Annotated in this window: 104 protein-coding genes, 4 pseudogenes and 1 other annotated feature (1 of these 109 cut by a window edge); of the genes and pseudogenes, 65 read left to right on the top strand and 43 right to left on the bottom strand. The window is 43.6% G+C overall.

From position 1 onward, the window contains the following. Nucleotides 1–106: the 3' end of an adenylosuccinate lyase gene (gene purB / locus EXU30_RS19135; RefSeq protein ID WP_130602765.1), read on the top strand. The gene continues 1265 nt to the left of window position 1, outside the view; the window shows 106 of its 1371 coding nt (coding positions 1266–1371); its start codon lies beyond the left edge, outside the window; its stop codon occupies nt 104–106. A 136-nt stretch (nt 107–242) separates the two neighbouring features. Beyond that, on the top strand, nt 243–1373 hold the full coding sequence (locus tag EXU30_RS19130) for a ribosomal protein uL16 3-hydroxylase (protein WP_130602763.1): 1131 nt from the start codon (nt 243–245) through the stop codon (nt 1371–1373). A 96-nt stretch (nt 1374–1469) separates the two neighbouring features. On the opposite strand, the gene EXU30_RS19125 is transcribed toward EXU30_RS19130, so the two are convergent. Continuing rightward, nucleotides 1470–1910 (bottom strand): DUF4826 family protein, encoded by a 441-nt coding sequence (locus tag EXU30_RS19125; protein WP_130602761.1) that lies wholly within the window; start codon nt 1908–1910, stop codon nt 1470–1472. Between the two features lie 310 nt (nt 1911–2220). On the opposite strand from EXU30_RS19125, the gene EXU30_RS19120 reads away from it, so the two are divergent. From EXU30_RS19120 to EXU30_RS19100, 5 genes are all read left to right on the top strand, one after another. Continuing rightward, the gene (locus EXU30_RS19120) at nt 2221–3255 is read left to right on the top strand and encodes a Leu/Phe/Val dehydrogenase (protein WP_130602759.1); all 1035 of its coding nucleotides are present in this window, start codon (nt 2221–2223) and stop codon (nt 3253–3255) included. A 342-nt stretch (nt 3256–3597) separates the two neighbouring features. Continuing rightward, the gene (locus EXU30_RS19115) at nt 3598–4575 is read left to right on the top strand and encodes a UDP-2,3-diacylglucosamine diphosphatase (RefSeq protein ID WP_130602757.1); all 978 of its coding nucleotides are present in this window, start codon (nt 3598–3600) and stop codon (nt 4573–4575) included. Beyond that, entirely contained in the window at nt 4565–6319 is a 1755-nt protein-coding gene (olsF, locus tag EXU30_RS19110) for a bifunctional ornithine lipid synthase OlsF (RefSeq protein WP_130602755.1), read from the top strand. The genes EXU30_RS19115 and olsF overlap by 11 nt, the downstream gene beginning before the upstream one ends. A 97-nt stretch (nt 6320–6416) precedes the next feature. Further along, complete coding sequence (locus tag EXU30_RS19105; RefSeq protein ID WP_130602753.1) at nt 6417–6878, top strand: CBS domain-containing protein; 462 nt, start codon at nt 6417–6419, stop codon at nt 6876–6878. Between the two features lie 403 nt (nt 6879–7281). Beyond that, nucleotides 7282–7626 carry a hypothetical protein gene (locus EXU30_RS19100; protein WP_130602751.1) on the top strand — a complete coding sequence of 115 codons (345 nt, stop codon included), beginning with the start codon at nt 7282–7284 and terminating at the stop codon, nt 7624–7626. A gap of 14 nt (nt 7627–7640) precedes the next feature. Here EXU30_RS19100 and EXU30_RS19095 read toward each other — a convergent pair whose 3' ends face one another. Continuing rightward, nucleotides 7641–8708 carry an energy transducer TonB gene (locus EXU30_RS19095; RefSeq protein WP_165399055.1) on the bottom strand — a complete coding sequence of 356 codons (1068 nt, stop codon included), beginning with the start codon at nt 8706–8708 and terminating at the stop codon, nt 7641–7643. A gap of 253 nt (nt 8709–8961) precedes the next feature. Here EXU30_RS19095 and EXU30_RS19090 point away from each other — a divergent pair, with 253 nt between their 5' ends. The 5 genes from EXU30_RS19090 to EXU30_RS19070 all read left to right on the top strand — a co-directional run bounded on the left by EXU30_RS19090 (nt 8962) and on the right by EXU30_RS19070 (nt 12551). Beyond that, nucleotides 8962–9699 carry a DUF1538 domain-containing protein gene (locus EXU30_RS19090; protein WP_130602747.1) on the top strand — a complete coding sequence of 246 codons (738 nt, stop codon included), beginning with the start codon at nt 8962–8964 and terminating at the stop codon, nt 9697–9699. Between the two features lie 13 nt (nt 9700–9712). After that, nucleotides 9713–10495 (top strand): DUF1538 domain-containing protein, encoded by a 783-nt coding sequence (locus tag EXU30_RS19085; RefSeq protein WP_130602745.1) that lies wholly within the window; start codon nt 9713–9715, stop codon nt 10493–10495. Then, nucleotides 10485–10835, top strand: coding sequence for a P-II family nitrogen regulator (locus EXU30_RS19080; protein ID WP_130602743.1), 351 nt, complete (start codon nt 10485–10487; stop codon nt 10833–10835). The genes EXU30_RS19085 and EXU30_RS19080 overlap by 11 nt, the downstream gene beginning before the upstream one ends. Then, nucleotides 10832–11236, top strand: a complete 405-nt coding sequence (locus EXU30_RS19075) for a CBS domain-containing protein (RefSeq protein ID WP_130602741.1) — start codon at nt 10832–10834, stop codon at nt 11234–11236. Before EXU30_RS19080 ends, EXU30_RS19075 begins: the two co-directional genes overlap by 4 nt. A 196-nt stretch (nt 11237–11432) precedes the next feature. Next, nucleotides 11433–12551 carry a GGDEF domain-containing protein gene (locus EXU30_RS19070; RefSeq protein ID WP_130602739.1) on the top strand — a complete coding sequence of 373 codons (1119 nt, stop codon included), beginning with the start codon at nt 11433–11435 and terminating at the stop codon, nt 12549–12551. A 112-nt stretch (nt 12552–12663) separates the two neighbouring features. Here the strand turns inward: EXU30_RS19070 and EXU30_RS19065 are convergent, their stop codons facing one another. The 4 genes from EXU30_RS19065 to ppsA all read right to left on the bottom strand — a co-directional run bounded on the left by EXU30_RS19065 (nt 12664) and on the right by ppsA (nt 19261). Continuing rightward, nucleotides 12664–13089, bottom strand: a complete 426-nt coding sequence (locus EXU30_RS19065) for a MarR family winged helix-turn-helix transcriptional regulator (RefSeq protein ID WP_130602737.1) — start codon at nt 13087–13089, stop codon at nt 12664–12666. Nucleotides 13090–13168: 79 nt separating this feature from the next. After that, complete coding sequence (locus EXU30_RS19060) at nt 13169–13642, bottom strand: DUF1285 domain-containing protein (RefSeq protein WP_130602735.1); 474 nt, start codon at nt 13640–13642, stop codon at nt 13169–13171. A gap of 8 nt (nt 13643–13650) precedes the next feature. Continuing rightward, a complete protein-coding gene (gene ydiJ, locus EXU30_RS19055; RefSeq protein WP_130602733.1) occupies nt 13651–16716 on the bottom strand; it encodes a D-2-hydroxyglutarate dehydrogenase YdiJ in 3066 nt (1021 codons plus the stop codon). A gap of 175 nt (nt 16717–16891) precedes the next feature. Next, nucleotides 16892–19261 (bottom strand): phosphoenolpyruvate synthase, encoded by a 2370-nt coding sequence (gene ppsA / locus EXU30_RS19050; protein WP_130602731.1) that lies wholly within the window; start codon nt 19259–19261, stop codon nt 16892–16894. A gap of 125 nt (nt 19262–19386) precedes the next feature. Here ppsA and ppsR point away from each other — a divergent pair. The 3 genes and pseudogenes from ppsR (at nt 19387) to EXU30_RS19035 (ending at nt 22071) form a co-directional block, all read left to right on the top strand. After that, a pseudogene (ppsR, locus tag EXU30_RS19045) lies at nt 19387–20198 on the top strand (posphoenolpyruvate synthetase regulatory kinase/phosphorylase PpsR). Nucleotides 20199–20473: 275 nt separating this feature from the next. Then, nucleotides 20474–21541 carry a 3-deoxy-7-phosphoheptulonate synthase gene (locus EXU30_RS19040; protein ID WP_130602729.1) on the top strand — a complete coding sequence of 356 codons (1068 nt, stop codon included), beginning with the start codon at nt 20474–20476 and terminating at the stop codon, nt 21539–21541. 215 nt (nt 21542–21756) lie between these two features. Beyond that, nucleotides 21757–22071, top strand: coding sequence for a DMT family transporter (locus EXU30_RS19035; protein WP_130602727.1), 315 nt, complete (start codon nt 21757–21759; stop codon nt 22069–22071). A 96-nt stretch (nt 22072–22167) separates the two neighbouring features. Here EXU30_RS19035 and EXU30_RS19030 read toward each other — a convergent pair whose 3' ends face one another. Continuing rightward, nucleotides 22168–23370, bottom strand: a complete 1203-nt coding sequence (locus EXU30_RS19030) for an HD-GYP domain-containing protein (RefSeq protein WP_130602725.1) — start codon at nt 23368–23370, stop codon at nt 22168–22170. A 206-nt stretch (nt 23371–23576) separates the two neighbouring features. Here EXU30_RS19030 and EXU30_RS19025 point away from each other — a divergent pair, with 206 nt between their 5' ends. From EXU30_RS19025 to EXU30_RS18985, 9 genes are all read left to right on the top strand, one after another. Continuing rightward, a complete protein-coding gene (locus EXU30_RS19025) occupies nt 23577–24296 on the top strand; it encodes an SIMPL domain-containing protein (RefSeq protein ID WP_130602723.1) in 720 nt (239 codons plus the stop codon). A 68-nt stretch (nt 24297–24364) separates the two neighbouring features. Then, a complete protein-coding gene (locus EXU30_RS19020) occupies nt 24365–24925 on the top strand; it encodes a phosphoglycerate mutase family protein (RefSeq protein ID WP_130602721.1) in 561 nt (186 codons plus the stop codon). Nucleotides 24926–25352: 427 nt separating this feature from the next. Continuing rightward, entirely contained in the window at nt 25353–25787 is a 435-nt protein-coding gene (locus tag EXU30_RS19015) for an acyl-CoA thioesterase (RefSeq protein WP_130602719.1), read from the top strand. 429 nt (nt 25788–26216) lie between these two features. Further along, nucleotides 26217–26876, top strand: coding sequence for a response regulator transcription factor (locus tag EXU30_RS19010; protein ID WP_130602717.1), 660 nt, complete (start codon nt 26217–26219; stop codon nt 26874–26876). Then, nucleotides 26876–27490: a DUF938 domain-containing protein gene (locus EXU30_RS19005; protein WP_130602715.1), complete on the top strand. Its 615-nt coding sequence runs from the start codon at nt 26876–26878 to the stop codon at nt 27488–27490. Before EXU30_RS19010 ends, EXU30_RS19005 begins: the two co-directional genes overlap by 1 nt. Nucleotides 27491–27500: 10 nt before the next feature. Then, nucleotides 27501–28349, top strand: coding sequence for a D-hexose-6-phosphate mutarotase (locus EXU30_RS19000; RefSeq protein ID WP_130602713.1), 849 nt, complete (start codon nt 27501–27503; stop codon nt 28347–28349). Nucleotides 28350–28813: 464 nt separating this feature from the next. Next, nucleotides 28814–31900 carry an intermembrane phospholipid transport YdbH family protein gene (locus tag EXU30_RS18995; protein WP_130602711.1) on the top strand — a complete coding sequence of 1029 codons (3087 nt, stop codon included), beginning with the start codon at nt 28814–28816 and terminating at the stop codon, nt 31898–31900. Between the two features lie 18 nt (nt 31901–31918). Next, nucleotides 31919–32140, top strand: a complete 222-nt coding sequence (locus tag EXU30_RS18990; RefSeq protein ID WP_130602709.1) for a YnbE family lipoprotein — start codon at nt 31919–31921, stop codon at nt 32138–32140. A gap of 404 nt (nt 32141–32544) precedes the next feature. Continuing rightward, nucleotides 32545–33027 (top strand): transporter substrate-binding domain-containing protein, encoded by a 483-nt coding sequence (locus EXU30_RS18985; protein WP_165399054.1) that lies wholly within the window; start codon nt 32545–32547, stop codon nt 33025–33027. Between the two features lie 136 nt (nt 33028–33163). On the opposite strand, the gene EXU30_RS18980 is transcribed toward EXU30_RS18985, so the two are convergent. From EXU30_RS18980 to EXU30_RS18970, 3 genes are all read right to left on the bottom strand, one after another. Beyond that, the gene (locus tag EXU30_RS18980; protein WP_130602705.1) at nt 33164–33553 is read right to left on the bottom strand and encodes a hypothetical protein; all 390 of its coding nucleotides are present in this window, start codon (nt 33551–33553) and stop codon (nt 33164–33166) included. A 40-nt stretch (nt 33554–33593) separates the two neighbouring features. After that, nucleotides 33594–34193: a GNAT family N-acetyltransferase gene (locus EXU30_RS18975; RefSeq protein WP_130602703.1), complete on the bottom strand. Its 600-nt coding sequence runs from the start codon at nt 34191–34193 to the stop codon at nt 33594–33596. A gap of 243 nt (nt 34194–34436) precedes the next feature. After that, nucleotides 34437–34778, bottom strand: coding sequence for a Grx4 family monothiol glutaredoxin (locus tag EXU30_RS18970; protein ID WP_130602701.1), 342 nt, complete (start codon nt 34776–34778; stop codon nt 34437–34439). A gap of 271 nt (nt 34779–35049) precedes the next feature. Between EXU30_RS18970 and sodB the strand changes: the two genes are divergently transcribed. From sodB to EXU30_RS18950, 4 genes are all read left to right on the top strand, one after another. After that, complete coding sequence (gene sodB, locus EXU30_RS18965) at nt 35050–35634, top strand: superoxide dismutase [Fe] (protein ID WP_130602699.1); 585 nt, start codon at nt 35050–35052, stop codon at nt 35632–35634. A 396-nt stretch (nt 35635–36030) separates the two neighbouring features. Next, nucleotides 36031–37965, top strand: coding sequence for a PrkA family serine protein kinase (locus EXU30_RS18960; protein ID WP_130602697.1), 1935 nt, complete (start codon nt 36031–36033; stop codon nt 37963–37965). 45 nt (nt 37966–38010) lie between these two features. Beyond that, a complete protein-coding gene (locus tag EXU30_RS18955; RefSeq protein ID WP_130602695.1) occupies nt 38011–39279 on the top strand; it encodes a YeaH/YhbH family protein in 1269 nt (422 codons plus the stop codon). 12 nt (nt 39280–39291) lie between these two features. Further along, nucleotides 39292–40854: a SpoVR family protein gene (locus EXU30_RS18950; RefSeq protein ID WP_130602693.1), complete on the top strand. Its 1563-nt coding sequence runs from the start codon at nt 39292–39294 to the stop codon at nt 40852–40854. A gap of 92 nt (nt 40855–40946) precedes the next feature. Here EXU30_RS18950 and fadR read toward each other — a convergent pair whose 3' ends face one another. Then, a complete protein-coding gene (fadR, locus tag EXU30_RS18945) occupies nt 40947–41666 on the bottom strand; it encodes a fatty acid metabolism transcriptional regulator FadR (protein WP_130602691.1) in 720 nt (239 codons plus the stop codon). 739 nt (nt 41667–42405) lie between these two features. Between fadR and nhaB the strand changes: the two genes are divergently transcribed. After that, a complete protein-coding gene (nhaB, locus tag EXU30_RS18940) occupies nt 42406–44001 on the top strand; it encodes a sodium/proton antiporter NhaB (protein WP_130602689.1) in 1596 nt (531 codons plus the stop codon). Nucleotides 44002–44089: 88 nt separating this feature from the next. Continuing rightward, a pseudogene (dsbB, locus tag EXU30_RS18935) lies at nt 44090–44604 on the top strand (disulfide bond formation protein DsbB). An 82-nt stretch (nt 44605–44686) separates the two neighbouring features. Here dsbB and EXU30_RS18930 read toward each other — a convergent pair. Together EXU30_RS18930 and EXU30_RS18925 are read right to left on the bottom strand one after the other, a co-directional pair. Continuing rightward, the gene (locus tag EXU30_RS18930) at nt 44687–45127 is read right to left on the bottom strand and encodes a YcgN family cysteine cluster protein (RefSeq protein WP_130602687.1); all 441 of its coding nucleotides are present in this window, start codon (nt 45125–45127) and stop codon (nt 44687–44689) included. A gap of 5 nt (nt 45128–45132) precedes the next feature. Continuing rightward, a complete protein-coding gene (locus EXU30_RS18925; protein ID WP_130602685.1) occupies nt 45133–45456 on the bottom strand; it encodes a YcgL domain-containing protein in 324 nt (107 codons plus the stop codon). Between the two features lie 121 nt (nt 45457–45577). Here EXU30_RS18925 and minC point away from each other — a divergent pair, with 121 nt between their 5' ends. From minC to minE, 3 genes are read left to right on the top strand one after another with little or no spacing between them, the layout of a single operon-like run. After that, a complete protein-coding gene (gene minC / locus EXU30_RS18920; protein ID WP_130602683.1) occupies nt 45578–46240 on the top strand; it encodes a septum site-determining protein MinC in 663 nt (220 codons plus the stop codon). Nucleotides 46241–46266: 26 nt separating this feature from the next. Next, nucleotides 46267–47076 (top strand): septum site-determining protein MinD, encoded by an 810-nt coding sequence (gene minD, locus EXU30_RS18915; protein WP_130602681.1) that lies wholly within the window; start codon nt 46267–46269, stop codon nt 47074–47076. 2 nt (nt 47077–47078) lie between these two features. Beyond that, the gene (minE, locus tag EXU30_RS18910; protein WP_130602679.1) at nt 47079–47339 is read left to right on the top strand and encodes a cell division topological specificity factor MinE; all 261 of its coding nucleotides are present in this window, start codon (nt 47079–47081) and stop codon (nt 47337–47339) included. A gap of 97 nt (nt 47340–47436) precedes the next feature. On the opposite strand, the gene rnd is transcribed toward minE, so the two are convergent. From rnd to yoaA, 8 genes are all read right to left on the bottom strand, one after another. Continuing rightward, on the bottom strand, nt 47437–48564 hold the full coding sequence (gene rnd, locus EXU30_RS18905; protein WP_130602677.1) for a ribonuclease D: 1128 nt from the start codon (nt 48562–48564) through the stop codon (nt 47437–47439). Between the two features lie 66 nt (nt 48565–48630). After that, complete coding sequence (gene fadD / locus EXU30_RS18900) at nt 48631–50304, bottom strand: long-chain-fatty-acid--CoA ligase FadD (protein WP_130602675.1); 1674 nt, start codon at nt 50302–50304, stop codon at nt 48631–48633. Between the two features lie 204 nt (nt 50305–50508). After that, nucleotides 50509–51414 (bottom strand): alpha/beta fold hydrolase, encoded by a 906-nt coding sequence (locus EXU30_RS18895; RefSeq protein WP_242620269.1) that lies wholly within the window; start codon nt 51412–51414, stop codon nt 50509–50511. A gap of 18 nt (nt 51415–51432) precedes the next feature. Then, nucleotides 51433–52221 (bottom strand): class I SAM-dependent methyltransferase, encoded by a 789-nt coding sequence (locus EXU30_RS18890; RefSeq protein WP_423213389.1) that lies wholly within the window; start codon nt 52219–52221, stop codon nt 51433–51435. A 43-nt stretch (nt 52222–52264) separates the two neighbouring features. Then, nucleotides 52265–52990: a M50 family metallopeptidase gene (locus EXU30_RS18885; RefSeq protein ID WP_130602671.1), complete on the bottom strand. Its 726-nt coding sequence runs from the start codon at nt 52988–52990 to the stop codon at nt 52265–52267. Beyond that, nucleotides 52983–53399, bottom strand: coding sequence for a hypothetical protein (locus EXU30_RS18880; protein WP_130602669.1), 417 nt, complete (start codon nt 53397–53399; stop codon nt 52983–52985). Before EXU30_RS18880 ends, EXU30_RS18885 begins: the two co-directional genes overlap by 8 nt. Nucleotides 53400–53405: 6 nt before the next feature. Continuing rightward, nucleotides 53406–54095, bottom strand: a complete 690-nt coding sequence (gene tsaB, locus EXU30_RS18875) for a tRNA (adenosine(37)-N6)-threonylcarbamoyltransferase complex dimerization subunit type 1 TsaB (RefSeq protein ID WP_130602667.1) — start codon at nt 54093–54095, stop codon at nt 53406–53408. Nucleotides 54096–54217: 122 nt separating this feature from the next. Beyond that, on the bottom strand, nt 54218–56173 hold the full coding sequence (gene yoaA / locus EXU30_RS18870; protein ID WP_242620268.1) for a DNA repair helicase YoaA: 1956 nt from the start codon (nt 56171–56173) through the stop codon (nt 54218–54220). Between the two features lie 684 nt (nt 56174–56857). Beyond that, nucleotides 56858–56974, top strand: a sequence feature (His leader region). A 50-nt stretch (nt 56975–57024) separates the two neighbouring features. On the opposite strand from yoaA, the gene hisG reads away from it, so the two are divergent. The 8 genes from hisG to hisIE all read left to right on the top strand — a co-directional run bounded on the left by hisG (nt 57025) and on the right by hisIE (nt 64309). After that, on the top strand, nt 57025–57924 hold the full coding sequence (gene hisG, locus EXU30_RS18865; protein WP_130602665.1) for an ATP phosphoribosyltransferase: 900 nt from the start codon (nt 57025–57027) through the stop codon (nt 57922–57924). 24 nt (nt 57925–57948) lie between these two features. After that, nucleotides 57949–59292, top strand: coding sequence for a histidinol dehydrogenase (gene hisD, locus EXU30_RS18860; protein ID WP_130603625.1), 1344 nt, complete (start codon nt 57949–57951; stop codon nt 59290–59292). Then, nucleotides 59249–60289 (top strand): histidinol-phosphate transaminase, encoded by a 1041-nt coding sequence (hisC, locus tag EXU30_RS18855; protein ID WP_130602663.1) that lies wholly within the window; start codon nt 59249–59251, stop codon nt 60287–60289. Before hisD ends, hisC begins: the two co-directional genes overlap by 44 nt. A gap of 93 nt (nt 60290–60382) precedes the next feature. Next, nucleotides 60383–61462: a bifunctional histidinol-phosphatase/imidazoleglycerol-phosphate dehydratase HisB gene (gene hisB / locus EXU30_RS18850; RefSeq protein WP_130602661.1), complete on the top strand. Its 1080-nt coding sequence runs from the start codon at nt 60383–60385 to the stop codon at nt 61460–61462. Between the two features lie 6 nt (nt 61463–61468). Next, on the top strand, nt 61469–62149 hold the full coding sequence (hisH, locus tag EXU30_RS18845) for an imidazole glycerol phosphate synthase subunit HisH (protein ID WP_130602659.1): 681 nt from the start codon (nt 61469–61471) through the stop codon (nt 62147–62149). Beyond that, a complete protein-coding gene (gene hisA / locus EXU30_RS18840; protein WP_130602657.1) occupies nt 62146–62883 on the top strand; it encodes a 1-(5-phosphoribosyl)-5-[(5-phosphoribosylamino)methylideneamino]imidazole-4-carboxamide isomerase in 738 nt (245 codons plus the stop codon). The genes hisH and hisA overlap by 4 nt, the downstream gene beginning before the upstream one ends. Next, complete coding sequence (gene hisF / locus EXU30_RS18835; protein WP_130602655.1) at nt 62865–63638, top strand: imidazole glycerol phosphate synthase subunit HisF; 774 nt, start codon at nt 62865–62867, stop codon at nt 63636–63638. Before hisA ends, hisF begins: the two co-directional genes overlap by 19 nt. Before the next feature lie 26 nt (nt 63639–63664). Continuing rightward, nucleotides 63665–64309: a bifunctional phosphoribosyl-AMP cyclohydrolase/phosphoribosyl-ATP diphosphatase HisIE gene (gene hisIE / locus EXU30_RS18830; protein WP_130602653.1), complete on the top strand. Its 645-nt coding sequence runs from the start codon at nt 63665–63667 to the stop codon at nt 64307–64309. A 161-nt stretch (nt 64310–64470) separates the two neighbouring features. Here hisIE and EXU30_RS18825 read toward each other — a convergent pair whose 3' ends face one another. After that, nucleotides 64471–65742 carry a hypothetical protein gene (locus EXU30_RS18825; protein ID WP_130602651.1) on the bottom strand — a complete coding sequence of 424 codons (1272 nt, stop codon included), beginning with the start codon at nt 65740–65742 and terminating at the stop codon, nt 64471–64473. Between the two features lie 317 nt (nt 65743–66059). Between EXU30_RS18825 and EXU30_RS18820 the strand changes: the two genes are divergently transcribed. Next, nucleotides 66060–66518, top strand: coding sequence for a TetR/AcrR family transcriptional regulator (locus EXU30_RS18820; RefSeq protein WP_130602649.1), 459 nt, complete (start codon nt 66060–66062; stop codon nt 66516–66518). Nucleotides 66519–66554: 36 nt separating this feature from the next. Here EXU30_RS18820 and lpxM read toward each other — a convergent pair whose 3' ends face one another. From lpxM to pheS, 4 genes are all read right to left on the bottom strand, one after another. Beyond that, entirely contained in the window at nt 66555–67466 is a 912-nt protein-coding gene (gene lpxM, locus EXU30_RS18815; RefSeq protein ID WP_130602647.1) for a lauroyl-Kdo(2)-lipid IV(A) myristoyltransferase, read from the bottom strand. A gap of 293 nt (nt 67467–67759) precedes the next feature. Then, entirely contained in the window at nt 67760–68059 is a 300-nt protein-coding gene (ihfA, locus tag EXU30_RS18810; protein ID WP_130602645.1) for an integration host factor subunit alpha, read from the bottom strand. A gap of 3 nt (nt 68060–68062) precedes the next feature. Continuing rightward, on the bottom strand, nt 68063–70450 hold the full coding sequence (pheT, locus tag EXU30_RS18805) for a phenylalanine--tRNA ligase subunit beta (protein ID WP_130602643.1): 2388 nt from the start codon (nt 70448–70450) through the stop codon (nt 68063–68065). 15 nt (nt 70451–70465) lie between these two features. Further along, a complete protein-coding gene (gene pheS, locus EXU30_RS18800) occupies nt 70466–71449 on the bottom strand; it encodes a phenylalanine--tRNA ligase subunit alpha (RefSeq protein WP_130602641.1) in 984 nt (327 codons plus the stop codon). Nucleotides 71450–71984: 535 nt separating this feature from the next. Here pheS and EXU30_RS18795 point away from each other — a divergent pair. Beyond that, the gene (locus EXU30_RS18795; protein ID WP_130602639.1) at nt 71985–73490 is read left to right on the top strand and encodes a methyl-accepting chemotaxis protein; all 1506 of its coding nucleotides are present in this window, start codon (nt 71985–71987) and stop codon (nt 73488–73490) included. A gap of 126 nt (nt 73491–73616) precedes the next feature. On the opposite strand, the gene EXU30_RS18790 is transcribed toward EXU30_RS18795, so the two are convergent. Beyond that, a complete protein-coding gene (locus tag EXU30_RS18790) occupies nt 73617–74039 on the bottom strand; it encodes a VOC family protein (protein WP_130602637.1) in 423 nt (140 codons plus the stop codon). A 96-nt stretch (nt 74040–74135) separates the two neighbouring features. Here EXU30_RS18790 and soxR point away from each other — a divergent pair, with 96 nt between their 5' ends. Then, complete coding sequence (gene soxR, locus EXU30_RS18785; protein ID WP_278044723.1) at nt 74136–74570, top strand: redox-sensitive transcriptional activator SoxR; 435 nt, start codon at nt 74136–74138, stop codon at nt 74568–74570. Nucleotides 74571–74906: 336 nt separating this feature from the next. Here the strand turns inward: soxR and EXU30_RS18780 are convergent, their stop codons facing one another. From EXU30_RS18780 to EXU30_RS18755, 6 genes are all read right to left on the bottom strand, one after another. After that, entirely contained in the window at nt 74907–75362 is a 456-nt protein-coding gene (locus EXU30_RS18780; protein ID WP_130602633.1) for an Hsp20 family protein, read from the bottom strand. Between the two features lie 290 nt (nt 75363–75652). Then, on the bottom strand, nt 75653–77554 hold the full coding sequence (locus EXU30_RS18775) for a bifunctional metallophosphatase/5'-nucleotidase (protein ID WP_130602631.1): 1902 nt from the start codon (nt 77552–77554) through the stop codon (nt 75653–75655). Nucleotides 77555–78013: 459 nt separating this feature from the next. Next, complete coding sequence (locus EXU30_RS18770) at nt 78014–78691, bottom strand: alpha/beta hydrolase (protein WP_130602629.1); 678 nt, start codon at nt 78689–78691, stop codon at nt 78014–78016. Nucleotides 78692–78800: 109 nt separating this feature from the next. Continuing rightward, complete coding sequence (locus EXU30_RS18765) at nt 78801–79028, bottom strand: DUF3389 family protein (protein ID WP_130602627.1); 228 nt, start codon at nt 79026–79028, stop codon at nt 78801–78803. A gap of 78 nt (nt 79029–79106) precedes the next feature. After that, a complete protein-coding gene (locus EXU30_RS18760) occupies nt 79107–79589 on the bottom strand; it encodes an FKBP-type peptidyl-prolyl cis-trans isomerase (RefSeq protein ID WP_130602625.1) in 483 nt (160 codons plus the stop codon). 114 nt (nt 79590–79703) lie between these two features. Next, a complete protein-coding gene (locus tag EXU30_RS18755) occupies nt 79704–80915 on the bottom strand; it encodes a lytic murein transglycosylase (RefSeq protein WP_130602623.1) in 1212 nt (403 codons plus the stop codon). Between the two features lie 224 nt (nt 80916–81139). Here EXU30_RS18755 and EXU30_RS18750 point away from each other — a divergent pair, with 224 nt between their 5' ends. After that, complete coding sequence (locus EXU30_RS18750; RefSeq protein WP_130602621.1) at nt 81140–81499, top strand: DUF2750 domain-containing protein; 360 nt, start codon at nt 81140–81142, stop codon at nt 81497–81499. Nucleotides 81500–81591: 92 nt separating this feature from the next. Continuing rightward, on the top strand, nt 81592–82245 hold the full coding sequence (locus EXU30_RS18745) for a hypothetical protein (RefSeq protein ID WP_130603623.1): 654 nt from the start codon (nt 81592–81594) through the stop codon (nt 82243–82245). Between the two features lie 56 nt (nt 82246–82301). Here EXU30_RS18745 and EXU30_RS18740 read toward each other — a convergent pair whose 3' ends face one another. Then, entirely contained in the window at nt 82302–83249 is a 948-nt protein-coding gene (locus tag EXU30_RS18740) for a chemotaxis protein CheV (protein ID WP_130602619.1), read from the bottom strand. Between the two features lie 184 nt (nt 83250–83433). On the opposite strand from EXU30_RS18740, the gene EXU30_RS18735 reads away from it, so the two are divergent. The 4 genes from EXU30_RS18735 to EXU30_RS18720 all read left to right on the top strand — a co-directional run bounded on the left by EXU30_RS18735 (nt 83434) and on the right by EXU30_RS18720 (nt 86455). Beyond that, nucleotides 83434–83997 (top strand): LON peptidase substrate-binding domain-containing protein, encoded by a 564-nt coding sequence (locus EXU30_RS18735; protein WP_130602617.1) that lies wholly within the window; start codon nt 83434–83436, stop codon nt 83995–83997. 156 nt (nt 83998–84153) lie between these two features. Beyond that, entirely contained in the window at nt 84154–84774 is a 621-nt protein-coding gene (locus tag EXU30_RS18730) for a sigma-70 family RNA polymerase sigma factor (protein WP_423213388.1), read from the top strand. Beyond that, a complete protein-coding gene (locus EXU30_RS18725) occupies nt 84767–85468 on the top strand; it encodes a ChrR family anti-sigma-E factor (RefSeq protein ID WP_130602613.1) in 702 nt (233 codons plus the stop codon). Before EXU30_RS18730 ends, EXU30_RS18725 begins: the two co-directional genes overlap by 8 nt. Before the next feature lie 813 nt (nt 85469–86281). Beyond that, entirely contained in the window at nt 86282–86455 is a 174-nt protein-coding gene (locus EXU30_RS18720) for a hypothetical protein (protein ID WP_130602611.1), read from the top strand. Between the two features lie 327 nt (nt 86456–86782). Here the strand turns inward: EXU30_RS18720 and EXU30_RS18715 are convergent, their stop codons facing one another. After that, nucleotides 86783–87754 carry a 1-aminocyclopropane-1-carboxylate deaminase/D-cysteine desulfhydrase gene (locus tag EXU30_RS18715; RefSeq protein WP_130602609.1) on the bottom strand — a complete coding sequence of 324 codons (972 nt, stop codon included), beginning with the start codon at nt 87752–87754 and terminating at the stop codon, nt 86783–86785. Nucleotides 87755–88341: 587 nt separating this feature from the next. Between EXU30_RS18715 and EXU30_RS18705 the strand changes: the two genes are divergently transcribed. Further along, on the top strand, nt 88342–88767 hold the full coding sequence (locus EXU30_RS18705) for a YccF domain-containing protein (RefSeq protein WP_130602607.1): 426 nt from the start codon (nt 88342–88344) through the stop codon (nt 88765–88767). Between the two features lie 116 nt (nt 88768–88883). On the opposite strand, the gene EXU30_RS18700 is transcribed toward EXU30_RS18705, so the two are convergent. Continuing rightward, nucleotides 88884–89555 (bottom strand): substrate-binding periplasmic protein, encoded by a 672-nt coding sequence (locus EXU30_RS18700; RefSeq protein WP_165399052.1) that lies wholly within the window; start codon nt 89553–89555, stop codon nt 88884–88886. A gap of 325 nt (nt 89556–89880) precedes the next feature. On the opposite strand from EXU30_RS18700, the pseudogene EXU30_RS18695 reads away from it, so the two are divergent. Further along, nucleotides 89881–91388, top strand: a pseudogene (locus EXU30_RS18695) (leucyl aminopeptidase family protein). Between the two features lie 257 nt (nt 91389–91645). Here EXU30_RS18695 and EXU30_RS18690 read toward each other — a convergent pair. The 6 genes from EXU30_RS18690 to EXU30_RS18665 all read right to left on the bottom strand — a co-directional run bounded on the left by EXU30_RS18690 (nt 91646) and on the right by EXU30_RS18665 (nt 97748). Beyond that, on the bottom strand, nt 91646–92737 hold the full coding sequence (locus EXU30_RS18690; RefSeq protein ID WP_130602603.1) for an alkene reductase: 1092 nt from the start codon (nt 92735–92737) through the stop codon (nt 91646–91648). Nucleotides 92738–92804: 67 nt separating this feature from the next. Then, nucleotides 92805–93923 carry an alkene reductase gene (locus tag EXU30_RS18685; protein ID WP_130602601.1) on the bottom strand — a complete coding sequence of 373 codons (1119 nt, stop codon included), beginning with the start codon at nt 93921–93923 and terminating at the stop codon, nt 92805–92807. A 188-nt stretch (nt 93924–94111) separates the two neighbouring features. Then, nucleotides 94112–95005, bottom strand: a complete 894-nt coding sequence (locus tag EXU30_RS18680; protein WP_130602599.1) for a LysR substrate-binding domain-containing protein — start codon at nt 95003–95005, stop codon at nt 94112–94114. 83 nt (nt 95006–95088) lie between these two features. Beyond that, on the bottom strand, nt 95089–95829 hold the full coding sequence (locus EXU30_RS18675) for a hypothetical protein (protein ID WP_130602597.1): 741 nt from the start codon (nt 95827–95829) through the stop codon (nt 95089–95091). A gap of 195 nt (nt 95830–96024) precedes the next feature. After that, the gene (locus EXU30_RS18670; RefSeq protein ID WP_130602595.1) at nt 96025–96771 is read right to left on the bottom strand and encodes a TIGR00266 family protein; all 747 of its coding nucleotides are present in this window, start codon (nt 96769–96771) and stop codon (nt 96025–96027) included. A gap of 83 nt (nt 96772–96854) precedes the next feature. Next, the gene (locus tag EXU30_RS18665; RefSeq protein WP_130602593.1) at nt 96855–97748 is read right to left on the bottom strand and encodes a LysR family transcriptional regulator; all 894 of its coding nucleotides are present in this window, start codon (nt 97746–97748) and stop codon (nt 96855–96857) included. 268 nt (nt 97749–98016) lie between these two features. Between EXU30_RS18665 and EXU30_RS18660 the strand changes: the two genes are divergently transcribed. The 6 genes and pseudogenes from EXU30_RS18660 to EXU30_RS20330 all read left to right on the top strand — a co-directional run bounded on the left by EXU30_RS18660 (nt 98017) and on the right by EXU30_RS20330 (nt 102702). Continuing rightward, nucleotides 98017–99177 carry a homogentisate 1,2-dioxygenase gene (locus tag EXU30_RS18660; RefSeq protein WP_130602591.1) on the top strand — a complete coding sequence of 387 codons (1161 nt, stop codon included), beginning with the start codon at nt 98017–98019 and terminating at the stop codon, nt 99175–99177. Between the two features lie 67 nt (nt 99178–99244). Next, entirely contained in the window at nt 99245–100285 is a 1041-nt protein-coding gene (hppD, locus tag EXU30_RS18655; protein ID WP_130602589.1) for a 4-hydroxyphenylpyruvate dioxygenase, read from the top strand. Nucleotides 100286–100442: 157 nt separating this feature from the next. Then, nucleotides 100443–101060: a LysE family translocator gene (locus tag EXU30_RS18650; RefSeq protein ID WP_130602587.1), complete on the top strand. Its 618-nt coding sequence runs from the start codon at nt 100443–100445 to the stop codon at nt 101058–101060. A gap of 305 nt (nt 101061–101365) precedes the next feature. Next, entirely contained in the window at nt 101366–101776 is a 411-nt protein-coding gene (locus EXU30_RS18645; RefSeq protein ID WP_130602585.1) for a hypothetical protein, read from the top strand. 240 nt (nt 101777–102016) lie between these two features. Then, nucleotides 102017–102190 (top strand): annotated as a pseudogene (locus EXU30_RS18640) (LysE family translocator); the annotation flags it as partial. A gap of 341 nt (nt 102191–102531) precedes the next feature. Beyond that, nucleotides 102532–102702, top strand: coding sequence for a hypothetical protein (locus tag EXU30_RS20330; protein ID WP_165399051.1), 171 nt, complete (start codon nt 102532–102534; stop codon nt 102700–102702). A 48-nt stretch (nt 102703–102750) separates the two neighbouring features. On the opposite strand, the gene EXU30_RS18635 is transcribed toward EXU30_RS20330, so the two are convergent. After that, nucleotides 102751–104106 (bottom strand): GNAT family N-acetyltransferase, encoded by a 1356-nt coding sequence (locus EXU30_RS18635; RefSeq protein ID WP_130602583.1) that lies wholly within the window; start codon nt 104104–104106, stop codon nt 102751–102753. Between the two features lie 296 nt (nt 104107–104402). Between EXU30_RS18635 and ggt the strand changes: the two genes are divergently transcribed. The 7 genes from ggt (at nt 104403) to EXU30_RS18600 (ending at nt 115006) form a co-directional block, all read left to right on the top strand. Beyond that, a complete protein-coding gene (ggt, locus tag EXU30_RS18630; RefSeq protein WP_242620430.1) occupies nt 104403–106106 on the top strand; it encodes a gamma-glutamyltransferase in 1704 nt (567 codons plus the stop codon). Nucleotides 106107–107027: 921 nt separating this feature from the next. After that, complete coding sequence (locus tag EXU30_RS18625; RefSeq protein ID WP_130602581.1) at nt 107028–108644, top strand: methyl-accepting chemotaxis protein; 1617 nt, start codon at nt 107028–107030, stop codon at nt 108642–108644. Nucleotides 108645–108733: 89 nt separating this feature from the next. Next, nucleotides 108734–109912 (top strand): porin, encoded by a 1179-nt coding sequence (locus EXU30_RS18620; RefSeq protein ID WP_130602579.1) that lies wholly within the window; start codon nt 108734–108736, stop codon nt 109910–109912. Between the two features lie 11 nt (nt 109913–109923). After that, a complete protein-coding gene (locus EXU30_RS18615) occupies nt 109924–110316 on the top strand; it encodes a phosphate ABC transporter substrate-binding protein (RefSeq protein ID WP_130602577.1) in 393 nt (130 codons plus the stop codon). 479 nt (nt 110317–110795) lie between these two features. After that, the gene (locus tag EXU30_RS18610) at nt 110796–111980 is read left to right on the top strand and encodes an outer membrane protein (protein WP_130602575.1); all 1185 of its coding nucleotides are present in this window, start codon (nt 110796–110798) and stop codon (nt 111978–111980) included. A 12-nt stretch (nt 111981–111992) separates the two neighbouring features. After that, nucleotides 111993–112385: a phosphate ABC transporter substrate-binding protein gene (locus tag EXU30_RS18605; RefSeq protein WP_130602573.1), complete on the top strand. Its 393-nt coding sequence runs from the start codon at nt 111993–111995 to the stop codon at nt 112383–112385. Nucleotides 112386–112831: 446 nt separating this feature from the next. Continuing rightward, nucleotides 112832–115006 carry a M3 family metallopeptidase gene (locus EXU30_RS18600; RefSeq protein ID WP_130602571.1) on the top strand — a complete coding sequence of 725 codons (2175 nt, stop codon included), beginning with the start codon at nt 112832–112834 and terminating at the stop codon, nt 115004–115006. Nucleotides 115007–115343: the final 337 nt, after the last annotated feature.

Here is a 115343-nt window from a genome sequence, read left to right as displayed (position 1 = left end):
CATCGATGGTCTTGAGCTGCCAGACGCAGTAAAAGTTGAGCTGAAGAAAATGACTCCAGCCAACTACATTGGCCGCGCTGAAGCATTTGTTGCTGAGCTAGGCTAACAGCCTTTTTAACTCGATAGCACAGCAATAAGCTAAGACAATGGCGGTATCTATGATGCCGCCATTTTTATTCGTTAACCCTAAGCGATAAAGCCCGACACTAATCCATATTTTCAGCACCATAAACGAGTCTTGTATGTATCAACTAACCTTCGACATAAACGAGTTCCTGGCAAACACCTGGCAGAAAAACCCAGTACTACTTCGCGGCGCATTTAAAGATTTCGTTGATCCGATCAGCGCTGAAGAGCTTGCGGGACTGGCGTGTGAAGAAGACATTGCATCACGCGTGGTAAACACAACAGCTGATGGTTGGGATGTTATCCACGGTCCATTTGAAGACTACAGTGAATATGGTGAGCAAAACTGGCAATTGCTAGTGCAAGCCGTCAATCACTGGTATCCAGACTCACAGCCGTTAGTCGAAGCGTTTCGTTTTATCCCCGACTGGCGTTTTGATGATCTTATGGCGTCATTTGCCACACCAAAAGGTGGAGTCGGCCCCCACATTGATAATTACGATGTATTCATTATTCAAGGCGAAGGTGAGCGCCGCTGGCGCGTTGGCGATCTTGGCAACTATCAGCAACGTGACAACAACCCAGACTCGCCGCTAATTGAAGACTTTGAACCAATTATCGACGAAGTATTACAAGCAGGCGATATTTTATACATTCCACCTGGATACCCACATTGCGGTGAAACCCTAACGACTGCCATGAGCTATTCAATCGGTTTTCGCGCCCCTAGTCAGCAAGAAGTAGTCAACGAACTTGCAGATTACTTTATTGACAACAACCTTGGCAGTCAGCGATTTACGTCAAATGATGAACCATCAAGCCCTGGTGTTGTGTCTACCTCCCACCAGCAAGGCATCATGAAGCTATTAGCTGAGCTAGCAAACAACCCGCAAGCTTATCAAACCATGATGGGTAAGCTGCTTAGTCAAAACCGCTTTGAGCTAGATATCTGCCCAGATGAATCGATAACTGAGCAAGAGCTCATCGATGCTCTGACACAAGGTGCGACTATCAGCCGCATTGGCGGCCTCAAAGTGCTCAAACTCGAAGATGACAGCGCTCAGCGTATTTTCGTTAATGGTGAAGTATTTGAGCTTAATGAATTAAATGCTGAAACGCTTACACTGCTCACCAATCAAGTGAGTTTTACATCTGAGCAAGCACTAGCACTAATTGATGCGGAGCCACAGCTACAAACACTCTTTACCCAGCTGCTTAGCCAAGGCTTTTATTATCTTGCAGAGTAGTGAGAGCCGCAGATAACAGACATAAATAGGGCGCCAATTGGCGCCCTATTTATGGTTATAACAATTACAAGCTTGGGTAATTTGCCCCGCTATTTGTTAACCCCACAATTTGTCGTCATTGTGCATGTGATACAAACTCTCAGCACGTGAGACCAACAGATTGGCAAACTCACGTTGAGTTTTATCTTGGGTTAAACCAGATTGATGTAGATTTTCAGCCTTTAGCTGCCACATCATTGAAAAGTGACGCAGTGCATCACGGGCTGTTGCCGCCACTTTTACATCAACATAATCTGACGGTAAATCACCAGACATTACCCAGAATGTTTGTTTCTTAGGCTGCTTAGCATCCATTTTCCATACAGCTAAGTATGGCGCTAGGTAACGGCTTTCTTCGGTATGAACTTTTGTTGGGATCACGCCTTTCTCGGCTAAAAACTTATTCGCCTTTTGAAAATGTTCACGCACCCATTGTGCTCTTAACGCTTCCTGCTCTTGAATTTGCTCTGGAGTCAGTTCTACTGCTTCTTCACTCATAATACTTCCTATCTTATTGTTATACTTTACAAATCTCGCTGAGCACGATATTCAAAAATTCCTCAATAATGAGGCTACCAACCAAGAAATAACAATCGGAGTTTTGCGGCTAACTTAGTCAAAATTGAATGGAATTCATCAACTTCTTTACGTTTACGTAAAGTGGCAAGCAAAATTGCCACGTAGATCACAAAAATAACCCTGTCAAACTTTGTTGAGATTATTCCTAGATGCTATCTTGCTGCAATAAATATAACAAGTAGGTGTTAGCCTCACGCTAACAAATTTTTATCGCAAGCGGAGAATGCACGTGACGGTATTTAATCATGTCTCGTTCGATGAACACGAAAATGTGGTGTTCTGCCATGACAAACAAAGCGGCCTAAAAGCCATTATTGCAGTTCATAATACCAACCTAGGCCCAGCAGTTGGCGGCTGTCGTATGTGGAATTACGACTCGGATGACGAAGCACTCAATGATGTTCTGCGCTTATCTCGTGGCATGACTTACAAAAATGCCCTCGCTGGCCTAGAAATGGGTGGCGGCAAAGCAGTTATTCTTGCCGATCCGAAAACCCAAGACCGTGAAGCTTTATTCCTTGCATTTGGTCGCTTCATCAACAAATTAGGTGGCAGTTACTACTCTGCTGAAGATGTTGGTGTATCTACCGCTGATATTATGATCGCTAACCGCGAAACTGAATTCGTCGCAGGCCTTGAGGGAAAATCAGGCGACCCATCACCATTCACGGCACTTGGTACATATCTAGGCATTAAAGCAGCGGTTAAGCATCAAAAAGGCCTAGATAGCCTAGAAGGACTAACGATTTCTGTACAAGGCGTGGGTCACGTAGGTTACTACTTATGTAAGCACCTACATGAAGAAGGCGCCAAGCTTATCGTTACTGATATTCACCAAGAGTCGCTAGATAGAGTAGCAACTGAGTTCGGCGCAACCGTGGTAGCGCCTAATGATATCTATCATCAAGACGTCGATGTTTACGCGCCTTGTGCCCTTGGTGCAACTATCAACGACACCACAATCCCAATGCTAAAAGCATCTATTGTTGCCGGTTGTGCCAACAACCAGCTAGCTGAGCCTCGTCACGGTGAAAAGCTAAAAGAGCTTGGCATTCTATACGCACCAGATTATGTGATTAACGCTGGTGGTATTATCAATGTTTCGTTTGAGAATAACTATGACGAAGCGGCTTCGACTGCCAAGGTAGAACAAATTTACAATACGCTAATCAAGATTTTTGCCGCCGCAGATGAGCAAAATCGCACCACTGCAGACGTTGCTGATGAAATGGCAAAAGCCATTATCAACTCGGCGAAGAGCTGATTCTGCGAGAGAGCTAGCTGTATACATACTTATAAGGAGACCTCAGGGTCTCCTTTTTTATAATACCAATTGGGATAAATAAGTGGTCAGAGATTACGCAGGAAAAATCGCTTAGAACAAGGCGGAAATTGAAGCTAGCTAGTTGCTCTACCTACAAAATTTCTAACGAAGTTATAAGCCTTTTTTATCAATAAGATGTAACCAGTAATAATGCTCACGTTTTTGTGCTAATTGGTATAATCTACAGTTTAATAAAAATGCCACAAGGGTTTCATGTAGCTGTCAATTTTGCTTTTTATTCTTGGTGAAACTTTGCCACAGAATGGATTGGCTATGCACAGCATGAATCAAGTCAAGCGTCAGCACAATTCTCACCACCAAAGCATTTCACAACCCAACAGCATTTCACAGAGAGAGCAAACGAGCGTCTCTCACCTGCCCTCATCTACTCAGTCAAAGAATTCTTGCAAGTCTAATCAATATCATGCGCTTTGGATATCTGACGTTCATTTAGGTACACCAGATTGTAAGGCCGAGTTCTTATTGCAGCTGCTTGAACAAGCTCAGTGTGATTACCTTTATTTAGTCGGCGATATTGTTGATATTTGGGCATTAAAGCGCCGTGTATATTGGCCTGAACCGCACCAGCGTGTACTACAAAAAATCATGCAGATTGCTGCAGATACTGACACGCAAGTGTTCTACATACCGGGCAACCATGATGAAGCTTTTAAAGCATACTCTGACAGTTACTTTAGAGGCATCACGATTAAACAAGAGCACATGCATGTGTCTAAGCAAGGTAAACGTTGCCTGCTGATCCATGGCGACCAATTCGATTCCGAGGTCGGAATTCACCCTTTCTATGCCAAGCTTGGTGACCGTTTATATGACGTGTTGTTGTGGCTTAACCGTGGCCTACACAAGGCAAGAAGCTTGTTTGGTTATTCCTATTGGTCATTAGCTGGCTATGTCAAACAGCGCGTCTCAAAAGCACAAGCTGCAATCAATCAGTTCAAGACGGCAGCTTTGGCTTATGGACGTAAACAAGGCGCTGATCTTGTGGTGTGTGGCCACATTCATCAGCCTGAACTTTCACACAATTTAATTAATGACCGCGCCATCATCTACGCCAACGACGGCGACTGGGTTGAGAACTGCACTGTTATAGCTGAATGCCCTAGCGGAGATTTCCATTTACTCAAATGGGAAGAGAAGCTCTCAGGGCTTAAACCGTTAAGCAGCATAATGTTTTCAATCTCACAATCTAATGAAATAGAACCAACTAAGCCACAACAAGGTGATCGACATGTTGCTTAATAACGAGCAAGAAAACAACAATAACAATGCACTTCTCAATGTAGAGCAAATCGTCAAACAAAGCTTTCCACGCATCGAAGCTTCACCTTGGCTAGCAAAACCAACCAAAGCCATGCTTAAGTATTTACTCCACGAAGAGCAATGCAACACCTTTGCTGAGCAATTTGCTCATTTGCAAGGCGTCGACTTTGTTGAGCAAGTCCTTGCTACGTTTAATGTTAGCTATACCGTGCCAGACAAGGAGGTGGAAAACATCCCTTCAGAAGGCAGAGTCGTCATCTATGCCAATCACCCAATAGGGTCGATGGATGCGTTAGTGTTAATTAAGCTAATCAGCCAATTTCGCCCTGATATTAAGGTTGTTGCCAATGAACTGCTCATGGCAATTAAGCCCTTACACTCCATTTTATTACCAGTACGAAACATGACTGGCGGCACGCCAAAACAACACCTAAATGAAATTCATCAGCATTTAAACAATGAAGGTGCAGTATTAATTTTTCCTGCAGGTGAAGTATCGCGTCTGCGTCCACACGGTGTCACGGACTTAAAATGGCATACTGGATTTTTACGAATTGCAAAGAGCTGTGATGCTCCCCTGCTACCTATCTATGTCAACGCCAAGAACTCAGCGGCCTTTTACAGCACTTCGATGATCTACAAGCCATTAGCCAGCCTGCTATTGGTAAAAGAGATGTTTAAGCAAACAAATAAAACACTACCGGTAAAAATCGGTGAGCTTATCGCGAAAGAAGTGGTCAGCCAAAAAGACTTTCCAATTAAAACCCAGGTCAAGTTACTTAAAAATCACCTCTATCGTGTGGGTAAAGGTCGCGACCCTATTTTTAATACCCAAAAAGCCATCGCGCACCCGGAGTCAAAACAGGCTATTCAGCACGCACTTAAGCAATGTGAGCATTTAGGAGAAACACCCGATAACAAGCAAATCTACTTATATCGCCACGAACAGAGTAGTCCAATAATGCGCGAAATTGGCAGGCTTAGAGAAGTCGCCTTTCGCGCTGTAGGTGAAGGAACGGGCAAAAAGCGTGATATCGACCGATATGACAGCCACTATCTGCACTTGGTTTTGTGGGATAAAGACGACTTAGAAATTGTTGGTGCATACCGCTTTGCATGTGCAAAAAGTAGCGTTGATAATTCGAGTTTAGGGCTTTATAGCCAAACGCTATTTAAGTACTCATCAATCTTTGAGCCATACTTCGAGCGAGGACTAGAGCTTGGCCGAAGCTTTGTGCAACCTAAATACTGGGGACGTCGCTCACTAGAATACTTATGGCTAGGCATAGGCGCTTTTTTAACTAAAAACCCGCAATATCGCTATCTGTTTGGACCTGTATCTCTTAGTGCAAGCTACCCTCAACACGCTAAAGAGCTAATGACTTACTTCTATCAAAGTCAATTTGCCGATACTCAAGGGCTAGCTCACTCATTCAAGCCTTACCAATTACCTCAAGTAAAACAGCGAGAACTAGCGCAAGTTTTTTGCGGCGCTAACTATAGCGAAAACTTTAAAATTTTAAAAAGGACACTTGCCAATATGGGCGTATCAGTACCCACGCTATTCAAGCAATATGCAGAGCTATGTGACAATGATGGAGTTAAGTTTATCGACTTTGGCACAGATCCCGATTTTGGTGACTGCATCGACGGTCTAGTCTTGGTTGATGTAAACCAACTTAAGCCGAACAAACGTCAAAAGTACCTAGGTGCCGCGCAATAAACGAATAAACGTTGTCAAAGTACTAGTCGCCGACCTATGCTTAACTGTATGATTATCAAACAAGTTATATTATGCGGTTTAGCATAGGTGAAACCATATGACCCTAAATGCAGAGCAAATTTCAACCCTAGCAGCTAAAAGTGCCAATTCGGCGTTAGTAAAAGATATCATGACAACGCGTGTTGTCACCGTTGACCTTGATGATCGCCTGCATGTCATTCGGACCATCTTCGAAAACGTTAGCTTTAATCACTTGCTTGTATTAGAAGATAACAAACTTGTAGGCTTATTATCTTACCGTGATTATCTCGCAGCCCTTAGTCCGCGTATTGGTACAGCGGCGGAGTTTGCCAGAGACACGCGTACACTGGAACAGCGCGTACATCAGGTGATGAGCCACAACCCAATCACGATATCTCCTAATACAAGTATCAAAACAGCCACCGAAGTATTGCTGGAGCACAAGATTGGCAGCTTACCTGTTGTCGAGGACGACAAGGTAATTGGTATTATCACCTGGAAAGATCTGTTAAGCGTGTACCTTGTGATTAATGCGTAAAACTATACTGCCAGTGTATAGCGCTTAAGCGAGCTAGCAACGCTTTCATACAATTTCCGCGCGTATTCAAGTAACCTTTTGCAGTTAGCTAAATTAGCGCCAGTTTTTTGTATTACCTCAACAGCTTTAAGCTTGGCGAGAAACAAGCACCTTCCTTTTCCAAAACCAAGTACGTCAAAAAGCAAACCCAACCAACTCGATGCGTCACCTATTTTTACCAAGTTCAAAAACAGAGAAAATCAAGACAGCACGTAGAAAAAATAAATTTTGTTTAGCAGCAACAAGATAGCAATCTATGACATTTTATTGCTTGAATTCCAGCTGATATCTACCAAGCTTTGACTATTGAATTTGCTCGTTGCATGCCATGACAAACATGGCTTTAGTTGACAAGGTGGTCTTTATGGTGACGTTTAATTATCAGTTTAATCAACAAGATATCTTGCTAAAAGTCAGCAACTGGTGTGGACTAGAAAGTGTATTCGTCAATGGTAAGTTAGTATCACGCAAATTTAATTTTGGCGTCAACAGTACCCACAAGATCAAACTCAGCAATGGCAGTCTATGTAAACTTCAACTGTTATTGGATGGTCAATCGGATTTATTAAGTTGCCGCGTTTATAAACACAACGAGTTGATGACGACACTTAAGCAAGGCAAACAGCATCTATCTTCTACTAAACGCTTTATGGAACTATCGACGCTGACGATAACGATAGGCGTATTTGCCCTATTGCTTGGCTGGTAACCCTACACCAGCAACTACTGTATCGAAAACTCTAATTCAACCGACGTAGTAGCAACAACTGGCTTACCATTTTCAAACTTTGGTGCATATCGCCACTTTTCAATCGCTTCAACAGTCTTACGAACAAATTGACTCCCACCTCGTGAGTCTATGACTTTGGTTACGCTAACAAAACCGTTGGCATCGACCTCAACTTCAACCTTTACCTTACCATCAACGCCATTAAGCAATGCCGACATAGGATATTTTGGCGCTGCTCGATACACAGGTAATTGTTGCTGATTGTCTTTCCAAGGTCTCATCGCACCTATTGCAATACAGTGCTTAGTCGCTTTGTCACTATCACCTAACTCCTCATAAGCCTCTACTAATTGAGCATGAGATGCCAGCGCATATGGATGAGTGAATTCGAGCTCATTGAGCTGTGACAGGATGGACTCAAACTGTTCGGAAGCACGCTGATATTTTTTGTTACTCACGAACACTTTAGCACTTAGAAATTCCGCCTTTAGTTGCGACGGTGAGAAGCCATGCCCATGTTCCTGAAAAATAGCTAAAGCCTTACCCGGCAATCGGCTCACTTTTCTGGAATACAGTTTAGTCGAAACTAGTCTCTCGAAAGTGGCTAATTGCACCTCTGCTAACAACAAAGGGTTGTTAGCATCCTCAGCGATATCTAATGCGTCGAACATCATAGATTTAGCCTGTTTATCATTATCTATGCGCTTAGCGTAAGGCAGTAAGATATCGATGAGCTCGATCGCATCATCGTTGTAATGGCTTTCATATAACTCCATAGCATCAGCAAATAGCGTTAGCGCTTTGTCTTCTTGCTCTGCATCTAGCAATTTAGCGAGGTTGACCTTTAAATAGGCTAAAGTAATGTCACTGGGTTGCAAGCGTGCTTCCCCTAGTTCGAGAGCTAACTTTGCATACTCTAATGCAACTTCATTGTTATTATCTCTAAGTGCCTTTTGGTATTTTGCATAAGCGCTATTTAAGCTTTCCGGTGATGCTAAACTTGTCGATGGTGACATTAAAACTAAAACCAGAAGCGTCGCTGCACATACTGAAGTTTTCATTAAATCAATTCCTTTTGCCTTACTATTCACATCTCTTGCGCGATAAAGCCCTACGCGCATTTACTTATCATTTCCTACAGACACGCTACTAACTTCGAGTAGGCCTACGCTAGCAAGCACTCCTAGCAATTCATGATTTACATATATTTGATTCACATCAAAAAATTAACAATTAAAGTTAAATAATTGTTGCCAGATGGTCAACAGCTGGCAAACTTAAATTAACCTTAAAATTTGCCTAGCAGGAGAATGCATGCCCGCAATAATGAAGCTATTCAGCGCATTATTTTCAAGCTTTAAAGATCTTGTTCCTATCATCCTCGTTGTCGGCTTTTTTGAAGTATTTGTGCTGCAACAAGCTCCCGACCATTTAGGTAGTATTCTGATTGGCCTAGTATTTATCGTACTCGGTTTAACGTTTTTTGTATTTGGCTTAGAAATGGGGCTATTCCCTATCGGCGAGTCACTTGCCCATGCACTTGCACAAAAAGGTAGCTTGTTCTGGCTAGTCATTTTCTCATTCTCGCTAGGCTTTGGTACTACGCTGGCGGAGCCCGCATTAACCGCTGTTGCCAATGAAGCGGCTGAGGTTGCCGCAGAATCAGGCGCTATCGGCTCTACTGAGCAAGCCATGGATGATTACGCAATGGGGCTTAGGTTTACCGTTGCCTTGTCTGTAGGGTTGGCGATTTTGCTTGGTGTTATTCGCATTATCAAAGGTTGGCCTATCCATTATCTGATTATTGGAGGCTACATTTTGGTAATGGTACTGACGAGCTTTGCGCCAGCCAACATTATTGGTATCGCTTATGACTCTGGCGGCGTCACAACCTCAACCATTACTGTGCCTCTGGTCACCGCACTGGGTGTCGGTTTAGCCACCGTCATTAAAGGGCGAAACCCCATGTTGGATGGTTTTGGTTTGATCGCTTTTGCCAGCCTGAGTCCAATGATATTCGTGCTGATTTACGGCATGGTCTTTTTAAGCTAGTAAGGAGCAGCTAATGATTGAACAATTATTTGAAACCTTACTGTTGACTGCTCGCGACGTTATTCCTATCGCGGTTATCTTATTTGGATTTCAGCTTGGGGTATTAAAGCGCCGTATTACCAATGTCAAAACCGTTATTCTCGGGTTTATCTATGTGATTTTTGGGCTGACATTCTTCTTGGTGGGTTTAGAAATGGCGCTATTCCCTATTGGTGAGTCGATGGCAGATCAGCTAACTAGCCCGAGTTTTTTACACCCTGATGGCAGTGGCGGCCCTTATATTTGGCAAGATTACATGTGGGTATATATCTTCGCAGCGGCCATTGGCTTTAGTACCACAATCGCTGAGCCCTCATTGATTGCGGTTGCGATTAAAGCGAATGAAGTATCCGGTGGAACCATTGGCATTCAGGGACTTAGGATCTCTGTGGCCATTGGTGTGGCTATGGGAATTTCGCTTGGCTGCTTTCGCATCGTGGTGGGCGACCCAATTCATTACTACATTATGGCGGGTTACGTCATCGTAGTAATCCAAACGTTTTTCGCCCCAAAAATGATTATTCCCCTCGCCTATGATAGCGGCGGCGTAACCACCTCTACGGTCACCGTACCACTTGTAGCAGCTTTAGGATTAGGGCTTGCTACCAATGTCGAGGGCCGTAACCCGCTAATTGATGGCTTTGGATTAATCGCATTTGCCAGTTTATTTCCAATGATCACAGTAATGGGCTATGCCCAGTTGGTCGAATTTATTAATAAAGACAAGTCTGCTAAGGAGCAACAAGATGCGCTTTAAACTCATTGTCGCGTTCGTTGACGACGATTGCACAGATAAAGTGATGGATGCCGCGAGAGAAGCTGGAGCGACCGGCGCTACTGTCATCAATCATGCCCGCGGTGAGGGTATCAAGAAACGTAAAACCTTTATGGGTCTGGGCTTAGACATCCAACGTGATGTGATTTTATTTCTCGTTGAAGAGCACATGAGCCGCCATATTCTTGAAACCATATCTACCGTTGGTGAGTTCGACACTAATTCAGGTAAAGGTATTGCTATTCAACTAGACGTTGAGGACGCGGTCGGCGTCGCCCATCAGGTAGAAGAACTCAGCAAAGAGATAGAGGACCAAATATGAATACTCGTAAGCCAGTATTTAACAAAGATGTACTCAATAATAATTTCGCTTATGTCGATGGCATGCGCACTGTGGCAGAGGCAATTAATGTTGCTACCACTAATCAAGTCAATATCTTAATCGTTGAAAAGCGCCACGATCACGACGAATATGGCATGGTGTTACTGTCGGACATTGCCCGTAAGGTACTTGCCGTTGATAAGTCGCCTGAGCGGACCAACATCTATGAAATTATGAATAAACCAGTATTCTCTGTCCCTGCAGAAATGGATGTAAGATACACAGCCCGTTTGTTTGAGCGCTTTGACATTAATAAAGCGCCAGTTATCGAGAATGGTAAGATTTTAGGCTTTGTTTCTTATGACGATATTGTATTGAAAGGCATGTGTTCTCAAAAGTAATTTGTCGTCAGTACCTAAGCTAACTAATAAGCTTATCTATCCAATTGTTCGCGGCCACTGGCCGCGTTTTTTCTTCAAAGACTGTTATGGTCTACATACAACACCACCGCATACGTCAAACAACTCTATGCTAATGCAATAGCGCGACTAAACTGCTACATTAAGACGATATTAACAATTTATTATCAATTCGCTTATGCCGTTAGCTCCTCTTATAAACCTTGGCACTCAAGGGCAAGCTTTTTCATCAGCCAACCGCATTAAAACCACCAATATTATTGCGCTGATCACCACTGGGATTTCCTTTGGTTACACGCTGTTTTTCCTTATTGCAATTAATCACTTACACGTTGGGCTGATAAACTTCGGCTTTACCTGTGCGTATTTTGCGACTTTAGCTTTTAGCCTGTTGCAGCAAGCCAAACTAGCTAAAATTTGGTTTTTTGGCGTACTGATGGCGCATCTTTTAGTTTGTACCTTTGTTTACATGACGAAAGACAGTGGTTTCCACCTGTATTTCTTTTTAGTGCCCACAGGTGTGTTTTTACTCTTTGAACTCAACGAACGCGCTGAAAAACTGTTGCTTAGCGTTATAGCGGTCATTCTGTTTTTGTATTGCGAAAACACCATGAATGCTGACCCGCTACTGCTGCTAACTGAAACAACAAATCATATGCTGTATCAATCAGTTATTTTGGTAAATATGATTGAGGTAATTTTTGTGCTCAACTACTTTGCCAAGCAAATTGACTCAAATGAGAAACAACTCGTTCTTCAAGCCTCTACAGATTCGCTCACGCAATTGATGAACCGCCACCAATTTTTTATCACGGGCAACCACTTATTTGCACAGTACCAAGCGTCGAATAAGCCGTTTTCATTGGTGCTATTGGACATTGACCACTTCAAAAAGATTAATGATAAATACGGTCACATCAATGGTGATAAATGTTTGAAAGCCGTTAGCCAAACCTTAATCGAAAATAGCCCTGCAGATGCCAGCGTTGCACGTATTGGCGGCGAGGAATTTGTGGTATTAATGCCAAATACTACATTTGAACTTTGTCGTACTAAAGCCGAGAAACTGCGCAAAGCGATAGCTGATACCAAGATTAACCTTGGTGTCTTAACTCCGGGGGCTCAAGCTGAGGGCGAGCAAACAGAATTAATCTGCACAGCCAGTTTTGGGTTCATTAATGCTCACGACAAACATACAGAATTTAAAGACTTATTGATCCAAGCAGACAAAGCGCTGTACAGAGCAAAGGAAAACGGTCGTAACCGCGTAGAAAGTTATTTAGATCACGTTGCATAAAGCTTGTGGTAAATGATGCTCAAAGAATTTTGAACGCTTTATTTGCGAGAGTAGTAAAACAGGTAGAGATGATTTTTAACTAAACTGGTAACGGTCACAAACTACTCTACAGTTATTCCGCTTGCTTAAACCCGTTTATCTTATTAAGCAGTGCAATCAATGTAGCTTGTTCTTGCTCATCTAACGCCGCTAGGAATTGTTCATTGACCCATTCGGCCTCTTGCACTAGATCTTGCTCTAGCGCTTTGGCATCGTCAGTTAAATAAATTTGAAATGCGCGGCGATTATCCGCTTCTTGATGGCGAGTGATTAAGCCTTGAACTTGTAATTGGTCAAGCAGCCGCGTCATAGTGTAGTTGGCAACGTCACAACGCTTTGACAGCTCAGTTTGCGTCTGGCCTTGCTTCTCCCACAAAGCAAACAGCACCGGCCAAAGCTTAATATCGAGTTGATAACGCTTTAACCTATCATCTAACTCCTGCTGAAGAGAGATGTTCAAGTGGGAAACTAAATAGCTCAGGCTTTCATAACGCTTCATCACCACCTCCTCATGACTTCTGGTTAGAGTGAAACTTGTACGCACGTTAATATAAGTCTATACGAAAACCACACTAAATTTAGTCAATAGATAAAATTTCATTAATGTAGCGATAGTAACTCGCGCGATTAAACTGAATAGATAACCCTCTTTCTGCGTTGGCAACAATAGCATCATCTGTCACAGTAATATCTTGAGGCTTAACCGTGAATTGGGTATCTAAGTTAGTGGTAAGTGTAAATAAACCTTTGTCATTGACCGATGAGTCAAAATCGACGGCAAGCAGCGGATAAGCTTGCACCTCAACTCTGACTTTCTCAACTGGCGTAATTAAGTAAAACTCACCTTGCTCACAGCAAAGAATTTGACTGAACATACGGGCAAACTTGTTCGGCAGTGGTTCATTGCGATAAAGCCAGTCACCGTTCGCCTGAATAGTAAACAGCACTTCATCACTACATAAAGCCACTTTAGTCAGTGAGTTAAGCTGCTCACCTACATCATGCTGATTATCAGTCCTTTGATCGAACTTGTCATTTGAGGCTTGAGTCATTTGAACCCTTAATCGTGAGTCACTAGCTCTAGTATGGCTTCGATTGGATGTTTAGGCTTAAATCCGTCAAAGCGCTTAACCTGGCTGCGGCACGAGTAACCAGACACTAATATCTGTCCTTTATCTGCCTGCTGCTTAATTTGCTCCTTCCACGACATTTCGTACAAGGCTTTAGAGCGTTCAAGGTTATCAACTTCATGGCCGTAAGTCCCTGCCATGCCGCAACAACCTAGGTTCACAGTTTCAAGCTGAGCACCAAAGTGTTTGAAAATAGCTTGCCACTCTTTTGCGGTATTAGGTTTAGCCGTTGACTCAGTGCAGTGGCTATACCAAGTAAAGTGCAGTTTAGACTCACTTTCTTTACTGGATAGTTCACTTGGCGAACCATTTTCTAGCTGCTTTGCCACCACACCGACGAGCCACTCGTTTGGCAGTAACACTTCAAAATCACCGCGTTTGTCACCCAGTATTTGCTGATATTCGTCGCGATAACACAGCACTAAAGCAGGATCTAACCCCACCATCGGCATACCAAGTTGGTGTACTTGATTTAAAAAGTCTGCACTGTCTTTTGCCATCTTGGCAAACTTAGCCAAAAAACCTTTAATATGTGCTGGTTTGCCGTTTGGCTTGTACGGCAGTAAAACGGGTTTTAACCCGAGTTTTTCAACTAATTGAATAAAACGGAACACTAACCCTGCATCATAAAAACTATTAAATGGGTCTTGAACGACAAGCACGTGCTGCGCTCTTTGCTCTTCAGTTAGTGCTTGCAAGTCCTCTAAATCATAACCACGGCTAGCATGACCATCTAAGCGCTGTTTTAGGGTCGGCACTGACAGTAACGGCGAGTCTACGTAACCAATAGACTTTTTAATCAGCCATTTGCTTAAGCTATTTTGCGATGCAAAGTTAGTGAATTTTGGCATTGCAGCCATGAGTGGTAATGAGTCTTCAATGCCGCCAACTAAATAGTCTTTTGCCGGGCGCATATAGCGTTTGTAGTAAATATCAAAGAACTGCGCTCTAAATTTAGGCACATCCACCTTTACCGGGCACTGACTCGAACAAGCCTTACAAGCCAAACACCCTTTGAGCGACTCCATCACTTCATGAGAGTAATCATAGTCCCGGTCACTGCGCAGACTATTTTGAATACGCTGCATCATCCCAAGCGGCTTGGAGTTGGCAAGTTCTAGTACATCAACGCCTTCGGCTTCAAGTAAACGCAGCCACTCGCGCATCAGCCCTGCTCGCCCTTTCGGTGAGTGAATGCGATCGCCTGTCGCTTTAAACGATGGGCACATTGGTGAGTAATGACTGTAGTTAAAACAAAGCCCGTTACCATTGCAGTTCATCACATCAGGATAAGCTTCGCGCACATTTATCGGTATTTGTCTGTCAAAAGTGCCGCGTTTGACGCTATCAACATTAAATTGCATCGGGCCAAAACCCGGCGGCGACACTAACTTACCGGGATTTAAGCGATTATCAGGGTCGAACCAGCCTTTAATTTGTTCAAGCAAGGCAAATAGCTCATCGCCAAACACATCTGGCCCATACTCACCACGCACGCCTTTGCCGTGTTCGCCCCACATCAACCCGCCATATTTAAGCGTGAGCGCGGCAACCTCATCTGAGATGGTCTTTAACAGCCTTTCATCTTGTGGATCGCACATATCCAGCGCAGGCCTTACATGCAGCACACCTGCATCTACGTGACCGAACATGCCATATTGTAGATTGTGAGAATCTAGTAATGCGCGAAACTCCATGATGAAGTCGGCAAGGTTCTCTGGCGGCACTGCGGTATCTTCAGCGAACGCTAGTGGTTTGCGGCGACCTTTTACAGCACCAAGTAAACCAACCGCTTTTTTACGCATGGCGTAAATTTGAGTAATGCTAGATTTATCTTTGGTTATTTGAAAACCAACTAGGCCATATTGCTGATTTTCAAGTTGCTTGGACAAAGTAGTTTCTAGCGCCACAAGTCTCGCCTCAACATCTTGCTCGTCACCAGCAAACTCGACCATGTTAAGACCTTCAATCGTCTTATTGGGTACATCGCTGATCAGCTCTGACACTGAATGCCAAATGATATCTTCTCGGGCAAGGTTCAGTACTTTGGAGTCAATGGTCTCCACCACGGTAGCCTTAGCAGCAACCAATGACGGCGCATGACGCAATGCTGACTCAAACGAGTCGTACTTAATGTTAACCATCACCCTTTGTTTCGGCAGCGGCGTAAGGTTTAGCTTAGCTTCGGTAATAACGGCTAGTGTGCCTTCACTGCCAGTTAAAATACGTGATAAATCAAACTGAGATAGCTCGTCATTCCACACATGTTTTAAATCATAACCAGTAAGAAAACGATTCAAATCAGGAAACTGAGATAAGATTTGCCCGCGTTTATCTTCACAAGCCTCCGCAATTTGTTTGGTAAGCTGCTGTCCAAGGTTTTGTGGCTCTGAGCTAATATCAGTTTTGGCAACGGGCTCTGTCGATAATACCGAGCCATCAACTAATACACTGGTTAACCCAAGAACATGATCAGAGGTTTTACCATAAACTAATGAGCCCGCACCCGATGCATCAGTGTTGATCATACCGCCAACTGTTGCGCGATTTGACGTTGATAGATCAGGGCTAAAAAAGAAACCATGTGGACGCAGCGCATCATTCAGCGCATCTTTCACCACGCCAGTTTGTACCCTTGCCCACCCTTCTTTCGCGTTAACCTCAAGCACCTTATTCATGTGGCGCGACACGTCCACAATCAGTCCATGGGTCAAAGACTGGCCATTAGTTCCAGTACCGCCACCACGGGCACTAAATGTTACCTGCTTAAAACGCTCAGTTGACGCCAGGCTCAGTAACAGCTCAATGTCTTGTTGGTGAGCTGGGTAAATCACCGCCTGTGGCAAAAATTGATAAACAGAGTTGTCCGTCGCTTGCACCATTCGGGCGCTATAGCGTGAGTCGATATCGCCCTCAAAGGCACTTTGAGCTAACTCATCGAGAAACGATAAGTAGACAGGTTCTAAGGTTTGCTGGTGTGAAAGTAGAGGTAACATGGCGCACTGTTGTTATCGATTTATGACAGCCATTATAAACAAAAAAAAGCCGCTAAAAAGCGGCTTTTTAATAACTTGATCAAATTGCGTTATCACGATTATGTGACTCGCGTTGAAATTTAACTAGAACAATTTTATAAGCTAAATTTTGTCAACTGTGTTTTACAAGCTTAGCTTATGCGTGCTCTTGTGCTAGGTATAACCAAGTATCGATTACTGTATCTGGGTTAAGTGATACTGTGTCGATACCTTGCTCTACTAACCATGCAGCAAAGTCTGCGTGATCCGATGGACCTTGACCACAAATACCTACGTAAGCACCTTTAGCTTTAGCAGCTTTAATTGCCATAGATAGCAGTGCTTTAACCGCTTCGTTACGCTCATCAAACAGGTGGCTGATGATACCTGAGTCACGGTCAAGACCGAGTGTTAGCTGAGTTAAGTCGTTTGAGCCGATAGAGAAACCATCGAAGTACTCAAGGAACTGCTCTGCAAGCAGTGCATTTGAAGGTAGCTCACACATCATAATCACGCGTAAACCGTCTTTACCACGCTCTAAACCTTGCTCTTTAAGTAGCTCGATTACTTGACGCGCTTCATCAAGCGTACGCACAAATGGGATCATAATTTCAACATTCTTCAGACCCATCTCGTTACGCACACGCTTGATTGCTTCACACTCTAGTGCGAAACAGTCGCGGAACGACTCAGAGATATAGCGGCTAGCACCACGGAAACCAAGCATTGGGTTTTCTTCTTCCGGCTCATAGTGTTCACCACCAACTAGGTTAGCGTACTCGTTAGACTTAAAGTCTGACATACGTACGATAACTTTCTTCGGATAGAAGGCACTACCGATAGAGGCGATACCTTCAACTAAGCGCTCAACATAGTATTCAACTGGTGATGCATAACCTGCGATCATATCGTTGATTTCTTGTTGTAGCTCAGCGCTTTGCTCGTTGAACTCAAGCAATGCTTTCGGGTGAATACCGATCATGCGGTTAATGATGAACTCAAGGCGAGCAAGACCCACACCTTCGTTTGGCAGACGAGCAAAGTCAAATGCACGGTCAGGGTTACCTACATTCATCATGATCTTCATTGGTAGATCTGGCAGTGCGTCAACGCGGTTAGTAACCACATCAAACTCTTGCTTGCCGTCATAGATGAAACCTGTATCACCTTCTGCACAAGATACTGTCACAACTTGACCGCTCTTGATTTGGTCTGTGACATCGCCACAACCAACAACTGCAGGGACACCTAACTCACGAGCGATAATCGCCGCGTGACAAGTACGGCCGCCACGATTAGTAACAATCGCGCTAGCGCGCTTCATGATTGGCTCCCAGTCTGGATCAGTCATGTCAGTAACAAGTACGTCACCTGGCTGGATTTGGTCCATATCATCAATTGAAGCTAGAACTTTCGCTACGCCGCTACCAATCTTATGACCGATTGCGCGACCTTCGCTTACTACTTCACCTTTAGTTTTCAGGTGGTAGCGTTCAATTAGCTGCACATCTTCACGGCTACGAACAGTCTCTGGACGCGCTTGAACGATGTAAAGCTTGCCATCGTTACCGTCTTTAGCCCACTCGATGTCCATTGGACGACCATAGTGCTTCTCGATGATACAAGCTTGCTTAGCTAGCTCTTGAACTTCTTCGTCATTGATAGAGAATTCGCGGCGCATTTCTGGCGCAACGTCTTCAATTTTAACTTGCTTACCATGTGACTCATCATCTGAGTACACCATCTGGATTAACTTGCTGCCGATATTACGGCGCACAACGGCTTTGTGCCCTTGCGCTAAAATTGGTTTGTGTACGTAGAACTCATCTGGGTTCACCGCACCTTGTACAACCATCTCACCTAGACCGAATGATGAAGTAATAAATACAACGTCATTGTTACCAGACTCAGTATCCATGGTGAACATTACACCTGATGATGCTTTATCAGAGCGCACCATACGCTGGATACCAGCTGATAACGCTACACCTTGGTGCTCATAACCTTGGTGAACACGGTAAGAGATTGCGCGGTCGTTAAATAACGATGCAAATACATGCTTAATCGCAAGTAATACAGCATCGTAACCTTTCACGTTTAGGAAAGTTTCTTGTTGACCGGCGAAAGACGCGTCAGGCATGTCTTCTGCAGTTGCTGATGAGCGAACGGCAAACGATGCATCTTGAGTCTCGCTTGATAGCTTGTCATAAGCTTCGCGGATGGCTGCTTCTAGTTCTGGTTGGAACGGGGTTTCGATAACCCATTGTCTGATCTGTGCACCAACTTTCGCTAATTCATTTACGTCGTCTACATCCAATGTTTCTAGAATGTCGAAAATCTTCTGGTTAACACCACTTTGTTCAAGAAACTCGTTAAACGCATGTGATGTTGTAGCAAACCCGCCAGGTACTTGAACACCAGCATTGGCAAGGTTACTGATCATTTCACCAAGAGAAGCGTTCTTACCGCCTACCTTGTTAACATCACCCATACCTAATTCTTGATACCAGAGTATGTATTGCTGCACAGTTATCTCTCCGCAAGTTTAATTTCAATGGCCACTTCACACGAGGGCAGCGGCATTCTACACTGCCACTCAGCAAGCGTAAATGTATAATTTTATTTGTAATTTTATTACTACAAGAGGCCGAAATGACACCAAAAGTATTTTATATTTCCGACGGAACCGCAATCACTGCAGAAGTTTTTGGCCATGCAGTTCTGTCACAGTTTCCAGTTGAATTTGAAGCACTTACGATTCCATTTGTCGACAGCACAACCAAAGCAGAAAAAGTAAAACAGCAAATCAACGATTGTTTTTTTACAACAGAGGTTAGGCCGATTGTGTTCCATTCCATCGTCAATCAAGAAATTCGCGACATTATTTTCGCCAGCGAAGCCCTTGATTACGACTTTTTGAACACCTTTGTTTCGCCACTCGAACAACAACTCGGTATAAAAGCTGAACCTGTGATCAACCGCACACACGGTAAAGCCAATCAATCTTACGAAAACCGTATCGACGCCATTAATTACACCTTAGATAATGATGATGGCCAAACCATGAAGAACATGGATAAAGCTGACATCATTTTACTTGGCGTATCCCGCTGCGGTAAAACCCTTCAAGTCTGTACCTATCTATGCAGTTTGGTATTAAAGCAGCGAATTATCCATTTACAGAAGACGATATGGACAATTTAAAGCTACCACCTGAGCTTAAGCGCAATAAAAAGAAGCTATTTGGCTTAACTATTGATCCGCAGCGTTTGCATGAAATTCGTCAAAGTCGATTGGAAAACAGCCGCTACTCGTCATTACGCCAATGCCGTATTGAAGTCAAAGAAGTAGAAATGATGTACAAGAAAGAGAAAATTCCTTTTGTTAATACGACCAATCATTCGGTCGAAGAGATTGCCGCCAAGATTATTGATGTAACTGGACTTGAGCGTCACATGTTCTAATGCTAACAAGCGTATTGAATTCATAAGCACTAGTGTAAGCAATAATTAATTACCCATGCTGTAATTCAATAACGAATCATCTAGCCAGTACCTTTTGTACTGGCTATTTTTTTACCAATTTGCACAAAATAAGCGTTACTTCTATCAAATAACCATTTTTTCTTTACAAAATGCATCGCTTATTGAGCTTTTAGCGGTGTTTAACTTGGCTGTATTAGTTATAATCCAGAGCAATATGATGTTAAAAGCATCACCCTTTTTTATTGGTAGAATGAATGACAATTAAGACAGACGAACTACGTACATCACTTTTATGTAAGGTCATCTCTCCAGCGCAACTCGCCTCAGAATACCCACTGACTCAAGATGCGGCTGATTATCTCGTTGAGCAGCGTCGCCAGGTTGAAGCCATCATTGAAGGCAAAGACCAACGCCTGTTAGTTATTGTAGGCCCTTGCTCAATTCACGATACAGAAGCGGCACTCGAATACGCGCAGCGCTTAGCCAAGCTTCATCATGAGTTAAAGGATGACTTATGTATTTTGATGCGGGTGTATTTTGAAAAGCCTCGCACAATTGTGGGCTGGAAAGGTTTGATTTCTGATCCAGATCTCGACGGCAGCTTTAGCCCAAACAAAGGGCTACGCCTTGCTCGCCACCTGCTGCAGCAGATTACCGAGTTAAAACTGCCAATCGCCACTGAGTTTTTAGACATGGTGAATGGTCAGTATATTGCCGACCTTATTACTTGGGGCGCAATTGGCGCACGTACCACTGAAAGTCAGATCCACCGCGAAATGGCTTCTGCTCTATCGTGCCCAGTAGGCTTTAAAAACGGTACTGACGGCAATATCAAGATTGCGGTTGATGCGGTACGTGCGGCACAAGCTCCACATATCTTCTACTCGCCAGATAAAGACGGTGCAATGGCAGTTTACCGCACTCACGGCAACCCGTATGGTCACATTATTTTGCGTGGCGGTAGCAAGCCTAATTATCACGCAGAAGATATTGAAGATGCTCGCGCTAAACTCGAAAAAGTGGGTGTAACCGAGCGTATGGTGGTAGATTTTAGTCATGGCAATAGTCAAAAAATCCATAAGAATCAGCTAAGTGTAGCAGATAGCATTATGGAGCAAATGCGAAATGGCTCTACCGCAATCGCAGGTATTATGGCTGAAAGCTTTATCGAGGAAGGTAACCAAAAAGTCGAAGCTGGCAAACCACTTACCTTCGGTAAAAGTATTACTGACGCTTGCCTGCACTGGCAAGATTCAGAAGCTTTGCTGCGCAAGCTTGCTCAGGCTTCAAGAGAGCGTATGCAAAAGCTCGCTGCTAAATAAGCAACTCGTTGCTAAAGTGGTAGGTAAATAAGTGATAAACACTTAAGGTTTTCGCCTTAAGTGTTTTTTATTACAAACAATAATATCGTCAACCGCCGATGTCATTGTTCACAATTTTAGGGTTAAGCAAATAACCCTAACTCGCACATGAAGTGAGGACGACCTCACCGCTCACCTTCATCTTGGGACGGCCCAAACATATTAGGAAACTGATCATGTATTGGACGGCGCTGATCCTCGCAGGTTTATTTGAAATAATTTGGGCTGTTGGCTTAAAGCTATCAAACGGTCTAAGCAAACCATTGACCTCATCTTTTACAGTTATTGCACTCGTGGTTAGCTTTTGCTTGCTCGCATATTCGATGAAACAACTGCCACTGAGTATCGCGTATGCAATCTGGGTGGCAATTGGGCTTTGTGGCAGCGCGATAGTCGGTGTTATTTACTTTGGCGAGTCATTTACGCTGTTAAAGTGCATTAGCCTATGTTTAATAGTGCTTGGCGTCATCGGTTTAAAACTTAGTAGCTAACCAGCAAGTAGCAACTTATGTCTATCAACTCGAGTATGTGAATATTCTTGCTAGCACACTTTAGAGCTCCAAGTTAGTCATCTAATGACTAATACTCTAGTGATGCTGCCCTTTGTTTACTTGCTCAAATCGCTGCTCAACTTTTAAAAAGTGTTCAATCACTAATGGATCGAATTGCACCGACTTACCTTTAACCAATTGATAAACCGCTTCCTTATGGCTACTGGCACTCTTGTAATGCCGAGGAGACGTCATGGCATCGTAGGCATCGCATACACGTAAGACTCTTGCAGCAAAAGGAATATGAGCACCGTTAATACCGTCAGGGTAACCTGAGCCGTCCCAGTTTTCATGATGAGAGCGACTTAATTGCTTGGCTAGAGCCATAATCTCTGAACCTTGTCCATATGCCTGTAATTGTTTAATAAATTCACAACCTGTTATCGTATGAGCTTTTAGTTCCTCAAACTCATCAGCGTTAACTCGGCCAGCTTTCAACAAAAACTGTTGGTTTACATCAATATTCCCCACATCATGGAGCATACAGGCGCAACGCAAGTCTTCGACTATCTCATGAGTAAATTCATCAGGGCATTGTTTGGACTGCAAAATTTCCTTTGAGAGGATATCAATATATTGCTCTACACGAAGTACATGCCCATATAAAAATGGATCCTGATACTCAGCAGATTTTGCAAGCGCCAAACACAACAGCTTACTGGTCAAGGCTTGCTGCCCAAGTCTCTCTTCAACGCGCCTCAAAATGAATCCCGCCATCAGAGTACAAATAGCATTAGTCACCATAAAATTAATCATTACGACAACGTAAATAAAAATGTCATAGCCAACCGTTTCTGGCCATTTGGTATAGCCCAAGTGATACGCCATACCAACAATTGCCAATGAAAAACCATTGATATACAACGCGTTGGCTCCGGCATTTTTACCAAGGAGTAACACGGCAAGAATGGGGAAACAGAACAACCAAAATAACCCAGCACCCGAAGGGCCAATAACTACTGTAAAGCCAATACCGATGATATAACCAACACTACAACCAATTAAATACCTTTGCTTATCGGGTAACTTCGGAAGGTAGATAGCGAGCAAGAACATGCTATAAACCACGGTATCTAGCACCACCATGCTCCATAAACCAAGCACAACAGATAAATAGACACTGGTTAAATAAACGGGTATGCAAAGTACGGCGATAATACGAAACACACGGCTGAAAATCTGCCTACGCCAGTAGGCGACTGGACTTGAGCTATAAACTTGAGGAATTATTGCGTCCATAGATACATCCTTGTACAACAGCCATTAAATAGTAGGCAACTAATTTGGGGCAAATACTGTTAACTCAGCACTAAATAACTCTTTCAAAGAGGGTTGCTGACACAACACTTATCAAGCAAACACACTTCATAGTTATCAAAGCTAAATAATTATGGTCTAATCAATGATACCTTTTCTATCAACTTGATCATTATCGAGGGCGAAAAATGACTTCATCATCAAAGTCTAGCGCAACTATCTTTGGTTGCTTGTTTTTTGCAGCAATCGTCGCATTTGGTTACCAAATCCAACAAACAGCAATTAATTACAAGCTGCTTGATCGTACCGTTACTGTCAAAGGATTAGCAGAGCAAGAGTTTGCTGCTGATACTGTGATTTGGCCAATTCAATTCACGGCAGCAAGCAACGATCTCGACGCCATATACTTACAAATAGATAAGCAAAGTCAGCAAGTTAAGCAGTTTCTATTAGCTCAGGGGCTGCCAGAAGCAAGCGTGACTATTTCGCCACCATCGGTTAACGATAAACTTGCTCAGCAATATGGTAACGGCGGGCCAACTGAATTTCGTTATACGGCACTGCAAACCATCACCGTGTACACTCAGCAAATTGATGTCGCCCGTGCAGCGATCAGTCAACTTAGTCAGTTAGGTAAACAAGGTATTGTGTTTGCGCAAAATAATTACGACATGCGTATCGAATATATATTTAGCAAACTTAATGATGTGAAGCCGCAAATGGTAGAAGAGTCTACTAAGAACGCACGTATTGTCGCGCAAAAATTTGCCACCGACTCGGACAGCCAACTCGGAAAAATTAAACGTGCTCGACAAGGTCAATTTAGTATTAGCAACCGTGATAAAAACACGCCTCACATTAAACGTGTACGTGTGGTATCAACTGTTGAATATTATCTAGCTGACTAAGTAGCCAAATGAAGAAGTGAAGACTTGAGTATGCGAATAAATTAATGGCGACGTAAGTAAAAACATAAATGAACATCATGAAAATATGCTGCGCGGCTTTGACTGTGGCGATGACGCTTATCAATAGCCACGCCAACGCCGCCCTACCAATAAACGAGTTAACGCACGATGAGGCGACGACCACAGTTTATTTAGTTCGCCACGGTGAAAAACAACCTGGACGCGACCCGCTGCTTACTATAGCCGGCGAGAAAAGAGCACAGACTCTCGCCACGCTTTTTAAAGATGTAAAGCTCACCTCGGTATACAGCACAAACTACCAGCGCACCATTCATACCGCTACGCCTACGGCGCGATTACAGGGACTCGTCATTCAGCAATACAACCCTCGCGCCTTGCGCGAATTTGCAACGGAATTATCAGCTATGCCAGGAAAACACTTGGTTGTAGGTCACAGTAATACCACCCATGAGCTTGCAAAACTGCTTGGGGCAAAACCGGGTATGCCAATCGATGATAAAACCGAGTTCAACCGATTTTACGTGATTCATCTATCACCTCCTGCAATGCAACAACCTGAAAATGCACACTCGCCCACAATAGTAAGTAGCAAAATCCTGCGCTACTGATACCTAGGGCCTGTTGATCTTTGCTGATTAAAATTTGTTCGAATTAAAAGCACTTTAATCAAGACGCGAGCTATGCAGTTTAGTCGACTAAACAAGTGGCTCGCAACGCAGAACTCTTAGCTAAGAGCGTAAGTGCTTTTAAACGAACCGTTCCGGCAGCGCTTGTTGTCATTTCTACTTTGTTAACGACTTACTCATGTGGAATAACCACACATCAAAGTCGTTGCCTTGTATAAATTTCCAACAAGCAGCTACAAAAATAATCTTGAAAGATCAACAGGCCCAAGTTGCTTGAGTAAGGTAGATCCAGATAAAACAGCCGTGAAAAACAACTAAGAAGCATTTATAATCTGCGCTTTTTCTATCCATGCCCTGCGTCTGAGTACCTCAGACGTGTTGCAGTCGTTCATAACTCTAGGTTGTATTTATGTCTTCTCAAGCGCCAAGCGATCAGTCTTACTTAACACCAGAAATTCAACAGCGAATTGAGCAATCAGAAGCCCGCGTCATTAAGGCGATTTTTCCTTCAAACACCAATCATCATAACACCCTATTTGGCGGAGATGCGCTTGCATGGATGGACGAAACTGCGTTCATTGCTGCGACCCGGTTTTGTCGTAAGTCGTTGGTGACAGTGAGTTCGGACAAGATTGATTTTAAAAAGGCGATCCCCGCCGGTACGCTAGCAGAGCTGATTGCACGTGTGATCCATGTGGGGAATACCTCACTAAAAGTTGAAGTCAATATTTACGTAGAGGACATGTACACAGAGCACCGCGAGCATGCTATTCGCGGCGTATTCACCTTTGTGGCAGTCGACGAAAACCGTCAGCCGACTCAAGTTTGGCCAGTTAAACTCTAATTAAGGTTTACCACTATCTAAGTGAAGCTACGTCTAGGTAAAGCCCATTACCACTGTGCGAAGCGGCCAATAATGGGGAATGTCCGTGCATTGCGGACATTCTCTTTAAACCAAAGCATTTTTAAATCAGATCCGCGTTAAACCAAAGCTTCTTTGGATCACTGCCACTTCAACGCAAATCCTTTTCGAAGCTTAACGACCTAGAGTTACAGCCACATCTTGAACTTAGATTACCCTTATGGAAGAAACCTCAGATGCAGCAAAACTAAGCTATTGTGATTATTCTGCTTTTTCAGCATTAGACCTAAGTCTAATAACACTTCTATTTAGCTCATTTTTCAGCTTATATTCATTTTTAGTCATAGAATGTGCAACCACCATTTGCTACATTGAAGTTATCTTCACGAGCACGCAAAAAATAATAAGTCCATGAAGCTAGAAAATTTAAAGATAATAATTGCGGACGACCACCCGTTATTTAGAAACGCCCTACGCCAAGCGCTATCAGCCACTTTTACCAACACTCAGTGGGTCGAAGCTGATAGTGCAGACGCACTGCAACAGACTTTAGATCAATCAAGTGAATTTGATTTGATTTTACTCGACCTGCAAATGCCCGGCTCCCATGGTTACTCAACCCTGATTCATTTGCGTAGCCACTACCCAGAAATACCGGTTGTAGTGGTCTCGGCCCATGAAGACATCACCACAATTAGCCGCGCAATTCATTATGGCAGCAGTGGCTTTATTCCAAAATCAGCCTCAATGGAAACCCTAACGGATGCCTTGTCGGCCGTGTTATATGGTGACATTTGGTTACCAGAAAACACTAAGCTGGTTGAGATTGAAAACAACGACTCAGAAAAAGTCGCCTCTAAATTGTCAGAACTTACACCTCAGCAATATCGAGTGCTACAAATGTTTGCCGAAGGGTTACTCAACAAACAAATCGCTTATGATTTTGGCGTGTCAGAGGCAACGATTAAAGCTCATGCTACAGCTATTTTTAGAAAGTTGGGCGTTCGCAATCGCACCCAAGCGGTTATTGCTCTACAGCAATTAGAAATGGAAAAGGTTGACCTAAGCTAATGTTCAACGAGCTTCCTTTTTCACAGGCGTGCGAAAACAATAAACAACCCATACTCGAGCAATTAACCAAATGGCTAGTTAATGAACAGTGCGTATTGGAAATTGGCAGTGGCACAGGTCAGCACAGTGTTTACTTTAGTGAGCAGCTGCCACATATACGTTGGCAACCTAGCGATCAACCAATATACCTAGAGAATATCAAACGCCGCATTGAACTTGCGAAGCTCAATAACCTTCAATTTCCTGTAGCGCTCGATGTAACCAAACCCTGGCCAACATTGAATGAGCAAGTTCATAGCGTTTTTACTGCCAATACCTTGCATATCATGTCGAAAACCATGGTCGAAGCATTGTTTCGCGGATTAGGCACTTTGCTTGAACAAAGTGGCTGCCAGCTTATTATCTATGGGCCATTTAATTATCAGGGCAAGTACACTAGCGAATCTAACGCTAACTTTGATGCTTTGTTAGCCGAGCAAGACTCACAGCGCGGGATCCGCGATATCGAGTGGGTAACCCAGTTAGCATCTGCGCAAGGATTCAGTCTTGTGGACGATGTAACCATGCCTGCCAATAACAGACTATTACGATTCATACGCAAAACCAGCAAATAACGGAATACCAATGGGCTCAGTTACAACTAAAACTCACGTAAATGGACTTAAGTTCGTCGAAATCAATACTGATCTATGTTTTGCCACCATTTATCTTCAAGGTGCACAAATTGACCAATTTCAGCCCAAGGGTCAACAGCCCTTATTATGGGTGTCCAGTGCCGATGATTATCAGCCCGGCAACGGGATCCGCGGCGGTATACCGATTTGTTGGCCCTGGTTTGGTCAAAGCCAAGTTGAGGGATTCCCACAGCACGGATTTGCTCGCACGACAACGTGGGATTTAGTCTCAGTAAAAATGGTCAATCAAGTTGCTTTTGTCACCATGGAGCTAAACGTTAAACCTGAGCATCGAAACTTCTGGCCCCATGAAACCAAATTGCAGGTGGTGTTTGAACTTGGCAGCAAGCTCAAAGTGAGCTTAACCAATACCAACTTAACCGATTATCCAGTTAGCCTTACCCAAGCGCTGCATACCTACTTCCCTACAAGTGATATTCATAACACCTATGTAAGTGGCTTAGCTGAATCTCAATACATTGAGTTTGCTAAAGGGCCTTATGCTCAAAATGATGATCTGGTTGAGTTCACTCGCGAAACAGACAGGGTTTACACCAATCTAGGTGCAGCCCAAGTCATTACTACGCCAGAGGGGTGCATCGTAGTCGAGCGCGAAAACAGTCAATCGGCCGTGCTGTGGAATCCTTGGATAGATAAATCTCAGCGTCTCAGTCGCTTTAACGACAATGACTACTTGAGTATGTTGTGTCTTGAGGCGACCAACGTGTTAGAAGATCAAGTAACACTTGCCGCTGGCGCAAGCCATACATTGACCACCACCATATACTGGCAAACTTAACACTAGGGCCTGTTGCTCTTTGCTGATTAGACTTTGTTCGAATTAAAAGCACTTTAATCGCGACGCGAGCGATGACGTCTAGTCACCTAAACCTATCGATTTTAACAACAGGGCTCGCAACAAACTATCTCTTTGCTAAGGGCGTAGGTGCTTTTAAACGAACCTTTCAGGCAGCGCTTGTTGTCATTTCTACTGCGTTAACGACTTATCATGTGGAACAACCACACATCAAAGTCGTTGCCTTGTATAAATTTCCAACAAGCAGCTGCAAAAAATAATCTTGAAAGATCAACAGGCCCTGGCTTAAACGTTAATTTAAATGACGAAGAACTAGTAAAGCCTCATCCTTGATGAGGCTTAATTATTTAGCATTTATTTACTACCGATATAAATAACCATTAATGCCAGTAGCTTGGCGAACATGCTAAACTAACTCAAGAATTTAGGGACAAACTTGGCGCGTCATGTTTAGGCGATTATTTCTACTGTTTTCACTCATATTAGTCGCGCTATTGGCTGCTTACTTTTGGATACAGCAGCCTCTTCACGAGCCTCAATCCGGGTCAGTATCGGTTGATTACACGCCGCAGCAAACCTTATCGGTGAGAGTCATCAACCGTATTCTAGCACCCTACAATATCAGAGTGCTTAACTTAGACACTGAATCTATTAATCTAAATCAGCTGCATATTCCCAGACTCGTTTTACAGTTTCAGCATAACTATATTGCGGTTGAAGAGCTAAACATCAGGCTAAATCAGGGCTTAAGTATGTTGCTTAGCGCTTCATTTGAGCTTGATAAAATACAAAGTATCAGTGCTAAACGCATCTATGTGCACGTAAATGACCCAAGCATTAAACAAAAAGCTGAGCAGCAAAACGTCAGTGATGTAAGCAAGCAAAACACTGACTATGCATTTGATTTAACTCAGCTTGAAAAGCTTCCAGCGCTTAGTATCGATGAACTATCGCTCAACTTTGCCAAAATCTCTGACAGTCAACACAATCAACCGTTCAATATCGCCCTGACTAACTTGCATAGCGATGAGCATCAACTCGCTGCGACTGCCAGCATTAACCACCATCAACTTATATCGCTCACTGCTCGTCATAGCCTTAGCGATAGCGCGGGGAACAGACAAAATAGCATTAGCGCAAGTTACCACCTTGAAGTTTCTCAAACCATTGCAGCACTAGAACAGCTTCAGCGCTATTTATTGGATTACGCAAAAGCAAAGCTAGCCCAAGGATATGAAGTAAACCGAATATATGAATCGATACTTGAAGCACTTATCCCACTTCATCAAATGTCACAAATGCGAGCAAGCTTGCATGGAACATTGCAAGGGCAAGCCCTGCTCAATCCCCAAAGCGGTTTGGTGAACACTAAGCATACGCTTGATAATGCCAGTATTAGTTTTAACGATAATGTTTGGCTAAAGCCGCACACAAGCATGCAACTGATGTCCGAACATCAAATTAACATGCTGCGGCCTCTCGTTATTCAAGGGATCTCGCCAAAGCACAGCTTCAGCCTTGCCCCATTCGAGCTCGAACCCAATAATGAGCTGCTGATCGCCAATCAGGGCTTTTGGAAACTGCTCGCCCTGCCACATGAAGTTAAAACCTATCTTCATGCGACACTAAAACAGCTACCAGATGCTAAGTTTGCTGGTCACACTCCACTTAAATTTGAATTTAATCACGACACAGCAAACCTTTACCTTCAACAAGATAAAGCGTCATTGAGCTTATGTAATGATGACGAATCATTGCGCCTTGTCTTGAAGTCGCTAACCTTTAACTCACTAACCTCTAACTCACTAGCAATGAGCCAAGGTAACGAAACAGACATGTCTGCAAACTTCAGTCTAACTGGCTCGTTGAAGCGCCTAGCCCCTAATACTGACTCACACACCTACCCTTTAAGCGATTTACTAAGCCAAGCCCTGCAATCAAGTCATTTATCCATCAATCAACCAGAATTCAATATTGACGGCTCACTCAGACTTAATCACTCCCAAAATATAGAGTTAGCGCTTGACCCTGGTAGCGAAATCAAGCTTTCTGCGGCCACTTTTAACAGCGAAGTGTTAAGCGGGGTTATCGGTGCAACCAAGTTTACTGTGATAGACCCAGCTAGCTTAAGGTTTAAAGGGAGTCTGGCTGAAAGCGATATTGATTTTGGTAATTGGTTGCTAGATATCAATAGCTTAAGTATCGCCAGAGACACTAGCCTTAGTGAGATTAGCTACTACAAGGTCGACAACATTGCCCTCTCGCAAACGTCACCTAGAGCAGGCATCAAACTTGAAGAAGATCAAACCACATTGAGTAGCCAATTAAGTTGGCAGTTCACTGGTCTCGCCCTGGATAGAAAAGCGCGCTCAGGTAAAAATTATCGATTGATTGCATTAGATAAGTTATCCATCGCGCAAGGTATCAATTTGACTCGAGGGCTTTGGAGTACACACGAAAGCTGGCAACTCGGCGCGTTAAAACCACAATCTAAACACTGGGTAAATCTAAATAAAAACCCAACATTTGCTGGCCAGTGGCAGTTAGATAGCAGCGCTATAGACACAATCGACAGCTTGCGACTTAATACGCTAGCACAGCCTTACGAGCTTACTGGTGATTATGGAATTAAAGCAAACTTTGCCCTGACCCAATACCCTCATCAGAATAGTTTTGAGCTCAAACTACAACAACACGTAAATCAAGTCAGTGCTCTGGTCAGTGACAATCGTATTAACAATGGCCAACTACAACTGGACTGCCAATTTGATTGGGTATCGAGTACTCAAATGCAATCTAATACTCAGAGCCAGTTACACTGTCCGAAAGCTTTGCTTTCAGTAAAGCAGCTTCATTCAAGCCTCAAATTTGAAAACGTACAAATTGGCGCAGATATACTGCTTAATCGCGATAGCCAAACTGAACCCAATAATTGGCTGCAGCGATTAACCGGTCTTAGTCAGTCTGATGTGAAACTCTCGGCGAGGGGCAAGGTGCTCGATGGTCGTTTTATCATTCCGCAAGCCGTAATCAAGCTGCATGATGAGTCCAATGGCTATATCTTAGTTCAAGGCGTCAGTGCCGATGCATTGCTCAAACAACAGCCTATCAGTAATCTCAATATTTCCGGTATTTTTGACGGTGTATTGCCCGCTAAACTAGATAAAGGAAAGCTCACCATTAGTGGGGGTAATTTGGCAGCAAGACAACCGGGTGGTCTAATTGAGCTACAACAAAATGAGGCAATAACTGAGCTTGTTCGAACCCAGCCCCAATTAGAAACTGCCGTGCAAGCCCTTGCCCATTTGAACTATCATCACCTTGCTGGAACATTTGATATGCAAGACACAGGTGATGCGAAATTATCAGTTTCAGTGCAAGGCAAAGCCAAAAACTATAGCCGACCTGTGCATTTAAACTATCAACATCAAGAAAACCTGTACTCGCTTTACCAAAGCTTACAGATACCCTATTTACTTGAGCAGCAAATAGAAACTAATCTTACGTCCAGTGCTGCTAACATCGAGCGTTAAATTAAAAGGATCTTTTTAATGAGAAAGCATATAGCTCTGTATATCAGTATCACCGGCATGCTACTGGTGGCGTGTACGCCAACGGTGACCCTAGCACCACCTGAAGAGCCTATTGAAATAAACCTAAATGTGAAAATTGAGCATGAAATTGCGATTCAAGTCGATGAAAAAACAGCACCACTGATTGATAATGCGATCGAAACTGACAATGTAAATAGTGCGAAAAACAAAATTGAGTGATCAGGTTTAACTGTTACAATTACTCGTACAGTAAACTTAAGTTGTACGTAGCAATTGTACCTAACAGCTATTAAGTAAGAGTTAGCAACAAATACCAAATTAAATAATATTTAGGATCTAATCTTGAGAACAATGCTTAGCGCGCTTGTGTTAGTGGTACTTACCATGCCATTTTCAACAAGCGCTAAACCCATCATTAATGTTGGCGGCTATGAATTTTCGCCTTATGTTACCCAAGAAAATGATGGGCATTTTTCGGGATTAACCATAGATTTGATTGCCGCGCTTAATCAAGTACAAAATGAGGTAGAGTTTAACTTTGTACCAACTAGTATTGAGCAGCGCACCTCTGCGTACAGTATCAACCGCTTTGACTTAATGCTGTTTGAAAGTCCTCAATGGGGATGGCAAACGTTCCCCATGAGTTTATTCCCCTTAATGTTGATGACGGTGAAGTATTTATCGCACTTAAGTCTACAGCAAAGAGTCAACAATTCTTCAAATCAATCAAAAATAAAACCCTAAGTCTGGTTCGTGGCTATCATTACCAGTTTGCGGCATTAAACCCCAATGCCAGTGCACTAGAAAAAGACTTTCGAGTGCAATTTGTTAACTCGAACCACGCATCAATCGAAAGCATTTTGTTAAAGCGTGCACAGGTCGCTCCCGTTACATGGTCATACTTGCAACACTATTATTTAGAATTTCCGGACGCCAAGACTAAATTGCTTGTTTCAAATTTTCGTGATCAGCAATATCAGCACGGGGTAATTTTAAATCCACAGTCTAAGGTATCACGCCAGCAGCTTAGCAAGTGGCTTAAGCGTATAAAGCAAAAAGGCATGTTTGAGCGATTACTCAATGCTTACCAATTGACTAGTCGCTAGCGACAACTCTATTGTCAAACCACCCTGAATAACAACGGCACCATTGAATGGTGCCGTTCTTTATGTTTAACCCGCTATTCATTTGCTAATATAATCAACAGCTTGCACTGGAAAGATACTACGAGCGATATCAGCCTTACATGGTTGCCATGGTCCAGTAATCTAAACGCTGCTGTGGGTTATCAACTAAGCTCTTGCATGTATCTTTGTATTGTTTCATCAACACGCCTAAACTTGCGCCCGCCATCTTTTGCATATGCTGCTCTTTATGCGCTTCAACACCTTTAGACACGTCTTCTGGCGCCATGTAGTCGTTAGCTATCAAAACGGCTTTATCAGCAGATGACTGCAAACGGTCGGCTACGGCAGCCATTTGAGGCGCATCCATAGAAGAAATCACCTGAGAGCTAATATCATAGTAAGCGGCGCACTCTAACACCTCTTTAGTAAAGGCGTTTTCTGCCTCACTTGCCATTACAGGCAAAGCAGCACAAGCAAGTATCAATGCGGCTATCCGTGTTGTCATTGTTGTTCTCCTAATTGATTCTAAGCTATACAAAATTCTATTAGTTACCATGCTCGGCTAACTTTGATTTCAAGCTGGCTTCTACGGCTGGCCATTCGCTGTTTATGATCGAAAACACCACAGTGTCGCGCAACGTGCCGTCAGCTTGAATTCTATGATTGCGCAATATGCCATCTTGTTTTGCGCCAAGACGTGCAATTGCAGCTCGGGAAACCTTATTGTGCCAGTGGGTACGAAACTCGACAGCGATGCAGTCTAATGCCGTAAACGCATAATTTAGCAGCAGTAGCTTGGACTCCGTATTGACGGCTGTGCGCTGGAAACTTTTGGCATACCAGGTGTAACCAATTTCTAAACGTCGGTTAGCTTGATCCCAATTACAAATTCGTGTGCATCCGATAACGCTGCCTGAAACCTTATCCCGCACAGCAAAAGCCAATGCTTGACCAATCGATTCGGCCTCAAGCGCTTTTTCCACATAAGCTTTCATGCCGTCATTGTCAGGCACGTTGGTAAACCATAACTCCCACAATTGACCATCATTAGCAGCATTAATAAGTGCGGGCACGTGATCCAAACTAAGTGGCTCTAGAATCACATGTTCACCAGTGAGGCACAGACTTCTATCTACTTTTGACATGCTTTATCCCTAAAACTCGCTGATGTTAGCCCCAGCTTATGCTGCGCTAACAAGTACTCATACCTTTTAGCATACACAATATATATGTGAAATAAATCACATTTTTAGCTTGAAATAAAGTGAGTGTCGCTGTTTACCTAACCTGTCGAGTGTTGATATTGCACAAAAAAAGCCGGCGATATTGCCGGCTTTAATAAATGACCTAATGACAATTCAATAGGCTGTTTACGCTAAAGCGTTTTGTTATTCAGCTTCATCTTCAGTGCGGTACTTGTCAGCAGTTTCTTTAATTAACGGCTGCAGTTCACCTTTTTGGTACATTTCAGTCACGATGTCACAGCCACCGATCAACTCACCTTCAATCCACAGCTGTGGGAATGTTGGCCAGTTAGCATACTTAGGTAGCTCAGCACGAATATCAGGGTGTTGAAGAATATCAACAAAAGCAAACTGCTCACCACAGTTAATCATGACTTGTGCAACTTGAGACGAGAAACCACAGCTTGGCAGCTTAGGTGAGCCTTTCATATAAACAATGATTGGGTTTTCGCTGATTTGCTGCTTAATTTTATCTACAGTTTCCATTTTAATTCCTAACAACGGCTTTATGAAATTTAACGTATTGTACGATACCTTGATTAAGAACAAAAATCCCAAATTTTGTAGGGTTTTAGGTTAACTTTTAAACCATAGATTTAACCGATAACCCTTATCAAAAATATTCATTAAACAATGATTCACATCACATAAATATGGAGTACAATGTTTGGCGAGCAATGTTACCTATAACGAGATAGTAATATCCGTACTCTGGTAAAAACATAAAATACGATAACCTGAATCCATGGAGAGACTAATGGCTTTCGAATTACCAGCACTACCGTATGCTAAAGACGCACTAGAACCACATATCTCAGCAGAAACGCTAGATTTTCACCACGGTAAGCATCACAACACTTACGTTGTAAAACTAAACGGCCTAATTCCAGGTACCGAGTTCGAAGGTAAATCTCTGGAAGAGATCGTTAAAACCTCATCAGGCGGTATCTTTAACAATGCTGCTCAAATCTGGAACCACACATTCTACTGGCACTGCCTAGCACCAAACGCTGGCGGCGCGGCAACTGGTGCAGTAGCTGATGCTATCAACGCTGCATTTGGTTCGTTTGAAGAATTCAAAGCTAAGTTCACTGACTCAGCAATCAACAACTTTGGTTCTTCTTGGACTTGGTTAGTGAAAAAAGCTGACGGTTCTCTAGACATCGTTAACACTTCAAATGCGGCAACTCCGCTAACTGAAGACGGCGTTACTCCACTACTGACTGTGGATCTATGGGAACACGCTTACTACATTGACTACCGTAACGTTCGTCCTGAATACATGAACGGTTTCTGGGCACTAGTTAACTGGGAATTTGTTAACCAAAACTTCGCAGGTTAATATCTATACCCAACGCCGTTAAAGGAGCACCTAGTGCTCCTTTTTTATTGCTTTCGCCCCCTTCCTCAGTTCCTTCTATGTGTTGATTTTCCACACATCTTTTCAGTCATCAGTCTAATTCATTACAATTGCTATTGTTGCAATTGCTACTGTTTGTTGTTGTTTTTATTAATTAAATTTACTTAACTCTACTAGCAAGAAGCAAAATAACACCTACACTGGATATAGGTGGCAAGGTTTTTAGAACATGTAATTCACACCGAAACTATCTGATCAATCACAAAGACAAGGACGTACTGGGTAGTAATAAACCTTAGCCAAAAATTCAATTTTAAATTGATTGTCTAGCTCTACTTCAGAGCATCAAGTTGACAAAAATTTATTTAGGGGGCTGTAATGGGTATTTTCGAGCACTATCAACAACGTTACGAACAAAAGCTTGAAGAAGAGTATTCTTTAGAAGAGTTTTTGAACATTTGTCAGCAAGACAAAAGCGCTTATATGTCAGCTTCTGAACGCCTTCTTATGGCAATTGGTGAGCCTGAAGTCATCGACACATCCAAAGATCCAATCTTGAGCCGTATATTCTCGAATCGATTAATTTCCCGCTATCCAGCTTTTGAAGAATTTTATGGGATGGAAGAAGCAATCGAACAAATAGTGTCTTACTTGAAGCACTCGGCTCAAGGGCTGGAAGAGTCGAAGCAAATCCTTTATCTACTCGGTCCTGTTGGCGGCGGTAAATCTTCATTAGCCGAAAAGCTAAAAGCCTTGATGCAAAAAATCCCGATCTACGTGCTAAGTGCCAACGGCGTTAGAAGCCCAGTAAACGATCATCCGTTTGCGCTGTTTGATGCCGATGAAGATGGTAAGTTACTGTGCGATGAGTACGGTATTCCCCATCGATACCTTAAAACAATCATGTCGCCTTGGGCGGTAAAACGCCTGCACGAATTTGGTGGCGATATCAGTCAATTTAAGGTAGTAAAAATCTATCCTTCAGTACTGGATCAAACTGCAATTGCCAAGACAGAACCGGGCGATGAGAACAACCAGGATATTTCCTCACTCGTCGGTAAAGTGGATATCAGGCAGTTAGAACACTTCTCCCAAGACGATGCAGATGCTTATGCCTATTCTGGTGCACTTTGCCGCGCCAACCAAGGGGTAATGGAATTTGTTGAGATGTTTAAAGCGCCAATTAAGGTATTGCATCCACTACTTACCGCGACTCAAGAAGGTAACTACAACGGCACTGAAGGCTTATCGGCCTTACCTTACAACGGCATTATTTTAGCCCACTCAAACGAATCAGAATGGGCAAGTTTTAGAAACAACAAAAACAACGAGGCGTTTTTAGACCGTGTATACATAGTCAAAGTGCCTTATTGCCTACGGGTATCTGAAGAAATTGAAATCTACAACAAGCTACTGGCAAACTCCGAGCTTGCCAAAGCCCCCTGCACGCCAAGTACATTAGAAACCCTGGCGCAGTTTACTGTGCTCTCAAGATTAAAAGTGCCCGAGAACTCGTCAATCTTTTCTAAAATGCGGGTGTATAACGGCGAGAGCTTGAAAGACACCGACCCTAAGGCCAAGTCTTATCAAGAGTATCGTGATTACGCCGGTGTTGATGAAGGTATGCAAGGCCTATCAACGCGTTTCGCGTTTAAGATCTTATCAAAGGTCTTTAATTTTGATAATTCAGAAATCGCTGCCAACCCAGTACATTTATTCTATGTATTAGAGAAACAAATCGAGCAAGAGCAATTCCCAAGTGAAATAAGCGAGCGCTACCTTGAGTTCCTTAAAGGCTACCTCATTCCTAAGTATGTAGAATTTATTGGTAAAGAAATTCAAACCGCTTACCTGGAATCATACTCAGAGTACGGGCAAAACATTTTTGACCGCTATGTCACCTATGCTGATTTTTGGATTCAAGACCAAGAATATCGTGATCCTGAAACGGGTCAGCTGTTTGACCGCGCTGCACTTAACGGGGAGCTAGAGAAAATCGAGAAGCCCGCAGGCATAAGTAATCCAAAAGACTTCCGTAACGAAATAGTTAACTTCGTGCTACGTGCTCGCGCCAATAACGAAGGCAACAACCCAACCTGGACCAGTTACGAAAAACTGCGCACTGTGATTGAGAAGAAGATGTTCTCCAATACCGAAGACCTGTTGCCCGTTATCTCGTTCAACACTAAAACTTCCACCGAAGATCAACGTAAACACGATGACTTCGTTAATCGCATGATGGAGAAAGGCTATACCCAAAAGCAAGTTCGCCTGTTGTCAGAATGGTATTTACGCGTGCGTAAGTCCTCTTAATACAACTGAAGCAATCAACATGACTATCAGTTGTAGGAGGCAATTATGGCCAATTTTATTGACAGACGACTTAACGCCAAGGGCAAGAGTACCGTAAATCGCCAACGCTTTATTGAACGCCATAAAAAGCAAATCAAGAAAGCCGTTAGCGATGCGGTGACCAAGCGCGGCGTCACTGATATCGACAAGGGAGAGCAAATCACTATCCCGACCCGTGATATCAGTGAGCCAACGTTCCATCAAGGTAAAGGGGGCATTCGTGAGCGAGTGCACCCGGGTAACGATAAATTTAACCGCGGTGACCAAATTGAACGACCACAAGGCGGGGGCGGACAAGGCAGTGGTCAAGGTGATGCATCAAATACTGGTGAGGGCCAGGACGACTTTGTTTTTCAAATCTCTAATGATGAATACCTAGAGTTGCTATTTGAAGATCTTGAACTGCCCAACCTGCAAAAAACGCAGTTGAGTAAACTTGTTGAGTACCAAACCTACCGCGCTGGTTTTACTAACGATGGCGTACCAGCGAACATTAACATTGTTCGCTCACTACGCTCGTCATTAGCAAGACGCATCGCCATGACCGCCGGTAAAAAGAAGCAACTTGCCCAACTCAAACAACAGTTGCAAGAGTTGCTTGAAACACCCGGCGGCAATGCCGATACCATCAAACGCCTTGAAGATGAAATCGCTTTGCTGAAAAAGCAAATTGATAAAGTGCCGTTTATCGACACCTTTGACCTTAGGTTTAATAACTATGCCAAGCGCGAAGTACCAACCAGCCAGGCAGTTATGTTCTGCTTGATGGATGTTTCCGGTTCAATGGATCAAGCTACAAAAGAAATTGCTAAGCGCTTTTATATCTTGTTATACCTGTTTCTGACTCGCACTTATAAAAACCTGGAAGTGGTGTTTATTCGCCACCATACCCAAGCCAAAGAAGTCGATGAGCATGAGTTTTTCTACTCGCAAGAAACTGGCGGCACTATTGTATCAAGCGCACTTAAGCTAATGCATGAAATCCAGCAAAAACGTTACCCAGAAAGTCAGTGGAACATCTATGCAGCGCAAGCTTCAGACGGTGACAATTGGTCAGATGATTCGCCTCACTGTAAAGAGTTGCTAGAAAAACATATTCTGCCAACCGTGCGCTATTACAGTTACATCGAAATCACTAAACGCCCGCATCAGACACTTTGGGCTGCATATCAGTCATTACAGGAGCAATTTAACAACATCGCCGTACAGCATATCCGTGAGGCCGATGACATTTATCCCGTATTTAAAGCGCTATTTAAAAAGCAAACCGCATAAAGGAGGCCAACAATGACAACAGACAAAACCGCCTCACCTCACTGTCAGCTAAGCGATGGACCCGACTGGACATTTGATTTACTCGAAGATTACATGTCGGAAATTGAACGTGTCGCCGACCACTACGGATTAGATTATTACCCTAATCAAATCGAAGTGATCACCGCTGAGCAAATGATTGATGCTTATGCCGGCATAGGCATGCCTATTGGGTATACCCACTGGTCATTTGGTAAGCGATTTATTGAAACCGAGCAAGGTTACAAGCGTGGCCAAATGGGGCTTGCGTACGAGATTGTGATCAACTCAGATCCTTGTATTGCTTACTTAATGGAAGAAAACAGCATTACCATGCAAGCATTGGTGATGGCACATGCCAGTTTCGGACACAATAGTTTCTTTAAAAACAACTATCTATTTAAAACCTGGACAGATGCAAGCTCTATCATTGATTACCTGGTGTTTGCTAAAAACTACATTCATCAGTGCGAGTTAAAATATGGCGTGGAAGCGGTCGAGCTAACATTGGATTCATGCCATGCTTTGATGAATTATGGCGTCGACAGATATAAACGCCCGAGTGAGATTTCTTTTAAAGAAGAAAAACATCGTCAAAAAGAGCGTGAAGCATATTTACAAAGTCAGGTGAATGATTTGTGGCGCACTGTCCCCAAAAGTGATATCCAAACAAAACAGGAAACCGATAAGCCATTCCCAGAAGAGCCACAAGAAAACATCTTGTACTTTATTGAGAAACACTCACCGTTGCTCGCCCCCTGGCAAAGAGAGATAGTGCGCATCGTCCGAAAAATGGCGCAATATTTTTACCCACAAAAACAAACTCAGGTAATGAATGAAGGTTGGGCAACCTTTTGGCACTACACCATTTTGAACCACCTTTATGATGACGGAAAAGTCACCGATAGGTTCATGCTTGAGTTTCTGCAAAACCATACTGCCGTCGTTGCTCAGCCACCATACAATAGCCAATACTATAGTGGCATTAATCCATATGCGCTTGGGTTTAACATGTTTGTCGACATTCGTAGGATTTGCGAAAACCCAACCGAGGAAGATAAATACTGGTTTCCGGACTTAGCAGGCAGCGATTGGGTTAAGTCACTACACTTTGCGATGGAAAACTTTAAAGACGAGAGCTTTATTAGTCAGTACTTGTCGCCCAAAGTTATTCGCGACTTTAAACTATTTGGAGTTGTTGACGATGACGTGAAAAATCACCTCACTGTATCAGCAATCCATGATGAGCAAGGCTATCAAGATATTCGAGAAAAACTCTCGCAACAATATAACTTGTCAAACCTTGAACCCAATATTCAGGTGACGAAGGTTGAAGTCAATGGCGATAGATCTTTAACCTTGCAATACACGCCCCATAACCGAATACAGCTTGCAGATAGCAAGGAAGAAGTACTAAAGCACTTACATCGCCTATGGGGGTTTAAAGTGACGCTTGAGCAAGTGAGTGATACAGGGCACGCAAGCATCATCGCCACATGCCCGAAAGATCCAGAGCCAACTGAAACGCCCTCGCCTGCCACGTCAGTGATTATCTAGTTATCGACTTCAAAACAAGCTATTAGGAATCACATCGACAAAAAAAGCCAATCATCATTTGATTGGCTTTTCTTTTAGACTGACAACAGACCCTAGTTATTATCTAGCGCAATGTCTGCTGGCATATCATCACGCAGCTTTTGCCATACTGCGCCACTTGCTATAGCGTTTTCGCGCATCAAGGCTGGCACGTCTTGGTAATTACCGTCTTTGGCTAATTCTGCTAAGTCTTCATAGAACTTAAATGCAAGATCGCGTGCTTCCTGATTTTCAAAGTAGTAACCACCAACACGGCTATATAGGCCTTTAAAACCATTAAGGATAAGCACATATAGTGGGTTACCAGATGCAAATGCTAACGTGTGGTGCAATTTGTAGTCAAAATCTGCATAGGCTCCAGCTTCTGCGGGTAGATCTTTGATTGTCTCTAAAACCTCAACCACTTTTTCTGGGTTATAGCGAAATGCCGCTCTAAAATAGATTTGACTGACATTGGCACGAGCTGACATCAACTGATCAACCAGCGTAGGGAAACCATCAGGATTTAGATCTGCAATGGTTTCAAGAATATTAAGTCCAGATGTTTCCCAGAAGTTATTTACCTGAGTCGGCTTACCGTGTTGGATTTTCAACCAGCCATCACGAGCAAGACGCTGTAGTACTTCACGCAATGTTGTTCGGGTGACACCAATTAGCTCTGACAACTCGCGTTCTGCCGGTAAAATAGACCCTGGCGGGAATTTATTTTCCCAAATTGAGCGCACAATATATTTCTCAGCAAAGCTTGCGGGCCCTTTGGCATTGATAATCATCAGTCTAAAACATCCTATGGCGACAAAATTGCACTGATCATACCAGACAACAAGAAAATAAAAACCTTTGATTGATAAGCCTGGTCAAATTCTTAATCCGAAAGATAGTAAGTTTCAAATGGATGCTAATTTGACTTTGTGAACGAGTGACACAATTGCCTAAACGCTACTACTTTATGAACTTCGCGCCTATAGCTTATGAAGTGAAATATATAATGATGTATTCAGTGACCTAGATACCATTGAATCACCAACAAAGCACTTTTCTACACTCTACCGTTTATCGTTCAAATCCAATGATTATCCGCTAAAAGCCTGCGACTTTGGTAAAGGGGAATGACGGCGTAAAATTTGCGCTAAATCACACCGAAATATTTACAATCAACAGCCTGCTCACAATCCATTTCAGCGACAAGACCTAACGCATAAAAATTCACCGAACAATATGATTTTTAGTTAAAAGTATAACCTAGCCCTCGTTTTGTAATATTACAATTAAGATTAATTTAAGCTAAACTACCCCGAATTTTAAACATACATGCCAAGGTGTTAGCAGCCCATGCAGTCTGGGTTAGCGCGTTGCACCGCGACGCCGCTGGATAATATTGAATAACCTACATGTTAAGTAAAGTTAGTTTGCTGACTGAACAGACAGTTCAATATTTAACCTCTGCTCAACGGATTGTATCCACATTTGAGTATGTGAAGTACCAACAACACTATAAATTGGAGAGGCACTATGCCTGCAACCACAGGTCAAGCGTTCTTTAATAACTTTTTGGGAAATTCACCAAAATGGTATAAATACGCAATTTTAGCTTTTTTAGTAATTAACCCTATTCTGTTTTTTTTGGTTAGCCCGTTTGTTGCTGGCTGGGTATTAGTTATCGAGTTTATCTTTACCCTAGCAATGGCTCTTAAGTGCTATCCACTGCAACCTGGTGGTTTGCTCGCCATTCAAGCCGTTTTTATCGGCATGACCTCTCCTTCACAAGTACTTCATGAAATTGAAGCTAACCTAGAAGTTCTCCTGCTACTTATCTTTATGGTCGCCGGTATTTACTTTATGAAGCAGTTACTGCTTTTTGTATTTACCAAAATGATAACCAAGGTGCGTTCAAAGATTGTTGTATCGCTGATGTTTTGTGTTGCTTCAGCATTCTTATCTGCTTTCCTTGACGCATTAACTGTAATCGCAGTAATCATTGCTGTTGCGGTTGGTTTCTACTCGATTTACCACAAGGTCGCATCAGGTAAAGACTTCAGCTGCAACAAATCTCACGACCATACTTCAGAACAATCTGGTCAGCTAAACGATCAAGAGCTCGAAGATTTTCGTGCATTCTTACGTAACTTACTTATGCACGCTGGCGTTGGTACCGCACTAGGTGGTGTTTGTACTATGGTCGGCGAGCCGCAAAACTTAATTATTGCAGCTCAAGCACACTGGAACTTTGCAGAGTTCTTTATTCGTATGTCCCCTGTAACCATGCCAGTATTTGTTGCGGGTGTGGCAACATGTTTCATGGTTGAGAAATTCAAGCTATTTAGTTACGGCGCACAACTACCAGAACGTGTCCACACAATCTTAAGTGACTACGCAGAATACGAAGACACTAACCGTACTAAAGCAGATAAAATGAAGCTTATCGTACAAGCGTGTGTTGGCGTGTGGCTTATTATTGGTCTTGCTTTCCACTTGGCATCTGTTGGTCTAATCGGTCTTTCAGTTATCATTCTGGCAACTGCATTTAATGGTGTCACTGATGAGCATGCACTAGGTAAAGCATTTGAAGAAGCGCTGCCATTCACCGCGCTGCTAGCCGTATTCTTTGCCGTTGTTGGTGTGATTATCGACCAGCGTTTGTTTGCGCCTGTAATTGAATGGGCTCTGCACTTTGAAGGCAACATGCAGCTGGTAATTTTCTTTATCGCAAACGGCCTGTTATCTATGGTAAGTGATAACGTATTCGTGGGTACGGTATACATTAACGAAGTAAAAGCTGCGTTAGTGAATGCGCAAATCACCCGTGATCAGTTTGACTTACTTGCAGTAGCGATTAACACTGGTACTAACCTACCGTCTGTAGCAACACCAAATGGCCAAGCTGCATTCCTGTTCTTGTTAACATCTGCACTTGCTCCACTTATCCGCCTATCATACGGCCGTATGGTGTGGATGGCGTTGCCGTACACCATCGTATTGTCGATTGTCGGTATCATGACTATTCAGTCAGGTTTCTTAACCGACATGACTGAAGTGCTATACAACATGCACTGGATTGAGCATCACAGCGCTAAAGAAATCACTGAAGCTGTAGGCGGCCATCACTAGGATTGCCCTTAACATTCAGGATTGACTTATATATACTTCCAACACCCTCTGTTTGAGGGTGTTTTTTTATATTTAAAGGAAGGTAGTTTTGGGTTTTCTCACACGCTTTAGTCAGTCTCGCCAATCATGGACAATACTGTTTATATCAGGCCTAGCATTAGAGTTAGCAGCGGCATTTTTTCAATATGTGATGCACTTAGACCCATGTGTCATGTGTATTTATATCCGCGTGGCTGTGCTTGGGATCATGGCTGCAGGTCTAATAGGTATGATTGCACCCAAAGTGTGGTTGGTTAGGTTGGTTGGGCTAGTGACTTGGGCAGTATCTGCAGCCTGGGGCTTAAACTTGCAAATGAACTAAACGAAATGCAAGTCAACCCGAACCCATTTTCTACCTGCTCGTTTTTTGCCGAGTTTCCTGACTTCATGCCATTAGATAAATGGATGCCATTTTTCTTCGAACCTCGCGGCATGTGTAGCGACATCCCTTGGTCATTTATGGGCGTGACCATGACCCAGTGGATGATGTTAGGTTTTTTGGTTTATCTACTTACTTTGGTTCTAATGCTGATACCTGCGCTTAAACCAGCGGCTAAAAGCTAGACTCAATATCCATTGGGATAAAAAGTAACAAACAAAACAAAGGGCGCAGATGCGCCCTTTTGTGTATTTAACATTGCTATGTTTAATCTTTTGAAACAAGCGGCCAAAGCACAATATGATCTTCAAGATATTTAATCTTGCGCTCATCGACCACTTTACCTTTCACTGACATACCAGCTTGATGCATCGCCGCTTTTGAGCCTGTCAGTAACGGGTGCCAACTTGGCAAGGTTTTACCCATATGCAGGCGGCGGTAACTGCAGCTATCGGGCAGCCAATCTAAACTCGCGATATTATCTTTAGTAATTGCAGTGCACTGAGGTACATGCTTAAAACGCTCTGGGTATTTATCGCAGCTACCTGTTTTGTGGCTTAATAAATGACACGCAGCATTGGTGTAATACAGTTCTTCCGTATCATCATCAATCACCTTATTCAAACAACACTTGCCGCAACCGTCGCACAACAGCTCCCATTGCTCATTGTTCATTTGCTCAAGGCTAAGTTCTTCCCAAAAAGCCATGGCGGTTATTTATCTTCTGCATTGCGAGCAAACACAGTATCTGGGTCTACTTTTTCACTTAAGCCCAAGTCAAGACGATGCTGCTCTAACAGGTTCTCGCTTGGCGGTGGTAATTGCAGATAAAAACCCTTGTCTTTCAGCTCAGATTTAACCTTATCAATATCAGCTAGAGCCAGTTTTTTGGTCTTCTCTATCGGCAGTAACATCACAAATGTTGGCGCACCAAACATATCCATCAAAGGCTGCGGCACAGCATCAAATTGATCGCGTTTTTCAACGTATAGATAGGTGTCTGGCTTACGGCTACTTTTATATACTGCACAAATCATTTTTGTATCACTTTTCCCAGGTTTCATGCTTGATAGTCAACAGCGCACACTATAACATGGAGCGCACTAAAATAATTTTAAAAATCAGTTTATCAGCTGGAATGTTGGAGATTGCGCCGGGATGGCCAAACCAAATTTAGAGCTTAAAGCCACATCATTTACCTTATCCGTTTTATATATTCATCAAGATAATCTGGACGTTATCACTCAGGAATTAGATCAAAAGCTTGCCCAGGCACCGCAATTTTTCTTAGGTGCACCGCTCATTTTGAATTTATCAGCGCTAAACGACGTTCAAGTCGATTTACTTGCCATTAAAACCATTCTCAATTCGCGCCAACTTGTGATTGTTGGGGTAACAGAAGCGAGTGAAGACATTGTTAAACAAGCAAAACGCTGCGGCCTAGCTGTGGTTAAGTCTGGCAAACAAGCACCGACACCTGAGCTACCTAAACGCAGCACCAAAATAGTTAAGCAAAATGTCCGCTCAGGTCAGCAAATTTACGCCAAAGATAGCGATTTAGTTGTATTTGGCGCGGTTGGTAATGGCGCTGAGGTCATCGCAGATGGTAGCATTCATATCTATGGAGCGCTGCGCGGTAAGGCAATGGCTGGTGCAAGTGGTGACGATCAAAGTGTGATTATCGCCAGTAAACTTCATCCCGAATTAGTGTCAATTGCCGGCAAGTATTGGCTTGCAGAACATATACAACAACACCAAATTGAAGACAGAGGTTGCGTGCGCTTAAGTGGCAGCAGTCTTTCTGTAGAATCATTGCCTTAAATTAGGCATCAAAAAGGATATTACACATGGCACAGATTATTGTTGTCACCTCAGGAAAAGGCGGCGTTGGTAAAACCACTTCTAGCGCAGCAATAGCCACAGGCCTTGCGCTAAAAGGTCACAAAACTGTCGTTATTGATTTTGATATCGGCCTAAGAAACCTCGACCTAATTATGGGTTGTGAGCGCCGCGTTGTTTACGATTTTGTTAATGTTATCAATGGTGAAGCAAATTTAAACCAGGCATTGATTAAAGACAAACGTTGCGAGAACCTGTTTATCTTGCCAGCTTCGCAGACCCGCGACAAAGATGCCCTAACCAAAGAAGGTGTGGGTAAGGTATTAGACGATCTTGCTAAAGACTTCGAGTTTATTATTTGTGACTCGCCAGCAGGTATCGAGCAAGGCGCAATGATGGCGCTGTATTTCGCTGACGTTGCTATCGTCACTACCAACCCAGAAGTCAGCTCAGTGCGCGACTCAGATCGTATCCTAGGCATGCTGCAAAGCCGCTCTCGCCGCGCGGAGCAAAACCTTGAGCCAATTAAAGAATGGTTATTGTTGACTCGCTACTCACCAGCTCGCGTTAAAACTGGTGAGATGCTAAGCGTAGAAGATGTAGAAGAAATTCTTGCAATTAAACTGCTTGGCGTCATTCCAGAGTCACAAGCTGTGCTTAAAGCATCGAACTCAGGTGTGCCTGTGATTATTGACCAAGATAGCGATGCTGGTTTAGCTTATAGTGATACAATCGAGCGTTTACTGGGTAATGATGTACCACTTCGCTTTACTGAAGAAGAGAAAAAAGGATTCCTAAAACGGATTTTTGGTAGCTAATTATGTCGATACTTGATTACTTTAGAAGCAATAAAAAAGCCGCGAGCGCGTCATTAGCCAAAGACCGTCTACAGATCATTGTTGCGCACCAACGTGCTGAACGTGATGCCCCTGATTATTTTCCACAGATGAAACAAGAGATTATTGAAGTCATCCGTAAATATGTGCATATCAATGAAGACCAAGTGAACGTGCAACTTGACCAAGATGATAATAACTTGTCTGTATTAGAGCTAAACGTGACCTTACCTGATGGTAAATAGCACGCGTTAACACCTTTACTCGCTCAAACTAAAAAAGGATAGCCAATGGCTATCCTTTTTTATGCACGCTTTTGGCAGTCTTACTCAAGTTTTCTATTCAGCCAGAAAAACTCACATCATCAATCGCCGAGCCTACCACTTCACCACGCCAGCCTGACAATAACAGCGGCGTTTCACCTTGTTTATTGTTAAATAGCCACAGCATAAACCCATGAATAAGGCGTTTAGACGCAATAAACTCAGTTGCCACTTGCTTGTGCTCACACAGCTCGACCAGAGTATTTTTGATCTGCTTAAAGGTAGACTTATAACCTGGGCGCAGCGCAATGACATCTATCTGCTCAGGCAAGTCACTAAAGTCGACAGTGGTAATGAGTTTGACCAGCTCTTTACCATGAAAACGCTTTTCGTGATCAGTAAGGTCAACTAACTTGTTGAGGGCAGTAACGCTTTGCGGCTGCTTTTTAGCCAAAGCTATTAAGGCATGATCTTTAATGACAAAACCCAGTGCTAAATTGCGGCTCAAGGCTTTCTGCTGGCGCCATGCCGCAAGCACTTTTAAACAAGCCAGCTGCTTAGGCGTTAACTGAAAGGCATTCTTAACTTTAAAGTAAGCGGTTTCTGGATCCGGCGCATCTAAACGCCCTTGGGTAATGCGCTCACCTTCTTCAAATAACCATTCACTGCGTCCCATCTGCTCAAGCTTTTGTTTTAGCTGTGGATACAGTTTATAAAGGTAGAACACATCGTTGGCAGCGTATTGCAACTGAGCATCGGTTAACGGGCGCTTCATCCAATCGGTGCGCGATTCGCCTTTATCAATTTCCACATCTAGGCACTGCTGCACTAGCTTAGCGTAACCAAGTCCATAACCCATATTACCCATGCTGGCGGCGATTTGGCTGTCAAACAGTGGCTTAGGTTGGCACTTTCCATAATGGGCAAACACTTCTAGATCTTCACTGCATGAATGCACCAATTTAACGATGCTTTCATCCGTCAGCAGCTGCCAAAAACATGATAAATCGCTAACAGCAACAGGGTCGATAAGCGCGAGGGTTTTACCATCATAAGCTTGAATAAGCCCTAGATTTGCATAGTAAGTGCGAGTGCGCACAAACTCAGTATCGATGACTAGCAATGGAGATTGCTGATACTGAGCCACAAGCTCACTCAGCTGTTCATCGGTTTCAATATACTCAAAAGTTAACACTAAATACTCCATCAAAAAGCCGGCTATCTAGGCCGGCTTTTTACAGAAGAGTCAAACTCAGACATATGCATTGCAAGTTTAAGCGTTGCTCGCCTCGTCTCTTAACTCTCTGCGTAAAATTTTACCCACATTGGTTTTGGGCAGCTCGTCTCTAAATTCTACCAGTTTTGGTACTTTATATCCTGTTAAATGTTCGCGGCAATGCTTAATCAAATCTTTTTCAGTCACGGACTTATCTTTGGCTACCACGAAAATTTTAACTAGCTCACCACTGACATCGTGAGGTACACCTACAGCTGCAACCTCAATCACTTTAGGGTGCAGAGCGACGACATCTTCCACTTCATTTGGGAATACGTTAAAGCCAGAGACTAAAATCATGTCTTTCTTACGGTCAACAATGTAGAAGAAGCCTTTTTCATCCATGTAGCCAATGTCACCAGTAGCTAACCAGCCATTTTCATCGATTACCTTGCTGCTTTCTTCAGGACGCTGCCAGTAACCGCGCATAACCTGCGGGCCTTTAGCAAATAGCTCCCCCACTTCACCTTGCGGGAGTACTTCACCTTCTTCGCTTCGCACCTGGATAAGAGTTGATGGCGCGGGGAAACCGATTGAACCGTTGTAACCGTCTAGGTCGTACGGGCAGCAGGTCACTAGCGGCGATGCTTCGGTTAAACCATAACCTTCAAGCAAACGAGTCTGGGTAATGCTTTGCCATTTATCAGCAACCGCTTTTTGCACTGCCATACCGCCGCCGATTGACAGTTTTAGCTTAGAAAAATCTAACGCTTTAAAGTCAGCATCGTTAACTAGTGCGTTGAACAAGGTGTTCACACCCGTAAGCGCAGTAAATGGGTATTTCTTTAAATCAGCAACAAAGGCTGGAATATCACGCGGGTTAGTGATTAATAAGTTTTGACTGCCTTTATGCAGGAACAATAAGCAGTTAACTGTCAGCGCGAAAATATGATATAGCGGCAATGCGGTAACCACTAGCTCTTTGCCATCTTGCAACGCTGGCGCATAAGCACCATTTGCTTGCAGCACATTGGCTACCACGCTGCGGTGAGTCAACATTGCCCCTTTTGATACACCAGTTGTGCCACCTGTATATTGTAAGAATGCTAAATCATCGTTAGTGATTTCAGGCTTGATATACTGTTGGCGGCGACCTTTCGACAGACTATCTCTAAATGAGCGAGCATGAGGTAAGTGATACTTAGGCACCATCTTCTTGATGTACTTAACGACAAAGTTAACTAATGTGCGTTTAGGCGCGCTTAGCTGATCGCCAAGACCAGTAATAATGACTGACTGCACAGGTGTTTGGTCAACCACTTCTTCAAGGGTACGCGCAAAGTTAGACACAACGACAATGGCCTTAGCGCCAGAGTCCACCAGCTGATGTTTAAGCTCTCGTGGGGTATATAGTGGATTCACGTTAACCACAACCATACCTGCACGTAGTACTCCAAAAAGCGCAATAGGATATTGCATCAGGTTAGGCATCATTAACGCAACGCGATCGCCCTTTTCTAGACCTAACTCATTTTGCAAGTACGCCGCAAAGGCGCGGCTGCGCTCTTCAAGCTTACGGTAGGTCATCTTTGCGCCCATGTTTATGAACGCTGGTGTATCTGCATACTTGTTGACAGCTTGCTCAAACATGTCCACAAGCGAGGTAAATTGGTCAGGGTTAATTTCTGCTGGCACGTCAGCAGGTAAGTGATTAATCCAAGGCTGGTCCACGGGAATCTCCTAATTAAATCCTACTCCATAGCATTGCTATGTCAGTAGCAAGGGACAACTTCCAATTAGAGTTTTAATTGTGGTTGAAAAATGTCCAAAAATCTTTGTTATTGACTCTACGACAAAATCATACGAGCGTTTTAATTTGTGCCCATAATCACATACTCGAAACAAAAAACCTAGTATTTTTGTAACAATCTAGGCTTAATTTAGTATAAAAGCTCGAATCTGCGTCGCTACTTGTTCTGCACTGCCCATGTGCAGATGATGATCGCCTTCCAATAACACGGTTTTCAAATCATTAAACCAGCGCTTAGCCTTTGGCGGCAGGGATTTTAGCTGTTTATAGCCGTCAGTTCCTAACACTAATAAACTGGGCGTACCAGTTGCATTCATTAGTTGTTCAACTTGACTAAAACTTAGGCGATACAAGGAGTCTAGCTTGAGTCTGGGGTCGCTTCGCCATACAAAACCCACCTCAGTTGAGCGCAAATTACGCTCGGTGATTAATTCACACCAAGGCTTATCTAACTTGGTCAATTGATGACGTGCACTCACCGCAGTATTGATATCAACCGTTTTAGCGCTTTGACTAAGTTGTTTGCGAGCAAATCGACTTTGAGCTTCAATACCTTTAACTAATCGCGACCGGATATTTTGCTCTGATTCAAACATGGGCACTAACGCCTCAATTAACACCAACTTATCAATGCTATTAGCAAAGGCGGCGTTGTAAGCAGATGCGATAATACCGCCGAGAGAATGCCCAATAATGCTAACGCTACTGTTGCGCAGCTTTAACTGTGCGATTGTCGCATGTAGGTCGTAAATATAATCAACCCAATGAAGCGGATAAATCCCGGGTCGATGGGCAGATAAGCCATGGCCAGGCCAATCAATGCAGATAATTTGATAATGAGACAAGATGCCTTGAAGGCTTAACTCATTTACCAGAGGGATAAAGCTATTTAGGTTGTCTAACCAACCATGTAAACATAAGAGAATAGGCTTTGTTGCGTCACCATAACTGATGCCAGCAAGCTCAATTTGCGGAAGAGATAAGGTGATAGCTTCACACCTTATCTCTTTATTTATCGATTCGTGTAACACTTATATCAATTCAACAAATTACTTTTTGACGAACTTAAGTGTCATACGATCGCTTTCGCCAATCGCAAGGTATTTGTCTTTATCTTGATCTTCCATCGCTAAGCGAGGAGGAAGCGTCCAAACACCTTTAGGGTAATCTTTAGTGTCTTTTGCATTGGCGTTGATCTCTGACGCTTCAGCTAGGGTAAAGCCAACTTTTTCAGCAAGCTTGACCATCTCAGCCTGATCCATATAGCCGCTATCCGCTGGCATACCAGGGTTAGCTCTGTGCTCTACCACACCAAACACGCCACCAGGTTTCAACACTGCATAAGCACCAGCAAATACTGACTCTAGGTTACCCGCCATTGCCCAGTTATGTAGGTTACGGAAGGTTAACACCACATCAGCACTATTATCTTCACCCAGCTTAGTCTTCTCAGGTGGGTTTAGCGTGGCAAAGCCTACGTTCTTCACTACAGCTTTGTTATCTTCTACCCACTTTTCAAACTTCTTACCCGCTTTAGCGTAGTAGCGAGTACGGCGGTTATCTTCACTTGGATTGGTTTCAAAGTTTGCCGCTATATATTGACCTTTATCAGCCAGATAAGGCGCTAAGATCTCAGCATACCAACCACCACCAGGCCAAAGCTCAATAACGGTTTTGTCAGGCGTCACCTCAAAAAAGCTCAGGGTTGCACCCGGATTACGATATTTATCGCGCTTAGCATTTGATTCACTGCGAAAGTCACTTTTCAGCGCAGACTTTAGCTGCGCATTAACCTGTGCATGTTCACCCGCTTTGTGGTGCCCAGCAGTAACTGGCATAGTAGTGGTTAGCGACAGCCCTATTACAGCAGCTGCAAGATACTTAAGCTTCATGTTTTACTCCCTTGTTAACATTCACCTTCGACCAGCTCAGCCACAACATTAATCCACTGAACGCTAGCCAAATAAAAATCCATATCCAAGCAGGTAGCCAGGTCATTTGCGACAACATATTCGCATCACCTTTACCGCTTAGACCAAACAACACTGTGGGGCTTGCCACGGCGTTGAGCATAATCATAAGGCCTAATATACGCAGTAAACTATTTAAAAGACTATTGTTATTTAACTTAATTGGTAACAAAAAAAGTCCGGCTAAACAAAGCAAGATAATGATAGTCAACATATCTCTTGCCCAAAACAACAAACTTGCCATGACTATCAGCCCAAGCAATGACAAGGTAAAACGAATACCTGCACGCCAGGTAGCTAACAAGAAAATAAGGTAGCCCCACAAGGCGGCACCTGGGTATCCGCTAAAGGCAATTAAGATGGCATTCCCACCTTGACTAGTGCAAAGGCCTGCACCATTTGGAAATAGCTGAATACTATTTACCACGCCGCCGGTAATTAGGGTTGCGATCCCATGGGATATTTCATGGAAGAAGCTTTCGAACCACTTAAATGGCACGCTAACATAGGGCAATTTGGTGACAATTAAGGCCACTAAAAGCTCAATAACAAAACGGCTCCGAGAAGGAACCGCAGACTGTGAAGAAAGGTGTGATGAAAGTTTTGATGAGTTTGGCGTAAGACCTGATTCAGGCATAAATGTCTATTCCAACCATTTGTTGAATCTCTTCGCGTTTTGCACTGTGCTGAGTCGTCAGGTATTCGCTAATGGCGCCGCGCTGAGTGCTTGATGGATCATCATAAGCTAGATTGGCACCGTTTGATGCAGAGATTAGCTCGTCAAGCTGACTTTTAAGCGCCTGAGTTAACTCAAAGTTACCGCGCTCAGCTTCTGCAGAGCTATTTTGCGACTTGGCTGATTGCGACTTGCTTAGCTCGCCCTCAATGATATCTGCTTGATTAGCAAATTGAGCCTGGTTAGCCCTATTAACCGCTTTCACATCTACCGTCGCCTTGACTTCAGGCGCACGGTTACCCGCCACGGCTTGAGATAAGCTGATTGGCTGAGTGAAATTACTGGCTTGGTTAATCGAGTTAAGTTGCATAAAGCCCTATTCGCGTCCCGGTAGCTTCTTCCAGGTAACAGTATCACGTAAGTAAACAGGTGCAAGTTCATCGACACTGGTATGCTCGCCAGCGTCAAAACCCACTTTAGCTAAGCTAATCATAGCGCTTGCGTCAGGATATTTCACCTGCTCAGACAGTGAAATCACTTGAGCTCGCTCAAGTAGCTCAGGGTAAGCGTCAAAACCCGTGCCGCAAGCAATGATCTCTTGCTCAGTATCTAGCACAATAGCCATATCATTTGGTGAACTTACCTGCTCGGTTGCCACGAGCACTGCAACACCATCTTGATTGATGTACTGCCCCCAATACACTTCATTCATTCGCGCATCAATGCAACAAAGGATTTGCTTTGCGCCGTGGATGTTGATCGCCATTTGCGCCATGGTGGCAAGGGTTGAAATACCGATAACAGGTATATCATGGCCAAGAGCTAAACCTTGGGTCATGCTAGTGCAGATACGAATACCAGTAAAGCTACCTGGCCCACGACCATAGGCAATTAAGTCTACATCGGCAATGGTAATTTCAGCATCTTGCAAAACTTCATCAACCATAGGCAATAGGCGTTGGCTATGTTCGCGCGGCGCATCAGCACTCCGAGAAAACAATTGTTGTTGAGAACTAAGCGCAGCCGAGCAAGCCTCAGTGCAGGTATCAAGAGCAAGAATATTCATGTATCAAAAACGACTAGTAAAAATTAGCGCTATGATACCTGATAGCCTATCGATAAAAAAGCGCAGTCATTCGCCAAGAACACGCGAATAAATGTGCGACTAGATGTGCAAGTATATGCGGATCAATTAATTGCTTTTAAAAAGTCTAAAGCAACATCAAGCTCACGGGTACGGTACATAGGAGGCAGCGACTGCAAAAACGCAGCGCCGTACTCTCGGTTGACAATGCGGTTGTCACACAAAATCAGCACGCCACAATCTTTCTCGTCCCGTATCAATCGCCCGACACCCTGCTTTAATGCAATAACAGCCTGGGGCAATGAAATATGACTGAACGGATCTTGCTGTTGCTGCTCAATATTCGCCGCACGCGCTTTATACAAGGTATTGTCAGGGCTAACAAACGGCAGCTTATCGATGATCACGCAGCTCAGTAATTTGCCCTTTACGTCAATACCTTCCCAGAAACTACTGGTTCCTAATAGCACCGCATTACCCAATTGCCGATATTTATTCAGCAAATTCTGCTTACTACCCTGCCCTTGTACCAGCAACGGATAACGCACCTTGGTGGCGAGCAACTGTGCCGTTAAATTGAGCATGTGATGACTGGTAAATAATATAAAGGTGCGACCTTTGGCGGCATTTATCGCCTGCACACACACGTCAACAAACTGCTGAATATAGTAAGACTGGCTCATAGCGCTGCTGGCATCGGGCATAGATGCGTTACGCTTACCTAAATAGCGTGGCACACATAAAATAGCTTGATTAGGATAATCAAATGGGCTGTCTAAAATAACCTGCTTGGCACTTGCTATCCCCATTTCACGGGTGAAATGAGAAAGCTCACGATTCACTTGCAAGGTTGCAGAAGTAAATACCCAACTTGTTGATGGCTCAAACAATGCCTCACACTGTTTGGCGATATTAATCGGTGCCACTCGCAGCATTAATTGGTTAAGACCAATATCCACACTGTAGGCTGAATTAGGGTCATTACACTCAAAAAAGCTCACCAATCTGCCATTGAGCCTATCAAGTTTTTCCAGCGCTTCATCGAGGGATTCAAAACGGCCAACATGAGCACTGAGCACTGTTTGCAGGGCATTAAGTTCTTCAATTAACTGCCAGCCAAGTCCTGCTAACTTTTTGTTAGCTAATACATGGCGGTAATTATCAATTTGCTGCTCAATCAAGCCTTGCTGCCACTGCTCAAGTAACGATAAACAGCGGTAACTCAGTTGCTCAATTTGAATAGAGTCTCGCACCTCTTCCTTATGGATTGAGATAAGCGCAGATAATTGACGGTCGATTTCCCGTGTAGAAATGTTATCGCCAAAATAATTGATGCAGGTATCTGGTAATAAATGGGCTTCATCGAATATCACTACATCAGGGTCGGGAAGCAGCTCAGCAAAGCCCGTGTCTTTTAGCAGCCTGTCTGCAAAAAACAAGTGATGGTTAACCACAATCACCTTCGCTTCAATGGCTTTTACCCTTGCCTTACGGGTAAAGCAAGCATCATAAAAATCACACTTTTTGCCCTTGCAAGACTCCTTGGTACTCATTACATCATTCAGCACAATTGAGTTTTCAGACACTGTGGTCAACTTGCCTAAATCACCATCTGAAGTGAGCGATGCCCATTGATTGATTTTTAATAAATCGTCCAAATAATCGGCTTGATATCGAGCGGCATCAGCCATGGTGTTATCAAGCCGCAACTGGCATAAGTAATTATTACGCCCTTTAAGCAAGGCGACACGTTGATGAATGTCGAGCATCGACAAGATAGTCGGTAAATCTTTAACAAACAGCTGATCTTGCAGATTTTTACTTCCCGTACTTATCACCACCTGTTTACCACTAAGCAGCGCAGGTACAAGATACGCAAAGGTTTTACCCACACCCGTTCCCGCCTCAAGTACAAGATTTGACTTAGCAGAAATTGAGTTTGCGACTTCAATAGCCATCTGCAGCTGAGCATCACGCTGGTGATATACGCCAATACTTTTCGAAAGCGCACCGTTTGGCTTAAATATATCAGCGACAAGATTGGCTAAAGATAAACTCACGGATGTCCTCTAACGCTCACATTAGCGCTTAATACAGTAAATTTCGGGTGTTAGAACTAACAACAAAACTGAGCGATTACGACTTTTACCTAGCTGTGCTATTGGTGCTCATCAGGCGAATTATGTCATACAAGGGGAAAGCGCAGAAACTACAAAGCGCAAAAACTAGCGGATGGGTCATTTATCGAGCAAATAACAATTTAATGGAGGGTAAAGCACTAAAGACATTCTAAATGAATCGAACAGCCCTCACATTATTCAGCGTAAATTACGAATAAGTATTCACCCAAGCAGGGTGGCGCCACATTAGTTAATTACCGAAAATCTAGCTTGAGTTAGGATAAATGCAAACTTCACAAACAGATATAGATAACGAGAAAACTCATTAAAACTAGCGCACTATAAAAATGCAGCTCCATTACTTACGCGACAAGACCTTTCAACCCCCAACTAGACAACCAATCATCCCGTTATCAAACCCACCACCTTAGCTGCATAAATATATCTTATAACCCACAGGTTTATTTAATTGCTAAATTTGTGCTGTTTGGCTATTGCAATCAAATTAACCTCGGGTTAACGTGTTTAGCAAGTAAACAAAGCAACTTGATTTTTATCGCATGAGTTGCCAGAACAAGACGAATTAGAGACAGTTTTTATTATGAGCATCCAATTGATTTCAATCCATCATCACCATCATATGCGGTAGCCTTCGGATGCTTACTGCCGGAGGTTCATGTCCTTCCGGTGGTGAATAAAGATCACTTAAACCCCTGGAAGGAATTTCAGGGGTTTTTTAATGCCTGAATTTTAAAGAATTTTAAATTTAGATAGTTAAAGGAAGAGTACAAATGACTGATTCAAACCGTTTACGCATCGCGATTCAAAAATCAGGTCGCTTATCGAAAGAGTCGCAGAAGCTGCTTAAAGGCTGCGGAGTAAAATTTAACGTTAATGAGCAGCGCCTGATTGCCCACGCTGACAATATGCCAATCGACCTACTTCGCGTACGTGATGACGATATTCCTGGTCTAGTCATGGATGGCGTGGTTGATTTAGGCTTTATTGGTGAAAATGTACTTGAAGAAGAGCAAATCGAGCGAGAAACACTCGGTAAGCCAGCGGCGTACAATAAGCTGCGTCAACTCGACTTTGGTGGTTGCCGCCTATCACTCGCTGTTCCAAAAGAGTTTAGCTACCAGGATGCAAGCTCACTGGAAGGTTTGCGTATTGCCACTTCTTATCCGAATTTACTGCGCCGTTATATGCAGCAAAAAGGCATCACCTACAGCGACTGTATGCTAAAAGGCTCTGTAGAAGTAGCGCCGCGCGCAGGCCTTGCTGATGGCATTTGCGATCTTGTATCGACTGGCGCCACGCTAGAAGCCAACGGGCTTTATGAAACCGACGTTATCTATCGTTCTAAAGCCTGCCTTATCCAATCAGCAGAGCAGCAAACGCCGGCCAAACAAGCATTAATCGATAAACTGCTATCACGCATGAACGGTGTGATCAGCGCACGCGAGAGTAAATACATCTTGCTGCACGCGCCGACAGAAACCTTAGATCAAATCGTTTCGCTGCTGCCTGGCGCGGAAAACCCAACAGTATTGCCGCTTAACGACGACAGCAACCGCGTAGCAATCCACGCAGTATCTAGTGAGGACTTGTTCTGGGATACCATGGAGCAGCTTACGGAGCTGGGCGCAAGCTCGATACTCGTTATGCCAATTGAAAAGATGATGGGGTAACACGTCATGGCTGAGCAGCAATTAATGAAGCCAATCACATGGGCAGTGCTTGATATAGATGCTAGAGAGCAAGCACTAGCGCGCTCACCTTTAATCAATGATCAAGGTGTTGAGGCCAGTGTTAGCGGCATTATCGAACAGGTCATCGCAAATGGCGATCAAGCGCTAATTGAGTTTAATCAGAAGTTTGACAACTTCACCACTGCCGAGCTTAGACTCAGCGATGAGCAAATTGACGTCGCCTGCAGCAATGTTAGCCCAGAACTGAAGCAAGCTATCGAACAAGCAATGGGCAACATCAGCAAGTTTCACCAGGCGCAAGCTTTTAGTGCTATCGATGTTGAAACCTTGCCTGGCGTGCGCTGCGAGTTAAGAAATGAGCCGATTGACAGTGTTGGTCTGTACATTCCAGGCGGCACGGCGCCGCTTATCTCCACCGTTATGATGCTTGCGCTACCGGCCAAAATTGCTGCTTGTCGTCGACGGGTACTGGTTAGCCCACCACCAATTAACGATGCCATCATTTACGCTGCCAAAGCCTGTGGGATAACAGATATTTATCAGGTAGGCGGCGCACAAGCTGTTGCAGCGCTGGCCTTTGGTACTGAGTCTGTACCTAAGGTTGATAAGATTTTCGGCCCAGGCAATCGCTTTGTCACTGAAGCCAAACGTTTAGTATCCCAAGATAGTCGCATTAGCGTTGCTATCGATATGCCTGCAGGGCCATCAGAGGTATTAGTTATTGCAGATGAAGCTGCCAACCCTGCATTTGTTGCCGCTGATTTACTATCACAAGCTGAGCACGGTGAAGACTCGCAAGTGATGTTGGTTACCAACTCTGAAGCTATTGCAAATGCAGTTTCTAACGAGCTTGCAACGCAGCTTGAACAACTGCCGAGAAAAGATGTCGCCGCAGCGGCGCTGAAATATTCTCGCAGCTTTATTGTTGATGATATGGACCAAGCTGCTGAGCTATCCAACCAGTACGGGCCTGAGCACTTAATCATTCAAACCCGCGCGCCACGTGACGTACTCAAAAACATTCGCGCTGCTGGCAGCGTATTCTTAGGTCCTTACACGCCAGAGTCGGTCGGCGATTATGCTAGCGGCACTAACCACGTGCTGCCAACCTATGGCTACAGTCGTAACTATTCAAGCTTGTCACTTGCTGACTTTAGCCGCCGTTTCACAGTGCAAGAGCTCACCCCATCTGGGCTAATTAATTTGGGCGACACTTTGATGACCCTAGCTAGCAACGAGCAGCTAGACGCTCACAAAAACGCGGTAGCAATTCGTTTAACGTCACTTGCTAAGGAGGGGAATAATGAGCGCCCCAACATTCAACCCACAAGCACTAGCACGACCTGAGCTTTTGGATCTAGTGCCATATCAAAGTGCGCGACGCATTGGCGGCAACGGTGATATTTGGATTAACGCGAATGAATCACCGTTTAATAACAGCAAGCTTGATGGCTTAAATCGCTACCCTGAGTGTCAGCCACAAGAGTTGATTGACGCATACAGTGCATACAGCCAAGTGGCAGCACGCAACATAGTCACCAGCCGCGGCGCTGACGAGGCGATAGAACTACTTATTCGTACTTTTTGTATTCCGGGTAAAGATAGCATTGCGATTTTTGGCCCAACCTACGGCATGTACAAAATATCAGCATCTACCTTTAACGTAGCAACAACCGAAGTTGAACTCACCAGTGATTTTCAACTGCCTAATAACTGGCAGCAGCAAGTCGGTGCTCCAAAGCTGGTATTCATCTGTAACCCTAATAACCCAACTGGCAGCATTATCAATATTGACGATATTGAAGCCACAGTTGCCAGTTACCCAGATGCCATAGTGGTAGTTGATGAAGCCTATATTGAGTTTTGCCCGCAGCAAAGTGCAGCAAGACTGCTGGCTAAGTACCCAAACCTGGTGGTGTTAAGAACCTTATCTAAAGCCTTTGCGTTAGCGGGTGCGCGCTGTGGTTTCATGCTAGCCAGTGAAGCGATTATTGAACTTGTTATGCGGGTGATTGCGCCCTACCCGGTGCCGCTGCCCGTTGCAAAAGCCGCGACTAATGCGTTAAGTCCAACGGGCATTGCAACAATGCAAGATCAGGTGCGCCAACTAAATGAGCAAGGTGCTGCACTCACCGAGTTTTTACACACAATTGCCAGTGACGTTATCTCGCCTAATGGCAACTTTGTACTGGCACGTTTTGACAATGTCGAACAAATCAAGCAAAAGCTCACACAAGCAGGCATTGTTGCCCGCGCTTATGGCGATCCGCGCTTAAAAGATGCCATTCGCTTTAGCTTTGCTAATGAGGCACAAACCCAAGCGATTATTCGAGCGCTGAGTTAGTTGATTCAGCAACAAAAAAAGCATTAGAACACACTCAGCAACTTAACAGATTTAGCAAGGCAACTTGTGAATATAAAGAATTAAGGTCAGCACATGAAACAAGACAAGCAGCAAAAAATCCTCTTTATTGATCGTGACGGCACCCTAGTCGAAGAGCCGCCAATCGATAAACAGCTAGACCGTTTAGATAAACTGGTATTTGAGCCGCAAGTGATCCCTGCCCTGCTTAAGCTACAAAAAGCGGGTTACAAGTTAGTGATGGTAAGTAACCAGGACGGACTTGGTACTTCGTCTTTCCCGCAAGCTGACTTTGACGCGCCCCACAATATGATGATGGCAATTTTTGAAAGCCAAGGCGTTAAGTTTGATGATGTTCAAATTTGCCCTCACTTTGACTCAGATAACTGCAGTTGCCGCAAACCCAAATTAGGACTGGTGAAAGAGTATCTAACCCAAGGGTTAATTGATTTCACCCAATCGTTTGTGATTGGCGATCGCCAAACCGACGTTGAACTTGCCAATGCCATGGGCATTAATAGCTTCCAATACCAACGTGAAACACTTAATTGGGACATGATAGTCGATGCACTGCTAAACCAAGGGCGCCAATCTCAGGTTGTACGTACCACTAAAGAAACCGACATTCGCGTTAACATTGACCTAGATAGCCAGACCAAAGGTGACATCGACACAGGCATCGGCTTTTTTGACCACATGCTGGATCAAATTCAAACCCACGGTAACTTTAAAATGGATGTCAAAGTCGATGGCGATTTAGAAATTGATGATCACCACAGCGTTGAAGATACCGCATTAGCGATTGGTGATGCCATCCGTCAGGCACTGGGTGACAAACGAGGTATCGCCCGCTTTGGCTTTAGTTTGCCTATGGATGAAGCCAACGGCCAATGCTTGATGGATATTTCAGGCCGTCCGTTTATTAAGTTTGATGCCAACTTTGATCGTGAAATGGTGGGTGAAATGGCCACCGAAATGGTGCCTCACTTCTTCCGCTCGTTTGCAGATGGGCTGCGCTGCACCTTGCACGTATCAACCGAGGGGGAAAACGATCACCACAAAGTTGAGGCCTTGTTTAAAGTGCTTGGTCGCACCTTACGTCAAGCAGTTAAAGTTGAGGGCGATATCTTGCCATCAAGCAAGGGAGTGTTATAGCGCTTTATGACAAATTCAGACCTGATAACAGAGCAGCAGTCTTGCCAAGAAAAATCAAGCGAGCAAGATATGACTGTGATACTTGATACCGGCTGCGCCAATTTAAGCTCAGTAAAATTCGCCTTCGAGCGCTTAAACGCCAATGTGGTTGTGAGTAAAGATCATCAAGTTATTCGCAGCGCCGCCCGTGTAGTTCTACCGGGCGTTGGCACTGCAGCTGCAGCAATGCAGGCAATTGAGTCGCGCGACCTTGCCACGCTAATTCAAAGCCTTGAGCAACCTGTACTTGGCGTATGCTTAGGCATGCAGCTAATGACTAAGGTTTCAAAAGAGCGCGGCGCAAGCCAGCTTGAGTCAATTGATTGCTTAGGCGTCATCCCAACCCAAGTTGAAGAGCTAGATAGTCAAGGCTTGCCGCTACCACACATGGGTTGGAATCAAATTAATGTGAGCGGCCACCCAATATTTACTGGCATTGCAAATGGTAGCTATGTGTACTTTGTTCACAGTTATCGCGCACCACAAAGTGACTACACCATTGCCAGTTGCGACTATGGCGAAACCTTTAGCGCCGCCATTGCTAAAGACAACTTTATCGGTTTGCAATTTCACCCAGAAAAAAGCGCTCAAGTCGGCGCGCAAATACTGCAAAACTTTTTAAATATGAATAAGGAAGAAACGGCATGATTATTCCAGCGATTGATTTAATCGACGGTCAGGTGGTTAGGTTGTTTCAAGGCGACTACGGCAAACAAACCACGTTTGATTTAAGCCCACTGGCGCAGCTTAAATCTTACCAGCAGCAAGGGGCTAAACTGCTGCACATAGTTGATTTAACTGGCGCCAAAGATCCAGATAAAAGGCAAACTAAACTGATTTCAGAATTGGTTAGTGAGCTTGAAGTGGATATTCAAGTTGGCGGCGGTATTCGCTCAGAAGAGCAAGTAAAAGAGCTACTCGATGCGGGCGTAAAACGTGTAGTTATCGGCTCACTTGCCGTTAAGCAACCTGAGCTTGTGAAGAGCTGGTTTGAAAAGTATGGCAGCGATGCAATTTGCTTAGCCCTTGATGTCAATATTGATCTAGACGGCAACAAGATTGTAGCCGTGTCAGGCTGGCAAACCGGCGGCGGTAAATCACTCGAGTCACTAGTTGCTGAATATAGCCAGGTCGGGCTTAAACACGCGCTAGTTACCGACATTAGTCGTGATGGTACGCTTCAAGGCGCCAACACTCAGTTATATTCTGAGTTAGCCCAAAGCTATCCTAGTATTAACTGGCAAGCCTCTGGCGGCATTGCATCACTAGATGATGTTAAGGCTGTGCGTGACAGCAAGGCCAATGGCATCATCATTGGTAAAGCACTACTGATTAATAACTTTAGCGTTGAGGAGGCTATCGCATGCTGGCCAAACGCATAGTACCTTGTCTTGACGTACGCGACGGTAAAGTCGTTAAAGGCGTACAGTTTCGTAACCATGAAATTGTTGGCGACATTGTGCCGCTGGCGGCGAGATACGCCGAGGAAGGTGCTGACGAGCTGGTGTTTTACGACATTACCGCCAGCGCTCACGACCGCGTAGTGGATAAATCTTGGGTGAGCCGAGTTGCTCAGCAAATTGATATTCCGTTTTGCGTCGCTGGCGGCATCAAAACTATCGAACAAGCCCGTGAAAAGCTGGCATTTGGTGCAGACAAAATTTCAATCAACTCGCCTGCATTAACCGACCCGAGCCTCATCACCCGCTTACAAGATGAATTTGGTCGCCAATGTATTGTTGTCGGGATTGACTCATATTTCGATGCGCAAACCAACAGCTATAAAGTAAAACAATTTACCGGTGATGAAGCGGCCACCAAAGATACCCAATGGTACACACAAGATTGGGTTGAAGAGGTGCAAAAGCGAGGCTGTGGTGAAATAGTATTGAACGTCATGAATCAAGACGGCGTTCGCGGCGGCTACGACATCAAGCAATTGTCTATGGTACGTAACGTATGTGACGTGCCGTTAATAGCCTCTGGCGGTGCTGGTGAATTGAGCCACTTTGCAGAGGTATTTACTCAGGCAAAGGTAGACGCAGCCCTTGCAGCAAGCGTGTTCCACAAAGGTATTATTGCCATTAGCGAGTTGAAGCAATATTTGGCTTCTAAACAAATCGCTATTCGCGTGTAAATTATAGGATTAAGGTAGCACAGAACATGACACAAACAGCTTCGAATACAAATGAGTCAACAAGCGCGAACTTAGCAAATATTGATTGGGATAAACAGCAAGGTTTAATTCCAGCTGTGGTGCAAAACCACCTTACTGGTAAAGTGCTGATGCTAGGTTATATGGATAAACAAGCATTAGATAAAACTTTAACCACGGGTCTGGTGACCTTCTATAGCCGCAGCAAGCAAAGACTGTGGACCAAGGGAGAAGAGTCTGGCAATACCCTCAATTTAGTCGAGATTGATATCGACTGCGACAACGACACCTTTTTAGTACAAGTTATCCCACAAGGACCAACTTGTCATTTAGGCCGCGAAAGCTGTTGGCAAGACAGTAAAGCCCACACTTTCATTGATAACCTTACCCAGCTTATTGCGAGTCGCAAAGGTCAAGACAGCAACAGCAGTTACACGGCATCGTTATTTGAAAAAGGCACCAAGCGCATTGCACAAAAGGTAGGTGAAGAAGGTTTAGAAACCGCCCTCGCCGCTGCGACTAATGACAAAGCAGAATTGATAGATGAAGCGTCTGACCTTATGTATCACTTGATTGTATTACTAGAAGATCAAGGATTATCAATGGCAGATATTAACCGTAACCTGCTTGAGCGCTATAATGAAACGAATTAAAAGTAATTGATCAGTGAGTATATTAAGGGCCATAAGATACTTTTATGGCCCTCACTATATAATTGCCCCTTGATATTAAAGGAATTAAATTTACACAGTTGCTATTCGCACTTAATACAACTTTTTATTCAATAGCAAGCTTCACAACTAACACCAAACAACTATTCAAAGCTAATTTCGTGAGCGATGACTGTAATAACCTTTCCATAGTTCAAGTTGTCATCATTAAAACGAGTAAATACAGCGGCCTTGGTTGGGCCATTCCAATAATTAACTAAATTAGCATCACCTACAAGCTGATTTGCCTCTTCACGTGTTAGTTTTTTGTTTGGCTCTGACGCTATACTAAAGTGCCATCCATCTGCGTCATTATATTGATAATTTACAGTTTCATCTTTTTCACCGTCATTATTTGTATCTAGGTATATATTGATGAAGGGTGAACTCAACTCCGAGTCTTTAATAAAGTCAAATTCAATTTGAACATTTTGAAATTTAATTATCTCTTCACTACTTACAGATTTGAAAGCAAATGCCTCTTTCTCAGACACGCTTTCATCTCTTCCTGATGCATCATTAGGAGTAAGCTGAACTGAACCGTCAACATTAACAGCTACTATATCAGCAAAGCGGACTTCTTCTGCACTCAGCACTGGCTCCACAGGTGTAATAGGTTCTAATGGTTTTCCAAAATCTGGTGGGGTAATAATTATGCCACCCTCTTCATTTCTATTAATAGAATAACGTACGTGTTTTCCCTTCTGTTGTTCATAATCGATAAAGTCCTGATACTCTATACCATAAGATGTTGTAAGAACCACCTCTGAATCTTGGCGTACATAACCAAAATGATAACCAACTGTTTCGTCTTCATTTCGCATTGCACCAAAATGCCAGCTATTAATAAATGAATTAAGCGCATCCACATCTTCAGTGACATCGACTGTTACATAAGTATAATCAGGATCTTGGTCTGCGATGATTGTTATATCATTGATTGAGCGATTGACTTCTTCAAAGCCAAAAGCAGTATAATAGTATTGTAACTCTGATACTAAAGAGCCATCATAAACTAGAGTTATTTCAGCTTGACCAGTAATATCCAATTGAATACCACTAGCATCAGTAATATCTTCAATATAAATAACTTGATCTTCACCTAAACCATCCACCATATCATTAACTTCTAATCTATAACTATCTGTACGAAGAATATGCGGATAACCTCTTTTATCATAGACTTTAATGAAACTACCATCTAACTGAGGTGTTTCACTTTTCAAATTGACTTCCTTATAGAACGGCGAACTAATACTTACGGTAACTGTTCGAGGCAGTTCATCAGTGGGAGTAACAGAGTCATCATCGTTACACGCTGTAAGAGCAAAAGTGGCAACTAACATTGCAGTTAATTTATTAAACTTAGTATTCATTAAGAAACTCCAAAAGAGATGTTTGACATTAAAGGTAATTCGTTACTCGACGAATTATTGCCAAACCTCCTCTTTGATGTCAAATCGTACAGCAACGAATAATAAAGTATTTGCAGGAAAACAGCCTAACTCATTGAATTTTATGTAGTTATAATTGTTGCACTTTGTTTGCAGCAAATGACAAAAAGTAAAGGTAGTGTTAACAGGAATATGAAAAGCATCATTCAGATACTGTATACAATACATTCCGGTTTACCAATAGTACCTACCTGCATATACTCAACAAGTCGTTAATAGCCACGTTCAGATAAATAATCATGGGAAAAATAACAGCTCAAGAGCGCAAACGAAGACAAGCCTTATATGATTCGATCGTTCTCGACATATATTGGAATGAAGGGTGGGATGCAATTTCACTCGGACGTGTGGCTAAGCGTGCCAATATTGCAAGATCTACCTTACAAAGCTATTACCCCAACGGGTTAACAGATGCTCTAAAAGGTCGTGTTATGCCTACGTTGATTGATTGCTTGGACATGAGTAGTCGCGAAGCACTAATTGAAAGCTGGAATTACAATATTAGAGAAAATGTGCAGTTTAGCAGTATCATTAAAATCCTAATTGAAAATTCACTTAAACCTACGCCATCAGTAGACAACTTTGCCTTTGCATTAAACAAACTAGTTGATGCGATTGAACATAAATTAGGTAACGGAAAGCAAACAGTAACCTATTTACTTGGTTCAGTAGTACTTCTAAAGCTAAACATGCTTTAACGATGCGATATTCATCACTGTTCTGAATGAACATGGTCACATTGAACTACTTCGATAAATATCTTCTGCAGGGTCTTTACGAGTTTTCAATAAACGTAAGAACCACATGTACTGCTCTGGATATGCCAAAATCACCTGCTCTACAATCTTGTTAAGAGCGAGCGCTTCGTTGTCTTTGCCCTTCATCGATTCTTTATCAACCGCGGGTAGCACGGTTAAGTTAAAGTGCCTCGCCTGTTGATCATATCCAATCGTCACTGGCATCACCTGTGCATTACCCGCCTGAGCTAAACGCCCTACTACTGGCAAGGTGGCTTTAACTGTACCCAGAAACGGCGCAAATACACTTTGGTCACGGCCTAAATCTTCATCTGGAAGATAAAAAAAGCTGTTGTCTTGCTTAAGCTCGGTGATTAAAGCACGAATCCCTGCTTCTCGCATATAAACGCGGCCACCTTGGGAGCTACGTAGTCGGTTACTAAACCAGTTAAATAGCACGTTCTTATGGGCCTTGGCCATGGTAACCATTGGGATTTCTTGGTTTAAACGCAGGCCAGCGTAATCAATTGGCCATACATGAGGCATGATAAAGATAATAGGCTGACCAGCATCGCGGGCGGCTTGTACATGCTCAAAACCGTGTAATTGTACGCGGCGTTTGTTGTGGGCATCTGAACGCACTACTAGTTCAGCCTGCGACAAGAGTGCAATCACAAAATTATCAACGTTGGCTTTGATAAGTTCTTGAATTTGTTGCTCTGACTTTTCAGGAAAACAATGGCTGATATTCACCTTAGCCACATGCAGCGGTTTTTTAGCCACCTTAAGTACGACAAAAGATAAACTACGGGCAATGGGGTCTCTTAGCCAGGCTGGCATTAAGCCAAACATAAACAACACGCCGATAACCAGCCAGGTACCCCAATATTTAGGGTGCAACAAACTCATTTTAAAACTTCGGTCAAAATGCTTAGGTGTGCGTTTTTTAGGAGAAGTGGACAAAAAAAGCTCCAATCAAGAAATTTAGCTAAAGGCGAAGTTTATCAACTTACTTAGGTTGGTAAAAACACTTTTTTACCGACAATTCATATCAGCTCGCTATTTATCATTATCAACCGAATACTTAGTGCAATTGGGTACAAGTAAAGTGAGCCAACTCAAGCCGTTAAAAAAGCAAGCAATAAAAAAGCCACCCGTTAGGGTGGCTTTCGATATCAAGAAAATTTGATATTAGATGGGAATTATTTCTTATCCGAGTTTGCTGCTTCAACGCGCGATTTTAACTTCTGTCCAGGACGGAAAGTTACGACACGTCGTGCAGAGATAGGAATATCTTCACCAGTTTTTGGGTTCCGTCCCGGTCTTTGATTCTTATCCCTAAGGTCAAAGTTGCCAAAGCCAGATAACTTGACCTGCTCACCACTTTCGAGTGCTTCACGAATTTCTTCAAAGAAAGACTCAACCATCTCTTTGGCTACACGCTTATTAATGCCAAGTGTTTCAAAAAGATGTTCTGCCATTTCGGCTTTGGTAAGTGCCATACTTTAATCCCTCAACGATGCGTTGAACTCGGTCTTTAAAGCTGATACCACTGAATCCATGGTCTCTGTGATATCTTTTTCTTCAAGTGTACGAGTAATGTCTTGTAACGTAAGTGCGATAGCTAAGCTCTTTTTGCCGCTCTCGACACCTTTACCTTGATATACATCGAACAAGTTTAAGCCAACCAACTGATTTTCGCCAACTTTTCTTATCAAATTCATAACATCGGTTGCAGAAATATTTTCATCTACTACCACAGCAATGTCACGACGATTAGCCGGGAACTTAGATACAGCTTGGGCTAGCGGTAAACTAGACTGTAATAATGCGTCTAGTTCAAGCTCGAAAACGATTGTTTTGCCATTTAGGCCGAATGGCTTCTCTAAACTCGGATGAAGCGCACCAATGTGACCAATGACTCGATTATTTCTTAAGATTTCAGCACATTGTCCTGGATGTAGTGCAGGATGTGTTGCTGCTCTAAAACTAAATTCAGAATCAGCTGCTGTCAAGCCCATAATTGCTTCTAAGTCACCTTTTAAGTCAAAGAAATCAACAGTTTTTGACTCCATTGACCAGTGTTCATCGTTCTGATTACCAGAAATAACGGCACCTAGCATAGCTTGCTGGCGAACACCTGAATCGGCTTGCTCATCAGGAATAAAACGCAGACCAGACTCAAATAAGCGCACGCGCCCTTGCTGGCGGCTTTGATTGTGACCAACGGCCGCTAAAAGACCGGTGAACATAGACAAGCGCATTGCTGACATTTCAACGGAAATTGGATTTGGTAACACCATCGCTTCTTGCTCTGCGTGAACAAGCGCTTGCAGTTTAGGGTCAACAAAACTGTAAGTAATTGCTTCTTGGAAGCCACGAGCTACCAGTAAGTCGCGTACACGCTTAAGCGGCATATCAGCTTCTTTATGATCTGACATGTTAAGTGCAGCAACAGGTGCAATATTAGGAATGTTGTTGTAACCATAGATACGGGCAACTTCTTCAATCAAATCTTCTTCGATTGCCATATCAAAACGGTAAGTCGCTGTAGTGACATTCCACACGCCTTGCTCAAAAGCAACACTAAAGCCTAAACGCTCAAGAATTTCAGTCACATCAGCATCAGGAATATGGTGACCTAGCTTTTTATCTAGCTTTTCACGGCGAAGCTGAATGTTAGCCGCTTTTGGTAAGTGATCTTGCGATACCGCCTCAACAACTTGACCAGCTTCACCACCGCAAATATCAAGTACCAGGCGAGTGGCACGGTCCATCACCTTGTGCTGTAGCTCAGGGTCAACGCCGCGCTCAAAACGGTGTGAAGAGTCAGTGTGCAAGCCTAGGCTACGTGCTTTACCAAGAATCGCTAAAGGCGCGAAGAAAGCGCACTCTAATAAAATATCTTTGGTTTCAGTGGTAACGCCGGTTGCTTCACCACCAAATACACCCGCCAATGCAACAGGCTTGTTGTCGTCAGCAATCACTAGGGTATTGCTAGGTACAGTGATTTCATTACCATCGAGTAAAGTTAGCTTTTCTTCACCCGAGCCATAACGAACCGTAATGCCACCATCTAAGGTTGCTAGGTCAAAGGCATGCATTGGTTGACCAAATTCAATCAGTACATAGTTGGTGATATCAACAATTGGATCAATTGAGCGAATACCGCTGCGGCGCAATTTTTCTTGCATCCAAAGTGGTGTTGGCGCTTTAACATCGACGTTTTTGACCACACGACCAAGGTAGCGACCACAAGCTTCTGGCGCCTTAACTTCAATGCTCACTGGCGCATCGATTGAAGCTTCAACCGCTTGCCAGCTAGGCTCTGTTACTTCAGCGCGGTTAAGTACACCGACTTCGCGCGCAAGACCAACCATACCTAAACAGTCTGCACGGTTCGCGGTAAGGTCTACATCAATAATGGCATCGTTTAGATCTAGGTACTCACGAACATCAGTGCCGATTGGCGCATCTAGTGGCAGCTCGATAATGCCGTCACTTTCGATATCAATACCTAACTCACCGTATGAACACAGCATGCCAAAAGATGGCTGACCGCGTAGTTTGGCTTTCTTAATTTTAAAGTCGCCAGGTAGCACTGCACCAACCATAGCAACTGCTACTTTTAAGCCCTGACGGCAGTTTGGCGCACCACATACGATGTCGATTAATTCGTCTTCACCAACATTAATTTTGGTTACACGCAGCTTGTCTGCATCTGGATGCTGACCACACTCAACCACTTCACCAACAACAACGCCACTAAACTCAGCAGCAACGCCGTCAACGCCGTCTACTTCAAGGCCGGCCATGGTGATTTGGTGTGATAATTCGTCGCGGCTTACTTGTGGGTTTACCCACTCACGAAGCCAAGATTCACTAAATTTCATCTGTTTATTGCTCCGTTATTTGAATTGCTTAAGGAAACGTAAGTCGTTCTCGAAGAAGGCGCGTAAATCGTTGACGCCGTAGCGCAGCATAGTTAAACGCTCAACGCCCATACCGAAAGCAAAACCAGAGTATTTCTCAGGGTCGATACCCACACTGCGAAGCACATTTGGATGCACCATTCCGCAGCCCAATACTTCTAACCATTTACCATTTTTGCCCATCACATCAACTTCAGCTGATGGTTCTGTGAATGGGAAGTAAGATGGACGGAAGCGCACTTGTAAATCTTCTTCGAAGAAATTACGTAGGAAGTCGTGCAAAATACCTTTTAACTCAGCAAAGTTAACGTTCTCTGCCACCATAAGGCCTTCAACCTGATGGAACATTGGTGTGTGCGTTTGGTCGTAATCGTTACGGTATACACGGCCTGGAGAGATAATGCGCAGCGGTACTGGCTCATTTTCCATGGTGCGAATCTGCACACCAGATGTCTGAGTACGCAGCATTACTTTAGGATTAAAGTAGAAAGTATCGTGATCAGCGCGAGCAGGATGGTGCTCAGAAATATTTAACGCATCAAAGTTGTGAAAATCGTCTTCAATCTCAGGACCTTGTTTAACGCTAAAGCCAAGCTCACCAAAGAAAGATTCAATGCGCTCAATGGTACGCGTTACTGGGTGCAAACCACCAATTTCTAGCGTGCGACCAGGTAAAGTCACGTCGATTTTTTCAGCAACTAACTTAGCTTCAAGTTCTGCTGCTTTTAAGCCTTCAATACGTGCAGAAAGCTGCTTTTGTACTGCTTGCTTGGCTTGGTTGACGGCTTGACCAAATGCTGGTTTTTCTTCAGCACTTAATTTACCCATCATTTTCATCATGTCAGTGATCTTACCTTTTTTACCAAGGTAATCGACACGGATATCATCCAATGCCTTTAGATCACTTGCCTCGTCGATGACTGCTAAGGCCTGTTCTACGATCTCGTTTAACTGTTGCATTATATCTTCCACTGCATATTGCATTTAAATGCGCTGATGTCGGCAGCATCGCTGCCACAGAGCGAACTCACATACCAGAATGGGTTGCAAAAGTGTGTTAACACTTGTCTACCGGTCACTCGGAGGTGTGTTGCAAACTGATTTTTAAAATAAAAGAGTGAAATTTTACGTGTTCGATACCAGATTTGCTAGTCAATAATCGAGTTTTTCCGAGCAAATATTAGCATTTAGCGACATTTCTCAGCCTAACAAGTTGGCTAACACACCATGCGCAATAAATTGTGATGAATTCAGTGGTCGCAAATGCAAACAACTTGTAAACTTGGGCTGTTTTGAACTGTCTTTGTATCGGTTTGTTCTATGCTTAACACTGACACAATTAATCAGTATGAGTAACGCCCCATATCGAAGTGGTTACTACGCAAGCAATTGCGGTTGAAAACTTAACCAATCAAAGCTAAACCATTAAAGTTCAGCTGTTTCTAACCGATAACATTTAAGTAAACCATTTCAAGCCAACACAGAAGAGGCATAAATGAAAGAAGTTAAATTTCGATGGATTGATCAATACCTCATCCATATGAACTTGAAAACTAAATTTACCATCCTTGCTGTTGTGCCAATGTTAATGATTATTGGCCTGACAATTTTTCTTAATAACCAGCAAGAGAAAAGCATTGATAAAGCCCACCTAGAAACCGTGCTTAGCTCAAGTAACTCAGCTATCGAGTTCCTTGACGCCACAATAGCCCTGATCCCTGAAACTGATCGCAATCGCATCCCAACTAACCTATCAGCTGACTCGCGCTTAACTCAAATGAACCTACTAAATGGTGAGCAGCGCAGTTTGGCCAACCGTGGCGGTGGCATCCATCTTAAAGGTTCAAATGCAACTGTCGTCAGTAAAGTAAGCCGTAATCAACAAGTGATTGTGTCGCAAATAAACACCGACAAATATACAGTTTCTGGCTCAGGCAGCACCTATGCTTACGGCATAATGACGGTATTACTGCTAGTTTTATTTGCCTTTGCTTATTACATTTCAACCTTTGTTGGCGGCGCGCTGTACACTACTGTTATGGCACTAAAGCGCGCTGCAAATGGTGATTTAACAGGTAGACTTAACTTCTTTGAAGTAAAAGATGAGTTCAGTACACTTGCAATCAGCATCGATGCTCTTGTGGATCGTCAGCACAAGCTTGTGCAACAAATTACTCAAGCAACAGATCAAATCCGCACTGTTGTATCGTCATTTAGAAACACAGCTCAGGAAGGTCAATCACTCGCGGTTAACCAACGCCAACATTTAGACTCTCTTGCCACAGCGATGGAAGAGATGACGGCAGCGGTAAAAGAAGTTGCTCGCAATGCCGATCAATCGTCAAGCGAAACCCAAGAAGCCAATACTCAAGTCGAAGCGGGTGCCAAAGACATTGAAACCACAGTTGAAGCCATCGATATTCTCGCCAATGAAATTGGCGATGCATCAGATGCTGTTGCTGCGTTGAACGAAAATGCCAGCAAGATTGACGATGTGGTGACCACGATTAATGCGATTTCAGAGCAAACCAACCTTCTGGCGCTTAACGCCGCTATTGAGGCTGCGCGTGCTGGTGAACAAGGTCGCGGCTTTGCCGTGGTTGCTGATGAGGTTCGTACCCTTGCAGGGCGCACCCAGTCAGCAACCGTTGAAATCAAATCTATGATTGAAGCGCTGCAAACCGGCACCCGTAACCTAACTCAGGTGATGTCACGTACAGTTGAACAAGCGGAAGAAGGTAAAAAACACGTACTGCAAACTGGTGACGACTTAGCGAATATCGCTCACCATAGCTCAAAAGTGTTCGATATGAGCACACTAATTGCGACTTCTGCAGATGAACAATCCGCGGTAGCCAATGAGATTGCGACTAACCTTATGGAGATCCGTAATCAGTCTCATGATGTTGAGCAATCAGCGAATGAGTCAGTATCGGGTTGTGATGAGCTGCATGCCACGGCCGAGCAGCTTGATGCCTTGTTGGTAGGGCTTAAGGTGTAACAAACACAGCATTAACACCAAGTTTCAAATAGAAAGTCGCTTCCTAGGTAGCGACTTTTTTGTTTATTAATTCTGCAAATATAGCCTGACTATCTCATCTAATTAGACAGCATTGGCCTAATTGGATTAGTCGTCATATACATTTCGCTCAGACGGTATATCGGTAAAGTACTGTAAGAATTCAACTTCATAACCGTTTGGGTCTATGTAATACAAGCTCTTGTGTGAGCTATCCGCAGCACCATCAATGGCAATATCGAACCCTGCTGCCGCCATTCTTGCACCTAAAGATTTAATATCATCAACCACATAGGCAAAGTGTGCTAAACCAAGGTCATAACCTTTTATATCGCGGATACTGCCTTTGCCATTATCGTTCAATGACAGATAATTATAGTCGTCACCAAAGTGTATCCAGCGTCGATAAACACCGTTCCACTCGCCTTCTCCGCCACCACGGACTTGCCAATGAGGAAATGCCGCTTTGTAAAACGCCACTGTTTCATCTAGGTCGTTCACAACTAAGTTCAAATGTTCTAATCGCATAATTTTGCTCCTTGCTGATTAACTGTTGACCATGCTACAACCTCAAGTTAACTTGAGGTAAAGAACTTTTTTAAACTATTTTTGTTGGATGAATTTTCCATGAAACAGGAATTTGAATTGTCTGTGGGGTATGTGGCAAAGCGCTGCGGTGTAAGGGTGTCTACCTTACATTTTTATGAGCAAAAGGGCCTGATTTACAGCCTCAGAAATCAGGGTAATCAGCGCAGATACCAAAGAGAGACGCTGCGTCGCGTTGCCATTATTAAGGCGGCACAAAAACTGGGGATCAGCTTAGATGAAATTCAACAGGCATTTGCTGCTCTACCTGATAAACGTACGCCAACAGCCGACGACTGGCATCAGTTATCGACTAAATGGCAGCAAAAACTCAACCAACGTATTGAAGCGTTGACGCGACTTAAAGATTCGATGGAAGGTTGCATCGGCTGTGGTTGCTTATCGATGAGTAATTGCCCAATTTATAATCAAGATGACGTATTAGCAGATAAAGGAACTGGTGCAGTATTGTTATAACTCGCTTAACACTCCCTTGCAGTAGAACCAAGATTAAAAGCCGAGTTAAAAACTCGCCTTGACCTAAAGGCTAAGGAAGCTAAAACCTTAGTGAATTTAAGCCCCAGTGAACTGAAGCTTAAGCGAACCAGCGTCTGAGTGAATAGCTGCCTAAGCGAACTACTGTCTGAGTGAATAACTGCCTGAGCCATTTAGTGCCCAAAATTTTAACGATTCAAACAAACAGCTGATTACGCAAAAAAGCCTAGCGCAAACACGCTAGGCAAAAAGGAAGATGATGAACAATAAAAGGGTCGCGCTAATGGGGTTAGCGCGAGTTTGTTTAAAAACTAGTGGTTAGTCTTCAATCACGCGAGCTTGGTTAATCTCAATCTTACGCGGTTTCATGGCCTCTGGTAATTCACGTACCAGATCGATATTCAGTAAGCCATTTTCTAACTCAGCACCAACTACACGTACATGGTCTGCTAGTTGGAATGTGCGCTCAAAACCGCGCTCTGCAATACCTTGGTGTAAGTACTTTTTGTCATCTTTCTTACTGGTTGGTTTGTTGCCTTTAACCAGTAGCTTTTCGCCTTCACTGGTAATTTCTAGCTCGCTCATAGCAAAGCCGGCAACAGCCATAGTAATTCGGTAGCGATTCTCACCCATTAACTCGATATTGTATGGAGGGTAACCATTTGAGTTGCCGCTATTTGAGGCTGCATGTTCAGCCATACGTGCTAGGCGGTCAAAGCCAATCGCGCTGCGGTAAAGAGGAGCAAGATCTTGAGAAATAGTAAAATTACGCATATTCATATCCTTGTCTAAAGCAATATGTAAAATTAAGCCATTATTGGCGATGTGCATTGCCCTTTCGGCGCAATGGGTAACCGGAGTTGAAACCTCTGTTGAGCATTTCAATAATGTCTCCCTGCTACAATTAGAGATATATGGACGCTTTTTTCTACTTCAAGGGCTATTTTTAAATCTTTTGCGAATTATTTACGATTTGTTTGAACGGCATCTGTCTCAAACAATAAAAAAGCTACCTTAGTCGGTAGCTTTTTTGCTTAACTAAAAGCCATAACACTCAAAGTAATCTATTGATTATCTTCTGCTTTTAATACTGGATTATCTAATTTGTCTGCATAGCTATCTGGCACGATAAAGTTCAGACCTGTCGCAATTTCTTCTAGCTTTTTACCTTCAGCAGTTAATGACTCAACGTACTCAATCATAGACTCGTTATCAATAAAGCCAGACTTTACGGTTTCTGATTGCTTGCGTGACTCAAAAATATCGTAACCATCTTTACCACCAGCAATGTATGCGTTCGTAGCAATCTTATAGACTTTTTCGAGTTCAATGTCAGCGCAGTTACCCGCGTCAACACCATTAGGACAAACTTGCAGTTGCTCAATTTGCTCTCCTGCAACCGCTTTACCATTGAAGGTAAATGACAGGTTAGCAAACGTTGGGAATGCACCGCTTGAGTCAGTCATCGCGTAATTGATGGTATCTTCAAGCAAATCGACAATATCAGCACCTTTTAAAGACACAATTGCCAATTCGTTGTTGAAGTAAAGCAATGAGCCAATCACATAACCCGCAGTTAAGCCGCCTGTTTCCACTTCTTTAATATGATCGCGCACGCCACCTGTGTTGGTGATAGCCATATCAACGCCATAACCATGTTGGTTTAGCTTCCACACCATAGAGGCGGCAACCTGAGCACCAGCTTCACTACCTGTTCCAGGTAGCGATGCACCACCTCGGCTTAGGCCTGGAATACGCACATGATCAAGCATGGTCGTGTCAACGGGATCGTTTGCATCCAATACCTCACCAATCACCTTACCTTCAAACTCTTCAATAAGTGGTTTGTAGTCAGTGTCGATAGTGCTGCGAAGCGCGGCATCTTCAGCAGTAATAGCAATGTTATATTGCTCAGCGACAAAAGCTTCGGTCGCTTGTTGGTCAGCATCATTTAATGCTTCTCGGTTTTCGCCGTCGTACTTATGCTTAAAGTCATTATCAATTAGCAGCGTGTTATTGCCCATGCAGCTAACGATGTTACCGTCTTCAAAGCTAACATCGACTTGACCAACCGCTTGCGCTAAATCACCGGCTTGTACAATACAAGTACGAGTGCTGCCATTAGGGTTAGTGAAAATTTCAGCGTAGCTAGTGCTAGACTCGCCGCGGCCAATATTTTGGAAGTCACCTAGTAAAGTGTGAGAGTGTCCACCAACAATCACATCAACACCATTAACTTGCTCAGCAATACGAATATCACGGTCTAGGCCAATGTGGCTCACCATAATGATCTTATCTATGCCCATCGCGTGTAACGTATCAACAGTATCTTGCGCCGTTGCCACTTCGCCGCTAAAGCTCAAGTCAACGCCTGGAGACGAAATCGATTCTAAGTCTTCAAGTACCAAGCCAAAAATACCCACCTGATTACCATCAAACTCTTTAATGGTGTAAGGCAAAATGTTGTCTACCGCATCCATGTCAGCGTCGTTGCTGGTATCCATGTTTGCAGCAAGCAGCGGGAAGTTAACGTTCTCAGCAAAGTTGATTAGTGGATCGTTACCTAAATCGAATTCATGGTTACCAATGGCCATGGCATCAATATTCATCTCGCTTAACAGCTCAGCATTCCCCTCGCCTTTTAATACGTTAAAGTACAGCGAGCCTTGGAATGCATCACCACCATGAAGGGCTAAAAACGGTTTATTGGCATCATTTGCAGCCTCACGTGCCGCTTTTAATGCGGTTGCCATACGCGGATAACCACCTACTGATGCACGTACTGCAAAATCGTTTGCGTCCACCTGTGCGGTAAAATCGAGTGACCCAGCATCAAAGCTAGAGTGCGTGTCATTTACATGCGCAATGGTTAAATCAAACTTGTTAACATCATCATCGCTGTTACAGCCAACTAACGCTGTAAGCACGGCTGTCGCCAGCACGCCTTTTACAAAATTCATCTTCATTCCGTGACCCCTTTTATTTTTCTACATACTGTTCAGTTACTGCTCACTCAATAAACTGCGAAGCAAATAACGCGCAACATAATAGCAAAGTAATTCTCTAAAACATGCGATTAAGGTTAACAACAAACCACCGTAAACCATTGGTATTACAGCATTTTATAGCCATTACTGTACGGGACAAAAAATGCCTTCAACAAAGGAATGCAAGACATAAAAAACAGCGAAGATAGTGGCGGGCTTTATAGCAATAAACTGAAAGAGTTAGCTAGAAACAAGGTTGAGGTAATACTGTTCAAGATTAAGAACACAGCACGCGGTGCGATATTTAGTTTCAAAAACAAGAAAGTTTTTGAGTAACAAAAAAGGTGACCGAGATCACCTTTTGTTTTGCTCAATTTGAGCGCTATCTATCAAAAATGGCTTTATAACTACTGGCTATTTAACAGCCTGATACTGGACTTAGCTTAGCATGTCTACGATCCATTCACCTATGGTAGTTAGCTGCTGTGGCAACACACTATGCCCCATTGGATAAGTTTGCCATTGACTGGTGTAGCCAGCTTTAGCAACGGCATCATACGCCATTTTTCCAGCAAATAAGGGGACGACTTCATCTTGTTCGCCGTGATGTTGCAAAATTGGTGTAGCACGATTAGCGTCAGCTAAATCTTGGGGTAATTTGTCACCCGCTGGCAGGTAACAAGATAACGCCATGATACCGGCTAGCGGTTTATCAAAGCGCAGCCCTGTGAAAAGGCTCATCACCCCGCCCTGACTAAAGCCAGCCAAGATAATTTTGTCACTGGCAATACCTTGCTCTATTTGCTCGTTGATCAAGGCGCGTACTTTAACCTCTGACTCAAGTACACCTTGGATATCGGCTCTATCATGCAAGTCCATGCTCTTGATGTCGTACCAAGAGCGCATAGTCATACCACCGTTGATTGTAACCGGCTGCTCTGGCGCGTGGGGAAACACAAAGCGAATGGCATGGTTGGCAGGTAAATTTAATACAGGTACCACAGGCGCAAATCCCGCGCCTGAGTCACCTAAACCGTGTAGCCAAATAACGCAGCACTGTGCTGATACACTTGGTTCAATAATAATACGGTCATGAAGTTGTTGTGTGGTAGACATTGATACTTCCCTGATTTTTTATTTTAGTAATGACTATTTTGAATGAGTTATTTTAATGACTATTTTGAGTAGCTAATTTTTATAACTGAGGACGAGTAAATTACTCAGTTTATAAGGCATCGAGTCCGGTTTCTGCCAGCACCTGTTGAAGCTGCTCATCGTCGTCAAGGCTGACGCTCCAGCGCACTGTGCCGGCATCAGCAACGATGACACGCCCTTGACGGTATATGGTTAAATCATCAACGCTTGCCGCCATGACTAGGTTGCTTTTGACGATGCGGCATTGGACTTCTTGGGCGGTGACAATCAAACGGCCTTGAGAAAAAGAAATGATCATAGATGATTGCTGATACCTAAATTAATGGTCAGCTTAGCTAGCTGACCATTGTAAACAAATAAATCTCAAATTGAGTTGCTAGTGCTGATGGCCACCAACACCATGGGCGTGACCGTGGGCAATTTCTTCGTCAGTCGCAGCACGAGCTGACACGACTTCGATATCAAATCTTAGGTCACGACCAGCAAATGGATGATTCAAATCCACCGTCGCCATAAACTTACCGACTTTAACTATGGTGACCTGCCTTTGTCCCTGATCGGTATTAACTAAAGCTGACATACCTGGTTGCCATTTATCAGCGCCGGTTAAGTGCTTTAACGACACTCTTTGCTCGGCATCAGGGAGGCGCTCACCATAGGTATCTTTTGCAGCTGGGGTAATTGAAAACTTATCACCAACATTTTTGCCATGAATGGCATCTTCAACACCTGGCATCATATTGTCATGGCCATGCAAATACGCGATAGGATCTTGAAGCACGCTTGATTCAATCACCTCGCCTTGTTCATCTTTTAAGGTGTAGTGAAACTGCACTACCATATCATCTTCAATTTTCATCTTTTGTTAACCTTGGGCTTACGCCCCAACCTTAATTGGCAAAACCCACGACTACAAAGTCATGGGTGGGTTTAACACTCTGTTAGGCGAGTGTAAGCCACTCGCCACTCAATTTTAATAGCTTACACCTAAGGCTTCAAAACTGTCTTTATCAGGGAAGCCGTCGGCAACCAAGCCTTGGCTACGCTGAAATGCTTGCAAACCGGCAATTGAATTACGACCTAACACGCCGTCAGGCTTACCAACATCAAAGCCCTTATTATTAAGCGCTTGTTGAAGCTGTTTTACTTTAGCGCGCGACAATCGCTGATGTTTTGGTGGCTTAACCGTCATCGGCGCGGCGCCGTTGATTCTATCGGCAAGGTGACCAACAGCGATGGCATAAAATTCAGAGCGATTCCAACGCATGATCACTTTAAAGTTGTCATAACCTAAAAATGCCGGGCCTTTGTGCCCTGCTGGCACGTACAAAGCTGCATCCATGTCTGGTGTAGCAAGCGGCTTGCCTGACACTTGAGTCAGCTGCTTTTGCGCCCACTGTGTTAACGGCATAGTGTTTTTTACGCCTAAGGCGCTAAAGTCGTAGTTTTCTGGCAATAAAACTTCACGACCCCAACGTTCATTGGCTTTCCAGCCTAATTGCTGCAAGAAGTTAGCTGCAGAGGTTAACGCATCTTCAGTGCTGTCCCACAAATCCGCCTTGCCATCGCCATTACCATCAACGGCATATTTCAAATAATTGGTCGGCATAAACTGGGTATGCCCCATAGCGCCTGCCCATGAGCCAACCATTTTTTCGTCACTAAACCCGTATTGCTGCTTCAAGCGCAGTGCTTGCATTAGCTCGCCGGTAAAGTAATCGCTGCGTCTTGGGTCACACGCCAAGGTCGCCAATGAATCGAGTACAGGCATTTTACCTTTGTAGCTACCAAAGTTAGTTTCAAGGCCCCAAAACGACACGATATATTGCCCAGGAATGCCATATTGCTTGGTTAACTTATCGAGCAAGTCTTTATGCTCGCGCAGCAATTTACGCCCTTGCTGAACACGCCAGTCGGTGACGCGCTTACCAATATAGTCTCCAAAAGTGGTAGTGAACTCAGGCTGGCGTCTATCAAGCTCAATCACTTTAGGGACGTATTTTAAGTTGGCAACGCTTGAATCAATAATGGTCTGGCTAATACCTTGCTGCTTAGCCGTGCTTTTTAACTCAATGACACATTGGTCGAATTCAGGTGGGTTTGCTGCATCAGCAGACACGCTCATTGCCAATAAAGCGGGCGCTACGAAAACAGATGTAGAGGTTAGAAGTCGCGTTTTTGCCATGAGGCCATTCTTATCTTTTTGATCAATGGCAACATCGTGACCGATCAATTGTGACTTCTCAAGCCTTCATTCCATTAATTTTTCAACATTATTGCCATCAGGTTAAAACTCAACCTCTATCCACAACTTTAAATGCAATTTGCCCTTTCGCTAATCAGCTCTTACCGTATAATGATTGCTTAACTTATAAAGAATGCGTCTGCATTTAATCAAAGAGAATAATCATGACTGAACAATCAGCCACACTGACTGGGTTTATTGCACAAGTAAAAGAGCACCAAGTAATTTGGGCGCTACAAGACGAAACAAATGATGGCTTTGTAGTTTGTGATTCATCAGAGTATGAAGACACTGATGTCATGCCACTTTGGTCAAGCAAAGATGCGGCGCAGTCTCACTGTACTGAAGAATGGGCAGATTACAGCGCTGTTGAAATCAAACTTGGTGAATTTTTAGAGTACTGGGTAGGTGATTTAAACGATGATGGCGTGCTCGTTGGCATCGACTGGCAAGTAGATCAAGACTGCGAAGAGCTTGACCCTATCGTACTTGCGAAGTCACTGGTTGATGTTGAAGAAGAGTAATCAGCACTTAATTGCGTATTACTTAGTTCTTAGTGCTTAGTTCAACCTAAATGCTGGTAGCAACTCGCTGCCAGCATCAAACACCCTACACTATGTCTATTCATCCTATCGACGTCCCATTCAATAAACGCCACCTATGCTGGTTTTGCGAAGAGCCAAGCAATCAAACGTTCGAGTATTTGCGCCTACCTCACACGCCGCACCCATCATTGGCAATACCTGCTTGCAATGAATGTAAGCAATTAGCCAAAGCCAATATGCTCACCAGTATTTGGGATTGCCGCGCGGCAGTGAAAGATCAACTGATAATTAAATATCAAAAGCATTTAGCAATTGGTCACAACTGGACTGAGCAAGAGCTTAAAGAATCAGAGTTTAGCTGTAAGGTATTTGAAGGCTTTAAAAACAGCGCCTGGATGATGTACAACATAGCTAAAGATAGAGTAAACGCTAAGGGTTGGCAAATTAGTATTGATGAGCAACCTATTAGTGAAGAACATGACTACAGTGCGCTGCAAGCCTTTAGCTTCGATGACATTGAGTTCAGCTCCATTACCCAAGCGATTAGCCATTACAGTAAAACCCTGGGCGTCTCGAGTGAATTTGTCACTCAGTTAGTGTCGGTGCTGGGCAAACAGCAATTTGCTAAAGCATTAACACTGGCAAGACTTAATATTGGCGTCACTAAAGGTCGACAACGGCAAATCATTCAAGATGTCATGCATGAGAAAGATGCACTCAGCTAGCTTGATATGAGATTGCGTGGTGTGAGGTTGCTTATTATGGGTTAGCCAGCTCACTACTAGTTATCTGCCAATACCTGCTGCATACGCTCTTGCACCACACTCACCAATAAGTCTGGCTGAAACTTAGAGATAAACTTATTACAGCCCACTTTTTCAACCATGGCATGGTTAAAGCTACCACTCAATGAAGTATTCAATGTGATATAAAGTGATGCCAAACGATTATCGGCGCGCACCTCGGCCGTAAGCTTATAGCCATCCATTTCAGGCATTTCAGCATCGGTTATCATCATCAACAGCTCATTAGGTACATCCTTGCCCTCATCCGCCCAGCCTTTGAGCATGGTTAATGCTTGCAGACCATCAGAGGCTTCAATAATCTCGATGCCAAGTTGTCCTAAGGTATCTCGCACCTGGGTACGCGCTGTGGAGGAATCATCTACAATCAGCACTTTTTTACCCATCAGCTCAGGCAGTAATTGCTCATCAAGCACACCTTCTGACAGCGTGATGTCATAATCGATAATTTCAGCTAGCACCTTTTCAACATCGATAATTGACACTAATTGCTGAGCGCCATCGTGATCGACTTTGGTAATAGCTGTAAGGTAGTTGTGCATACCTGCAGTGCGCGGCGGCGGCATAATATCGCCCCACGTCATATTAACAATGTGCTCAACTTTACCGACCAAAAAGCCCTGCACACTGCGGTTATATTCAGTGATAATTAAATTGGTGTCACCGTCATAGGGCTTAGGCGCAAAGCCAATGGCCTCGCGCAAGTTAATAACCGGAATGGACATACCGCGAATATTCGCCACCCCAGCGATATTAGGGTTGCTGCCTGGCATAGCACTGAGCTTAGGTAGGGAGACGACTTCTTTAATTTTGAATACGTTTAACGCGAATAACTGCAAGGTGTTTATTTTAAACAATAGTAACTCTAGGCGATTTTCACCCACTAATTGCGTTCTTTGGTCGACCGTATCCAGCACATTGTTCATTATTAGTATCCGACTATATTACTCAGCGACATCATTTGCTCCCTAATTATAGTGTTATAAAACACTCAATTGCCATTAACTGAGCTGCTAAACGCGTGTTAAATCTCAGTTACGTACAAATCCAAATTGGCAAACATAACGTATTAATTTGCGAAGTTAAAAAATGAAGTAGTAAGAGAGATAAATGAATATTGCCTTGTTTCCACTATCTATTTGTATATTGCCCAATGGTTACACTCAGCTCAGAATTTTCGAGCCGAGGTATTTGCGTATGATCAGTGAGGCGATGAAGCAACAACGCCAGTTTGCAATGGCAATGGCCAACAAAAAAGGCTCACTACTGCGCTATGCGACGATTGTTACCATAGTGGATTTTGACAACCTTGAAGATAATACCTTGTCAATCACCATCAAAGGTGAGAGCTTAGTCGCGATACAGGAAACTAAGCGTGAACCCGATGGTTTATTAGTAGCAAAAGTAAGTGAGCATACCGCCTGGCAAGCGACCCCTATACAATCTAATGATGGACAAGAGGAAGTATTAAAGCAAAAACTCGTCGAGTTATTCGAGCAATATCCGCAACATCGCGATCTTTACCCTCAATGCCAGTTCGACGATATCAGTTGGATTTGTCAGCGTTGGTTGGAAGTATTACCGCTAACTGCAGAGCAAAAGCAGCAATGTATTGGGGCTAATAGTCATATCGCGGCCCAAAGCCTTATTAATCAAATAATTTTATCAGAATAACTGATCCAATTTTAATTGCATGCGTATTGTAGGTTAAACGCGACACATGGATTTAATCGCTTTGAGCGCTTTAACGGTGAAAATATGCAATTAAACTCTTCTAGAACAAAGCAAATTGGTTATGATAAAGGTAAGTATCAGCAACCGATTAGAGCTATGCAGACAACAACTGCGATGGATAACAAGTCTAAAACCGACGCTGCCAATGAAAAGCAAAGCGCGCAGCAAAATGCAATGCTAGCCGAATGCATGCAGTGTATCGCTGAGCACCAGGACAAAGCAGCGTTTGCTAAGTTATTCGCTTTTTTCAGCCCCAAAATCCATTCATTTGGTGTGCAGCGATTAAATCAGCAAGGTTTAGCCATGGATTTAGTGCAAGAAACCATGACTCGAGTTTGGACCAAAGCTCACCTGTACAACGCAAGCAAAGCCGCTGTGTCTACTTGGGTGTTTACCATAATGCGCAACCAGTGTTTCGATATGCTGCGCAAGGTACAACATAATCGCGAAGACGCATTTGGCGACGACATATGGCCTTTATTTGAGTCAGACAATACCAGTGAAGAAGATGACGATTTCATGTTATCAGCATCTCTGCTCAAACATGTGGAAGCACTACCCGCACTTCAAAAACAAGTGGTGCGCGGGATTTACCTTCAAGAGCTAACTCAGCAGGAGCTTGCAGAGAAATTGCAAATTCCAATTGGCACCGTTAAATCTCGATTACGCCTTGGGCTTGAAAAGTTAAAAAGTTTTATGGAGCATCAAAATGATTAATTTCCATCCTGATCAACAAATGCTGTTACTACATGCCGAAGGTAAGCTTCCATTGTCTCTGTCAATTGCTGTGTCAGCTCATCTTGAATATTGTGGTAAATGTCAGCAGGAGCTAGCAAGCGCTCAAGCCAAAGCTACCAACACATTTTTGAGCGACGACGCGTTAGCTGTCGAATCTCAACATGGTAACGAGCAATCAGACGCGGCTCAAACTAATGCAGATCTAGACAGTATGCTTGACGCAATGATGTCCGGACTTGACGATTTGAAAATTGACGATATCCCAAGCGTCGAGGAGCCATTAACTGTAGAGGTTAAAGGCGAGCAATACAGTTTACCCAGGGTGTTTAAAAACCAACTATTGAGCGAATGGCAAGGTATAGGTAAGGTGACCCGCTCAAGGTTAGATACCGGCGAAGGCAAAGCACGAGCTAGTTTGCTGCACATAGACGCCAATGGTGAGATCCCCCAGCATACTCACAAAGGTACTGAGATCACTTTGTTGCTCGCCGGTGAATTTAGTGACGAATATAACCAATATAAGCCTGGCGACTTAATGGTTATGACGCCAGACCATCAGCATTCACCTAAAACGATGGAAGGATGCTTGTGTTATACCGTAGTCGACGCGCCACTATATTTTACCAAAGGTATTAGTAAGCTGCTCAATCCAATTGGTGAGTTAATTTACTAAAAGGCTTACATAAACGCAGCAACTACAAACTAGTGAAATAACTTAGTTAAACGATTTCGTTTAAGACACCGAAGGTTGGTGAACTGAAAACAGCAGGGTTAGCCTGCTGTTTTATTTTATGTACACAAAGTTCTTGCTTGCGTAAGGTATATTGCTTATTATCCGTACAAGTTAGTGACATTTGTGAAAATTCAACCGCGTAAAATCCTATCGGTTTACCCTCAAGCTTGTCGAAACTTCAGCGTTAGCATCAATTGCCTGCCCCGAAAGTATGTGCCGTTAAACGAGTTAAGCCTCCTTGCAGCCGCCCCCTAGTTGGATCAGCTGAATGCATCGAGTACATGTTAGTTTTTACTAAGCACTGCAGTCATTTGATTGTCACAAAGCTGTGATTAACTAGCATACGTTTAAGTTAACGCTTGCCCCAAAACTGGTGGCATTAAGCGACCGGCATTTGTTGCGAGTTGGTATGGCAAGAACTAAGGCAAAACGAAGTTTGCTTTAGCTCACAAATTGCATACTTTTACGCCACTGCTATGCAGTTTTACTAGTCAACCAATGAGGTTTACGGTAAATAACAATAGCTGAAGCGTTAAGCCGACTAAAGCGTCATAGCGATGAGTAAATTGGAGCGATATTAAGCCTGGGGCTTGATTAAGCTTCGTTAACTTAAAGCAAAATGGGTTGCTCGACAAAGCCACTGTACGCTAACTTAGATTAAATCATTCATTTTCTGCAGCAGTTATTGCTAAGGATATTTATTGTCAAATTTACTCACCTAAGGGTGAAGGAATAAAATAAGGAGTGTGGCCTATGTCATACAATCTAAACGGACATGAAATCGTAGTAGACTTTCCAGTTGACTCTATTTCATCAAACAAAAACTCAATTGCATTTACAGATCGTAAAGGCAAAACAAAACAAACATTTACCAAGCGAACTGAAGCGCTTAGATTTATGAAATGGTTGATTAGCACAAATAAGTAGTTTCAATTCACTATTGACTACAAACTCGCTAACACCGACTCATAAACAACGAAACAAAAATACAAACGTTAAAGCTAGTAATCCATTTCGAAGCTAGCCAAACGATTCCAAATTGCTCTGTTAACGATAAACGCATTTCACGGTACATTCCTCTCATTTACCGCCGTTTATTAAAACAGAGCAAATGTAATCAAAATTTTTTCTTAACTATCACACCCAAGTCTTAAGCATTATCTCCAAACCCATTGCTAAACTAGTTCGATTCAAACTTTCTCGCTGAAGCAGCTCATCAATTTTGTACATCGACAATTCTTAATATGCCTTTGGTCAATCCGGGTATTTGCGCTGATACCTCGGCAGCATGGTTTCATTACCTTTTAAGCCACCTTGATGAATATACATGATAGGACGATTGCCTATGCTGGACTTGCCCTGTTCAATTTGACAGTGACTTAAGTAGTGCTTGAGCACCAAGAAACCGATTGGGTCATATAGCAGCTCAAACTCAATACCGCCTTCATTAACCTCACGCCAGATGTCATAACACTCGCGATAGAGCTTACCAAAATGATATTTTTTGCCATTGGACAAGATAGTTGGGAGCTCGCTTGAGTTGTCAGTTAATTGCATAAACTGCTGCTTCAAATAATCTGCGCTGCCAACAGTGGCGCAAGTAAACACCTTAAAATTATCGGCAATATGTTGCTGCACAAAATATTGCTGTAGGTACAGGGCTGTGGTGCCAGTACCGGCAGGCAGAAAAATATCTAACTGTTGAATTGAATTGTCATTCGCCCAACTCACAATTTCTGCGCCAAGCTTAGCAACACCAGATTGAGCATACTCACAACGCCCACCTTCAGGTACATGCAGCACCTGTTCTTGCCCCAAGCGGCTTTGATAGTCTGCCGCTATCACTGCCACCTTATCATCTAGGTTATCGGCTTTAATATGCGCGTATTGAACATGGTCACTCACGCTTATCACCCGAGCGCCATTATTAAGCGCAGCTAGATAGTTACCGCGAGGGTTTTGTTTCACGTAACTAGGAATATGGTCGACAAAAAAGTCTAACTGCCAACCCTTACGTTTTGCCAACTCAGATAGCGAATACAAGGAATTGGCCTGCGCACTGCCGCTGCCAATCACATGGGTGACCTCAGGGAATTGATCATAGAAAAAGTAATCAAACTTGCGGGCTTTATTGCCGCTAAATGCTTCATCCAGTAAATCATCACGTTTGATATAAATGGTGCGCTGCTGAAACAGCATAGTGTGTACTGGGCTTGGAGAAAACATAAATGAGACCAAAAATGAATGACGAAAATTAATCGAAGGCTGAGCCACACTCAGCACTAGGGCCTGTTGATCTTTCAAGATTATTTTTGCAGCTGCTTGTTGGAAATTTATACAAGGCAACGACTTTGATGTGTGGTTGCTCCACATGATAAGTCGTTAACGCAGTAGAAATGACAACAAGCGCTGCCTGAAAGGTTCGGTTAAAAGCACCTGCGCCCTTAGCAAAGAGCTTAGTTTGTTGCGAGCCCTGTTGTTAAAATCAATAGGTTTAGGTGACTAGACGTCATCGCTCGCGTCGCGATTAAAGTGCTTTTAATTCGAACAAATTCTAATCAGCAAAGATCAACAGACCCTAGCCATTTTAACTAAAAGTTAGTGTGAAATCGCAGATCAATTTATTGTTGCAATATAACGGCTAGGCTTCAAACTCTTAGACAGACCAATAAACGCAATAATATCAACACCTTGCTACAAATGGATAATTTATTGCCACTGTTGGCACACTTATCGCATTTACGTTAGTACCTAGTCCTAGCATCCAGTCTAGTGATTGGTTTTTACTCTACTTTTATTCGACAAGGAGCAATATGAGTATTTTAAGGCTTATTTTTAATATCGCATGGTTTGTAATGGGCGGCTTTATTATGGGCCTAGCGTGGTGGCTAGTGGGTGTGCTTTGTTTTATCAGTATTATTGGTATCCCTTTTGGCCGAGCATGTTTTGTTATCGGTGAAATGGCATTTTGGCCATTTGGTCAAGAAAGCGTTAACCGCAAAACCTTACGTGGCGAAGAAGATTTAGGTACTGGCACCATGGGGCTTCTAGGTAATATTATCTGGCTAGTGTTCTTCGGGATCTGGTTAGCACTGGGTCATTTAGCGTCCGCACTGGCTTGTGCTATTACCATTATCGGTATTCCGTTCGCGGTGCAGCATTTCAAATTGGCACTACTGAGCCTAGCACCAATAGGACAAACGATTATCAATAAAGATCAGGTAATCCACCGTATCTAACGCTCGACTCGCTTTGTGACTGTAATAGGCAAAGCTAAACAAATAAGGCCTGGCTTAATGCGCCAGGCCTTAGTGATCAACAACTCTCAAAACTCACATCACTCCTTCAATAAAAACTAATTAGCTTTCAAACGTAGCAATTGTTCATCAACAATGGCTTGCACATCAATGTTTGCCAACCCCTGATTAACCTTATCACGCCATAATCTACCAAATGCCGAATTATCAAAAGCAATGTGTAAGTGCTTGTTCTCCAGTATTTTGTCGTCAAGCTGCAACTTGTCAATGTGCTGTTTCACATAAGGGTCTGACTTGAGGTATTCAAATACATGCTTATCAATGACAATTGCATCTACCCTACCCGCCAGCAACACCTGAATTGACTGATATTCAGTTGATGTTAACTCCACCCGCTGCTTACCTGAAGCAATATTATCGTCAATTACCTTAGTATTAATGTAACCAGTATTCACGCCGAGTGTGTATTGAGTTAGGTCATGCTGAGTTTGCCATGAAATAGGCTTACCTTTAATAAACAATAGCATAATTGGACTTTGCCCAATGGGGTCAGAAAATATCAATTGCTCACTTTGGTATTGATACTCAGGGAGATAGCCCACTTGTTTGCCGCTGTTCACTAAGCGAATCGCGCGATTCCACGGCAGGTGATGGAACTCTGGTTCGATATCTATGGTGTTCAATGCTTGCTTAACTACCAATGCTGATATGCCTTTATCCGGCAAAGAGACGCTAGTAAATGGCGGCCAATCTAGCATCGACAGCTTCATCTCCTCCGCCACCAGCGCGATAGGCTTTATAACTATTACTGTAATTAACAAAATAAAAGCAAAACCACGGGGCATACACACCTCGAACATTGTTATATTTTGGTTATTTAAGCTTAGGCTATTTCCTCATGATTAAGTAATACCCGTTACTACCTCTGTTCAACTTAACTCGCAAACGGCTACGAAATATGAATTTACACTTAACGTCTTCGTAAAGTTTCAGCAATTGATTTACATTGCCATTGAGGAATCGTTATATTCTGCGCACTGATGCAACCAACAAACTCCAATTAATAAATCAAATCAATAAGGACAGGACCGTTCAATGAAAGCCAAGCTAACTATGTTATCTGCCGCGCTACTTACCCTTAGTTTTTCTCACTCAGTCTCAGCAGAGACGTTTCAATTCTCCAACCAAGTTAACGCTAAGTCAGATACCCTGGTGGTATTTAAAAGCGAAGGCAACACCACAGGCTTTAAAGATTTTGACTCGAAAACGAATGGCCAGCTTAGCCGCGCATTAAATGCCAATAAATTCGACGCCAGCTTTAATTCATTTGTAGAAGTCATCGCGCCAAACCAACTGAGTTTTGACCGCGTGTTAGTCGTAGGTTTAGGCGACAAGCCACTGAGCAAAGCAGAGCTGACCAAACTAGGTGGTAATATCGCAGGTAAACTAGGTGCCAAAACCATTGCCGATGTGTCAGTAGCTGCTGAGCATTTAGATGTAACTCAAGCATCTTATATCGCCCATGGTATCAAGTTACGTTCATACAACTTTGATAAGTACAAGCAAGAAAAGCATCAAGCTAAGACTTACACCTTTGATGTTGCAGATGTAAAGCAAACCCAGTCTGCCTACAGCACGCTCGAGCATATTCAGTCAGGGGTATTTTTAGCACGCGATTTAACTAACGAAGTGCCGACAGAACTGACCCCAAAGGACTTTGTCGCTGAAGCTAAAAAACTCAAAAAATTGGATGTAAAAATCAAAGTGCTTGAGCCAAAGCAGATCAAAAAGCTTGGTATGAACGCCTTGGAAGCTGTCGGTCGCGGCAGTGTCGATGGCTCACGTTTAATCGTTGCTCACTATAAAGGTAGTAATGACGCACCAATTGCTATCGCGGGTAAAGGGGTGACCTTCGACTCTGGCGGTATTCAAATTAAAACTGGCGAGCATATCGTGCGCATGAAGTCAGACATGGCTGGCGCTGCAGCGGCGCTTGGTACTATTAAAGCATTGGCGGCGATGGAAGCGAAAGTAAACGTGGTTGCCGTGATGGGTATCGCTGAGAACATGGTATCTGAAAAATCATTTATCCCGGGTGATGTGCTCACTACTGCTGAGGGATTGAGTGTTGAAATTACCCATACCGATGCTGAAGGCCGCTTAGTGCTAGCCGATAGTATGTGGTATGCACGCGAGCACTTTCAGCCAAGTGTGATGGTCGATATTGCTACCCTGACTGGCGGTAAATATCGCGCGCTAGGCACTAAGTGGGGCGGAATTTTCAGTGACAGCGATAAGCTAGTATCTGAGTTTAAAGCCGCCGGCGAAGCCGTAAATGAACCTGTTTGGCACCTACCGCTAGGCTATAAAGAAATGCTTGAAAGCCCAATTGCCGATCTACGCAACACAGGTAAAGGCGGCCCAAGTGGCACTACTGCGGCGACCTTCTTACAACAATTTGTCGGTGATACCCATGGCTACACATCGACATGGCAGGTAACGCATTAGCATCATCTGCAGAGGGTGAAGTAGCTATTGGTGGTACAGGTTATGGTGTAAGGTTGCTCACCGAATGGGTACTTAACCAACATCAGGCTAAGTAACCTGCATTCGAGGTAAGTTGTATCGAAACTGATTAGCCAACCACATTAGTGCGTATATTTTGAGGGGAAATTAACTTTGGAGAAGCAAGCCTCTTTAGCAGGGATGCTAAAGCGGAGCCATCATGGACGATTTTACGGCGACTTGCGCGAACAACGTTTATTTACCCCAAAGTTGACGGGGCGATTATAAACGAGCAATAAGCAAAAGCCCTGATCTCAGATCAGGGCTTTCATTTTATGTTTGAAAATGGGGCTAACTACGCCGAATAGTTGGGGTAATCGATGTAGCCCTGTTCACTGCCACCATACAAACTCAATCTGGCATCTGCATCAAACTCAGCTAACGGCCAGCCTTGCTTGAAGCGCGCCACCAAATCTGGGTTAGTCACATAAGGTGTACCGAATGCACATAGGTCGATTAAACCTGACGCCAATAACTGCTGTGCCGAGTCTTTAGTTAGCTTACCTGCGACCATAATCGCACCTTTATATTCATCTCTTAGCGTCTTTCTAAACTCATCTGGTACTGGCAAATAGTTAGAAATATTCTCAGATAAATGTAAATAAGCTAACGGTTTTACGGCAAAGTGCTTAGCTAGTTCAATCACCAACTGTTCGATTTCATCATCAACCGAGCCGTCACCTTCCATCACATGTGGTGATAAACGTACAGCAACGCGATCACGGCCAATGGCTTCTCCCACAGAATCAAGAGTCTCGATTAAAAAACGCAAACGATTTTGGGCACTGCCGCCATACTCATCGGTGCGCTGATTACTGGCTTTACGCATAAACTGATCAAACAAGTAACCATGAGCGCCGTGAATTTCAACGCCATCAAACCCCGCCTCGATACTATTTTTCGCAGCCTGAACAAAATCAGCAATGGTTTGCTCGATATCTTGCTTAGTCATCGCCCTCGGCAGACTGGTTTCAATCATGCCAAAACCACCTTCAGCTAGCGGGCCAAAAACTTGATCGGGCACTTTTACCGCTGATGCTGACAGTGGCGTTTCACCCGCAATAACCTCATGACTGCGGCGACCAACATGCCACAGCTGTATGTAAATTTTACCGCCTTTTGCGTGCACAGCATCAGTGACTTTCTTCCAGCCATCGATATGTGCTTGAGTGTATATACCAGGTGTCATTGAATAGCCGCGGGCGACATCTGACACTGGCGCGCCTTCGGTAATAATCAAACCAGCATTAGCGCGCTGGGCATAGTAGGTTGCCATCATGTCATTCGGCACATCACCAGGTTGGCTGGTGCGCGAGCGCGTCATTGGTGCCATGGCGACGCGATTATCGAGCGTCACAGGCCCTAGTTGAAATGAAGAGAACAGCATTAATAAACCTCTTTTTCTTTAAATAGCTCGTTAAATCGTTATTTAACTAATCTTTGAAAACTTTAAATTAGACAGTCGCGGATGCGTCTGTATCAGAAAATCTTGGGTAGTCACTTAACCCTTTTTCACCACCGCCGAATAAGGTGTTAGGATCATGGCTAGCCCAAGGCTGTGAGTGCGCTATTCGCGACACAAGATCAGGGTTGGCAACAAATGGTCTGCCAAAGGCAATCATATCCGCCACGCCAGACTCAATGGCAACGCTAGCTCGCTTAGCATCATATTTACCAGCGTAAATAATGACCCCGTTAAACGCATCGCGTAACTGCTGTTTAAACTCAAGCGACATTACTGGCGCATCATCCCAATCCGCTTCGGCAATATGCATATAGGCAATACCATGCTTATTCAAAACTTTTGCCGCCGCAACATAGGTTTGCTCAGGGTTATCGTCAACAGTGCCATTAAGCGTGGTCAAAGGCGCAAGTCGAACGCCGATTTTTTCTTTACCTACGGCTTGTACTAAAGCATCAACAACTTCATCTAAAAAGCGCAAACGATTCGCTAAGCTGCCGCCATACTCGTCAGTACGAGCATTTGACTGTGAATCCACAAATTGATTGACCAGATAACCGTTAGCACCGTGTAGCTCAACGCCATCAAAGCCAGCCTCTATGGCATTTAGCGCCGCTTGCTTAAACTCAGCGAGAACAGCTTCAATGTCTTGTTTGGTCATTGCGCGAGGCTCAACCACATCAACAAAACCCGGCTCATTTGTACCATTATCGATAAACACTTTAACGTTTTCTGCTTTGATAGCAGATGCCGAAATAGGCTGCTCACCGCCAATATTGTCTGGATGGGTAACCCGACCAACATGCCATAACTGGGCAAACATCACACCGCCTTGCTGGTGCACAGCATCGGTGACTTTACGCCAGCCTTGAACTTGCGCAGGTGTGTAAATACCCGGCGTCCAGGCGTACCCTTTAGCGATAGGGGAAATTTGCGTGCCCTCGCCTACAATGAGTCCAGCACTGGCACGTTGCGCATAATAGGTTGCCATCATCTCATTGGCGCAGTCGCCAGGTTGAGTCGCCCTAGAGCGTGTCATAGGTGGCATTACAATGCGGTTAGCTAGCGAAAAGTTACCCAGTTTAATTGGTTGTAGCAGTTTTGCAGGCATAGGATCTGTCTCTTTATTTGCTCTAATTTAGATTCAAAATCTAACTAGCGATCAATTGAATGAGACTGAGTTTACCGGGATATTCAAAACGCAAAAACCACAAAAGTCACAAATAACTTTTGTGAAAATAACAAAAATAGACAGAGTTGTTGCAAGGCTCACAACAAATACCGATGATGAGGCAAGGGTTACAGCGCCAATCTTGGTTTGATGAATTCAATAAATGCTGAAATACGGCTCGATACCGCTGAAGAGCGATAATAAACCGCGCTGACATTTTCTCTATCACTGTTGGCAATCAACTTATCTGCCAACACAGATACTAACTTGCCTGAGGCAATATCGTTCGCCACCATAAAGTTAGACAGACAAGCAATGCCATTGCCTGCCAAAACAAGCTGACGCATGGTTTCACCATTGCTGCAACTAAGCTGCATTTGCCCTGCTTGTACAGCCGATTCAAAGCCCGGTAAAGGCCATATGTTTAGCTGCTTAATATCGCTAAAGCCAATAAGCTGATGCTGACTTAACTCCGCCACGTCATTAAGGTTGCCATACTTTTCAAGATAATCAGGCGCTGCAACCAAATGCAACTTGCTTTTACCAAGGCTACTGGCATGCATACTCGAGTCATGCAGGCGACCAATACGAATAGCCAGATCGGTGCGGTTCTCAATTAAATCAACATAGCCTTCATTTGACGTCAGTTGCAGCTCAATATCAGGGTAAGCTTGTCTAAACTCGGCGACTAAAGGCACTAACTGATGCAGCACAAATGGCGTAGCGGCATCAACTCTTAATTTGCCTGCAGGCTTGTGTCCAAGGTTGATCACAGCTTGCTCTGCCAGATCAACCTGATTTAACGCTTGACGCACTGAATGAATAAACTGCTTGCCCTCTTCTGTCAGCTCGATTTTACGCGTAGTACGATTAATCAAGCTCACCCCGAGAGTAGACTCGATTCGACTGACACTGCGCGAGACTTTAGCGACTTGAATATCGAGTGCATTCGCTGCAGCGCTAAAGCCGCCATGCTCAGCAACAGCGATTAAAATAGTTAGATCTTCAGAGCGGTTTAACATAATGACCTTTTATGTTTGTCGAACTTTAAATCGGCAACAGTATAAAACAAGTCAACTCTCCAATTTAAGATAATGTATAGAGCTTAATTGTTATTTATAACATGCTGAAAGTTAGCTAGCTTGAGTAACACTTGCTTTGCATCATCAGATAAAGGAATGTCAAACTCGTAGCGGCCATGGCTTGCACTTAAACTGTTCAACTGCAGTTTATTGGTTGCTTGTAATAAGGTTATCACTTGCTCAGGGTCGGCGAATGTCACAGACTCGTCGGTGCGAACGGCATAAGTAGCAGTTTTACCTGGCAAGGTGACATGCACAAACTCACCATTCACTTTACCTCTTACCGTTTTATCGCGATAGCCTCTTCCCCCAGATAACCCATAGGCAGCTTTCTCATGGGTTAAGCTAAGTAAATCAGTATCGCCAGCCAACACTTGTTCAACTGCGACGCCAAAACCCAGCTTTAAGGTTAATTCAGGAGCCAAGGTAGGCTCAGCCTTACCGCTGTGCTTTGCGCTCGCAAGCTTTGATTTGACCATTTTTACTTGCGGAATAACTGAACCTGAGATTATCACTTGTTCATAACCACCTGAGTCCCAATTAGCAAAGCGGTAGTTAAGCTGCACACGCGCCTGAATATTGCCTGTCACATCCAGAGTGCAACTTAAAGCAGGCGCCTGATGACAGTATTGCTCAATATCTGACTGTGCTATGCCTGTTTTAATTGCCAAATATTCACTGTTATCGCTAGGGTAAGCATCAATTTCGTTAACAAAATTTGAAGTGCAACCAGCCAGAGTAAGCGCAGTTAGAGCAAGAGTCATCCTCAAACCCAAGCGATACTGTACCAATCTACCTTTCATCAATAGCATCATTTGATTCCCATAAACCTACTAATGATAAAAGCTTCACATATTCGGCAGCTCAACTCCGTTCTTGAAAGCACAAAAAAGGGCTAAGCAACTGCTTAACCCTTTAGTGTTTCTTTTAGCACTTCGCTCTACCGTAGTGTGGCTGACTTAGCCTTTATCGGCGTGCAGGCTTGGCGCGTGGGCAATAATACGATCCGCCATACGCGAGAATGGCAAGCTTTGTAACCATACCGTGCCGTGACCGCTTAGTGTCGCTAAGAATAGCCCTTCACCACCTAAAAACATCGACTTAAGTGAGCCTGCGCGTTCAATGTCATAATCTATGCCCGGCGTGAAACCTACAAGACAACCGGTATCGACTCTTAAGGTTTCGCCGTTGAGTTCTTTTTTAATTAAGGTGCCACCTGCGTGAACAAACGCCATGCCATCACCGCTTAGCTTTTGTAAAATAAAGCCTTCGCCGCCAAAAAAGCCTGCTCCAAGTTTACGACTAAACGTCATCGACACCTGCGTGCCCAAAGCTGCAGCTAAAAATGCATCTTTTTGACAAATAAGCTCATTGCCATGCTCAGCTAAATCAATAGCGAGAATCGTACCTGGGTTTGGCGCAGCAAACGCCACTTTGCGCTTTTGCCCACCTTGGTTACTAAAGTGCGTCATAAACAAGCTTTCGCCGGTTAACATACGCTTGCCTGCGCCCATTAACTTACCGAAAAAGCCCGATTCCATTTCAGAGCCATCTCCCATCTTGGCTTCAAAATTTATATCTTGCTCCATGTAGCTCATGGCGCCAGCCTCGGCGATAACTACCTCGCCTGGGTCTAGCTCAACTTCCACCAGCTGCATGCTGTTGCCAATGATTTCATAATCGACTTCATGACAGGTTTTAGACATTTTTCACTCCTTGAGTCTGAATTACTTGCACTACCATAACTGACAAACTGAGCTGTGGCTAACCTTATAATCCGTCATTCTCGCTAGTGCTGATATAAAGCGAATTCTTCAATAATTAATGAAGTAAACAGCTTGCCCGCACGCCCGAGCGGTCGCTCATGAGTCGACACTAACTGCGGGGTAAATTTAAAACGATTACCACCTCTAAAATCGACCAATTTGAGTTGTTCACTCACCAGCTCATCTGCTATCAAAAAATCTGGCATCCAACCAAAGCCTAAGCCCTTAAGTAAGGCGTTTTTCTTCATAATAAAGCCAGAAAGGTAGAACACCTTATCGCCGCCAAATTGCATCTCGTCTTTGTCGCGCTTAATTGGCGATGAATCTTCAATGGTTAACTCAACATGCTGTTGTAAATCACTAAGACTAATATCGATCTTATGAGATAATGGATGCTCATTTGCCACCACCAATAAACTGGTAATAGCTGGTAGTGCAGTGGGTTGATAGTTGGGGCCAGTGCGATAGTCTTTTACCAGCATTAAGTCAGCTTTATCTCGCTCAAACCTGTGTTGTACACCACCCAAAAACTCCATATTCAGCTGAATTTTAGTAGGAATTTGATACTCGCTCATACGTTTAAGTGCCGTCATAATCGGCTCCATCGGCAAGGCACCATCAATCACCAATTCAAGCTTAGGCTCCCAACCGTCACTAAAACGTGTGGCTAAATGCTCAATGTTGGCAAGGTGCTGCAGCAACCTTTGCCCTTCTGCCAGTATCACCTTGCCTTCAGGGGTTAACTCAGCGCGATACTTGTCGCGATTGAACAGAGTGACACCAAGGTGTTGCTCAAGCTTTTTAACCTGATAACTCACCGCAGACTGCGCCTTATGTAAGCGCTCAGATGCCTTGGCAAAACTGCCCTCCTCAACAAGCACTTGCAGTACATTAAAGGCATCAACATCTATTCTCATACGTCCTCCACTGTCAAAGCACTTTGACAAAGTTGTAAAGCAAAGTTAACCATCTATTTTTTAGATTGAGTTGCACGACTTATTATTCTTTTTTTTGTTCAAGCGAGCAACTAGATTGTTAGCTAGATCACAATTTAACTGAAGTAACTGCTGTAGTTAGCACGGTAACCAGCAAGAGTTGTCGGGCAAAACTACGACCCACAAACTGAACTAAAACCAATAACGATGTGTTTGTAAGGTTAAGTGAAAGGATTAAAAGGAACTGCTAATGCCATTTTACGTAAAACAAGGCCAAATCCCCAACAAGCGCCATATTGCCTTTGAAAAAGACAACGGCGAGCTGTACCGCGAAGAGTTGTTCTCAACTCATGGCTTTTCCAATATTTACTCCAACAAGTATCACCACAATATGCCAACCAAGGCAATTGATGTAGCACCTTACTCGGTTAATCACGGTGAAGCGTGGCAAGATGCACTGATCCAAAACTATAAATTAGACTCGAAAAAAGCCGACACCCAAGGCAACTTCTTCAGCGCTCGCAACAAGATTTTCTTTAATAATGATGTTGCCATGTATACCGCCAAAGTCACTGAAGCAACAGACGAGTTTTACCGTAACGCTTATTGCGACGAAGTGATTTTTGTCCACGAAGGTGAAGGCACACTTTACAGCGAATATGGCGAACTTGCGGTCAAAAAATGGGACTATCTGGTGATCCCACGCGGCACCATCTACCAGCTTAAATTTAACGACTTCAATAACGTGCGTTTATTTGTGATTGAGTCAGCGTCTATGGTGGAAATTCCTAAGCACTTTAGAAATGACTACGGCCAGTTAACTGAGTCTGCCCCTTATTGCGAACGCGATTTCCGCGTGCCTGAGCTTGCTGAGGCAGTCGTTGAAAAAGGTGAGTTTCCACTGGTATGTAAGTTTGGTGATAAATACCAGCTCACTACGCTTGAATGGCACCCGTTTGACCTCGTTGGTTGGGACGGCTTTGTGTACCCATGGGCATTCAATATCACTGAGTACGCACCTAAGGTTGGCAAAATCCACCTGCCACCATCAGATCACATCGTATTTACTGCCCATAACTTTGTGGTTTGTAACTTTGTACCTCGCTTATATGACTTCCACGAGAAGTCGATTCCAGCGCCTTACTATCACAACAACATCGACAGTGACGAAGTGCTTTACTACGTCGATGGCGACTTTATGAGCCGTACCGGCATTGAGCCTGGGTCGATGACGTTGCATCAAAAAGGTGTGCCTCATGGCCCACAACCAGGCAAAACCGAAGCGTCAATCGGCAAAAAAGAAACCTATGAATACGCGGTAATGGTAGACACTTTTGCACCATTACAGCTTACGACCCATGTACAGCAATGCATGAGTCAAGACTACAATCGCTCTTGGTTAGAAGACTAAGAACAAACATAAAAGCCTAACCCAAATCACTAAAGGTGATGGGCGACAAGAACAAGAGGAAAACATCATGGCTAGCGAACAAAACCCACTTGGCTTACTTGGTATTGAATTTACTGAGTTTGCCAGCCCAGATACTGATTTTATGCACCAAACTTTTATCGACTTTGGTTTTTCAATGCTGAAAAAATCAAAAGATAAAGACATCTTTTACTACAAGCAAAACGACATCAACTTTCTATTGAACCGTGGTCGCGAAGGTTTTTCATCAGAGTTTGCTAAGTCTCACGGCCCTGCAATTTGTTCGATGGGCTGGCGTGTAGAAGATGCTGAATTTGCATTTAAATCTGCAGTAGAGCGCGGTGCTAAGCCTGCAGACGATGCAAGTAAAGATATGCCATACCCAGCAATTTATGGTATTGGCGACAGCTTAATTTACTTCATTGACGTGTTTGGCGAAGACAACAACATCTACCAAACTGACTTTGAAGATCTAGAAAACCCTATGGTTATCCCAGACAAGGGCTTTATGGAAGTCGACCACCTAACCAACAATGTCTACAAAGGCACTATGGAGAAGTGGGCAAACTTTTATAAGGATATCTTCGGTTTCACTGAAGTACGTTACTTTGACATTAGCGGCGTACAAACTGCACTGGTTTCTTATGCTCTGCGTTCGCCAGATGGCAGCTTCTGTATCCCAATTAACGAAGGTAAAGGTAACAACAATAACCAAATTGATGAGTACCTGAACGAATACAATGGCCCAGGCGTGCAGCACTTAGCGTTCCGTAGCCGCGACATTGTTGCGTCACTTGATGCGATGGAAAACACCTCAATCCGCACTTTGGATATTATTCCTGAGTACTACGACACTATCTTTGAAAAACTGCCGCAAGTGACCGAAGATCGTGAGCGTATCAAGCATCACCAAATCCTGTGCGACGGTGACGAGAACGGATACCTACTACAAATCTTTACTCAAAACCTATTTGGTCCAATCTTTATTGAGATCATCCAGCGTAAAAACAACCTAGGTTTTGGTGAAGGTAACTTCCAGGCACTATTTGAATCAATCGAGCGCGATCAAATGCGCCGCGGTGTGCTTTAATAACTCGCCTTTTCCAAGCGGCTTTTCCAAGCGGCTTTTCCAAGCGGCTTTTCACCAAAGTCCGTTTACATCAAAAACCAGCCTAGTGCTGGTTTTTGTTTTTTATCGCGGTTAGAATCCGCAGCTGCCTAAGACTCAACTCATACTGAACTAAAACATGCCAGATTTAGCCGTACTTGCCGTATTTATTCCTACCTTCTTTTTTGTGTCGATTACCCCTGGTATGTGCATGACATTAGCAATGACATTAGGCATGAGTGTTGGCGTGCGCCGCACGCTGTGGATGATGCTAGGCGAACTGGTTGGGGTGGCAAGTGTAGCAATCGCTGCTGTGTTTGGTGTTGCCAGTATCATGCTTAACTATCCTGAGGCATTTAATCTACTGAAATGGGTTGGCGGCGCTTATCTTGCGTACATCGGCGTCAACATGTGGCAATCAAAAGGCAAAATGGCAATTGTTGATAATCAGCAAATCGATACCCACAGACTCGCCCTAGCCTCACAAGGCTTCATTACAGCCGTAGCCAATCCCAAAGGCTGGGCATTTATGATTTCCCTGCTGCCACCTTTTATCGATGTGAATAAAGAAATCAGCACTCAGCTTATTGTCTTACTGAGCATTATCATGGTGACTGAATTTACCAGCATGATGGCTTATGCAGCGGGCGGCAAAACCCTCAAATTATTTCTAGCTAAGGATGGCAACATCAAACTAATGAACCGGATTGCCGGTAGTTTGATGATAGGTGTTGGCGCCTGGCTGGCTTTGGGTTAAGACTTATTAAAAACAACACGTCCAACACAAACTCGCAACTACGCCCTAACCAGACAGCAACACAAAGCCACTTACAATGCGATAACCTCACTTGTTTCCTTCAAGTGTTCTCGTAGTAACATCTTTAAAACTCCTCCCCGATATACTCGCCACAAACTTTCAGTTTAATGAAATGAATACTGAGTTGATGTTATTAATTTGCCACAACTCTAATTATTTCTAATAGATCTAACCAGGTTGGTCACAACCTAAATCCTTAAGCTTTAACTGTAATCAGTCATGAGTACATCTTTGGAGGAACACCGATGGCAACTATAATCTTTTCTTGGATCATGTTTTCTATACTAGTCATGGTTGTAGCACATCGCTACAACCGCAGCAGCATAGGTTGGTTTCTTCTATCGCTAATTATTAGCCCTCTATTTTCAATCATTTTCATTCTCGTACTTGGTAAAGCTACTAGCACCCAAGAAATCATCGCTGCAAAACAGCATGCGAAACAACATAGAGACTGCCCTGAGTGTGGTGAAGAAGTAAAAGCTGTTGCAAAAATCTGCAAACATTGTAGAGCGGAATTGCAACCTATTACTCACCAGAAGCAAGAGTCCCCCAAAATCACAAAAGCAGCCAAATCAACAACGTGTATAAAATGTGGAATTAGAGAAACCCCGCGACTCGAAAACGGTGAAGCTATATGCAGTAAATGCACTGTATAACTAATTAAGCAAAACCGTAGTCAAGCGTTAAAATAGCTGTTAATTCAATGGGGGCATAATAATTTATGCCTTCCGTCTAGATACTTTCATCATGGCCTAATACCAATCTATTTATCGTCATAAAATAGAGCGCTGATTTAGTCTGTAAGTACCTGTTTAATCAATCAGGAGACGGAGAAACTGAAAAAATATGCAGTTATAGCATCTGGTGCAGTACCCACTACATATTTGTTTAAGTTTGTACTGAATAAGCTACGTATTATTCCGGTGACTGAATTCACCAGCATGATGGCTTATGCAGCGGGCGGTAAAACCCTTAAGTTATTTCTAGCTAAAGATGGTAACATCAAACTAATGAACCGCATTGCCGGTAGTTTGATGATAGGTGTTGGCGCTTGGCTGGCGCTGGGTTAGTAGCAACTCAAACCATTGCTTTACGCTTGAGATCAAAACTAGCGTTGCTATTGAGACTGACATCGTGACCGGGACTGACATTGCGCTTGCAACAATCCTGCGAGGTAAAAGCTCAATTCTCAAACAAAAACGATCCAGTTCACACACAGTTCAAAAACCAACCGTTAACGTACATTTTACATTCAGCAATTATTTCCGACCTAACGTCAACCAACATAAAAAAGTGTTATCTAGATAACACTTTAGACATTTGATTTTACGTATATTCCGCCCAAATCTTCACGCGTAATTTTAGTCGCCCATTAACAATTTAGGGTGACTCGAGAGCAGGTTAAGGAATAATGATGGCAACGAAAGCAATGCGCCATAACACGCGCAAACGCGTCATGCGTAAACAAGTGAATTATTTTATGGGTACCTTTAACTCAATGATTAAAGTGTGCTTTGTTACTGCAGTGGCTATCACTGCCATTACTTTAGCAGTAGAAGCAGGAATGGGGCTTTCTCTATAACTTTGAGTCAATACTCTGCGTCCAAATTAGCCAGACTCAAAAGTCTGGCTAATTGGTTTTAAATGGTAATTGCTTAGCTAGCTCTGCCATATAAATTTTCATATGACCCGCCTCTTGCAGGCAATAATCTTCAATCGCGTTAGCAAAACCTGAGTGCGCCACATGATGCAATGAGTGAGTTGCCACAGGCACAAAACCTCGCGCCACCTTGTGCTCTCCTTGGGCGCCAGCCTCAAACACCGCCAATTGATTCTTTATCGCATACTCTATGCCTTGATAATAACAGGCTTCAAAATGCAGCCCGTCAACTTCTACTAGTGCGCCCCAATAACGACCGTATAGATGAGTTGCAGAAGTAAAATACAACGCCATCGCAACGGTATTGCCTGTGTTGTCTGTGTTGTCTGTGTTGTCTGTGTTGTCTGTGTTGTCTGTGTTGTCTGTCGCTACCAATAACTGAATTTGCTTGGACATGGTCTTTCCAAGCTCTATGAAAAACGCCAAGTTTAGATAGCCTTGATGACCTGAGCGCTTTAAATAGGTTTGCTGATAACAAAGGTAAAAGGTTTGCCACTGTTGCTCGGTTACCTGCTCGCCTGAGATAAACTCAAATTGAATTCCTGCGTCAACAACCTTTTGCCTTTCTTTATTAATCATTTTGCGCTTGCGCGATGTCATGGTTTGGGTGAAATCACTAAAATCCGAATAGGCTAAGCTATTTGCCTTTAGCGAGCTTTCACCACTATTGCTCAAGCTTTGTTTTTGAATACTATCAGCATTGTCCAGTCCACGGTTATGCCAATGAAATTGCGTACCTAAGCGTGCAAACATGCCCTTTTGTAAACTGCCAATATCAGTTTTAGGCACAAATAACTGATGCCAGGAAGAAAAATGCTCACTGCACAGCTGCTGCAAATGTTCAGCGACTTTAGCGCGAAGCATTAAGATCTGCTGCTCAGTCAATGCTTGAGATATAGCTAACCTCGGGCCTGTTGCTGGCGTAAACGGAATTGAGCTTACAAGCTTTGGGTAATACTCAACCTCGTGCCGCTCATATGCCTCAGCCCATGCCCAATCAAATACATACTCGCCCCAAGAGTGCTGCTTTATATAAAGCGGCATAACCGCAATTAAGGTATCGCTCTCAGTTTGTTTTATCCCTAGATGAAACACTTGCCAACCCGAGCGCTCAGACACACAGCCACTGGCCTCTAAAGCATGCAAATAAGCGTAGCAACAAAACGGGTTATCACTCGCCATTAGAGCATCCCAATTAACCTGGCCAATTTCAGCAATCGAGGCGAAGTGATGTATCTCTAGCTGCTTGGAAAATAGGCTATTAAATTCAGCATTATTAGGCTGCTTTGTCTCTGTGTCATCTTGAGTTTGATTACTTTGTGTCATGGTACGGTCTGATTACTCTGCGTCATGCTATTTACTGTGCTTCATGCTAAAAGCTTAGCTTTTCCATTAGCTCATTTTTAACGACTCATGCTTATTAGATCATATTAAGTGGCTCATTTTTTACCGACCATCACTAAGCGGGCTAGTCGAGATAAAACTATCGGTAAATAGTTTTTTAAACAACACGATACCAATTTAATTAAGCCTATGGCACATTGTTTTGGTATTAAGGAAGACAATTAGGAACACCCGTGCCCAACTTTTCGAAAATCTCGCTGTGCTTATCAGCAGCCGTCATTAGCTTTTCAATTGGCTCAGCTGTACTGCCACAAACCAGTCAAGCCCGCGAAGCATCTATTTATAGCTCTAAAGCCACCGCGCAACCCATTTACGCCAAACACGGTATGGTGTCGTCTCAAGAAGCGCTAGCCACCCAAATTGGCGTCGACATTTTAAAACAAGGCGGCAATGCAGTAGATGCAGCCGTTGCAGTTGGTTATGCCCTCGCTGTGACTTTGCCGCGAGCAGGCAACCTAGGCGGTGGCGGCTTTATGTTGGTGCATTTAGCGAAGGAGAACAAAACCGTCGCCATCGATTACCGTGAAGTTGCGCCCAACAAAGCCCATCGCGATATGTTTCTAAATGAACAAGGCGATGCAGATAAAAAACTTAGTCGTGAGCACGGCTTAGCCATTGGCGTACCAGGTACAGTGATGGGCATGTCTTTAGCGTTAGAGAAATACGGCACCATGGAGCTCGAACAAGTCATAGCGCCAGCAATTAGCTTGGCTAAAAACGGCATCAGCGTGACCTCAGATCTAGCAACATCTCTTGCAGGGCTTAAGCGTCGTATTAGTCAGTGGCCAAGCTCCAAGGCAATTTTTTATCGTCCAGATGGCAGTAACTTTGATATTGGTGACGTGCTAAAACAGCCAGATCTGGCGCACTCATTAAGCTTAATCGCTAAGCACGGCAACAAAGGTTTTTACCAAGGCGAAACAGCCGAAAAGATTGTTGCCGCGGTGCAGCAAGCTGGCGGTATAATGACCTTACAAGATATGAAAAACTACAGCGTAGTCGAGCGTGAGCCGGTATCTGGCGAATATCGTGGCTATAAAGTGGTTTCAATGCCACCACCATCATCTGGTGGAACGCACATTATTCAAATGCTCAATATGCTTGAGCAATTCCCTATCGATAAGCTTGGCCATAACACAGCTGACACCTTGCATTTGATGACAGAATCAATGAAGTACGCCTATGCCGACCGTTCAGAGTTTTTGGGTGATCCAGATTTTGTAAAAGTACCAGTTTCTGAACTCACCAATAAAAGCTACGCTAAATCATTAGCCGACAAATTTACCATTAATAAAACCACGCCAAGCGCAGAAATTAAACCTGGCAAACTTGCGCCGTATGAAAGCAACCAAACCACCCACTATTCAGTAGTCGATAAGTGGGGCAACGCAGTATCTAACACTTACACGCTGAACTTTAGTTATGGTTCAGGATTAGTGGCAGCGGGCACTGGTATTTTACTTAATAACGAAATGGATGACTTTTCAGCTAAGCCTGGTACACCCAACGGCTATGGACTCATTGGCGGTGAAGCCAATGCCGTTGCAGGTAACAAGCGCCCGCTAAGCTCAATGAGCCCAACTATCGTAATGAAAGACGGTAAGCCTTATATCATTACCGGTAGCCCAGGCGGTTCACGCATTATCAATATTACCTTACAGATCATTATGAACGTTATCGATCATGGACTAAATATTGCCGAAGCTACGGCTGCGCCAAGGGTTCACCATCAATGGCTGCCTGATTATCTTCGTGTTGAACGCTCATTGAACCAAGACACCATTAAACTGCTTGAGTCTAAGGGGCATGAAGTTAAGGTTGGTAACTCAATTGGCAGCACTCAATCGATTGTCGTCACTGAAGATGGAAAGTTTGGCGCTTCAGATCCTCGAAGAGCTGGCGCACAAACCTTAGGTTACTAACCTCATACTCTCTGCATGCGCTTGAGGCTTTTTGTTGGTTTCAAGCGCGCTTTATTTCGAAAGCAAAGTCTGTCACTGAACATGTTATGCCGGTGACCATATCCACACTAACGCCGCTGTCAAACTGTATTACTGAACTAACAAATAGTGCCATGTATACAAGGTCGCCCTTAGCGCAACTTATTTTATTTGCGCCTTTCCAAACACTGTTAACCCAATCCAAGGCAATTTACATATTTAACCAAATACAAACCAGCCTACCGATACGAAATACGGTAAAAGTTTGACTGATTGGCAATCAAATCGCTAATCAGATAACCAATAAAGCCTGACTTAGTGCCACTGAAATAACGCAACACCAAAGACAATCCACACCTAAAATATCACCTAACAATCCATAACATTTAAAATTAGAGCTTTTACTCTCATTTAACATCAAACGTTACCCCCACCTTGCAATTAAATGATAACGATTATCTTTCCCCATGATTAACAGGTTAAATATCAACCAATTAAATATAAAAAAGCATAAAAACACAAAAATATCAGCAAACTAAAACCGTACTACAACCCTTATAAAATGGGCGTTTTACAGCCAAACAACAGCGCCACAAAATAGTTAACTTTTACAACAAATGAAATAAATCACGTTATCTTTTTGTGTACGGTATATAATTTAAGAAATCGCTTTACCTCAGCCATAATTTAGAAGTAAAACAAGGGGGTTCAGTGATGAGCAGACAAGGAATAGTTGCAGTTATCGGATGCAATCTTGGTGGTAAATTTGCCGTACTCTGTTTCGGTGTTAATACAACTTTTACACTAAACTTACATCAGAGAATGCCGATACATAACATGAGCGTTTAAATAACCAAATAAAACGAATAAAACTCAAACAACAAAACTTCTTGCAGGCCATTTATGAAGCTTACAAACCTTAAAATTAGGCATCGCGTTGCACTGTTAACAGTTGCCGCAATTATTTCGTTCGTTATTGCTGCCGTTATTAATAAATCAACCAGTAATAGTAACGAAGAGCGTCTAGATCTTATTCAGTACAAACTCTACCCTGCGCTGAACTTATCTACTATTAACGATGGCTTGTTACTTCAACTAGACCAACTCATCCAATCTGCTGTAACCACTGGTGAAGAAGAATCACTAGATACCGCAGCACAAATGGTTGGCCAGATCTCGGATAACTTATCGTCTCTTAGCAGCTTGTTCCCACAACAAAGACAGCAGACAGAGCGATTAAAAAGCGATTTACAAACCTATCACGTCAATGCAAATCAATTAGTTGCGGAGTTTTTAAAGGACGACGTTGATTTCAATAAAATCAAAAATCAGGCTGCAGCTAACGCTGATCGTTATCAATCACTGGTCAGTCAGTTCTCGACCATGAAAGATGAATTTGCCGTGCAGTTTGAGCATAGCATTGAAGCAACTAAAGCAGCATCTAGCGACGCCAACAGCTTTTTCGTTGTTATTAGTGTTATCACAGCCCTAGTGATGATTGCCTTAGGCGTTATTGTGAGCCGCTCAATTATCGGCACCATCAACAATGTTACCGATTCACTGCGTAACATCTCAGAAGGTGAAGGCGACCTGCGCGCTCGCATCGACTATGACGGTAAAGACGAAATCAAGCCACTTGTGCATTGGTTTAACCAGTTCGTGTCTAAACTACAGGACTCAATTGCTGATACTAAACAAACCACTGACAGCTTAAGTACTGTTTCGAATACTCTGCTTCACAGCTCGCAAAACAGTGAACAAACAGTAGAAGAACAAAACGCAGCAATTGAGCAAATATCGCAAGCTATGCGTGAAATGTTTGTCAGCGTGAGTCAAATTTCTGAGTATGCAGCCAATGCGGCAGCTGAAGCAGAAAATGCGAGTCAAGAATCTCAGCAAGGCCAAATCGTTGTTTCTGATGCTGTTACTACCATCAACAAATTGGCTGAAGAAGTACAAACTACCGCAGTGGTTGTGAATCAACTTGAAGCCTTTACCAGTAACGTAAATGACATTTTAGATACTATTCGCGGCATTGCTGACCAAACTAACTTACTGGCATTAAACGCAGCAATTGAAGCGGCTCGTGCGGGTGAACAAGGTCGGGGCTTCGCGGTAGTTGCCGACGAAGTACGTACCCTCGCCTCCCGAACTCAAGCATCGACGACAGAAATTCAACAGGTACTGCAAGAGCTACAAACGACCTCTAAGCAAGCTGTTGACGCTATGCAGCGCGGTATTGAAACCGCTGATGAAGGGGTTAAAACCACCTCGCGTGCTGGCGATGCACTGACTAGCATCACCGACAAAGTTAGCGCAATTACCGTGGTTAACGAGCAAATTGCTGCAGCCACTGAAGAACAGCACACCACATCTAAACTAATTGAACAGTACGTTGCTGAGATTGAAAGCAATGCAACTAAAGTCAAATCGACCACTGACGAAATGGGGTCAATCAGCTATGACATCCAAAGTGTCAGTGAGCGTCTACAATTAATAACAGACCAGTTTAAGGTCTGATTTTAAAAAATATTTGCTGGTGCTTACCGAGTAAGAGCCAGCAAAAATAAACGCCTAAAAGGCGAACTATGATGATGACGAGGATAGACATGAACAACTTCGCTATGAAAGCGCTTCCTTTAGCGGTTTCAGTTGCCCTGCTGCCTGCTAGTGCTATTGCAGATGACGCAACTGATAAAAAAATCGCTCAACTGGAGCAGCAAGTTAAATCTCTACAAAAGCAGCAACGCGAAAGCCTAGCTGACAAGTTCAGTTTTAACGGCTTTATCAGTGTTGCTTACACCACATCAGACAATGATGCTGGCTACAATAATTCATCAACGGGTGCTGACTTTACTGAAGACAGCAAGCTAGGTTTTCAAGGTACCTTTAAAATCTCAGATCAAACACAAGCTGTGATGCAGTTAATGACCCGTGGTGCCAACGACTGGGATATCGAAGCCGAGTGGGCTTATTTATCTCACCGCTTTGATAGCGGCATTCAAGCCCGTGCAGGTAAGCTGCGTGTACCGCTATTTATGTACTCGGACTACCTAGATGTTGGTTATGCGCAGCCATTCGCGCGCCCACCAAAAGAAGTGTATGACCCAGTGCCTTTCTCTTCTTACACCGGTGGTGATCTTGCTTATGATGTTGAATTTGAAGACTCAACACTAACCTTACAAGGTTTTGGTGGTCAATCTGACGTTGAAGACGACCTACGCAAAGTAGATCTAAACAATATCTTAGGTGCCAATATCTCTTGGACTGACTTAACCTGGACTGCTCGCGCCGTATACGGACAAACCAAAATTGACGGTGTATTGTACCTAGGCGACGATGTGGTTCCAGTTAGTGATACCACGTCTAAATTCATCGGTCTGGGCGGTAGTTATGACAACGGTAACCTACTTGCAGTAGCTGAGTGGACCCAAGTTGAAATCGAAGGCCCACTGGCCGATAACGAGTCTGGTTATCTGACCCTGGGTTACCGTATTAATGCATTCACACCTTACGTGACAGCGGCCTACTACAAAACCACTGATAACGATGAGCGTGCAATGCTACCACCTCTAGCATTCGCCTTTGACCGTGAGCGTAAAGCATACAGTGCAGGTCTTCGTTGGGATGCCATTGATAACGTAGCACTTAAATTCGACGTTACTTACCTAACAGATTTTGGTGACTCTCATGGTGGCCTAGACGGTAATATTGACCGCGCACTTTCTGGATTAGAAATGCACGACAGTTCAATGCTTTATACCGTTAAAGTCGACGCTGTATTCTAAGGAGCAATAAGATGAAAAAGTTATTATCAATTGTCGCCCTTAGTCTAGCAGGCATGGTTTCAGCCAATGCTGCTGTGGTTGTTATTGGCAATCCAGGAGCAGCTGACATTTCAAAGGGTGATGCTAAAAAAGCATTTTTAGGAAAAGGTTCTAGCTACGTGGTTTATGAGCTAGATGAGGGTAATGCCACTCGCTCTGAGTTTCATAGCGCCGTAACAGGTAAGTCTGATGCTCAGTTAAAAGCCTACTGGTCTAAGCAAGTATTTACCGGCAAAGGCAACCCACCAGCAACGGTATCTGATGCCGCAGCGATGAAAGCCGCTGTTGCTGCAGACGCTAACGCGATTGGTTATATCGACGAAGCCGACGTTGACGGCAGCGTGAAGATAATCTTAAAACCTTAGCTTTTAAGCAGGTCTTTAACTAAGTAAGGGAGTGACTTCTCACTCCCTTATTCTTAAAACTAGCCTTGCGATAAATCTATCCCAAGCACTATATAGCTAATTAACTCACAAGCACCAAAGTGCTTTTTTATTTGTCCAACAAATACACGTGTACATACCGCTGAGCACACATAAATACACATTAATGTTTAGAGCACAAATAATGTTTGGAGTAAGGAGGACACACCAACTTTAAAATCAAAATTTATCCTCTAAGGCGAAGCAATTTGGAAAATATAGCTCGTAAAAATAGCAACTTAGATGAGGTTGCAATTAGATGAGAATAGCAATGCCAATGCTGCAGATTAGCAAGAGGATATCAGTTGACAGTACACACCGAGTAGCGCTGTTCACTGAGTAACACTAAGCACTAAATAATGAGACATAAAAACAATAAACAACAGCCTAAAGGGCGACAAAGTAATGAGAGGAGTATCTAGATGTACTTTACTTTGAAAACACTACCGGTTGCGATTTCAATCGCCATGCTGCCAATTGCAGCGCAGGCTAACCAGCCAAACAATGATGAAAGGGTTGCTAAACTCGAGCAACAAGTTGCGTCACTACAAAAGCAGCAAAATGATAGTTTAAAAGATAAGTTCCATTTCAACGGTTTTATTAGCCTTGGCTATGTAAGCGCTAACAACAGTGCTGGCTACGCAGGCGCCACAACCGCAGCAAACTTTGAAGAAGAATCTAAATTCGGCTTTCAAGGCACCTTTGATATTAGCGATAACACCCAAGCTGTAATGCAATTAATGATGCGCGGCGAAAACAACTGGGACATTGAAGCTGAATGGGCTTACCTATCACACCGCTTTGATAATGGAATTCAAGCTCGCGCGGGTAAACTACGTAGGCCACTGTTTATGTATTCTGACTACTTAGATGTTGGCTATGCTCAACCATTCGCTCGCCCACCAGAAGAGGTTTACGGTGGTGTACCGCTGTCGACCTATACCGGTGGTGACATCAGCTATGACATCGAATTTGAAGATTCAACAATATCCTTGCAAGGGTTTGGCGGACAATCTGATGTAGACAATGGCATCGCAAAACTCGATCTCACAAACTTTGTCGGCGCTAATGCAACTTGGACCGATATGACCTGGACTGTGCGCGGTGTGTATGCACAATCAGATTTTGATGGCTACATCGGCACACCTCAAGGGCAGTTTGACATAGACCACTCAAAAGCCACCTTTAAAGGCATAGGTTTAGGATATGACAATGGCAATTTCTTCATGGTGTCTGAAGTGACGCAAATGAAGATCGAAGGTGTTTTATCTGATAACGACGCGGGCTACATCACACTTGGCTACCGCATTAATCAATTCAGTCCTTACGTGACAGCTGCATTTTTGAAAACAACAGATGATGACGAACGAGCTGCAATTAATCCGGCTTTAGGATATGGATTTGATGAACAAAGAACAACCTACAGCGCAGGTATTCGTTGGGATGCGCTGGATAACCTTGCTATCAAGTTTGATGTTACTTACGCACACGACTTTGACGGTACTCACGGCGGCTTAGTAAATAACAAACAGTATGACTACACCAGCAACAGCTTTAAATATGATAGCACGACGGTTTACACAATTAAGCTCGATGCTGTGTTCTAAAGGAGAACTAAGATGAAAAAACTATTCTCGACTCTTGCTCTTAGTCTAACTTGCATTGCCTCAGCTCACGCTGGTGTTGTGGTTATTGGAAACACTGGGACAACTGACATATCTAAAGGCGATGCTAAAAAAGCATTTCTAGGAAAAGGTTCTAGCTATGTGGTTTATGAGCTAGATGAAGGTAATGCTACTCGCTCTGAGTTTCATGGAGCGGTAACAGGAAAATCGGATGCTCAGTTAAAAGCCTACTGGTCTAAACAAGTATTTACCGGCAAAGGTAACCCACCAGCAACGGTATCTGATGCAGCAGCAATGAAAGCCGCTGTTGCTAGCGATGCTAACGCAATTGGTTACATCGACGAAGCAGACTTAGATAGCAGCGTAAAAGTGATATTTAAGCCTTAACCCACCCTTAGCTTAAATTGTTATCACCATTCCCCTCGGCCTAAGCTGACCGTTCCCACAGTTTGGGCCGATTTTTATTAAATAGTTTATATCAGTGTTAGCAAAATTCTTTGTTACGAAACAACCACATCGAACCAATCAAGCTCCTTCCTACGGTTCAATTAAGCACTGTTTAAAAGTAACTCACTGTTATTTATTACGATAATCAGGATTACATTGAACGAAGCTGTTAAGCAGCCAAGCTTAAATCACCATTAAGGCCAGTCACACAAACTTAACAAACGAACCAAAGTTGTTAGAATGACCGCGCAGTAAATTTCATTAGTCCTGACGTTGTAACGACGAATATAACGTGAGGGCAAATAAAAAATGAAAAGGATGAGTCACATGTTTTTTAAGTTGTGGCCTTATTCGACAATAACAAATCAATTGCATTAGGGAGCAATATGAAACGATCTACTCTTAAACCTCTGGTAGCGAGTATTACGCTTGCGTTGGCAGTTAGTGCCTGCACTAGCACTGGCTCACAGGCACCTTCGGCTGTATCTTCGGCGCAAACAGAGCTAACTCAAATCAAACAACAACACGCCAACAACCCTTTCTTTTCTGAGTACGGCACCTTCTTTGAAATGCCAAACTTCGACAAAATAAAAAACGAGCACTACCTACCTGCATTTAAAGCCGGTATTGCAGAGTTACAAGTTGAAATAGCCGCCATTGCCAACAACCCAGAAACGCCGAATTTTGCCAACACCATTGAAGCAATGGAGTTTTCAGGCAACCTAGTAACACGCGTTGCATCAGTGTTTTACAACTTAACCAGTGCCCATACTAACGAAGAGCTACAAAAAATATCTAAAGAAGTGTCACCTTTGCTATCAGCATCAAACGATGACATTTACCTAAATGACAGACTATTTCAACGTGTTAAGTCGGTATATAACAATACTGACCGCAGTAAACTGAACACTGCACAGGTTAAACTGCTTGAGGACACATTCAAACGTTTTACCCGCGGCGGTGCGAACCTGTCCGAGCAAGACAAAAACAAGCTACGTAGCCTCAATGAGCAGATTGGCAAACTCAGCCTCGAGTTTGGCGACAACCTATTAGCTGAAACTAACGCCTATGAGCTAGTGATTGATAATGAGGCTGACCTTGCCGGCCTGCCAAAAGATGTCATCGACACTGCTGCAGCAACGGCGGCTAAGCGCGACCATGCTGGTAAATGGATTTTTACCACTCAGCGCCCTTCTATCACGCCATTTTTAACCTACGCAGACAATCGTGAACTACGTAAGCAAATTTATACCGCTTATATTGAGCGAGCTAATAACGATAACGTCAACGACAGCAAGAAAGTGTTAGCAAAAATTGCGTCCCTTCGTGCTGAGCGCGCCAAGCTAATGGGTTATGAAACTCACGCGCACTTTGTACTAGAGGAGCGCACCGCAAAAACGCCTGAAAATGTTTATGGTCTATTGAATAAAATCTGGCCAGCTGCACTTGAGCAAGCAAAGAACGAAGTTGCGGTGATGCAAGAGTTAATCGATGCTGAAAACGGCGGCTTTAAGCTTGAAGCTTGGGACTGGTGGTACTACGCAGATAAAATCCGCGTAGCCAAATACAGCTTTAACGAGCAACAAACCAAACCTTACTTCTCCCTTGAAAGTACCCTAAAAGGTGTGTTCTACACGGCAAACCGCCTATTTGGGATCACAGTAAAAGAGCGCACTGATTTACCTAAGTACCATGAAGAAGTGCGTACCTGGGAAGTATATGATAAAGACGGCAGCCTAATGGGCGTGTTCTTAGGTGACTACTTTGTGCGCGACTCAAAACGCGGCGGCGCTTGGATGAATGCATATCGTCAGCAATACAAGATGAATGGCGTTGATTCAAAACCGATTATCGTCAACGTACTTAACTACCCTCGCCCAGCAGAAGGTGAACCAGCGTTGCTAACTTTTGATGAAGCTAGCACGCTATTCCATGAGTTTGGTCATGCGGTACATGGTTTATTGTCAGACGTGCAATACCGCTCGCAATCAGGTACTAGCGTACCTCGCGACTACGTTGAGTTCCCGTCACAAGTGATGGAAAACTGGATGACTCAACCAGAGGTGTTAGCTCAATTTGCAAAGCACTATGAAACTGGTGAAGTTATCCCGCAAGAGCTAGTTGAGAAGATTCAAGCTGCGAGCAAATTTAACCAGGGCTTCGCCACAGTTGAATATATGGCAGCCACTTACCTTGATTTAGATTGGCACACACTGAAAGACAACACCGTGCACGATGCAGCTAAATTTGAGGCAGACTCAATTGCTAAAATGGGGCTGATTAAAGAGATAGCACCGCGCTATCGCAGCACCTATTTTGCGCATATCTTTGCCGGCGGTTATTCAGCTGGTTACTACAGCTACATTTGGTCTGATATCTTGGGTGCCGATGCTTTTGAAGCATTCAAAGAAAACGGCATTTTCGATGAAGAAACCGCAAATAAATTCCGTAAGTATATTTTGTCATCAGGTGGTAGCGATGACCCAATGGAGCTTTACAAGAAGTTCCGCGGGAAGGAAGCGGGTATCGAACCACTGCTGCGTAGTCGTGGCTTGTTGTAACACAGCACATTTACGTTGAAAAACGCCGCTAATCAGTGATTAGCGGCGTTTTTGTCTTTAACAGCAAAAATTTCACCTAAACGCTAACAAAAGTCACATTATTGCAAACACTTACTGTTAGAATTATGCCGCAATTTGGTTTTTATTAACTGCTTTTAGCAACTGTTTTTACGAACGTTTTACTAGCAGAGCCTTCACCTGAAATGCTCACAGCACATAAGTCAAAGCGAACGCCTTGTGGAAGTAAAGTCTTGGTCGTTCCAAGAGCTAAAAGTCAGTGATAAATACCGAATAAGACTAATTATAAAAAATAGCTCATATAGAGCACTGCGAAGTT

The sequence above is a fragment of the Shewanella maritima genome, from assembly GCF_004295345.1.
Classification (GTDB): domain Bacteria; phylum Pseudomonadota; class Gammaproteobacteria; order Enterobacterales; family Shewanellaceae; genus Shewanella; species Shewanella maritima.
The sequence above is the reverse complement of the archived record's forward strand: the minus strand, read 5'-3'. Positions and strand labels throughout refer to the sequence as shown.

Coding starts and splice junctions, on each gene's coding strand:
- EXU30_RS18600 (WP_130602571.1), top strand. CDS start 112,832: ATGAAACGATCTACTCTTAAACCTCTGGTAGCGAGTATTACGCTTGCG.
- hisB (WP_130602661.1), top strand. CDS start 60,383: ATGAAACAAGACAAGCAGCAAAAAATCCTCTTTATTGATCGTGACGGC.
- EXU30_RS18680 (WP_130602599.1), bottom strand. CDS start 95,005: ATGTTAAACCGCTCTGAAGATCTAACTATTTTAATCGCTGTTGCTGAG.
- EXU30_RS19065 (WP_130602737.1), bottom strand. CDS start 13,089: ATGAAGCGTTATGAAAGCCTGAGCTATTTAGTTTCCCACTTGAACATC.
- EXU30_RS19075 (WP_130602741.1), top strand. CDS start 10,832: ATGAATACTCGTAAGCCAGTATTTAACAAAGATGTACTCAATAATAAT.
- EXU30_RS19085 (WP_130602745.1), top strand. CDS start 9,713: ATGATTGAACAATTATTTGAAACCTTACTGTTGACTGCTCGCGACGTT.
- EXU30_RS18650 (WP_130602587.1), top strand. CDS start 100,443: ATGCCAGATTTAGCCGTACTTGCCGTATTTATTCCTACCTTCTTTTTT.
- EXU30_RS18690 (WP_130602603.1), bottom strand. CDS start 92,737: ATGCTGTTCTCTTCATTTCAACTAGGGCCTGTGACGCTCGATAATCGC.
- EXU30_RS18610 (WP_130602575.1), top strand. CDS start 110,796: ATGTACTTTACTTTGAAAACACTACCGGTTGCGATTTCAATCGCCATG.
- EXU30_RS18745 (WP_130603623.1), top strand. CDS start 81,592: ATGTCTATTCATCCTATCGACGTCCCATTCAATAAACGCCACCTATGC.
- soxR (WP_278044723.1), top strand. CDS start 74,136: ATGAAACAGGAATTTGAATTGTCTGTGGGGTATGTGGCAAAGCGCTGC.
- EXU30_RS18675 (WP_130602597.1), bottom strand. CDS start 95,829: ATGACTCTTGCTCTAACTGCGCTTACTCTGGCTGGTTGCACTTCAAAT.
- EXU30_RS18670 (WP_130602595.1), bottom strand. CDS start 96,771: ATGTCTAAAACCTGTCATGAAGTCGATTATGAAATCATTGGCAACAGC.
- EXU30_RS19005 (WP_130602715.1), top strand. CDS start 26,876: ATGTTCAACGAGCTTCCTTTTTCACAGGCGTGCGAAAACAATAAACAA.
- hisF (WP_130602655.1), top strand. CDS start 62,865: ATGCTGGCCAAACGCATAGTACCTTGTCTTGACGTACGCGACGGTAAA.
- EXU30_RS19035 (WP_130602727.1), top strand. CDS start 21,757: ATGTATTGGACGGCGCTGATCCTCGCAGGTTTATTTGAAATAATTTGG.
- EXU30_RS18880 (WP_130602669.1), bottom strand. CDS start 53,399: ATGCAACTTAACTCGATTAACCAAGCCAGTAATTTCACTCAGCCAATC.
- EXU30_RS18925 (WP_130602685.1), bottom strand. CDS start 45,456: ATGATTTGTGCAGTATATAAAAGTAGCCGTAAGCCAGACACCTATCTA.
- EXU30_RS18735 (WP_130602617.1), top strand. CDS start 83,434: ATGAATATTGCCTTGTTTCCACTATCTATTTGTATATTGCCCAATGGT.
- EXU30_RS18970 (WP_130602701.1), bottom strand. CDS start 34,778: ATGGAAACTGTAGATAAAATTAAGCAGCAAATCAGCGAAAACCCAATC.
- EXU30_RS19125 (WP_130602761.1), bottom strand. CDS start 1,910: ATGAGTGAAGAAGCAGTAGAACTGACTCCAGAGCAAATTCAAGAGCAG.
- hisIE (WP_130602653.1), top strand. CDS start 63,665: ATGACACAAACAGCTTCGAATACAAATGAGTCAACAAGCGCGAACTTA.
- EXU30_RS18645 (WP_130602585.1), top strand. CDS start 101,366: ATGGCAACTATAATCTTTTCTTGGATCATGTTTTCTATACTAGTCATG.
- tsaB (WP_130602667.1), bottom strand. CDS start 54,095: ATGAATATTCTTGCTCTTGATACCTGCACTGAGGCTTGCTCGGCTGCG.
- EXU30_RS18980 (WP_130602705.1), bottom strand. CDS start 33,553: ATGACAACACGGATAGCCGCATTGATACTTGCTTGTGCTGCTTTGCCT.
- EXU30_RS18775 (WP_130602631.1), bottom strand. CDS start 77,554: ATGAAGATGAATTTTGTAAAAGGCGTGCTGGCGACAGCCGTGCTTACA.
- EXU30_RS18660 (WP_130602591.1), top strand. CDS start 98,017: ATGCCATTTTACGTAAAACAAGGCCAAATCCCCAACAAGCGCCATATT.
- EXU30_RS18755 (WP_130602623.1), bottom strand. CDS start 80,915: ATGGCAAAAACGCGACTTCTAACCTCTACATCTGTTTTCGTAGCGCCC.
- EXU30_RS19015 (WP_130602719.1), top strand. CDS start 25,353: ATGTCTTCTCAAGCGCCAAGCGATCAGTCTTACTTAACACCAGAAATT.
- hisH (WP_130602659.1), top strand. CDS start 61,469: ATGACAAATTCAGACCTGATAACAGAGCAGCAGTCTTGCCAAGAAAAA.
- pheT (WP_130602643.1), bottom strand. CDS start 70,450: ATGAAATTTAGTGAATCTTGGCTTCGTGAGTGGGTAAACCCACAAGTA.
- EXU30_RS19020 (WP_130602721.1), top strand. CDS start 24,365: ATGAACATCATGAAAATATGCTGCGCGGCTTTGACTGTGGCGATGACG.
- EXU30_RS18685 (WP_130602601.1), bottom strand. CDS start 93,923: ATGCCTGCAAAACTGCTACAACCAATTAAACTGGGTAACTTTTCGCTA.
- EXU30_RS18715 (WP_130602609.1), bottom strand. CDS start 87,754: ATGTTTTCTCCAAGCCCAGTACACACTATGCTGTTTCAGCAGCGCACC.
- EXU30_RS18960 (WP_130602697.1), top strand. CDS start 36,031: ATGGGTATTTTCGAGCACTATCAACAACGTTACGAACAAAAGCTTGAA.
- EXU30_RS19060 (WP_130602735.1), bottom strand. CDS start 13,642: ATGACTCAAGCCTCAAATGACAAGTTCGATCAAAGGACTGATAATCAG.
- EXU30_RS19025 (WP_130602723.1), top strand. CDS start 23,577: ATGACTTCATCATCAAAGTCTAGCGCAACTATCTTTGGTTGCTTGTTT.
- minD (WP_130602681.1), top strand. CDS start 46,267: ATGGCACAGATTATTGTTGTCACCTCAGGAAAAGGCGGCGTTGGTAAA.
- EXU30_RS19105 (WP_130602753.1), top strand. CDS start 6,417: ATGACCCTAAATGCAGAGCAAATTTCAACCCTAGCAGCTAAAAGTGCC.
- EXU30_RS18890 (WP_423213389.1), bottom strand. CDS start 52,221: ATGCCAGTTACTGCTGGGCACCACAAAGCGGGTGAACATGCACAGGTT.
- EXU30_RS18750 (WP_130602621.1), top strand. CDS start 81,140: ATGACTGAACAATCAGCCACACTGACTGGGTTTATTGCACAAGTAAAA.
- fadR (WP_130602691.1), bottom strand. CDS start 41,666: ATGATTATCAATGCCAAAGGGCCCGCAAGCTTTGCTGAGAAATATATT.
- EXU30_RS18720 (WP_130602611.1), top strand. CDS start 86,282: ATGTCATACAATCTAAACGGACATGAAATCGTAGTAGACTTTCCAGTT.
- EXU30_RS18665 (WP_130602593.1), bottom strand. CDS start 97,748: ATGAGAATAGATGTTGATGCCTTTAATGTACTGCAAGTGCTTGTTGAG.
- EXU30_RS18955 (WP_130602695.1), top strand. CDS start 38,011: ATGGCCAATTTTATTGACAGACGACTTAACGCCAAGGGCAAGAGTACC.
- ihfA (WP_130602645.1), bottom strand. CDS start 68,059: ATGGCACTTACCAAAGCCGAAATGGCAGAACATCTTTTTGAAACACTT.
- nhaB (WP_130602689.1), top strand. CDS start 42,406: ATGCCTGCAACCACAGGTCAAGCGTTCTTTAATAACTTTTTGGGAAAT.
- EXU30_RS18605 (WP_130602573.1), top strand. CDS start 111,993: ATGAAAAAACTATTCTCGACTCTTGCTCTTAGTCTAACTTGCATTGCC.
- EXU30_RS18700 (WP_165399052.1), bottom strand. CDS start 89,555: ATGAAGCTGTCGATGCTAGATTGGCCGCCATTTACTAGCGTCTCTTTG.
- hisG (WP_130602665.1), top strand. CDS start 57,025: ATGACTGATTCAAACCGTTTACGCATCGCGATTCAAAAATCAGGTCGC.
- EXU30_RS19080 (WP_130602743.1), top strand. CDS start 10,485: ATGCGCTTTAAACTCATTGTCGCGTTCGTTGACGACGATTGCACAGAT.
- EXU30_RS18615 (WP_130602577.1), top strand. CDS start 109,924: ATGAAAAAGTTATTATCAATTGTCGCCCTTAGTCTAGCAGGCATGGTT.
- hppD (WP_130602589.1), top strand. CDS start 99,245: ATGGCTAGCGAACAAAACCCACTTGGCTTACTTGGTATTGAATTTACT.
- EXU30_RS18730 (WP_423213388.1), top strand. CDS start 84,154: ATGCAGACAACAACTGCGATGGATAACAAGTCTAAAACCGACGCTGCC.
- EXU30_RS18825 (WP_130602651.1), bottom strand. CDS start 65,742: ATGAATACTAAGTTTAATAAATTAACTGCAATGTTAGTTGCCACTTTT.
- EXU30_RS18765 (WP_130602627.1), bottom strand. CDS start 79,028: ATGATCATTTCTTTTTCTCAAGGCCGTTTGATTGTCACCGCCCAAGAA.
- EXU30_RS19010 (WP_130602717.1), top strand. CDS start 26,217: ATGAAGCTAGAAAATTTAAAGATAATAATTGCGGACGACCACCCGTTA.
- EXU30_RS18725 (WP_130602613.1), top strand. CDS start 84,767: ATGATTAATTTCCATCCTGATCAACAAATGCTGTTACTACATGCCGAA.
- EXU30_RS18625 (WP_130602581.1), top strand. CDS start 107,028: ATGAAGCTTACAAACCTTAAAATTAGGCATCGCGTTGCACTGTTAACA.
- sodB (WP_130602699.1), top strand. CDS start 35,050: ATGGCTTTCGAATTACCAGCACTACCGTATGCTAAAGACGCACTAGAA.
- EXU30_RS19030 (WP_130602725.1), bottom strand. CDS start 23,370: ATGGACGCAATAATTCCTCAAGTTTATAGCTCAAGTCCAGTCGCCTAC.
- EXU30_RS19095 (WP_165399055.1), bottom strand. CDS start 8,708: ATGAAAACTTCAGTATGTGCAGCGACGCTTCTGGTTTTAGTTTTAATG.
- EXU30_RS18885 (WP_130602671.1), bottom strand. CDS start 52,990: ATGCCTGAATCAGGTCTTACGCCAAACTCATCAAAACTTTCATCACAC.
- lpxM (WP_130602647.1), bottom strand. CDS start 67,466: ATGAGTTTGTTGCACCCTAAATATTGGGGTACCTGGCTGGTTATCGGC.
- olsF (WP_130602755.1), top strand. CDS start 4,565: ATGTTGCTTAATAACGAGCAAGAAAACAACAATAACAATGCACTTCTC.
- EXU30_RS18740 (WP_130602619.1), bottom strand. CDS start 83,249: ATGAACAATGTGCTGGATACGGTCGACCAAAGAACGCAATTAGTGGGT.
- hisA (WP_130602657.1), top strand. CDS start 62,146: ATGATTATTCCAGCGATTGATTTAATCGACGGTCAGGTGGTTAGGTTG.
- EXU30_RS18635 (WP_130602583.1), bottom strand. CDS start 104,106: ATGACACAAAGTAATCAAACTCAAGATGACACAGAGACAAAGCAGCCT.
- EXU30_RS19040 (WP_130602729.1), top strand. CDS start 20,474: ATGACAATTAAGACAGACGAACTACGTACATCACTTTTATGTAAGGTC.
- EXU30_RS18995 (WP_130602711.1), top strand. CDS start 28,814: ATGTTTAGGCGATTATTTCTACTGTTTTCACTCATATTAGTCGCGCTA.
- EXU30_RS18950 (WP_130602693.1), top strand. CDS start 39,292: ATGACAACAGACAAAACCGCCTCACCTCACTGTCAGCTAAGCGATGGA.
- rnd (WP_130602677.1), bottom strand. CDS start 48,564: ATGGAGTATTTAGTGTTAACTTTTGAGTATATTGAAACCGATGAACAG.
- EXU30_RS18975 (WP_130602703.1), bottom strand. CDS start 34,193: ATGTCAAAAGTAGATAGAAGTCTGTGCCTCACTGGTGAACATGTGATT.
- EXU30_RS18620 (WP_130602579.1), top strand. CDS start 108,734: ATGAACAACTTCGCTATGAAAGCGCTTCCTTTAGCGGTTTCAGTTGCC.
- EXU30_RS18990 (WP_130602709.1), top strand. CDS start 31,919: ATGAGAAAGCATATAGCTCTGTATATCAGTATCACCGGCATGCTACTG.
- EXU30_RS19070 (WP_130602739.1), top strand. CDS start 11,433: ATGCCGTTAGCTCCTCTTATAAACCTTGGCACTCAAGGGCAAGCTTTT.
- EXU30_RS18820 (WP_130602649.1), top strand. CDS start 66,060: ATGGGAAAAATAACAGCTCAAGAGCGCAAACGAAGACAAGCCTTATAT.
- EXU30_RS19090 (WP_130602747.1), top strand. CDS start 8,962: ATGCCCGCAATAATGAAGCTATTCAGCGCATTATTTTCAAGCTTTAAA.
- EXU30_RS19130 (WP_130602763.1), top strand. CDS start 243: ATGTATCAACTAACCTTCGACATAAACGAGTTCCTGGCAAACACCTGG.
- EXU30_RS18770 (WP_130602629.1), bottom strand. CDS start 78,691: ATGTCTACCACACAACAACTTCATGACCGTATTATTATTGAACCAAGT.
- EXU30_RS18705 (WP_130602607.1), top strand. CDS start 88,342: ATGAGTATTTTAAGGCTTATTTTTAATATCGCATGGTTTGTAATGGGC.
- hisC (WP_130602663.1), top strand. CDS start 59,249: ATGAGCGCCCCAACATTCAACCCACAAGCACTAGCACGACCTGAGCTT.
- hisD (WP_130603625.1), top strand. CDS start 57,949: ATGAAGCCAATCACATGGGCAGTGCTTGATATAGATGCTAGAGAGCAA.
- minC (WP_130602683.1), top strand. CDS start 45,578: ATGGCCAAACCAAATTTAGAGCTTAAAGCCACATCATTTACCTTATCC.
- EXU30_RS19000 (WP_130602713.1), top strand. CDS start 27,501: ATGGGCTCAGTTACAACTAAAACTCACGTAAATGGACTTAAGTTCGTC.
- EXU30_RS18780 (WP_130602633.1), bottom strand. CDS start 75,362: ATGCGTAATTTTACTATTTCTCAAGATCTTGCTCCTCTTTACCGCAGC.
- pheS (WP_130602641.1), bottom strand. CDS start 71,449: ATGCAACAGTTAAACGAGATCGTAGAACAGGCCTTAGCAGTCATCGAC.
- EXU30_RS19100 (WP_130602751.1), top strand. CDS start 7,282: ATGGTGACGTTTAATTATCAGTTTAATCAACAAGATATCTTGCTAAAA.
- EXU30_RS18930 (WP_130602687.1), bottom strand. CDS start 45,127: ATGGCTTTTTGGGAAGAACTTAGCCTTGAGCAAATGAACAATGAGCAA.
- EXU30_RS18760 (WP_130602625.1), bottom strand. CDS start 79,589: ATGAAAATTGAAGATGATATGGTAGTGCAGTTTCACTACACCTTAAAA.
- EXU30_RS18985 (WP_165399054.1), top strand. CDS start 32,545: ATGGCAAACGTTCCCCATGAGTTTATTCCCCTTAATGTTGATGACGGT.
- EXU30_RS18795 (WP_130602639.1), top strand. CDS start 71,985: ATGAAAGAAGTTAAATTTCGATGGATTGATCAATACCTCATCCATATG.
- ydiJ (WP_130602733.1), bottom strand. CDS start 16,716: ATGTTACCTCTACTTTCACACCAGCAAACCTTAGAACCTGTCTACTTA.
- EXU30_RS20330 (WP_165399051.1), top strand. CDS start 102,532: ATGATGGCAACGAAAGCAATGCGCCATAACACGCGCAAACGCGTCATG.
- EXU30_RS19115 (WP_130602757.1), top strand. CDS start 3,598: ATGAATCAAGTCAAGCGTCAGCACAATTCTCACCACCAAAGCATTTCA.
- minE (WP_130602679.1), top strand. CDS start 47,079: ATGTCGATACTTGATTACTTTAGAAGCAATAAAAAAGCCGCGAGCGCG.